The organism is Leucobacter coleopterorum, assembly GCF_011382985.1.
Classification (GTDB): Bacteria; Actinomycetota; Actinomycetes; order Actinomycetales; family Microbacteriaceae; genus Leucobacter; species Leucobacter coleopterorum.
On sequence record NZ_CP049933.1, the window covers coordinates 1553478 to 1668820 of the forward strand.

Genomic DNA, 115343 nt, shown 5'->3' on the forward strand with positions numbered 1-115343 from the left:
GACGCGCCAGAAGTCGAGCGCTTCGCCAACGAACAGCGTGTTGGGGTCTCGCCGTCCGCGCCGCAGGCCCACTCCTCCGACAAACTTGTCCATCCAGCCCCGCAGCGCCCATGCTAGCGGAAAAGAATACCAGCCGCGTTCCCCTCCAATGCCCTCGATGACACGCCAAAGCTGATCAACCGAGGCGTCGGACTCCCGACTGCGCAGATCGGTGTACACGCTGTGCCCTGCCCAGTCGGGATCGCTGGGCAGCGGATCGCTGGGAGCTCCGGCGACAGAGGCGTTTTGCCAGCTCGTCACGACCTGACCGTCACGCATCTTGCCGAGTGCGAGACGCACCGCTTGGCGGTACCCAGTGCGACCGCCGCCGGGTTCGGGAATGAGTGCATCAAGATCTCGCTCCCGTACAACGCAGCTGTGCTGGAGCGACTCAACGAGTGGGCCCGCCAGGCTGTGCGGGATTGGCGTGACAACATTTACCCAGTGCGCGGCGAGTCGCGGGGTGAGTACCGGCAGAGCAAGGATCAAGCGCTTGGGCAGCCCCGCTTCCGCGGCGTAGCCGTTCATGGCATCCGCATAGCTCAGCACATCAGGGCCTCCGATGTCGAAGGTCCGGTTTGTGCGCGCGTCAATGTCCAATACATGCACGAGGTAATAGAGCACGTCACGGACCGCAATTGGTTGCACGCGATTTCTTACCCATTTTGGTGCGGGCATCCACGGAAGCACGTCGGTCAGGTGCCGGATCATCTCAAACGAAGCGGATCCTGAACCGATGACCACCCCCGCCTGCAATACAACAGCCGGAACCGTCGACTCCAAGAGCACGTTACCCACCGTCGTGCGGGAACGAAGGTGCGGTGAGAGTGGCCCGTCGGGGTGCAGCCCGCTCAGGTAGACGAAGCGTGCGACACCGGCGGATTCCGCTGCCGCCACGAAGTTGGTCGCGCACTCTTGTTCGGTGCCAGAAAAGGTCTTCCGGCTAGCGCCAGGACCCATCGAGTGAACAAGATAGTAGGCAGCGTCGACGTCCTTGAATGCGGCAGAGAGTGCTGCGGGATCAAGCAGGTCCCCCTTGAACACCTCGACGTCAGAAGCCCAGGGAATGTCTCGTAGACGGTCCGGGTCGCGCACGAGCACTCGCACACTGTAACCAGCTTCAATCAACAACGGAACCAATCGTCCGCCAATGTATCCACTCGCGCCTGTGACCAGGATCTTGAGTGGGCTCCCATCATGCAGCGCCGTCATGTAGGTAGTTTAGAGTCGACAACGCTCACAAATTTAGGGGTTGCGTTTGCAACCTCTAGCGCGACAAGCCCAGAAGTGTGACGATAGGTCAGGGAACCGCAATCAGTTGAGCAAAGGAGCCATCGTGATTGGAAGCTTGTACGCCGTAGTTCTTGACTGCCCCGATCCGGCGCTCCTCGCCGAGTTTTACCGCAGTTTTTTGGGCGGCAGGATCGAACAAGACGGCGAATGGGTTGACCTTATCTTGCCGGGCAACGGTGCACGCCTGAGTTTTCAGCACTCACCCGGCTTTGTGCCACCGCGCTGGCCAGGTGACGACGGCGACCAGCAATCACACCTTGATATTTCGGTCGGAGACATTGAAGAGGCACACGACAGAATCGTCGACTGTGGCGCCCGCTTTATCGAAGCCCACGAGGGATTTCGTGTGTACCTCGACCCTGCTGGCCATCCGTTCTGCACAGTGCGGTAGCAGCGTTTATAGGCTGCGCTCCCCTGCGGTCAGCGCATTGAGGCGTGACATGCAGCGCTGGTACTTCTTGCGGTAACCACCATCGATCATTCCGCCGCCGAAGATATCGGTGAGCGGGATGCCGGTGGCCCGGATCGGGATCTGGGCGTCATAAACTCTGTCAATAAACGCAACGACACGTAGAGCTGCGGATTGGTCTGTCAGTTCGTGCACCCCACGCAACCCGATGGCTTGGATGCCACCGAGCATGCCGACGTAACTAGAGGGGTGCACCGTGGCGAGGTGAGCCACAAAAGCGTCGAAGTCATCGTCGGTCATGCGTTCCCCAGCTGCCGCTGAGTCAGCGAGCGCAAAGAGGTAGGCATCGTCCGAGAGTGTCACAGCATCACCCTCAATATCCCGCTGGCGATAGTCGGTGCCGTCGATGCGGATTGTGGTGAATCGCGCAGACATCGCCTGGATCTCACGCATGAAATCGGACGCTGCAAACCGACCCTCGCCAAGTGCGTTCGGAGGTGTGTTTGAGGTGGCGACGATTCTTGAGCCGGACTCAGTGAGGTCCTTAATCATGCGGGTCATGAGCATCGTGTCACCCGGATCATCGAGCTCAAACTCATCAATACAGATCAGCCTTGCACCCTGCAGAACACCGATTGCTCCGTTGTAGCCGAGTGCGCCTACGAGCGCGGTGTACTCAATGAACGTGCCGAAATACTTACGCCCGGCGGTTGCGTGCCATGTTGCCGCGAGCAGGTGCGTCTTACCGACTCCAAAACCGCCGTCGAGGTACACACCTGGTTTGGTCGGAGCCGCCGCCGCGGGTGCGGTCTGCTTCTTGCGGCCAAGCCCGAACAGGCCACCGCGGGCGACAGGCGCCTCTGGTTCTGCGAACGCGCGAAGCAGATCCCGTGCCTCGGCCTGCGACAGGTATTCGGCGTCGGGCCGATATGAGTCAAAGGTCGCCTGGTCGAACTGTGGCGGTGGCACCAGCGTCGCCACCAATTCGGTGCCGGAAATGCTTGGGCTGCGATCGACGAGTCGTGCAGAGCTGCGCTGGGCTGTTTCTGGGAGCTGAGTCTCGGGGGCATCGGAGCTAGTGTAGCCGGATGCCGGTGCAAGCTGCCTCCGTATGAGCTCTCGATTATTCTCCGCGCCAGGGCGGCCGCGGCAACGAGCGAGCAAACTGTTCTGTTACGCGTTCCCAGGGCTCGGCATCAACGTTCCACAGCTTTACGTGTTCGCCCTCATTTTGCAGACGCAGCTGCACGAGGTCAGGGCGTGCGTTGGCTAGCCGTTGTGAGCTCTCGCATGGCACAAACGTGTCGCCCAAACTCGCATGAATCAGCACGGGAACCGTTAGATGGCGTGCAAACGAATCGGGAGTGAGTTTTGCGAACGCGATCCCTTCAGGTTCGCCTCCGCGCACAACACCCGAGTCAAGTAGCCGAATACCGATATCAGCAATCGCTTTCGGAGCGAAAAACAGGCTTGCGTGGTATCTCAACAGCGTGGTCCAATCTACGGCGGGTGAATCAAGGATCAGCCCGTCGATCACAGCGCTGTATTCTCCGCTGGTGGCCGCCACCAGGCATGCAGTGCCGCCCATCGACCAACCGAACAGTGTGACTCGAGCCGCGCCACGACGCAACGCCTCAGCAATCGCGGCATCGACATCTCTACTCTCGGCGATGCCGATCCCGTAGCGACCGTTTTCGCCCGCGGGTGCCCCCGGATCATTGCGGTAACTGATGACGAGGCTCGTGATCCCCGCCCTCGCGAGCGGCGCAACCCCGCGCAGGGTTTCCTCCGGCAAAGCCCCTTACCGTGAACATGCACAGCCCAGCGGTGCTTCTTCGCGCGACGAGGGTGGATTAGCCAAGCCTCTGCCTCCCCCAGTTCAGTCGGATACGTCATACGCTCGACACGAAAACCGAGTTCTTCTGGCGAGGCGAACCACCAGCCAGCAATGCGTCCCCTTGTTCCGACTGTGAGTGATCCGCGATCCACCTGCAAAACCTCGCGCACAACCCTGCCCGCGCGCGTCTCCAGCACAGGCCCGAGGCGTGCATGGCCCGCGTCGCTGTTGAAACGGAACGAAAAGCGCCCGGGTAGATCGGCGTCTTGCCCAACGAGCCACACGTACTGCCGCGACTCTGACTGCTTCATCTGATCCACCACGATGGGCATGTCAACTTCTCTGGGCAAGACTGCCTTGCGTGCGAGGGTAACTCCCGCCGCAACCGCTCCCGCCAACCCAAGAGCGGCTGCTCCACCGGCGATGGCCGCTCCGCGACCCCACCACTCTCTCCAGGCGCTCTTCTCGGCTTCCGCCATGACGTACCTCCTTTGAGATCGGCGCTTACCGGCGTGGCAACCGCAACTCACTTACAGCAAACTCTAGTCTTCCCTGTGTGATGGCAACGATCGCGGGGCAACCGTTAGAGTTCACCGCCGCCGCCGATCAAATTCGCGGGGCAACACTGCGGCGCGAACTCAAGATGCGTGAGATACCCGCGCCCGAGCGTATTGCTCCCTACTCCGTTGCGCTTGCCGCCGGTGTTGCACGGGCTGCCGAAGACGACTCCGTCGACGATGTCATCGATTCCGCATACGGTGCGGGCAGAATCATCTTGATGTTTGACCCCGAGTCTGCTGAAGAGTGGGGCGGTCCGTTTCGAATTATCTGTTTTGCGCAGGCGCCGCTTGAAATTGAGATTGGTGTGGATCCCTTCATCTCTGATGTCGCTTGGTCATGGCTGGTTGATGCGCTTGATTCTCGCGACGCAAGTTACACCTACCTGTCGGGCACAGCCACCAAGACCCTTTCAAGTGGGTTTGGATCGCTCGAAGCTCAGGGAGATGCGGCGCAGATCGAACTTCGCGCTTCTTGGACACCTACCGGAGTAAACTTTGCTGCGCACGTTGAAGCCTGGTCGGAACTGCTGTGTTTGCTGGCGGGATTGCCGCATCAGGAGGGTATCGAGTCCCTCACCGCTCGGCGCACACGACAGGGGCTTACTGGCGCATGAACGACATGGTTAAACAGTCAGAGCTCGAGACGTCGTGGTCAATGGTCACAGACGACGCGGGAGTGCAGAAGGCTGCGGCGCTGTTGGGTGCCGGTAGCGGGCCCGTGGGGGTTGACGCCGAGCGCGCCTCGGGATTCACTTACGGCTCCGAGGCTTACCTTGTGCAGGTGTTTCGTCGGGGATCTGGCACGTTTCTGTTCGACCCTGTTGGTATCGAGAACTTCGCCCCACTCGCGGAGGCGCTCCAGAGCGAAGAGTGGATTTTCCATGCCGCATCGCAAGACATCCCCTGTCTCGACGAAATCGGTCTGCACCCACCACGTATTTTCGACACGGAACTTGCCGCGCGACTACTCGGGTACGAGCGCGTTGGGCTGGGTGCCGTTGTTGAGCAACTACTCGGGGTAAAACTCGAAAAAGCCCACTCGGCCGCCGACTGGTCGCAGCGCCCCCTTCCTGAGCCGTGGCTTGAGTATGCCGCGCTGGACGTTGCGCTGCTACCAGACTTGCGCGACGCGGTGGCGAAGGACCTCGCTGAACAGGGTAAAGAAGAATATGCCTCCGCCGAGTTCGAGGCAGTGCGTAATAAGCCCGAGAAACCGAAAAACCCTGAGCCGTGGCGCAACCTCTCCAACGGACAATCACTGCGATCTCCGCGTGCCCTAGCGCTGGCGCGTGAGCTTTGGCTCGCGCGCGACGAACTCGCTCGAACCAAAGACATCGCCCCGGGCCGATTGGTGCCGGATCGTTCGATCGTGGCTGCTGCTGCCGCCAACCCGCGCTCCAAAGGTGAACTTGCCAAACTCGCAACCTTTCGTGGTCGCGCGAGTCGCACGGAGATTGACCGTTGGTGGCAGGCGATTTTGCGCGGCAAGACAACCGAAGACCTTCCTGGTCCACGCCCGCGTGATCCAGGCGCTATCCCCCACCATCGAGCTTGGGCGCAGCGTTACCCCGAAGCCGCTGCTCGCTTGGCGGCCGCGCGTGCGGGGGTTGAAGCAGAGGCTGAACGCCAGAACATGCCTGCCGAGAACCTGATTACTCCCGATTTTGTGCGAAAGCTGGCGTGGAATCCCCCGGAGGATCTCTCGCCCGAGAGTATTGCACTGCGTCTCAAAGAGGTCGGTGCGCGTGACTGGCAGGCTGCACTAACTGCACCAATTCTTGCTGCTGCTTTTGTAGAGAGTGCATAAAGGTTCTCGGTCTCTGGTGTGTTCTCGCGTTGATTCTGCACGTCCTCACCCGGCGGTGAGACTCCGTCCCTAAGATGGGGGCAGAAGTATGACAACACACCTGATGGAGGCGAAGTGGCCGCAATGAGAGAAGTTGTGTTCGTAGACGGGGTTCGCACCCCGTTCGGACGCGCTGGCGAAAAGGGTATGTATGCGGGAACGCGCGCCGATGATCTGGCGGTGAAGGCACTCCAAGGGTTGATTGAGCGCAACCCAGAACTGCCCCTCGACCGCATCGACGATGTCGGCATCGCGGCAACTACACAGCAGGGTGACCAAGGGCTCACCCTTGGGCGCACCGTGGCAATGCTCGCAGGACTCCCAGTAACCGTGCCCGGCTACGCGCTCGATCGCATGTGCGCGGGAGCGTTGACGGTGGCTTCAATGATGGGCGGTGCCATCGGTGCGGGTCAGTACGATCTCGCAATCGCAGGCGGCGTTGAGCATATGGGGCGTCACCCCATCGGGCTCGATGCAGATCCAAACCCGCGTTTTGTTGCGGAGAAGCTCGTCAGCCCCGACGCCCTTAACATGGGCATCACGGCTGAACGTCTGCATGACCGCTTTCCCGCGCTAACCAAGGAGCGTGCCGACCGATTTGGCATGCTCAGCCAGCAGAAGGTTCAGGCGGCCTACGACCGTGGCGATATTCAGCCCGATCTGGTGCCCGTTGCGCTGCGCTCGGACGCAGGCTGGGGGCTTGCTACCGAAGACGAAGGTCGTCGCCCCGAAACGACGATGGAGGGGCTTGCGACGCTCAAGACCCCGTTCCGTCCGCACGGTCGTGTGACCGCGGGTAATGCCTCACCGCTTACCGATGGCGCGACGGTCTCTCTGCTCGCTGGCGGTGACACTGCGCGTGAGCTCGGTCTCAAAGCCAAGATGCGCATGGTGGGTTTCGCTTATGCCGGTGTTGAGCCAGAGGTCATGGGCCTTGGCCCGGTTCCCTCGACAGAGAAAGCACTGCGCCGCGCAGGGTTGACCATTGACGACATCGGCCTCTTCGAACTCAACGAGGCGTTCTCGGTGCAGGTGCTCTCGTTTACGGATCACTTCGGGATCGCCGACGAGGATCCTCGAGTGAACCCCTGGGGCGGCGCTATCGCTCTCGGTCACCCCCTCGCAGCGAGCGGTGTACGCCTGATGATCCAGCTCGCGCGCCAGTTCGAACAGCGCCCCGACGTGCGTTACGGCGTGACGGCTATGTGCGTTGGCCTGGGCCAGGGCGGCACCATGATCTGGGAAAACCCCCACTTCGACGGCAAGAAGAGGAAGTAACTCGCAATGACCGACTACACCAAGATCGATTTTGCTCCGCTGCTCGCGGCATCTGCTGACGAAGTCGTCACAGAATCTTTCGTACGTGATGTTGCGCTGCCATCGGGCGGCACACTCGCGCTGATCACCCTCGACAACGGGCGCGACTACACACGCCCGAACACGCTCGGCCCGCGCACGCTTGACGCACTGGGCAAGGTACTTGACGAGCAAAAAGCCCGCGCCGCCAAAGGCGAGATTAAGGCCGTTGCCGTTACAGGCAAGCAGTTCATCTTTGCTGCTGGTGCAGATCTCTCGAAGGTCTCGACGCTTGCTACCCCAGCAAACGCGCGCCTGATGGCCCAATTCGGACACCACATTCTCGGTAAGTTCAGTTCGCTCGGTGTGCCCTCATTTGCCTTTGTTAACGGGCTTGCGCTCGGCGGGGCGATGGAGATCGCACTGAACTGCGATTACCGCACACTCGATTCGTCGACCGCGGCACTCGCGTTCCCCGAGGTTTTTCTTGGCATCATCCCCGGTTGGGGTGGTGCGACGATCGTGCCAAACCTCATCGGCATCGAAAAGGCGCTCGAGATCATCGTCTCGAACCCGCTGAAGAATAACCGCATGCTGAAGCCCGCTCAGGCACTGGAAATGGGACTGTTCGACACCATGTTCGGTGCTGCAAGCTTCTTGGAACGCTCCGTGGCGTGGGCCGACGGTGTGCTGACGGGCACAGTGAAGGTAGAACGGCCCAACGAGCCGGGCAAGCTTGAGCGTCTCACGAAGTGGCCAGCCGCTATCAAGATCGCGCGCGACACACTCAAGGCCCGTATTGGCATGGCCGCAAAGTCACCCTATGTTGCGCTTGACCTGCTGAACGCGGCAAAAGACAACGATCGTGTGCGGGGTTTTGAACGCGAAGACGATGCGCTCACAGAGCTCATCTCGGGCGACCAGTTCGCCGCCTCGATCTACGCCTTCGACCTTGTGCAGAAGCGAGCAAAGCGCCCAGCAGGCGCCCCCGATCGCGAACTTGCCCAGCCGGTGAAAAAGGTTGGTGTGATCGGTGCAGGTCTTATGGCGAGCCAGTTTGCGCTGCTGTTCGCGCGTAAGCTGCGGGTGCCCGTGCTCATCACCGACCTCGACCAGTCTCGCGTCGACAAAGGACTTGCCTACATTCACGGCGAGATCGAAAAGATGTATGAGAAGGGGCGCCTGTCGCACGACGACGCGAACCAGATCAAGGCACTCGTCAGCGGAACCACCGACAAGAAGCTCTACGCCGACTGCGACTGGGTGATCGAGGCCGTCTTTGAAGAACTGGGAGTCAAGCAGCAGGTTTTTGCAGAGATCGAGCCGATCATTTCCGAGACGGCCGTGTTGGCCACCAACACCTCGTCACTCTCTGTCGAAGAGATCGGTGCGAACCTCAAGAACCCCGAGCGACTGGTGGGCTTCCACTTCTTCAACCCCGTCGCGGTCATGCCGCTCATTGAGGTTGTGAAGGTCGACACCACAAGCGACGAGACACTCGCGACGGCCATGACGGTCGCCAAAAAGCTTGGCAAGAGCGCTGTGATCACGGCGGATCGCCCCGGCTTTGTCGTGAACCGCCTGCTCGCCAAGGTGATGGGTGAGGCCGCCCGCGCTCTCGACGAGGGAACTTCGATGCCGGTGGTCGAGCGCGCGCTCGCGCCGATCGGGCTGCCGATGGGGCCGTTTGAACTCATTGATCTGGTCGGTTGGAAGGTTGCGGCGCACGTGCAAGACACGATGGTGGCGGCGTTCCCTGAGCGCTTCTACGCCTCCCCCAATCTGCACGCGCTCGCGGATGTGTCTGAGCCACTCGTGAAGAGCAAACTCGGCAAGGTTGAAGACCTCTCCAAGGCTGGTAAAAAGGCCGTCAAACTCGGCAAGACCGCGGTCTCCGAACAGGAGATTCTGCGCCGCGTCGAAGACGAGTTGGCTGGTGAGATCAAGATCATGCTCGACGAGGGTGTGGTCGCCGCCGCAGAAGACATTGATCTCTGCCTCATTCTAGGTGCCGGATGGCCGTTCCAGGCCGGCGGCGCGACGCCGTACCTTGACCGTGTGGGAGCGAGTGAGCGCGTCTTCGGGGGCGCCTTCCACGACCCGCGGATCGCGGGCCGCAGCTAGGTTCTTCCGCCGAGCCTGCGTTTCAGTACCGAGATTGCGTCCCAGGGATGCAGTTTTGGCCCTGAAACGCAGGCTCGACGCGGCGAAGTGGGGCTCATTTGCGGACCAGTTGCTCAGCGCACACTCTGAAAATGTGGTGCCCGACAGATCTTGCCCCGAAACCTCCGCGTCCGCGAAGCGGCTGAGTTCGTAATTGCCCCCGTCGTAAGTAACTCGGGCTTTCCGGTTTCAAGTTCCGGAATATGCAGGGAAACGAGTGAGGAGGACTACGTCTTACGCCGTCGTGACACGATTCTGGACTATTCGGGTCGCGCGATCGGGATCCGCGTACCTCGCACCTGCTCAATCACGTCTGCCGCGATTTGCTCAGCCGTCAGGCCCGCGTCGAGAAGGAGCTCCTCTCGGGTTGCGTGCTCCAAGAACTGATCGGGTGTGCCGAGCTCGCTAACGGCGGTGTCAACACCGGCATCGCGTATGGCCTGGCGAATGCGTGTGCCAACTCCCCCGACCCGAATGCCGTCTTCGATGCTGATGAGCAGGCGGTGAGCCCGAGCGATCTCTACGACCGAGATGGCAACGGGAACCACCCAGCGTGGGTCAACCACCGTTGAGGTGATGCCCTGCGCCGCGAGAATATCCGCCGCGTCAAGCGCAACGCGAGACATGGGTCCAACGGCAACAAACAGCACGTCTGCTGTGCCACAGGCCTTTGTCCCCTCACGAAGTACATCGACGCCGTCCTCTGTGCGTCGCAGCGCGGGGATCTCCGGGCCAATGGCGCCCTTCGGGTACCTCAGCACGGTTGGGCCGTCGTTGATCTGTGTGGCCTCAGCGAGCAGCTCTCGGAGGGTCCGCTCGTCGCGGGGTGCTGAGATACGGATCCCAGGCACAACCTGCAGCGTCGCGAGATCCCAGACACCGTTGTGGCTTGCGCCATCTGGGCCAGTAATACCCGAGCGGTCGAGCACGAAGGTGACACCCGCGCGGTGCAGGGCCACGTCCATGAGGAGCTGGTCGAATGCGCGATTCATAAACGTCGCGTACATGGCGACGACCGGATGCAAACCACCGTAGGCGAGACCAGCAGCGCTCGTGACCGCGTGCTGCTCGGCGATGCCGACGTCGTAAACACGCTCCGGGAATCGTTTTGCCATGGCGTCGAGGCCGGTGGGGGCAAGCATTGCGGCCGTAATCGCAACGATGCGCTCGTTTTCCTCCGCGAGCTCGACGATGTGCTCGCTAAACACCGAGGTCCAGCTCGGGCCTGAGGAATGCTTGACGGGCACCCCACTGTCGGGGTCAATCTGCCCGATCGCGTGGAACTGATCGGCCTCATCATTTTCAGCCAGTGCGTAGCCGCGGCCCTTTTCGGTGATCACGTGCACGAGCGCCGGGCGACCGTAGTCTTTGGCCTGGTGCATCGCGAGTTCGAGCGCCTCAAGATCGTGGCCGTCGACCGGGCCAACGTACTTGATGTCGAGATTGGCGTAGAGATCTTGGTTGCCAGAGGCACGGCTCACGAAGCCACGCATCGCGCCGCGAGTGGCACGATAGACAATGCGGCCGGGGCTACCGAAGCGGCTGAAGAGACGCTCGCTCCCCTCTTGCAGGTCGCGATAGCTGCCGGTCACACGCACGGAGTTGAGAAAACGCGCCATGCCGCCGATCGTGGGAGCGTACGAGCGGCCGTTGTCGTTCATGATGATGACGAGGTTACGGTCGTTGTCGTCGGTGATGTTGTTGAGCGCCTCCCAGGTCATGCCTCCGGTGAGAGCGCCGTCACCGACAACCGCGACCACGTGGCGATCCTGCTGGCCCGTGCGCGAGAACGCGCGTGAGATGCCGTCCGCCCAACTCAGGGAGCTTGAAGCGTGTGAGCTCTCGACGATGTCGTGTTCGGACTCTGCGCGTTGCGGGTAGCCGGCCAGGCCACCGCGCTGGCGCAGGCCCGAAAAGTCGCGTCGTCCGGTGAGGATCTTGTGCACGTAGCTCTGGTGCCCGGTATCGAACACGATAGGGTCGCGTGGTGATTCGAACACACGGTGCATGGCGATGGTCAACTCAACGACACCTAAGTTGGGACCCAGGTGGCCGCCGGTCTTCGCAACCTCAGCGATAAGAAACTCGCGGATCTCGGCTGCAAGGGCGCGACACTCTTCAGGGCTCAAACCGTCGAGGTTACGAGGTCCCTCAATTCGCTCCAGGATCGACACCCGTTACCATTCCTTCCCTGTCTGCTGCGGTGGCAGCGGACACTCCACAATCTTAGCCCCGGGCACTGGGCGAACCCGCATCGGCTCTGTGTCGAGACGCAGCAAGGGGGCTCGGGCTGTTGGATGAACAGCCCGAGCCCCCTTTTAGCGGTGTCGTTGTTTAGACGAGCGAGCGCAGCACGTACTGCAGAATGCCACCGTTGCGGTAGTAGTCCGCCTCACCCGGGGTATCGATGCGCACGACCGCGTCGAACTCTACAACAGAACCGTCAGCCTTGGTCGCTTTCACAGCAACCGACTTCGGGGTCTTGCCCTCGTTGAGCACGGTGATGCCTGAGATATCGAATGTCTCGGTGCCATCGAGACCGAGCGAATCAGCGCTCTCGCCCGCGGGGAACTGCAGTGGCAGCACACCCATGCCGATCAGGTTCGAGCGGTGAATGCGCTCGAAGCTCTCGGTGATGACCGCCTTGACGCCCAGCAGGCTCGTGCCCTTTGCTGCCCAGTCGCGGGAGGATCCTGAGCCGTACTCCTTGCCGCCGAGCACGACAAGCGGAATGCCCGCTGCCTGGTAGTTCTGAGCCGCATCGTAGATGTATGACTTCGGGCCACCCTCGAGTGTGAAGTCGCGGGTGAAGCCACCCTCGACGCCGGCACCGTCGTTTTCGGCTGCGAGCAGCTGGTTGCGCAGGCGAATGTTCGCGAAGGTGCCGCGGATCATGACTTCGTGGTTGCCGCGGCGTGAGCCGTAGGTGTTGAAGTCCTTGACGGCGATGCCGTTCTCTACAAGATAGCGACCAGCGGGAGTTTCCGCGCGGAAGCTGCCGGCGGGGCTGATGTGGTCGGTGGTGACCGAATCACCCAGCTTTGCGAGCGCACGCGCACCGGAGATGTCGGTGACGGGTGAGGGCTCGAGCTGCATGCCGTCGAAGTAGGGTGCCTTGCGCACGTAGGTCGAGTTCTCGTCCCAGGCGAAGGTGTTGCCGTCTGGTGTGGGCAGCGAGGTCCAGTGCTCGTCACCGTCAAACACAGTGGCGTACTTCGACTTAAACATGTCGGAGTCAATTGAGGCGTCAGCGATCTTCTGCACCTCGGTCGCGTTCGGCCAGATGTCGCGCAGGAAGACGTCGTTGCCGTCTTGATCCTGCCCCAGAGACTCAGTGTCGAAATCGAAGTCCATCGTGCCGGCGAGTGAGTACGCAATCACCAGCGGTGGGCTGGCGAGGTAGTTCATCTTGATGTCGGGGTTGATGCGACCCTCGAAGTTGCGGTTGCCCGAGAGCACCGCTGTAACCGCGAGATCGTTGTCGTTAACCGCCTGCGAGATTTCCTCGTTGAGTGGGCCCGAGTTACCAATGCAGGTGACGCAGCCGTAGCCAACCGTGTAGAAACCAAGCTTCTCAAGGTCGGCGTTGAGGCCTGACTTCTCGTAGTAGTCGGTCACAACCTTGGAACCCGGAGCGAGTGTGGTCTTCACCCAGGGCTTGGCCTTGAGGCCCTTGGCCGCTGCGTTGCGCGCGAGTACACCCGCCGCAAGCATGACCGAGGGGTTTGAGGTGTTGGTGCACGAGGTGATCGAGGCGAGAGTCACCGCGCCGTGATCGAGCTCGAACTCACGGCCCTGCTGATCCTTCACCTTTGCGGGGTTGGACGCGTCGGTGTAGTTCTTGAGATCCTGCTCGAACTGGGTCTTGGCGCTTGTTAGCTCGATGCGATCCTGTGGGCGCTTCGGGCCAGCGATTGACGACACAACGGTCGAGAGATCGAGCTCAAGGTACTCGCTGAACTCGGGCTCTTTGGTGGGATCGTGCCACATGCCCTGTGCCTGGGTGTATGCCTTGACGAGCTCAATCTGCTCTTCGGGGCGGCCGGTGAGGCGCATGTAGTCGAGGGTCACATCGTCTACCGGGAACATTGCCGCGGTCGAACCGAACTCGGGGCTCATGTTGCCGATGGTGGCGCGGTTCGCGAGTGGCACGGAGCCGACACCCTCGCCGTAGAACTCGACAAACTTGCCGACCACACCGTGTTTGCGCAGCATCTGCGTGATGGTGAGCACGACGTCGGTTGCGGTGACACCGGCGGGAATTTGACCTGAGAGTTTGAAGCCAACAACGCGCGGGATCAGCATCGAGATGGGCTGGCCGAGCATTGCCGCCTCTGCCTCAATGCCACCGACGCCCCAGCCGAGCACACCAAGACCGTTCTGCATGGTGGTGTGCGAATCAGTGCCGACGCAGGTGTCGGGGTACGCCTGCAGTACGCCGTTGACATTGCGGGTAAAAGTCACGCGTGCTAGGTACTCGATGTTGACCTGGTGCACGATGCCGGTTCCCGGGGGAACTACCTTGAACTCATCGAAAGCGCCCTGACCCCAGCGAAGGAACTGGTAGCGCTCACCGTTGCGCTGGTACTCGATTTCAACGTTGCGTGCGGCCGCGTCAGAGGTGCCGTACACGTCGGAGATGACCGAGTGGTCAATGACCATCTCAGCGGGCGCAAGGGGATTGATCTGCTCGGGGGAACCGCCAAGATCAACAACAGCCTCGCGCATGGTGGCGAGGTCAACAACACAGGGCACACCCGTGAAGTCCTGCATAATGACGCGCGCTGGGGTGAACTGAATTTCGGTATCGGGCTCGGCTGCGGAATCCCACCCGCCGAGTGCCTCGATGTGCTGCTTCGTAACGTTTGCGCCGTCTTCGGTGCGCAGCAGGTTCTCCAACAGCACCTTGAGGCTGTAGGGCAGGCGTTCGTGGCCTGGGACCTGGTCGATACGGTAGATCTCGTAGTCTTTCTCACCAACGGTGAGGGTGCTCTTTGCACCGAAGCTATTGACGGCTCCCATGAGGCTCCTCCTGAGTCCTTCGATCGGCGATCCCGATCACGTAAAGTGTCTCGATGTCAAGATAAGTCTACACCGAATCGAAGGTTGGAGAAATCAGGCCAAAGGGGGTGTCTCCCCCGTGTTTTCAACGGTTTCGCCGCTTGAATCATCGGATGATTGCCGCAAGCGGTTGAGTACCATCCACGTAAAGATGATCACCAAGGCGAACAACGGTGTACCCATGACAAGACGGGCGATGCCGAGGGCCTCAACGTTTCCCGAATAATAGAGCGGCAGTTGAATGGCGAGCCGCGTAACAAACATCGCAAGCCACAGCACGGTGAGCCACAGAGCGACTCGACGCAGTGAACGATCCTGTCTCCAGGAGGATAAGCCGCCGCGAAACGCCCCAATAGCGAATCCGAGCACAGGCCACCTCACCGCAATTGAAATGAGGAGCCCGAGTGTCCAAGCGGCATTGATCCAGAATCCAGGGAGGTAGTATCCCTGGCCCTCACCGCTGATCAGTGTCGCCGCGACAGCGATCCCGACCCCGATGGCGCCAGAAATCGCCGAAATCGGCGACTCTTTGCGAATCAGACGAATAGCGACGGCGATGATCGCGAGGGCTGCCGGCGCGATAACCGCGAGCTTCTCGTCTTTAGTAAACGAGTACACAATCAAAAACAGCAACCCCGGTACGAGAGCTTCGGCGATCCCGCGCCACCCGCCGATGGCTTGAAGAACGCCGCGCCCCGAAATCGCCTCCCCGCTGAGACCAGCCTGCACGGCCTTGCCCATGCCGCCGCTTAAGGAAAGATTTCCCAGAGTATCCGCGCTCAGCTTCGCGGATTCGGGAGCGCCGCCTTTGGACTCAGCACCCGCTAAGTCTTCTGGCTCGGGATCCGCCGTCGCACCTGTGTTACTCACGCTTCTTAGCCCTCGCTCGGTGTGTCTGCCTGCACACCAGCGGGAACGCGCAGCGGAATGAGTTCGCTGGGGGGCATTGGCTGGTCACCGCGGACGACTACAAGCTCACGGAAGAGATCAATCACAAGTTCGCGAGTTGCGACGTCGGTAGCAGCCTTGCCCATGATGACTCCACGAAGCATCCAGCGAGGTCCGTCGACAGCGAGGAAGCGCGCTAGACGTGTCCCACCACCCTGGTCTGCAGGCACTGGAGTGTTGACAATAACCTCGGGGCCAAGCAGACCCTCTTCTTCAGAGACTTCGGCTCCCTGCGCGGTCATCTGCTGGATGAGTTCGGCTCGAACTTCGCCCCACAGTCCCGAAGATTTCGGCGCAGAAAACGCCTGTACCTGCAGGAGCGAGTCTTCGTAGTCGAGCGACACGGCAGCGACGCGATTGGCTCGCTCGTCTACCTCAAGGCGAAGCTGCAGGCCCTCGCGGGGTGCAACCTTAATGCCACCGAGGTCGACGTAGGGGCGCATTGCGGGCACCTCCGACACGTCGAAGGGGCCGTTGGCCGCGCGATCCTCGGGTGCTGACTTTGAGTCATCTACTTCTACGGTGTTTGCTTCGGCGTTTTCGTGAAGCTCAACCGCGTCGGCCGATTCCGTGTTCTCAGAATCAGACCGAGGGGTGGCGGTTTCAGATGCCTTGGCGTTTTTCATTTCTCTGCTCATGGCTGAGAATCTCCTTGCTTGTGCCCTTCGGGCTTTCCTAAATTGTGTCGAAGATTTCGCGCAGAAGCTAGCTGCTGATCCCAGTGGATCCGAAGCCGTTTGCACCCCGCACACTCTCAGAGAGTTCGTCGACCGGGATAAACACCGCTCGAGAAACCGGCATCACAATCATCTGGGCGATGCGATCCCCGATTTCAACCGCAAAGGTATGTTCCGTGTCGGTGTTGAGCAGCGTCACCTTGATCTCACCGCGATAACCGGCGTCCACGGTTCCGGGCGAGTTCACCACCGTGATGCCGTGCTTGGCGGCGAGGCCACTACGCGGCACCACAAAAGCGGCGTAGCCGTCAGGCAGCGCGATGGAAACGCCCGTTCCCACTAGGGCACGCTGACCAGGCTGCAGCTGCACTGCTTCGGAAGCGCGTAGATCTGCACCTGCGTCACCCTCGTGCGCATAGCTTGGCGGAATTTCGGCTCGAATTGGAATCTCTACGACATCGGTCACCCGGACAGGCTACCGGATTGAAGCGCTCTCAACACACTGGCTGTGGGGCATTGACGAAATGTAAATCTCGGGAGAGGGATAATGGAGCCATGACAGTTGAAGCACCTCCCCAGGACTACCGAGAACGACTTTTGCCTGGACCGAGCTTGTTTCTCGCTCTGCTCCTACTCATCCCTGCGGTCGCGCTTGTCATGACGCCGATTAGCCCTCAGCTTGCGATTCCAACCGGAGTGGCAATGTACGTGCTGATAGCCGGCAGTTTCTTGGTGCTGAGCCCGAGTCTGTATGTGCGTGATGGCAGGCTTACCGCGGGCCGTGCAGAGATCCCGGTGGACCAACTTGGCGAAGTCGAACTGCTCGGATCTGACGCGCTTCGTCGCGCGATCGGCCCTGGAACAGATGCCCGTAGTTATCTGTTGGTTCGAGGGTGGATCCATCGCGGCGTGAGAATCGAAAACATCGACCCGGTGGATCCCGCACCCCAGTGGGTGCTCACTAGCCGCCACCCCGAGCAGCTTGCGCTAGCGATCGAAGCAGCAAAACGGGCTTAAAAAGCGTTGCTGGCGCGATTGCGCCAGCAACGCGATAAAACGCTGGCGCGTTTTATACCGAACATTCCTGGCGCAGTGGCGCCAGCGCAGAATGCGATAAAACGCTGGCGCGTTTTATACCGAACATTCTGCGCAAACCGGACCAAGATCGGTCTGATGATCCAGCTGCGAGCGGTGTCGCACCAAGAAGCAGCTCACACAGGTGAACTCGTCATCCTGCTGCGGCAGCACCACAACGTCGAGTTCTACATCTGACAGATCAGAACCACCGAGATCAAAACTCGGGTTATCCGCATCCTCAGAATCAATCGCGGAGCCACCCTTTGCGGAGCCGCGCTCCTTCAGAGCCTCAATTGACTCCGCTTCTTCTTCGGACTTACGCGGGGCGTCATAATCTGTTGCCATCTTCTCCTGCATTCCCGTGTCGCTTGAACACATCAACCTGCGAGCGGCCATAGTCTGCCCTAACTTGCTGCCTTTACGCAAACTCTGTTGCTCAATTTCTCTCAGCGCAAAATCAGGTCCGCACGACTTTGCCACGCGCCCACGTCAATGCGAGCTAAACTCCCTAGCCTGTGTCACCCTTGGTCGCGAACTGTGAAGGGATGCCGCCAATGGACGAATTGCGCTTTGTGCGACGTGAAGATCAGGCTCTAATTGTTGTAAACGGGGCTGATGAAGAATTCCGCCTTGTCGTCGACGACACAGTGCTGAGCGAACTCAGGCATCTCGCGAAGCGGGATCGACAGGCCGGAAAGGTTCGACCGAGGGAGATACAGGCGCTGATCCGCGCTGGAAAGTCGCGTGCTCAGGTTGCCGAAGAAACCGGGCTTGAAGAAGCAGATGTTGAGCGCTTCGAAGAGCCGGTTCTTGCTGAGCGCCGGTACATTTTAGAACTTGCACAGGCTGTCCCGGTGCGGACAGACGTGAATGATGATTCCGACCAGCACTTCGGCAGCGTTATCGCAGAGCGACTCATCGGTCTTGGTGTCGACGACAGTGAATGGAGCTCCTGGAAAGACGATGAGACCGGTTGGATGATCGGTCTTGACTTTGTCTCCCACGAGGTTTCACACCGCGCAATTTGGGCGTTTGCGCATCGCAAGGGAACCCTGGCGCCGGTCAACTCCGATGCTGTCAATCTCTCGAAGCAGGGCGAGGTTGGAGACCGGTTGATTCCGAAGCTGCGCGCCGTTGACAGTGAAGAGAAGACCGGCAGATTTGATTCTGATGCCTTTGACCACTCGCAACTTCCGATCACCGATACCGACCGTGATGAGCTGCAGACTGCTGAGCAACCAGCGATCGCCGACGAAGCGCCCGAGAGGGGCGCGACGGTTGAAGAAGCCGCTCCCTCGCTCGCGGATGCCAACGCTGAATACGCGCGTCGAAAGGAAATTGACCACCGTGCGATTAAGACAGACGATAGCGAAGAGGTCGACCTGAGCCAGACCGCTGACCTTCTTGATGCGCTTCGCAAACGACGCGGTGAACGTGAGCAGAGCGCCCGCAAGAACGATGTCAAAGCCGAAGACGCTCAGCCGGTGCAACCCGCTGCTGATCCTCCAGCAGCGGATGAGTCCGTTGCCACGCCTCCTCGCAGCATCTGGGGGGCAGCAGGGGTCACTGGACAACCCGCCACTAGCCCAGCACCCTCCTCTGCCAGCGCACCGCCGAAGCTCAAGCCCGTCGTAAATGCGCCGTCGTTGGATGCCGACAAGGTCGAGCCCAAGCTTGACCCTGAGAAGTCTCCTCGTAAGGGACGTGCTTCGATTCCGAGCTGGGATGACATCCTCTTCGGAACACGCAGCGACGAGGATCCTGCCTAGACCGTTTCAGGGAGAGGGATTCGTGAGCGCGCCACCTCAGTGACAACGTTCGCGAATCCACTGCCGGCCAGTGCCCCGCCAAGAATGAGGGGCACACCGCGCTCGTCTTCGCTCAGTGAACCATGTTGACCAACCATGGCGCGGGCGCGTGGATCGTCATGACTGCAGTAGTAGGCTACCTGCTTGCGAGCAGCGATGATGACGTCACCAAGGCGATCCGCCACGCCGGTTGCCACCGAACCAAACGCCCCAGAAGCGATGGCCTCATCGCGAGTAGCGACCCAGGCTCGGCCTCTCTCCGTTTCTTGAAACTGTCTGGCGACAGATTTGGGGTCCGTGCCCTCGCGCAGGTACAGGGAACGGAAGCGCGGCTCTCCCCCGACCTCGGTGACGTCTTTGAACCGTTCGGGATCCGAATCGAGCAAAATTTGCTGGTGCGGTTCGACGTCGACGATGCCGTGATCCGCCGTGATGACGACTCCGACACCGCTGGGAAGACCACGCATGAAGCCATCGAGAGCAGAGTCAAACTGTTCCAAGCGGCGAACCCAGGCGCCACTTTGCCACCCTTGATCGTGCGCGGCCTTGTCGAGTTCGTCAATGTAGAGATAAACGACGACCGGATCTTGCCCGCGTACCAGGGTTGAAGTGACAGCAAAGCGATCTTCGATGTGTTGCCCTGCCTGGTAATCAGCGCCGGTAAGGATCGCTTCTGTGAGTCCCCCCTCAGCGTGGGCTGGGCGCCCGATTGCAACGGGGCGTGCACCGAGGTCGCGAACCGCCGCAAATAGTGGTGTGGCAAGCTGCCAGGATCGCCGATCCTCAATGCCATTCCACTCCTTGAGCGTCGAGACAATGCCTAATTGTGGGTGTCTGATGCGATAACCCACTAATCCGTGTGCGCCCGGCAGTCGGCCCGTCGTGATGGTCGTGAGTGCTGCTCCGGTTGTTGAAGGGGTGACCGTCTCAATGCGGCGCTGGGGCAACCGTGCGAGCGTTGGCGCATGCCCAAACCTTGCCTTGAGGTTGGCATAGCCAAGGCCGTCAACAACGACCATCACAAGCGAACGGATCTGCGGCAAATTTGCCAACATACTTGCCGAGCCGGCTGGTTCGCCACCGTTGAGAGTCGCTCCCATAGTTGCATCGAGTGAGGATCTTGGATCTCGGCCCAGTCCGTGAGCGACCGCCGCGATCCCGGTTGGCAGAATTGCGGCAAGCCTCGCACCGTTGTCGGTGGCAGTAGGTAGCATAAAAACCATTATGACCGACGCACCAAGTGGCCCCGCTGACGGCTCTGCAGAATCCTCCGCCGAGAGCTCAGCACTCCTTTCACAATTAGCCCACGAAGCTGCGGGCGAGCGCATTGAAGACATCGACATCTCGAAAGAGATGGAGGGTTCATTTCTTGAGTATGCCTACTCTGTCATTTACTCGCGCGCCCTGCCCGATGCTCGTGACGGACTGAAGCCAGTCCAGCGCCGCATTCTATTCATGATGCAAGACATGGGGTTGCGCCCTGAAAAAGGCCACGTGAAATCAGCCCGTGTTGTTGGTGAGGTGATGGGCAAGCTGCACCCACACGGCGACTCGTCGATCTACGATGCTCTCGTTCGTTTGGCCCAGGGCTTCGCGATGCGATTGCCGCTCGTTGACGGCCACGGCAACTTCGGTTCGCTAGACGATGGGCCGGCCGCATCCAGGTACACCGAGGCGCGACTCGCCGGTGCCGCGCTCGCGATGACCGAATCTCTCGATGAAGACGTTGTCGATTTTGTGCCGAACTACGACAACCAAATCATGCAGCCTGATGTGCTGCCGTCTGCGGTGCCCAATCTGCTCGTTAACGGTGCGAGCGGTATTGCCGTCGGCATGGCAACAAACCTTGCACCTCACAACCTCATCGAGGTTGTTGATGGTGCAAAACACCTTCTGTACCACCCCGACGCCACCGTCGATGAGTTGATGGAATTTATCCCCGGCCCAGATTTGCCGGGTGGCGGAATCATTGTTGGGCTCGACGGTGTCAAAGACGCATATCGCAGTGGTCGCGGCGCGTTTCGCACACGCGCCAAGGTTTCTATTGAACAGTTGAGTCCCCGCCGTACTGGGCTTGTGGTGACCGAGTTGCCGCACCTCGTTGGCCCCGAGCGGGTCATTGAAAAGATCAAACAGGGTGTCGACGCTAAGAAGCTCTCGGGCATCTCTGACGTTGCCGACCTCACCGACCGAAAAAACGGCATGCGGCTTGTTATCACCCTGAAGACGGGCTTCTCCCCGAAGCTGTTCTTGAACAGCTGTACCGCTATACGCCGCTCGAAGACTCGTTCAGCATAAACTCGGTGGCGCTTGTCAACGGCCAGCCACAGACCCTTGGCCTGCGCGAGATGCTGCGTGTGTTTATTGATCACCGCATTCTGGTTATCAAGCGTCGCTCCGAGTTCCGCCTGCGGAAGCGGCGTGAGCGCATGCACCTGGTCGAGGGATTGCTCATCGCGATTCTCGATATCGACGAGGTTATCCAACTGATTCGCACAAGCGAAGATGCTGAGGGTGCCCGGTCTCGGCTCATGCAGGTCTTCGATCTCTCAGAACTGCAGGCCGAATACATTCTTGAGTTGCGCCTCCGTCGCCTCACAAAGTTCTCGCGTGTTGAGCTTGAGAGCGAGCGGGATGAGCTGAAACGCGAGATTGAGGCCTTGCTTGAGATTCTCGGCAGCGATGAGAAATTGCGCGCTGTAGTGTCGAACGAGATGGATCAAGCTGCCGAGGCGTTTGGTACTCCCCGACGCACGGTGCTGACCGGAGCGGTCATCCGTCCCACACGCTCTGCTGCGAGCTCTGCGGCCCTGCAGGTGGCGGACACTCCCTGCACAGTTCTGCTCTCTGCAACGGGGCGTGCGCTGCGTTTAGACCGGGAACCCGACGCGCTTGAGTCACCACGCGCAACTTCACGGGCAACAAAACACGGCGCGGTGATGTCTTCGGTTGACGGCACTGTTCGGGGCGAGCTTGGAGCCGTGCTCTCTGACGGCACGCTCCACCGCTTCACTCCGGTGGATCTGCCGCTTGTGCCGAGTGCGAGCATCGCGTTCTCGGCCGGTGTTAAGCTTCTCGACTACATGAGCGTGGCCGATAAAAAGTTGCGCGTGGTGGGCCTTGTGCCGCTTGACACGGAGACTCCGATAGGGCTTTTCACGCTTCAGGGCACTGTCAAGCGCGTTGTGCTCACCGAGCTACCTGCTCGACCCGAGTTTGAGGTCATCTCGCTGAAAACCGGAGACCAGTTGGTCTCGGCGTTCCCCGCACCCGATGGGTCAGAGTTCGCCGTTGTGGCGAGCGATGCGCAATTACTGCGCTTCCCCACCGCGTCAGTGCGCCCGCAGGGCCGACCAGCAGGTGGCATGGCCGGCATGAAGCTCGGTACCGAGGCTCATGTCGTGTTTGCCTCTGCTGTTCCCCAGGGCGCTGAGGCTCGGGTCGTTACTGTTGCAGACAGCTCGATCACCCTTCCCGGCACCGATGTTGCGACGGCCAAGATCACAGACTGGGCCGAAATCCCCGCTAAGGGCCGCGCGACCGGCGGTGTGCGTGCCCAGCGCTTCCTCAAGTGGGAAGACCAGATCGCCTGCGCATGGGTGGGCACTGGAGAGCCACGCGCACTTGCCTCCGACGGTGCGGCGCGCAAGCTGCCGACCGAACTCGGCAAGCGAGACGGATCGGGGCAGCCCATCGACGGTGCCGCCGCGTTTGTGGGCCAGGCTCCGTAGCTCGAACTACCTGTAAACCGATGTAGCCATGTTGCTAGTTGTACTAAGTTCAACTAGCAACATGGCTACACTCAAATCGGTTGCGCACCGTTTGGGAAGCTCCCGCTAGGCGTCGATGCGCTCGCGATCGAGGTCATCAGCGTTCTCGACGATGAACTCCTTTCGCGGGGCAACGTCGTTGCCCATGAGCAGCTCGAACATTTGAGCAGCCGCGTGCGCGTCTTCCAAGCGAACTCGCCGAAGCGCGCGGTGCTCACGATCCATGGTGGTCTCCGCGAGCTGATCCGCATCCATCTCACCGAGACCCTTGTAGCGCTGGATTGGCTCCTGATATTTCTTATTGCGACGCTTCAGATCGCTGAGCAGCGTTTGTAGTTCGCGCTCACTGTAGGTGTAGATGACATCGTTCGGCTTTCGCCCAGCGTTCTGCACGATCACACGATGCAGTGGCGGCACCGCGGCGTAGACACGCCCGGCCTCAAGCATGGGCCGCATGTATCGAAAGAACAGGGTGAGTAGCAGGGTGCGAATATGCGCGCCGTCAACGTCAGCATCACTCATCAGGATGACCTTGCCGTATCGAGCCGAATCAATATCGAAGTCGCGGCCCGATCCTGCCCCGATGACTTTGATAATGGCACCGCACTCAGCGTTACCGAGCATCTCGGCAACCGATGCCTTCTGCACGTTGAGGATCTTTCCTCGAATCGGCAGAAGTGCCTGAAACTCGCTATCCCGGGCGGGGCGTGCGGTGCCGAGTGCACTGTCGCCCTCCACAATAAAGAGTTCGGTGTCAGCGACTTCTTTTGAACGGCAGTCGATCAGCTTAGCCGGGAGTGACGAACTCTCAAGCGAGCTCTTGCGACGAGCGGTGTCGCGCTGCGCGCGTAGCGCGATCCGAGACTTCATCTCAGACACCATTTTTTCGAGCAGTGCGGCGGTCTGAGTCTTGTCGGATTTCTTCGTGGACTCGTAGCGCTCCGTCATGCCCTTCACGATCGCCTTTGAGACGATGGAACGCACCGCAGCGGTGCCGAGCACCTCTTTGGTCTGGCCCTCGAACTGGGGCTCTGGCACACGCACCGACACGATGGCGGTGAGACCGGTCAAGATATCGTCTTTGTCTGGCTTGTCGGTGCCCGCCTTGAGCTTGCGAGCGTTCGCTTCAATCTGCTTTCGAAAGAAACGGGTCAGTCCCTGTTCAAAGCCGGCGAGGTGCGTGCCACCCTTGGGGGTGGCAATAATGTTGACAAAACTCTGCACCTCGATGTCGTACCCCGTGCCCCAGCGCAGAGCAACATCAACCTCACAGCGGCGCTCGATCTCGCGAGAAACCAGGCTGCCGGATGCCTCGTCCATGACCGGCACGGTCTCTGTGAAGGTGCCCGAGTCTGTGACCCGCCAGGTATCGGTGATGGGCGCATCGACTGCGAGGAAATCAACGAACTCTGAGAGCCCACCCTCGTACTGGAAGCGGTGCACCGGAGCCACACCGGATTCATCCTGTGATTCGGGGCGTTGATCAGTGATCTCGATTGCGAGGTTCGGCACAAGGAAGGCGGTCTGTCTTGCGCGCGCTACGAGGGAATCCGGCTCAAACCGGGCGGTCGAGAGGAAGATTTGAGGATCGGCCCAGTAACGCACCCTTGTGCCAGTGACGTCTTTCTTGACCTTGCCCACAACACGAAGCTCTGAAGCATTCTCAAACGGCGTGAAGGGGCTGTCGGGCCCGTCTCCAGCGAACACACCCGGCTCCCCGTGCCTGAACGACATAGCCCAGGTTTTGCCGTCGCGATCCACCTCAACATCAAGACGCGACGAGAGGGCGTTGACAACCGAAGCACCGACACCGTGGAGGCCACCCGAAGAAGCATAGCCACCGCCACCAAACTTGCCGCCAGCATGCAGCTTTGTATACACCAGCTCGACGCCCGACAACCCGCTCTTAGGTTCGATGTCTACGGGAACGCCACGGCCATTGTCGGACACCGTCACGCTGCCGTCTTCGTGCAGGGTGATGCGGATGTCGTTGCCGTACCCGGCTAGCGCTTCATCAACAGAGTTATCGATGATCTCCCAGAGACAGTGCATGAGGCCCCGAGAATCGGTCGTGCCAATGTACATGCCCGGACGCTTTCGAACCGCCTCAAGCCCTTCAAGGACGGTGAGATGGCGCGCGGAGTAATTTGACTCGACCGGTTTGGTTGCTCGCGATGACTCTGCCACTACTGAGATCTCCTACTGCTTGCTAACTCAACTTACTGTAGAGCAGACCACCGACAGAGTATCGCCATGCTCTCGGCGAGTGCGCAACCCCACAGGGCAAAGCTACGCGGTGAGCGAACCGCAACCGTATCGCAATCTCTTTTCAAGTCAGACGTGCTTTGATTGGGGTAATCAAAAGGAGAACGGGAGGTTATCATGACAACGCTCGAGCACGACACCATTAACGCCACCACCATTGAATCAGCAAATCGTCCACTTAATGGACTCGACCGCTGCGACAGTTGTGGAGCCCAAGCATATGTTCGCGCCATACTGAACGGCAGCGAGCTCCTGTTCTGTGCACACCACGCTCACAAGCACGAAGCTAAGCTGCGCCCGATCGCTGAGGTGTGGCACGACGAAAGTCATAAGCTGACCGCGTGAGTCTCGATCGCATAGATGAACCTCACCAACGAGGAAAGGCCCCGGGATCATTCCCGGGGCCTTTCCTTATGCTGTCTACTCGAGGTAGTCGCGCAGCTGCTGGCTGCGCGATGGGTGACGCAGCTTCGCCATGGTCTTCGACTCAATCTGGCGGATGCGCTCGCGGGTGACCCCGAAGGTGTCGCCAATTTGGTCAAGAGTCTTCGGCATGCCGTCGCCCAGCCCAAAGCGCATGCGGATCACGCCAGCTTCACGCTCTGAGAGTGAATCGAGCAACTGCTCGAGCTGCTGCTGCAGCATCGTGAAGCCAACCGCGTCGGCGGGAACCACTGCCTCGGTGTCCTCAATCAGGTCACCGAACTCGCTATCACCGTCTTCACCCAGCGGGGTGTGCAGCGAAATTGGCTCGCGCCCGTATTTCTGAACTTCGACAACCTTCTCAGGAGTCATGTCGAGCTCGCGGCTCAGCTCCTCAGGAGTTGGTTCGCGTCCGAGATCCTGCAGCATCTGGCGCTGCACACGTGCAAGCTTGTTAATGACCTCAACCATGTGAACCGGAATGCGGATCGTGCGCGCCTGGTCAGCCATGGCGCGAGTGATGGCCTGGCGGATCCACCACGTGGCGTAGGTCGAGAACTTGAACCCCTTGGTGTAGTCGAATTTCTCAACTGCGCGGATCAGGCCGAGGTTGCCCTCTTGAATGAGATCCAAGAATTGCATGCCACGACCGGTGTAACGCTTGGCAAGCGACACTACAAGGCGCAAGTTGGCTCCGAGCAGGTGGCTCTTTGCGCGCTGGCCGTCGCGAGCGACCCACTTGAGTTCGCGCTCAAGCTTCTTGGGCAGGCCCTGCTCGGTCGCGAGCTTTTCCTCGGCAAACAGGCCGGCTTCGATGCGCATCGCAAGCTCGACCTCCTCGGCAGCGTTGAGTAGCGCAACTTTACCGATCTGCTTCAGGTAATCCTTGACCGGATCGGCCGTAGCTCCCGGAATAAGTGTGGTTACTGTGGGAACATCTTCTTCGTCAGATGCCTTCAGGACGATTGCCCCGGTGGGCAGCGGCTCTGCAGGAGCTGCAGATTTCTCTGTCTCCGCGGCCTCGTCCTCGACATCAATATCGTCGACAATGTCTTCCGGCTCTTCTTCAGCGGCCTTCTTCTCAGTACTCTTACGAGTGGCGGGCGTCTTTGCCACTGCCTTCTTCGCTGGAGCTGCTTTTGCCGCTGCCTTCTTGGCGGGGCCTTCTTGGCGGGCGCGTCAACGGCCGCTTCGGTTCCCTGCTCTTCGGGTACCTCTTCCGTGGCCTTCGAAGCCTTTGCTCGAGCTTTGGTCGCGGATACAGTTGCCACGCAGACCCCTTCTTTCTTCGGATTCTTGCTGTGAATCTTGCTTGTCGTGTGAATCCTCGCGCGCCACCTGCTTTCTGACAGATTAGCGCTCACACAGCTAAAACCCATGTCAAGCTCGGATTTATTCCCACGAGAGAGAATGGCATCCGAATTGAATGGGTTGAGCCTCAATTATTGCACGGAGTTCCCCTCAGAATTACCATTTGGCGGAGGGGCTTGTCCGAAATCCGTTGTACTGCTAGGTTATCGGCCTATTTGTTCGGCGAGTCGCTGTCGTCGCCCGGGCGCGGGTGCTGTTCAGCAAGGAACCGCTCAAGTTCGCTCGCGATCTGGTCGGCTGTCGGAATCGTGCCGTCCTCACGAACGAGCGGCGACTGCGTGGTTTGGTCTTCCATGTAGGCGTCGTAGCGCTGCTCGAGCGTGTGAACCATCTCGAGCGACTCTTCGTTCTCGGCAATCTGATTGTTGACTTTCTGGTGAAACTCGCGCGACGCATCTCTGACCCGGTCAGTCGAGAGGATCAAACCGGTGGCGGCCATAATGCCATTGAGTGAAACGAGAAGTGCCTCGGGGTACTCAGTGTTTGCAAGGTAGTGCGGCACAAGGAGCGCGATCCCAACAACCTCTTCACCAAGAGAATGCAATCGATATTCAAGGACGTGCGCCGCAGAAGCGGACAGCTTGGTTGTCGGGCGCCAAACGGATCGAGCTTCGATGAGGTCATCGCGTGATCCGCTGATGGTGGTGGTCATGGGGCGGGTATGTGGAACTGGCATCGGAATCGCGTGAGTCCACACCGTTGTTGACACCTCAAACTCGTGCACCAGCATGAGCACAGTGTCGATGAACTGCTCCCACCTGAAATCGGGTTCGAATCCGCTGAGCAACAAGAAGGGCTTCCCTAGTTCGTCATGCACCAGAGTGAGGGACAGCTCTTCTGGCTGGTAGTCAGTCAGGTGGTCCTCTTCAAAAGTAATGATCGGGCGCCTGGAACGGTAGTCAAGCAGTAGATCTGCATTAAACCGGAGAAGTTCTTCCGGCTCGTACTGCTCCCACATGTGCTCCTCAAGCTGGGAGACCGCGCCGCCAGCATCGCTGAGACCCTGCATTGCGACAATGAGAGGCAAACCTCGCGGCACTTGTGCGCGTCGCTCGGCATAGTCGGCTGAGAAAATGGAATCGGTCACACTCCCATCCTATGAATGTGGACTATAACTGCGCCGCGGATTCGTCACGCCGTTAGCGAACCCTGACACCCCGGGCCCAGACCCACTATGCCGAGGATCACTCAGGTGTAGGCTTTACTCAGTGTGTCCGGTGACCGTGTACAACGTGTGAACCAAGCGGTGCGAGCCGCTCAATAGGGACCGCCCAAATTAACGCGAACAATCCGAGGGAGATCCCACTTGGCCGATCAGCAGTTTGATGTCGTCGTCCTGGGCGGAGGCAGCGCGGGTTATGCCGCAGCCATCCGTGCCACGCAGCTGGGTTTCAGTGCAGCTGTCATTGAGAAAGACAAGCTCGGCGGGACATGTTTGCATCGAGGATGCGTTCCCACCAAGGCGCTTTTGCACTCGGCAGAGGTTGCAGATGTCGCGCGTGAAGGTGAGACCTATGGGGTTCTTACCAGTGTTGCGGGTATCGATATGGCCCGTGTAAATGCCTACCGCGAGAATCTTGTGGCGGGCAAGTTTAAGGGCCTGCAGGGCCTGCTGAAGGCCAACGGAATCACCGTGATTGCTGGCGAGGGTCGCCTGGTCTCGGCAAATACCGTCGAGGTCGCAGGCGACCGCATCACGGGCAAGAACGTTGTCCTCGCGACGGGATCATACTCACGCTCACTTCCGGGGCTTGATATCGAGGGTCGTGTCATTACCAGCGAGCAGGCGCTTGAGCTGCACGAGGTGCCTAAGCGTGTTGTGATCCTCGGCGGCGGGGTGATTGGTGTTGAGTTCGCGAGCGTGTGGCGTTCCTTTGGCGCTGAGGTCACTATCGTTGAGGGACTCCCTCACCTGGTTCCGAACGAAGAAGAGTCTGTTTCAAAGCAACTCGAGCGCGCGTTCCGCCGTCGCGGTATCGACTTTAAGCTCGGCGTTCGCTTCAAGTCTGTGGCACAAGACGCCGAGGGCGTCACAGTCACACTCGAAGACGGCACCACTATTGCTGCTGATTACCTCTTGGTTGCTGTGGGTCGCGGCCCGGTTACTCAGAACCTCGGTTACGAAGAGGTTGGCATCGCAATGGATCGTGGATTCGTTCTGACAAACGAGCGTCTCGCGACCAACGTTCCAGGCGTTTACGCGGTTGGCGACATTGTTCCCGGCCTGCAGCTTGCTCACCGGGGCTACCAGCAGGGCATCTTCGTGGCCGAAGAGATTGCGGGCCTTGCCCCGGTAGTCATCTCTGACGTCAACATCCCAAAGGTGACCTACTGTGATCCCGAGATCGCCTCGGTCGGCCTGACCGAGGCGAAAGCGAAAGAACAGTACGGTGCAGACAAGATCGCCAGCTACGAGTACAACCTGGCGGGCAATGCAAAGAGCTCGATCCTGGGCACTGCGGGCACCGTCAAAGCTGTTCGTGTAGTAGACGGCCCCGTGGTCGGTGTGCACATGATCGGAGCGCGTGTTGGTGAGCTCGTTGGTGAAGCGCAGCTCATCGTGAACTGGGAAGCCTGTCCAGAAGACGTGGCACCGTTTATTCACGGCCACCCCACCCAGAACGAAACCATCGGCGAGACAATGTTGAAGCTCGCCGGCAAGCCACTGCACGCGATCTAGTCGCTGCGAACAGACTGAAAACGAACGGAGAAACACGATGAGTGAATCGGTGGTCCTCCCCGCACTGGGTGAGAGCGTGACCGAGGGAACGGTGACTCGCTGGCTGAAAAATGTCGGTGACACCATCGAGGTAGACGAGCCGCTGCTCGAAGTCTCGACGGACAAGGTCGACACCGAGATTCCTTCCCCAATTTCTGGAACTCTTGAAGAGATCCTCGTGCAAGAAGACGAGACCGCTGAAGTTGGCGCCGTGCTCGCACGTATTGGTGATGGAAGCGGCTCAGGATCAGCCGCGCCATCCGAGCCCGCCACCGCGCCTGAGCCCGTTGCTCCCCCGCAGCCGGAAGCCCCCGCGGCTCCGGCTCCGGCCGAAGCAGCTCCTGCCGCGGCACCCGCAGCAGGAGGCGATACCCAAGACATCGTGCTCCCCTCCCTTGGTGAGAGCATCACCGAGGGAACGGTGACGCGCTGGCTCGTGGCTGTCGGAGAGTCTGTAGACGTTGACCAGCCTCTGCTTGAGGTGTCAACCGACAAGGTCGACACCGAGGTGCCTTCGCCGATCGCGGGTGTGCTGCAAGAGATTCTGGCGAACGAGGATGACACCGTGGAGGTCGGCGGTGTACTTGCGCGCGTCGGTATTGGCGCAGCTGCTCCTGCGGCTCTGGCAGCCGCACCGGTTCCGGCAGCCGAAGCTCCTGCCGCTGCTCCGGCGGCCCCTGCCGTTGCGCATGCCGCGCCGCCAGCAGCTCCCTCTGCACCAACGCCGTCCGAGCCCGCAGCCGACACGCTGTCCTCTGGTTACGTAACTCCGATCGTTCGTAAGCTTGCGAACGACCGCGGTGTGGATCTCGCAACCGTCACGGGCACCGGCGTCGGTGGACGCATCCGCAAGGAAGACGTCGTGGCTGCTGCGGATCGTGCTTCTTCAGCATCGACCTCAGCACAACCCGCGGCATCGGCCCCCGCCGCCCCGGTCGCAGAGATTTCCCCACTGCGCGGCACCACTCAGAAGATGAGCCGCCTGCGCAAGGTTATCGCCGAGCGTGCGGTCATCTCGCTGCAGACAACGGCCCAGCTCACCACCATGGTCGAGGTTGACGTGACCCGCGTCGCGCAGTTCCGCCAGGCGAAGAAGGACGAGTTCCTCGCGAAGACAGGGAACAAGCTCTCGTTCCTGCCGTTCTTCGCTCTTGCCGCGGCAGAGGCGCTTCGCAGCTACCCGATCATTAACGCAACTGTTGAGGGCGACTCGATCACCTACCCGGAGACCGAGAACATCAGCATTGCGGTCGACACCGAGCGCGGTCTTCTCACGCCTGTCTTGCGTAACGCTGGCGACAAAGACCTCTCCGGTATCGCCGCTGAGATCGCTGATCTGGCCGCCCGCACCCGCGACAACAAGCTGACACCGGATGAGCTCAGCGGTGGTACTTTCACCCTAACCAACACCGGTTCACGCGGTGCGCTGTTCGATACTCCTCTCGTGTTCCTGCCCCAGGTCGCAATCCTTGGCACCGGCGCGGTTGTGAAGAAACCGGCCGTGATCTCTGGCCCTGAGGGCGACAGCATCGCGATTCGCTCGACAGTGTTCCTCGCGCTTTCTTACGATCACCGCATCGTAGATGGAGCGGATGCTGCTCGCTTCCTGTCACAGGTGAAGCAGCGCCTTGAGGTAGGCGACTTTGCGGGTAACCTCGGGTACTAACCCCTGCGCTCGAATGAGCTCGATCTGACGGCGGGGGCCGCGGCTAATTTTTGAGCCGCGGCCCCCGTTTTTCCTTTGCAGAAGTGCTCGCTGCGAGTCGTATACGCTGTTGTTCTGAGCGAGGGTAATGCGGCGGCGTATCGAATGGGCTATCGAGTCCCTCACCCATCTTTCTTGCCACACGCCGAGCTGCGTAACACTGGCGGCGACTTCTGCGACGGACTCTTGAAAGGCCTCTAATGGAAACCGTTTTGCTCCGGCACCATCCCACTCAGCGAGTTTGTTCTCGGCGAGCCCGACCGGTACACCCAAAGCGAAGCACCCCACGTCGTGCCCGTTTCGAGCGTGCGTGCGCTCTCGTGGTGTTCCACCGAACTCGGCCACACAATGACCGCGTGCACGCAGATATATCCCCCAGCTACACAGCTGTTCGAGTTCCCAGGCCGTCTCACCCGCAGTCAAGTTGCCGTGGAATGTCTTTCGCTTGAATTTTGACATTGTCTCCCTCCTGCTCATTGATCTTCTCGCAGGCACAGAACCTCGGAATCAAGTAACCAAAATCTGTGGAGAAAACGCCAAATTCTGCGGCTGTGAGCGAACAGGCAAAGTCGATACGCATGCCGGTCATCAGGCAGCCCCTTGACGCGATACCCTTGTATGCATGGCAGCGGAGAAAGCGAAGCGCACAGGTCGCATCAAGCAGATGGTGGAGATCTATCGAACCACGCGGGTTCGAGATAAGGGACTCACACCAGCACTTTTGGTGGCCTTCATTGTGCCGGTTCTGGTTTCGGTGGCCCTTGCTTGGGTTTTACCGGGCAGCTGGCTTAACTGGATTGTGTGGCCGCTCAGTGGCCTGCTCGTTGGCATCCTGCTCGTTATGATCGTTCTCGGTCGTCGAGCTGAGAAGTCTGCATATCAGCAGATCGAGGGACGCCCCGGTGCGGTGGGCGCGGTTATCCAGAGTGCGCTGAGGCGCTCATGGCGCGGTTCTGAGGTTCCCGTATCTATCAACCGCAACCAAGACGCTATCTACCGGGTAGTGGGCCGCGGTGGGGTTGTGCTGATCTCAGAGGGTTCACGCTCTCGCACCGAGCGCATGGCCTCTGACGAAGAGCGCAAGATCAAGCGCGCGATGAAAAACGTTGAGGTTGTTCACCTCTATGTTGGGCAAGACCTCGACGCTGACGGCAAGCTTGGCATTCCGCTCCACAAGCTCTCACGCACCCTCGTTAAGCTGAAGCCAAAGCTCAGCCGCGCTGAGGTGGGTGCGGTCTACAACCGTCTCTCTTCACTGCAGTCAACTCCGGTCGGCATCCCGAAGGGGATGGACCCGAACCGCGTGCGCCCCCAGCGTCCACGCTAACCAGATCCAATGGCAACCGCAGCGCCAAAGAAGTTTGGCGATCTCGAACCGAGCAAGTGGCCGGGCGAACGACTTGGTCTTCCAGAAGAAGGATTTCGCTCGGTAGCCCGAGCCGGTCGACGGATTTTCGCGATCCTTATCGATTGGGGCATTGCCCTACTCATCGGCAATCTGATCGCAAGTGGATCCGCCACATCTTGGGCCACCCTGATTGTGTTCGCACTCATGCAGATGATCTTTATCCCGACGATCGGCGGCTCAATCGGTCACCGCATCCTCGGCTTGCGCGTCGCGCCGCTCACGGGCGGTTGGGTCGGGTTCTGGCGACCAATCGTGCGCACGCTTCTATTGGTGATAGTAATCCCTGTGCTCGTGTGGGATTCCGATCAGCGAGGGTTTCACGACAAGATTGCGGGTACGGTGCTCATCCGGGCGTAGCAACCGCTCCGCTGGCCCGAAACATTCGCGAAACATTCGACTCACGTTTTTGAAATCAGACCCAAATACAGTTGTTACGAGTGAACGGTTCAGTACACCAGCAGTGAGGAGCACTATGTTCAAGACCCCGCAGGAAGTCATTGACTTCATCGCAGAAACCGACGTGAAGTTTGTTGACATTCGGTTCACCGATCTTCCGGGGGTGCAGCAGCACTTCAACATTCCCGCGGCCACGGTAGATCTCGATTTCTTCGAGGTTGGCCAGATGTTTGATGGCTCTTCGATCCGCGGTTTCGCTGGCATCGCCGAGTCAGATATGCAGCTTATCCCGGACGTTACAACGGCGTACCTGGATCAGTTCCGCGCGGAGCGCACCCTCGTGCTGGTTTTTGACATTTACAACCCACGTACCGGCGAGATCTACGCAAAGGATCCCCGCCAGGTTGCTAAGAAGGCCGAGCAGTACCTCGCCTCAACGGGGATCGCCGACACCGCGTTCTTCGCGCCCGAGGCCGAGTTCTACATTCTTGACTCGGTGCGTTACGAAACGACCCCGCAGCGAACTTTCTACGAGATCGATTCAGAAGAGGCTCACTGGAACTCCGCACGCAAGATCGAGGGCGGCAACCTCGGCAACACCACCCACGAAAAGGGTGGCTACTTTCCCGTCTCCCCCGTCGACAAGCAGGCGGATCTGCGCGACGACATTTCCCTGCGCCTCATTGAGGCGGGACTGCACCTTGAGCGCTCGCATCACGAGGTCGGTGCGCCTGGTCAGGCTGAGATCAACTACCGCTTTGATACGCTCGTGCATGCTGCCGATGACGTGCTCAAATTCAAGTACATCGTAAAGAACACGGCTGAGTTGTGGGGCAAAACAGCGACGTTTATGCCGAAGCCTGTTTTTGGCGACAACGGATCGGGCATGCACACCCACATGTCGCTCTGGAAGGGGGGCGATCCTCTGTTCTACGATGAGAACGGCTATGCGGGTCTCTCTGACATCGCGCGCTGGTACATCGGTGGAATTCTGCACCACGCACCTGCTCTGCTTGCGTTCACGAACCCCACGATCAACAGCTACCGCCGTCTGGTCAAGGGATACGAGGCTCCAGTAAACCTCGCGTACTCCGCGGGCAACCGCTCGGCCGCCGTCCGTATCCCGCTCACCGGCTCAAACCCGAAGGCCAAGCGCATCGAGTTCCGGGCGCCGGACGCGTCGGGCAACCCGTACCTGGCGTTTGCGGCCCAGCTCATGGCTGGCCTCGACGGTATCCGCAACCGCATCGAGCCAATGGAGCCCATCGATAAAGATCTGTACGAGCTGCCCCCGAGGAAGCAAAGAACATTCCTCAGGTGCCCGGTTCGCTTGAGGAAGCTCTGGCAGCGCTTGAGGCCGATCACCAGTTCTTGATTGAGGGCGGTGTGTTCACCGAGGAGCTTATTGAAACCTGGATTAGCCTGAAGCGCGACACCGAGATCGCTCCGATGGCCCTGCGGCCACACCCGTACGAGTTTGAGATGTACTACGGGGTCTAACACTTCATGTAATACAACAGTGCCCGCTCCTTCTGGCTTAGGAGCGGGCATTGTTGTACCGCACTTGTTTTCTGTGTCAGAGACTAGGAGTCGAGCTCGTCTTCAAGCTCGGCCCCGTCTTCGGTGAGCAAGGCCTCCAGAAATGTCTGTAAGTAGTTCACACCAAAAACCATAACGCTTTGATAACGGGCTGGCTAGTGTTTTGCACAAACATTACGTAAATCGTTGATGAATTAAGAATTTTGCGCCCTACACGCGCGGAAATCGTTCCGTATCCGAATAACCGAAGAATTCACGCTCGAACACGGTGCGCGCGCGGCGGGAGACAGCGAACCAGCGCTCTTCGAGCTCGGAGGTTTGCGCAAACGGAATGTCTAGCAGCGCGGCGATCGCTTCAAGACTGGTCCAGTCTGTTGGTAACAGGTCAGACGCGCGCCCCGTCCAGAGTTTGAGTGCGGACCGCACACTGCTTGCAAAATGCCAGGAGTCACCGAGCTGTTCGGCCTCTTCTGCCGTCAAGAGTTCGAGTGCGCTAGCTGCATCGAGCGCGGCCGTGGTCGAGTAGGTTCGAAGTGAGGGGTGTTCGTAGCCATTTTGTAGCTGTAACAACTGGACGAGCCACTCGACGTCGCTGATGCCGCCGGGACCGAGCTTCAGGTGGCGCCGCCGATCCGCCCCCTGAGACAACCGTTCGGCCTCAACCCGAGCCTTGATTCTGCGGACCTCGCGAATCTCATCATCTCCAAAGTTACGCGGGTAGCGAATCTCATCTGCGAGGGCAATAAAGTCGCTCCCCAGCCCGACATCACCTGCCACGGGTCTGGCACGAAGTAGCGCCTGCGCCTCCCAAGTCACAGACCAGCGTTCATAATACGAACGATAGGCGTCGAGGCTGCGAATAATCGCGCCGTTCTTGCCTTCGGGTCTCAGATCAAAATCGAGGTCGACGGGGAATCTGGGGTCGGAGACGAGACGACGCAACTCCGAAATGAGTTTCGTCGCTGAGCGAGAGGCACGTTCAGTCGGCGCGTCGGCCGCTGCTCGGAACACCGCGACGATGTCGATATCGGAGGCGAATCCAAGCTCTCGGCCACCATATCGACCCATACCGATAAGGGCGACCTGTACCGGCTCCGATGTGGCATCCTTCGCCTGCTCCGCGGTCAGTGCGATGAGTAACCCATCAAGGAGCGCGGTGTGCGCCGCGTCGAGCCCCAGAGACACAGCCGCATCGTCAACCACACCCGTGATTCTGCCGAGTGCAAGCCGCAGCACCTCGCGGCGATGCACTGCTCGTAGGGCGACCGCGGCCTCATCAACCGATCCCCTGCGAGAGGCAAGCGCTCGCATTTCTTCGAGCAAGGCTTCCAAACCGACGGGCTGCAAGCGTGAGTCTCGTTCAAGCCACTCGACGGCCTCGGGGATTGACTCAAGTAGGTCGGCCGCAAACTTTGAACTCGATAGCACCCGTGCCAGCCGCTCGGCCGCATCGGTTCCGTCTCGTAGGAGCCGCAAATACCAGGGCGCTCGCTCGTTTGCCTCGCTCACTCGCCTAAAGGACACAAGCCCGAAGTCTGGATCGATTCCTTCCGCGAGCCACTGCAGCATGACGGGCATGAGGTTGCGGTGAATCATCGCACGTCTGGAAGTGCCGCGGGTCAGTGCGCTCAGGTGGCGCATGGCGCCGTCAGGATCGCGGAACCCGATGCTACTGAGGCGTACACGCGCAGCCTCACTGCCGAGCACCAATTCTTCCTCTGGGAGTGCCGCGACAGCACTCAGAAGCGGTGCGTAGAAGATCTTGAGGTGTAGATCCCGAACTTCGCGCTTAATGCCCTCCCAGAGCTTGAACAGCGTTGATGCATTGTCGGCCAACCCACTCGCGCGGGCGAGTACACGCAGCCCCTCCTCATCGCGGGGCATGATGGCTGTGCGACGGAGTTCGCGAAGTTGTAGACGGTGCTCGAGCACTCGAAGGCGGCGGTAGTCCGAGGCTAGGCGATCCCCATCGCTGCGTGCCACGTAACCACCCTCAACGAGTGCCCGCAGTGCTGGTAGTGTGCCGCGCACATGCAATTGATCGTCGTACTGGCCGTGCACCAGCTGTAGCAACTGCGCGCTGAACTCAATGTCGCGCAGGCCACCGGGACCGAGTTTGAGCTGCACTTCAAGCTCGTCTTCAGAGATGTGCTCAGTCACTCGTTCGCGCATGCGCTGCACCGAACCGACAAAATCCTCACGCGAAGAAGACGCCCACACGAGTGGTCGTGTGGATCGCACAAACTCTTCACCGAGTTCGCGATCGCCCGCAAGCGGTCGAGCCTTCAACAGGGCCTGAAATTCCCAGCCCTTTGCCCAGCGCTCGTAATAGCTGAGCATCGAGCTCAGCGTGCGCACGAGGGCTCCGTGACGGCCCTCAGGGCGAAGGTTGGCGTCTAGCTGCCAGAGAGGCGGTTCAAGACCGGGGTCGTGGATCCCGCGCATCGTTTCACTGGCGAGACGGGTCGCAATGCGAATGAGCGCATCACCCTCTACCACCTCCTCATCGCTGCTCTCGGCGATGAACATAGCATCCACATCAGAGACAACGTTGAGTTCTTCAGCGCCACACTTGCCCATGGCAACAACCGCGAGGCGAACCGCATCTAGTCGTTCCGGGGCGACCGCTGGCCCGGAAGTACCGGAGATCAGAGAGGCACGCGCTACAGCAAGTGAGGCCTCAACTGCCGCCTCGGCGAGCACCGAGAGCGACAGCGCAACGCTTTCGAATGCCTGCTCGGCTCGACCCTGCCGGGCTTCGCTGAGATCGTACAGCATCAGTTCCGCGAGTAGCTCTCGGTAGCGAACACGAAGCGCCTGCCAACCGGCTTCTCCTGAGGTGTCGTTGACCGCGCACAATAGTTCAGCTACTGCCTCGTCACGAGGGATCAAACGGCCGTCTGAGGAAAGGAGTGTGTCAAGTCGTTTCGGATGCCGCACAAAAAAATCACCGAGCGCAGGCGAAGCTCCCAGCAATAGACAAAGCCTGTCGAACTCTGTTCCGTCTAGATGCGAGATCAACGTGGGATGCTGCTCAGCAAGCAGCCGCACGCGCATGAGCGCCGCATCCGGATCGGCTGCGTGGGCAAACGCCGCAAGCAGTGGTTCGACAGACACCCCCAAGCAGAGAGCGACCTCAGCCAATTGCTCCTTTGACGAGGTGAGCTCCTGAAACCCGGCGCGCGCAATATCTGCGAGCCGCAGTTCTCCCTGCTTGCGTGCCACTCCTGCCTCTCGTTAGACGGTATCGAGCATCGAGGAGAGCTCGTAGGGAGTCACTTGCGCGCGGTACTCGGCAACCTCGCGGCGCTTGTCACGCAGGAAGTATGCGAACACCTGCTCCCCCAGTGTTTCTGCCACGAGTTCGGAGCGTTCCATAACAGCAAGAGCGTGGTCAAGGCTTGAAGGCAGGGCGTCGAAGCCCATGGCGCGACGTTCGCCGTCGCTCAATGCCCAGAGATTGTTCTCGGCCTCGGGCGGAAGCTCGTACTCTTCTTCAATGCCCTTGAGGCCAGCGGCAAGCAGCATCGAGAAGCCGAGGTAAGGGTTCACAGCGCTGTCCATGCCGCGGTACTCAACGCGCGCAGCACCACCCTTGCCTGGTTTGTACATCGGCACACGCACGAGCGCCGAGCGGTTGTTGTGGCCCCAACTTACGAATGATGGAGCCTCGTCGCCGCCCCACAGCCGCTTGTAAGAGTTGATGTATTGGTTGGTGATGGCAGTAATTTCGGGGGCGTGCCGCAGCAAGCCCGCGACAAAACGGCGACCGGTCTGCGACAACTGGTGCTTGGCACCCGGATCGTAGAACGCGTTTGTGTCACCCTCGAACAACGAGAGGTGAGTGTGCATGCCTGATCCTGGTTGCCCCACCAGCGGCTTCGGCATGAATGTCGCATGCACTCCCTGAGCGATCGCAACTTCTTTGACAACCGAGCGGAAGGTCATGAGGTTGTCAGCTGTGGTGAGCGCGTCTGCGTAGCGCAGATCGATCTCATTCTGCCCGGGGCCCGCCTCGTGGTGGCTGAACTCGACCGAGATGCCGAGGTCTTCGAGCATGTTGACGCTCTCGCGACGGAAGTCGTGGGCGGTGCCACCGGGAACATTGTCGAAGTAACCGGCCCGATCGACGGGCACCGGACCTCCAGCGCCAAACGTCTTTGACTCGAGCAGGTAGAACTCAACCTCGGGGTGCGTGTAAAACGTGAAGCCCTGCTCGGCGGCGCGCGCGAGTGTGCGCTTCAGGACGTGACGCGGATCGGCTACCGCTGGCTCACCGTTGGGGGTGCTCAGATCGCAGAACATGCGCGCTGTGGGCTCGCTCAGACTGCGCCAGGGAAGAAGCTGAAAGGTTGAAGGATCTGGTACCGCGAGCAAGTCTGACTCGTACGCACGCGTCAGGCCTTCAATTGCAGAGCCGTCGAACCCGATCCCCTCGCTGAAGGCATTTTCGACCTCAGCGGGTGCCAAAGCCACGGACTTCAGAGTTCCAGAGACGTCTGTAAACCACAGTCGCACGAACTTTACACCGCGTTCCTCGATGGTCCGAAGAACAAAATCACGCTGTTTGCTCACACCCGCTCCGTTCGGTCGTTACGCCAAGCTCAGACTATCGCGCTCTAGGTAACAATCGTGTTTCGTGATCCTGATGGTTGACGCGGCTAACCCTCGTCGGCGTCTTCCTCGGCCCACTTGCGGGCACGCTCCGCAACGATCTCGTTTGCCCGGGCAGCTTCCTCGCGGGTGCTGAACGGGCCAAGTCGATCTACAGAGAGGGACTGTGGCCCATCCTCTACCTCGCCAGTTCGCGTGTTAAACCAATAAGTCTCCTGCGGATCTTCGACGCCCCAGTCGCGCTTGCCCATGATCGCACGTCCCTTCTGTCTTGGCGAGCATCAATACCCGCCCCACTCCTAGACTAGAGCTATGCCATTTGATGTACAGGGGTTTCTTGTTCCGGGTTCGCTGCCATCGGTGAGGACGGTGCCGAGCAACATTGCCCGCCCGCCCTATGTAGGGTTGAGCGAACCGCCGCGGTACACAGGAGATAACACCTATACAGAGCAAGAGATCGACAAGATTCGTGCGGCGGGCAGGATCGCCTCGCGCTCTTTGGACGCAGTTGAGGCGGCAGTGAAACCCGGTGTCACCACCGCCGAGCTTGATCGCATCGCGCACGAGTATGTGGTCTCGCAGGGTGCATATCCCTCGACGCTCGGGTATCGCGGGTACCGCGCCTCAAGCTGCACCTCGGTCAACGAGGTTGTTTGCCATGGTGTGCCCGATGACACGGTGCTGCGCGAGGGGGACATCGTAAACGTCGACGTGACTGCGTACCTTGACGGCTTTCATGGCGACACTAATCGCACCTTTTGTGTTGGTGAGGTGAGTGAAGAGGTCGGCCTGCTTGTTGAACGCACTCACGAGTCGATGATGCGTGGGATCAAGGCTGCAAAACCGGGGCGCGAGGTCAACGTGATCGGTCGAGTGATTGAAACCTATGCGAAGCGCTTCGGCTACGGCGTAATACGTGACTTCACCGGACACGGAGTCGGATCCTCGTTCCACACCGGCCTCATTATCCCCCACTACGACTCTGCACCGATGTACAGCGACGTGATCAAACCAGGGATGGTGTTTACTGTCGAACCAATGCTGACGCTTGGCACACACCTCTGGGATCAGTGGGCAGACGAGTGGACGATCACGACCCGCGACAAGTCTGTGACAGCACAGTTTGAGCACACTGTCGTGGTTCGCGAGGACAGCTTCGAGATTCTGACGCTCTCGGAGTAGATACGTGTAAGGAATGGGCCGGATCATACGCCGGGTTCTGTCGCGCTGGCCCGAAAGCCAGCGGTGACGGTCATCTCTCTCGTGGCACTGTTACCAGTACCCTCTAGCGGCCTACCCGAAGACTCGGCGGGGAGCGTCATCATCTTCTGTCTGGCCTTGCTCCGAACGAGGTTTACCTGGCCGCCCGTGTTGCCACGAACGCCGGTGGTCTCTTACACCACCCTTTCAGCCTTACCAGACTCGGAAAGCCGTGCCTGGCGGTCTACTCTCTGTTGCACTTTCTCGCGGGTTACCCCGGGTGGGTGTTACCCACCGTTCTCCCCTGCGGAGCCCGGACGTTCCTCGGCACATCCACCGCTTGCGCGATGCCGTGACGCGACCGCCTCACCGACCCATTCCGTGACTAAGTCTAGTGCTAGTCCTCGAAGTCGCGCACCAGGATTGCTCCGCTGCCCGGGCAATACACGATCTCATCGGGGGCTGTTGCACGAATGTCGCTGAGTTCAGCGGGGGCGAGCGCCATGTTGCTACCCTCAGAAACGTTGCCTCGCAGTCGGGCCGCCCCGATGCCTGCGCGGGCACGAATCGACTCGTAGAGGTCGAGTAGATCTCGCTGGAGCTCGGCGGCGACACCGCCGCGCTCTTTGGAATTGACAGCCAGTTCAGAGTCAATGGCCTGCTCAGCGGATTCAAGACTGGCCTGCAGCTCTGCGCGTCGCCCATCGACTCCCGCGAGCACCGCCTCTGCCTCAGCGAACGATGCCTGCGCAGCCTCGACCGCCTCCATGAGCTCAAGCTCACGGTCTTCCAGTTCGCTCTGCCGACGCGCGAGTGTGTCGAGTTCACTCTGCAGGGCCTGCGCTTCTTTGCTCGATGTGCTGACCGCGAGCATTTCATTGTCACGGTCACGACGCTGCTGCACGGTAGCGACATCGGACTCGATGCGGTCAAGTTCAACTCGTAGCGTGTCGAGCCCACGCTGTGCCCTCATGAACCCGTCACGAGCAGCAGCGGTCTCGTCACCGAGACCCTCAATCGCTGCACGCTCGGGCAGTGTGCTGCGCTTGCGGCGCAAGCGTGCCAGCGTGTTGTCGAGGTCTTGGAGATCAAGCAGCAGTCTCTGCTGGCGTGTGCTGGCCTTCATAGCAGTAAGCCTATCGGCAACTGACGGCGCATTAGATGGCAAAACTCCAGGGGTCGGTGCACAGCGTAGAAACCCGAAACTCAACACCGGGCAGTTGAGCAGCAAGCCGATCTGCTGCGCCCTCAAGCCATAGCGATTCGCTGGCCCAGTGGGCGACGTCGACCAGGGCTGGCCCGCCAATTGCAGCAGATAGCTCGAGCGACTCTTGTGCGGGGTGGTGTCTTAGGTCACTCGTAAGGTACACATCAGCGCTTCGCACGAGTGGGTGGTCGAGCAGGCTGTCGCCGGCACCACCGAGCAACGCAATGCGCTGCACGACTCGCTCAGGATCGCCCGCAACCCGCACACCACTCACTGTGGCGGGCAGGATCGCCGCAACTCGCTCGGCAAACTCGCGCAGAGAGACTGGGGCGGAGAGCAGTCCAACACGTCCGATGCCCGCTGCTGGATCGTTCCCGGGAACAAGGGGCACAACCTCAACCAGGCCCAGCCGCTGCGCAATCACATCGGAGACTCCCCAGCGGGGGCATCGGCGTTGGTGTGTGCAGACAGCAAGGCACACTCACCGCGAATCAGGCGAGTCAAGAGCGCGCCCTTCGAGGTGTCTTCGGCGACAGAGTGCACACCGCGCAACAGGAGTGGGTGATGCGTAAACAGCAGGTCCGCCTCCCAGTCCAGGGCCTCATCGACCGTGGCTGCAACGGCGTCCACCGCGAGAAGCACTCGACGTAGTGGAGAGGCATCGCCGCCCGAGACGAGGCCCACTCGATCCCAGCTCTCGGCCGTTGCAGCGGGCCAGAACTCCTCGGCGATACGGCGGAAATCGGCGATCGTATGGTTTGCTGACACGTCTACCTCCTGAGTAGTTTGCGAGCGATCCAGTTACCGATCACCTGCACCAGCTGAACGATGATAATAATGATGAGAACGGCAGACCAGGTGACCCAGGGGTTGAACTGACGGTAGCCGTACTGCATCGCGAAGTTACCGAGCCCGCCACCGCCGATAATGCCGGCCATCGCGGTCATATCAACCACGGCAATAAACGCGAAGGTGTAGCCGAGCACAACGGGCCCGAGTCCCTCGGGAATCAGGACGGTAAGGATTGTGCGAAGCGGACCGGCTCCCATTGCGCGAGCGGCTTCGATGACCCCGGGCGACACTGTCAGCAGGTTCTGCTCCACCAGGCGAGCGATTCCGAAGCTCGCGGCAAACGTGAGTGCAAAGAGCATCATAGGATCGCCGATTCCCGTTCCAATCACCGCCCGTGCAAGAGGCTGCAGCGCGAAGATCAGCAGCACGAATGGAATCGGTCGGAAGAAGTTAACGAGGAAATTGAGAATCCAATAGGTTGGGTTGTTCTCGAGAATCCCGCCCTTGCGGGTCACCGTCAAGAAGATGCCGAGGATCAATCCGAGGAGGCCACCAACTCCCATTGCAAAGAGCACATAAGTCAGCGTTTGAATTGTGGCCTCTAGAAACTTGCCACTGTTAAAGAGATCGATGAGCTGATCCATTATGCGAGCACCTCCAGATCAGCCTGCTGCGCGAGGGCAGCAACCGCGTGTTCCACCTTCAACTCGTCACCGATGAGTTCAAGCGTGAGCTTGCCGAAGCTGCGTCCGCCAACATCAGTGACGCCACCGTGCACGATGCTGACACCAACCCACGATCGGCGAGGGTCTGAAACACGACAGGTTGATCCACATCGCCGTCCCTGAACGTCAGAGTGATGAGTTTTCCACGGTGTCGTTGGCGCAGTTCATCGAGGTGATCGGCCTCTGGCTGGGTCGGTAAAGCCGTGGCAACAAAACGACGTGTGGTTTCCGTCTTCGGGCTTGAGAACACCTCAAAGACGTCACCCTGCTCAACGGCACGGCCGCCATCCATCACTGTCACGCGGTTGGCAATCTCGCGAACGACCTCCATCTCGTGAGTGATCAGGATGATGGTGATGCCGAACTCTTCGTTGACGCGACGCAGCAGTGCGAGCACCTCCTGCGAGGTTTGCGGATCGAGGGCGCTGGTTGCCTCGTCTGCGAGCAATACGCCAGGGTTCGTTGCTAGGGCTCGCGCGATCCCTACCCGCTGCTTTTGGCCGCCCGAAAGCTGATCGGTGTAGGCGTTGGCCTTGTCGGTGAGGCCCACAAACTCGAGCAGCTCGGCAACACGGCGTTTGCGCTCCGTCGGTGGCACCTTCGCGACGATGAGCGGGTACTCGACGTTGCGAGCGACTCGCTTCGAGTGAAACAGGTTGAACTGCTGGAAGATCATGCCGATCCCGCCCCGCACCACTCGCACCTGGGCCTCGGGCAAACTCGTGATCTCATCGTCGCCGACGAGGATCTTGCCTGAGGTTGCACGCTCGAGCCCGTTGACGAGGCGAAGGAGCGTGCTCTTGCCAGCACCCGAGTAGCCGATGACTGCGTGGATCTCCCCTGACGCGACATCAATCGAGACATCGTCAACGGCAACGACCGGCTCCGCATCTTTGCCTCGGCCCGGGTAGCGTTTACCCACCCCGATCAATTGAACGCGTGTCACTCGCGTCTCCCTCCCTCAGCTCTCAGCTAAGTTATTACCACCAGGCACCGACAAAGGATCGGGGCTTCGAAAACCGAACGCCCCGATCCTATGTGCTTCGTGGTGAAATTACTTGTTGTCGCGAACCTGCTTCTCGGAATCCTTGAGGATTTCCTTGAGCTCGCTCGTCGGAGTCGCGACCAGGATCGCACTGTCACCCGAGTTCTCCAGCACGCCAGCCTGCACGTCTTTATTGGTCTGGTAGATCTCGACAAGTTTCTTGTAGGTCGGGTTGTCGGCATCCTTGGCCTTGGCCGCAAAGATGTTGATGAAGTATTTGGCGCCCTCGTCTTCAGGATCGTCCTGGTACAGCGCGTCAGAGAACTTCAGACCAGCGTCGGTGACGAAGTCGTTGTTCACGACCGCTGCATCAACGTCGGCGAGTGAGGTAGCGGTAAAGGAAGCGTCCATCTCGGTGACGGTGACCTTCGACGCACCTGCATCGATGTCATCCGGGATCGAGAACAGCGTGCCGCCATCCTTGAGCTTGATGAGGCCTGCCGACTGCAGGACGTTCAGCGCACGAGCGCGGTTGGTGGGATCCGATGGAACGGCAACCGATCCACCCTTTGGAATCTCATCCAACTTCTTGTGCTTTGTTGAGAAGACACCGAGCGGGTAGATGGCGGTGGATCCGATTGCAACCAGGTCATCGCTGTTCGCAACGTTGTAGTCAGCGAGATAGACGATGTGCTGGAACTGATTGAGGTCGAGCTCACCGGCGCTCAGTGCGGGGTTTGGCTGATTGTAGTCGGTGAAGTCAACGAGATCAACCGTGATTCCCTCGTCAGCAGCGGCCTTGGTGAAGGTCTCCCAGTAGGGATCGCTCGCGCCAACAACGCCGATCTTGACCGTTTCGGTTTTGGTATCGGACTTGCCGTCATCGGCAGCGGGGGCCGAGCAGCCCGTCAAAATGAGCGCGAGGGCGGCAACGGAGGCGGCGACAACGCCGCGCTTCTTGAAAGTCATCGTGTTCCTAAAGTTGAATTTGACGTTTGCGGTTCTCTTTAAGACTGGCGTACCCGCATGAGCCAGAGAAATTTCTCTGTCACACAGTGTCATCCAGGTGTGACGTGTCGTCCAAGTACGCAGTGTCATCCGACTACGCAGGCGAAGCATGGGATACTGGTAGTGTCGCCGAATCGGCGCCGGCGGGCAGGCCGATAGCTCACTCCTTGAAAGGAACCCTCCGTTCACATGAACCAGCGAGCCGTGTCTCATCTTGAAGCGTGGAAATCAAAGCAAGAACTCGCCGAGCGGATGATCCCGCTCATTGGCCAGCTCTACCGCGATCACGATGTGGTGATGTCTGTGCACGGGCGCAGCCTCGTCGGTCGCTCAGCGATCGACATCATCCGCGCGCACAGCTACGCGCGCAAGATCGACGAGGTCGAGCTGCCGCTCGCCGAAACTTCCGCAATCGTTGAGGCGCTGGCCACGATTCAGCCAGGCCCGGTTTCCGTCGACCTTGCGCTGCTCGCCAACGAGTTCAGGGCTTCGGGATCGCAAGACCTTGAGGGTTACCTGCGCGGTGTGCTTGCCCCTGCCATCGGTGCCCAGCCCGGTACCGGCACGGATGTTGTGCTCTACGGCTTCGGTCGCATCGGCCGTCTGCTCGCCCGCATCATCATCGATCACTCGGGCAGCGGCAACGGCCTCAACCTGCGCGCCATCGTTGTGCGCAAGGGGTCCGAGAACGACCTCATGAAGCGCGCGAACCTGCTGCGTCGCGACTCGGTGCACGGTCCCTTCAACGGCACCATCAAGGTACTTGAAGAGGAAAACGCGATCCTCGCCAATGGTGTTCGCATCCAGGTCATCTACTCGAACGACCCGGCGACTGTCGACTACACCGAGTACGGCATCGAGAATGCAATCCTCGTGGACAACACTGGTCGTTGGCGCGACGCCGAGGGCCTGAGCCAGCACCTCGAGCAGACCAAGGGCATCTCTCGCGTGCTGCTCACCGCCCCCGGTAAGGGCGACATGTTGAACGTGGTCTACGGCGTCAACAACGACAAGATCACCGAGGCGCACACGATCCTGAGTGCCGCCTCCTGCACGACCAATGCGATTACGCCCGTGCTCAAGGTAATCAACGACAAGTTTGGTGTGAAGCAGGGGCACGTTGAGACCGTGCACTCCTACACCAACGACCAGAACCTGATCGACAACTTCCACAAGGGCGACCGCCGCGGCCGCTCTGCCGCGCTCAACATGGTGCTCGCCGAAACCGGTGCCGCAAAGGCCGTCTCGAAGGCCCTGCCCGAGTTCGAGGGCAAGCTGACGGGCAACGCGATCCGCGTTCCCACGCCCGACGTGTCGATGGCCGTGCTCAACCTGCAGCTTGAGACCGAGACCGATCGCGACGAGATCAATGCGTTTCTCGAGAAGGTCTCACTGACGGGCGCGCTGCGCACGCAGATCGACTACGTCGAGTCCCCGAGATCGTGTCAACTGACTTCGTTGGCTCGAACCGCGCTGGCATTGTCGATGGTCTCGCGACGATTGTGACTGGGAACACCGCGATCCTCTACGTCTGGTACGACAACGAGTACGGCTACAGCTGCCAGGTCGTTCGCATCATCGAACAGCTTGCGGGTAGCCACCCGACACACCTCCCCGCGCTGGAGGCGTAGTCTTAGAAGTAGCCCCAAGTAACGGCTTCCGAGCATTACCCGAAGAAGAGAGAAAGGCCGGATATGTCCGAGAAATATCTCATTGGAGTTGACGGATCTGAGCAGAGCCAGACTGCGCTCGCTTGGGGCTCGCCAGAGCCACTGAGCGTGGTGCTGACGTTGAACTGCTCCACGTCGCAGACGATTCGTTTTTGTCTGAGAGTGTGGCCTTTCTCTCTGAGGCGCAGCAGGCGTCTGAGCAGATGCTTGCCGCCGAGATCGAGCACGCTCGCAACATCGGTTTTACGGGTAAAGTAACCGGTACCGCGGTGGTTGGCCACCCGATCTCGGAGGTCGAGGAGGCATCGCGTCGCGCCGATTTGCTAATCCTCGGCGCGCACAGCGGCAGCCGTCTCGCGGGGTCGTTCTTCGGAACGCGCGCCGTGAAGGCTGCGGCGACGGCGCACTGCCCGGTCGCCGTTATCCCTAAGACTGACGTGCGACCGAACGCCGGTGTTGTTGTCGGCATCGACGGCTCCGAGGCCTCGAAGGTTGCAATTGCTTACGCTGCAGAGGAAGCCTCGTTCCGCGGGGTTCCCCTTGTCGCGGTGTACGCCTGGATGCCGCCGCTGACGCCAGGGCTTGAGTACCTGTGGAGCGAGGAACTTGTCGACTCGCAGCGCTCGGCCGCCGAGGAAGCTATCGCTATCGGCGTTGCTGGACTCGCGGAGCGCTATCCCGACCTGGTGATCCAGCGCGAAATTGTGCAGGCACCGCCGGTTGCTGCGCTTGTGCAGGCCGCTGAGGGCGCCGAGTTGCTCGTCGTGGGCAGCCGCGGTCGCGGTGGGCTCACTCGCCTGCTACTCGGCTCCGTCAGCCACGGTGTGCTCCAGGCGCTACCCTGCCCCGTCATCGTGACGCGAGCCTAGGGAGTTCAGCGTGGCAGCGCGGATCGAGCGGGTCGTTACCTTTGGTGTGATTGGTGTCGGTCGACCCGGGCTGCCGCCGGAGGGTATCGAGCTCGACAATAACGTTTGGATTGTGGGCGACGACGAGCAGGTGCTCATTATTGACGCCGCCCACGATGCCGACGCTATTGTGCAGGCCGTCGGTGAGCGGGAGGTCTTGGGACTCCTGCTGACCCACGGTCACGAGGATCACATCAACGTGGCGGTAGCGACCGCCCAGGCGCTCGATACGCACATCTATCTACACCCAAGCGATCTGTTTTTGTGGCAGGAAACCTACAGCGAGACTCTCCCCGACTTCGAGTTGACCGACGGGGCCTCGTTTATGGTCGCCGGCACCGACATTACGACGGTGCACACGCCGGGCCACACCCCGGGGTCGGTGTGTTTTGTTGCCGCCGGGATCGACACGGTCTTCTCTGGCGACACACTGTTTCAAGGTGGTCCGGGCGCGACTCGCTGGGACTACTCGAGCTTTCCGCAGATCGTTGAGTCCATTCGCACTCGATTGTTCGCGCTGCCGCAGATGACCGCGGTGAACCCCGGCCACGGGGGCAGCACGTCAATCGCGGACGAACAGCCCGCGCTTGAGGAGTGGCTCGCGCGTGGCTGGTAGTTCGACCGAGTTGCGCACGGCCTTGCAAAACGGCCCCGTTGTTCTTGACGGTGGTCTGGGGACTCGGCTTGAGGCACGCGGCAATGACGTGTCGAGCGCGCTATGGTCGGCTGAGATCTTGCGGCAGCAGCCCGAAGAGGTGCGCGCTGCACACCAGGATTTCTTCGAGGCTGGAGCTCGCGTCGCCACCACCTGCTCTTACCAGGTCAGCTACAGCGGTTTCGCCCGTGTTGGCGTCGAGACGGACGCCGTGGATGAGTTGCTCGCCCGTAGCATCGCGGTTGCGCAGGATGCCCGAGCTGCCAGCGGGCTTGGCCCAACGGAAGCCTGGGTGATGGCCTCGGTGGGACCGTACGGGGCCTCCCTTGGCGACGGGAGTGAATACACGGGAGACTACGGTCTCAGTGCGGCCGAGCTGCGTGACTGGCATCGGCGTCGTTTGCAGGTACTTGCGGCTGCTAAGCCAGACGCGCTGCTGTGCGAGACGATCCCGAGCCTCGCTGAAGTCGTGGCCCTTCGTGAGGCTCTGAGCGACCTCGCAACACCCGCGATACTCAGCTTCACCGTGGCTGATGGGCGGCTTCGCTCGGGCGAGTCACTGGTTGATGCGGTGCGCATCGCAGAATCGACACCAAACATTCTCGCGATCGGTGTGAACTGTTCCGCGGTGGCAGACACGGATCGTGCGCTCCGCATCATGCGCGAGGCGAGCGAGCTGCCACTGATCGCGTATCCGAACAGCGGTGAAGTGTGGGACGCGAATGCACGAAGCTGGTTGGGATCGGCACAGTCCCTCGTCGCCTACGTTCCCGAGTGGCTCGCGCTCGGTGTGAAACTTATCGGCGGGTGCTGCCGGGTCGATACAGGCGAGCTTGCGGAGATTGCGGCCGCCGCAACGCGGCCGCGATCCTGAACGGACTATTCCTTCGCCGCGTTAATGGTTGCCTTGGTTACCGCGCCCGACTCAGAGTTGTACTTCTTGAGTAGCTTGTTGTAGCTGCCGTCGTCGATCAGCTCCTGCAGCGCCGCGCGCACGGGCTCAGCGAGTTCACTGTCGCGGGGCACAGGGAAGCCGTAGGGCGCCGTGTCAAACATTTCGCCGACGATCGCGATTTTGCCGTCGAGCGCACTGATCGCGTCAATCGTCACGGGTGAGTCCGCGGAGAACGCGTCGGCGGCTCCCATAAGCACAGCGTTGGTCACCTCAGGTTGGCCGGTGTACGGGAGAATCTCGATGGGCTTCTTTCCTTCGGCCTCGCACTTCTCGCTGCGCTCAGGCAATTCGGTCAACAGCTGGGTAGCACCGGTCATGACGGCAACCCTGAGACCACACGCATTATCGGGGTCTACTTTGCTGTCTTTTGGGGCAGCCCAGAGCGTTCCTGCGGAGTAGTAGTTCACGAAGTCGACAACCTTCTCACGCTCTTGGGTGTCGGTGAACGAGCCGACACCCAAGTCGATTGCGCCGCCCTCAATACGGGGCAAAATATTGTCGAACAGCAGAAGTTCGTACTCGACCTTCAGATCAAGCTTCTTTGCGATGGCCTCGACCAGCTCAACGGCCCAGCCGGTGGGTTTGCCGTCATCGGTTTTGAACTCGTTGGGTGGGTAATCGGTGATGGTGCCGACGTGCAGCACACCCGACTTCTGAATCCCGTCCCAGGTGCGGGCACTGCCAGCCTGTACGTCGGTGCTGTCGTTCGTGTCAGCCGCTGCCTCGGGGGTGTGGATCCGGCGCAACCCGCCAGGGTGAGGAGAGTGGCGGCAGCGAGAAAGGCAGAGAGGATTCGTTTCTTCACTTGCACATTATCTCGAACGAAACGGGTTCACCCGGCTCAGATGACCCCGTGTGACAAGCTCAGTTGAGATCGGGATTCTGCCACGGGAGCGAGTGGAAAACACGGTCGTGGTACACCATTGGGGCGCTGCTCGAACCAAAGTGCGCTCCCAGCACCTCCGCAACAACAATCACAGAAGACCCGACACCCAGCGTGTGTAGCGTGCGGCACCGGAGCGCCACCCTCGTGTTTCGCAGGAAGGGTTCACCGGTCTCGAGGTGTGTCCACCCCTGGTCTGCGGTAAAGCGATCCGATCCCGAGACCGCAAACAGCTGCGCAATGCTGGCGTGACGGTTATCGAGCAGGTGAACAAGATAAGAATCAGCACTCAGGATCCCACCCGCACTGCCCGTTGCTCGTGTGACAGAGAATGAGAGAGCGGGCGGGTCGATCCCGACCGATGCAACACTTGACGCGGTGAGGCCCACTGGGCCGTCAGACGTTTGGGCCGTGATCAATGAAATGCCCGCGGGGTGCTCGCGAAAGGCACGCTTGAGCGCGTCGGCTCCGTCAAAATCGACTGGCTCGGGTGAACTAACCTGCGTGAAACTCATTCGTAACTGACCCTCCAGTGGAAACTCGGTTTAAGGCTACCTGTGATTGCAACTACAGTGACGCTGGAATCATTCCCGTTCTTGTCGGGCGAGGGTACGCTGACCTTATGAGGCTGCGAGATATTCCCTTTCTGACCATCGATGGTGCAACTACCTCCCTTGCGGAGTACGCTGACGAGGTGGTGATGGTGGTGAACGTGGCCTCGAAGTGTGGGCTCACACCGCAGTACGAAACGCTCGAGGAACTGCAGGAGAGGTATAAGGACCGCGGTTTCACTGTACTGGGCTTCCCCTGCAATCAGTTTCTTGGGCAAGAGCCGGGCACCGCAGATGAGATCAAAGAGTTCTGCTCCATGACCTACGGCGTGTCGTTTCCGCTCATGGACAAGATCAAGGTGAACGGTCGCCAGCGACACCCACTGTATGACGAACTGCGCAAGACGCGCGATGCCGAAGGCAAGAAGGGACGGGTGAAGTGGAACTTTGAAAAGTTTGTCATTGCGCCCGATGACTCCATCAGCCGTTTTCGTCCGTCGGTGCTGCCCGATGATCCTGCGGTCATCTCTGTAATTGAGGCCGCCCTCCCCCGCTAGACGGCCGTTGCCAAGTACCGCCCCCTCAAAAGGGCGGTACTTGGCGTTGCTAACTACAGGTACTCGGTGTTACTATCTAGTGGTAGTTAGTAACACTGAGTAGAGGAAGGGTGCAATGGGTAAACAAATCTCGGAAATGCTGAAGGGCACCCTCGACGGCATTGTTCTTGCGATTCTCGCCGACAAACCCGCCTACGGCTACGAGATCACTTCTCAGCTACGGGATCGCGGCTTCTCCGACATCGTGGAGGGCACCATTTACGCTCTCCTGGTGCGCATAGAGCAGCGTGGTTTTGTCGACGTCGCAAAGGTGCCGTCTGAAAAAGGGCCGCCCCGCAAGGTTTACACGCTCAATACAAACGGCCGGGAGTATCTCGACGAGTTTTGGGCAACCTGGAGCTTTCTATCCGAGCGGATCGAAGAGCTTCGCCACACGAACAATCAGCTCGATACAGAGGGAAAATAATCATGGCCGCAGGATGGATTGAAACAGTAACGGGATCCTTCGAAGACAAAAAGCGCTGGCGGCAGTACAAGGCGCGCAAGCAGGATCTGCCTCAGAACTACCGCACCGCAATCGACGGCCTGGAGCGATACTTTATGTACGCCGGGGCGATCGTCAAGGGTGACGTCATGATGCAGATGATGGAGGATCTGCTCGACCTGATTGAGCAGGCAGCCTCAGACGCGGCGCCGATCCGCGACATTGTTGGTGACGACCCCGTTGAGTTCGCCGAGGCGTTCCTCTTGAACTACGAAGACGGTCGCTGGGTGAACAAAGAGCGGAAGCGCTTGGGTGACTCCATCGATAAAGCCGTTCGTGAGTCGTGAACCTCTCTTTTGAGAGAAGGCAGATGAAATGTCAAACAGTCAACTTCCGCCGCCCGCAATTCGGGTTCACGGAATAGAAAAGTCATTCAAAGAACTGCATGTGCTTCGAGGTGTTGATTTTGAGGTCGCTCCGGGCAGCATCTTCGCGCTGCTCGGTTCGAATGGATCGGGCAAAACCACGCTGGTGCGTATTCTCTCGACGCTGCTTCGGGCCGACGCCGGCACGGCCACGGTTCAGGGCTACGACGTTGCGACGCAGCCCGTGAATGTGCGCGAGTCAATCGGCCTCACGGGGCAGTTCACCGCCGTTGATGATGTGCTGACCGGTCGTGAGAACCTTGTGCTTGTTGCCCAGCTGCGACACCTGGAAAATCCAAGTAATATCGCGGACGAACTGCTTGCCCATTTCTCGCTCTCCGAGGCCGGAAAACGCAAGGCCGGAACCTACTCGGGTGGTATGCGTCGTCGACTTGATATCGCCATGAGCCTGATCGGCAACCCGCCAGTTATTTTTCTCGATGAGCCAACGACAGGGCTTGATCCGCAAGCGCGAATCGAAGTGTGGCAAACAGTCAAGAAACTGGCCAACAGTGGAACCACCGTGTTGCTCACGACACAGTATCTTGACGAAGCAGAACACCTCGCGGATCGCATCGCGATTCTGCACGGCGGCCGCATTATTCAAAACGGAACGCTTGACGAACTGCGCAGGCTACTGCCATCGGCAAAGGTTGAGTACGTGGAAAAGCAGCCGTCGCTCGAGGACGTGTTTCTCGCACTGGTTGGCGAGGGCGCGGGAGAGGATTCATGATGACCACGCACATGCTCAGCGACACCGCGGTGCTGACCGGTCGCTCGCTGCGCCACATTCTACGAAGCCCCGACACCATCATCACCACGGTGATTACGCCGATCGCTCTCATGCTGCTGTTTGTTTACGTGCTGGGCGGTGCGATCAATACGGGTTCTGACGAGTCCTACATCAACTACATGTTGCCCGGCATCCTACTCATCACTGTTGCATCGGGGATCGCCTACACCGCGTACCGCTTATTCCTTGACCTGCAGGGTGGCATTTTTGAGCGCTTCCAGTCCATGCCGATTGCTCGCTCCAGTGTTCTTTGGGGCACGTGCTGACCTCACTCGCGGCGAACCTGGTGTCGATCATTGTGGTGACCGGGGTTGCCCTAATCATGGGTTTCCGCACGGGTGCTTCGGTTGGGGCCTGGCTCTCTGTGGCTGGCATCTTGGTACTCTTCACCCTGGCACTCACCTGGATCGCCGTGATCGCGGGGCTCTCGGCGAAAACCGTTGATGGTGCAAGCGCATTTAGCTACCTGCTCATTTTCTTGCCGTTTATTAGCTCTGCGTTCGTACCGACAAGCTCGATGCCGGGTCCGGTCGCTTGGTTCGCTGAGAACCAACCGGTCACCTCAATTGTCAACACGATTCGCGCGCTCTTTGCCGGTGAAATGGTTGGTGGAGAAATTTGGGTCGCTCTCGCCTGGTTACTCGGAATCTTGGTTGTGGCCTACGTGCTGGCCGTGGTGAAGTATCGACGTCGTTTGATTTGAGCTGCTTCAGGGAGTGAACCGCTCGGGCGAGAGGTGCTTTGCCGCCTCTCGCCTACTGAGCGGTGACAACTGCTCGCGATGATCCGTGAGAAACTCACCAACCCACTCCGGGTGCGTGCGCGCGTACTGACGCAGAGCCCACCCAATCGCCTTGTTGATGAAGAACTCTTTGGATCCGGTGTTTGCCTTGATCACATCGGCAAGCAGATCGGTGTCGGTCGCTTCCTTTGAATCGAGCTGACAAATGATTGAACTCCTGCGCATCCAGAGGTTCTCGTGCACAGACCACTCGCGCATCACACCCTTGCTTGTGCTGTCGGTGCGAACGGCAACGGAAACAGTCTGGGCTAGGTGATCCACGCTGTCCCACCACGATTTCGCTTGGATGTAACGGGCTAGGCGCGGTAGATCAACACTGCTCAGGTGCTTCGCGTTCATTCTGAGGTGGTCGGCGGCAACGTGCTGCAACTCGCGCTGAGGTGCCTGCCAGCACAGCTCAACAAACTCCCAATCGACCGCACCCTGCAACTCAGTGAGCAAACCCTTGGTGACGCGCCGCATCACGGGGGTCGCCGCACCAAAGTACTCGAACTGATCTTTCATGTACGCACGCTGTTGAACGGCCCTGGCAGGATCTGCCTCGGTCTGAAGCGCCGACAGAGCCTGATCAAAGGCCCGCGGGCCGCTCAACTCTCCCATGTGATTAATGTAGCGAGGCGGGCGTTTGGAACCCGTCGTCGTTCGCAAGAGCGCTAACACCCTGGGTTTCTTCAGCAGCAATCTGGCTCACGATCTCCGCGAGCTCCTCGTACGAGAGGGTCGCCGCGCGGTCGGCGACCCCCCGCCACAGCCTACCCGAGCGCTCGAAGTGAGCCGCTGCCGTTGTGAGTCCCTGCGTGGTGAGCAATTGGGCGAAGAGCGGTCGACCCGCTGAGCGCGCGGTGTGCTCCTGATCGATGCACTCTTGCAGGCGTGAGCGCCAGGATTCGTCGCTGCCGTAGGCCTTGTTCCACCCGTCTTTGGTGGTGGCCAAGACCTTTTCGCTCCACTTGCTCAGGCCGCTCAAGCCAAAGTTGACGTCAAACGAGTTGCCGAGCACCGGGCCGGTCATGGCACCGACCGTCGCTGCGAGGCCCTCGTTTATCGCTCCGCTGAGGTCAGCGGGAAGCACCGCACCCTCCGAGATCGCGAGGGTGGGGTGCTTGCGCGGCGACACGGCGTAGGCCTCTAGCAACTCGGTTCGCGACATGCGGTGTTCCGAACGGCCGTCGAATACGAGCAGGTCTTGGTGAGCATTGTCCTCACTTGCGGAAGTCGCCACCACGATGATTTCCTCGCGCTCCGCAAACTTGATCTGCTTCGCCCAAGGCACGGATCCGCGTGCCAGAGGCAACATCACCGCTTGCCCCGCGTCCAACAGCTTCTGAGTGTCTCGTTTGTTCGTAGCAGTCGTGTGCGCAACCTCGAGCCTGCTCAGGATCGCGGTCGCCCACGGCTCCGGGTGATGCTGGCACACAAGCGTCAGAAGCGGGGCGGGCACCTCCTTGTACTGGAAGAGGGCATACATAAAGCCAATGCCGCCGCCGACACCAAACGCGGTGACCGGGTCGAGATTTAGCCCCGCTTCTTTGAGCAAACGCACCACCACAGCTGAAGCGGGGTGAGGATCTGGCTGAACGCCAGGTGTCTTGGGTGTAGCCAGTGCCGGGTTTGAGCGTTCGAGCTGTTCTGCCGCTTGCGCGTAGCTCTGCCCGGTAACTTCAATCTGCTCACGCACGCGCTTCTTGAACGCTTTCCGCACGGTCATGCGACTGCCCTCGCGAGCACTGCATCCAATATTTCGTGATTCATCTTCTCATCCGTTTCAGACCCCGAAAATCGTGCCCACGCCACAACTCACGGCATCCATACGCGATGGAGTGATTCCGAAACCCTGATAGCTGCGCCACCTTTACCCTCGGTGATCCCGCGCGTGGGGCTGGATCGGGCAGGCGCTTGGGATCGCCCTTCAGCCAAGGTTATTGCCATTATGCGACGTGGTCAACCGACCCTAGCCGGGAGAGCAGAATGTAAGAGTCAACGGGCGTAGTCTTGTGCACTGTCCAGGGTGCTTCAGAAAAGTCAGGCGCCCCTCTCAGCCCGTTCATGCAGCGACTGTCGAGTCGCCCAATTCTGGTGACCGTGGTCTCGTTCGCGCTGACGCTCGTGCTCACCGTTGTTGTGCTGATAGTTGAGCCTGCTTCGGTCGACATTCTTGGGGTCGTGAGCCTTGCGGCGACCATCTGGGGCCTTACGCACGCGCTTGTTATTTGTCTACTGACTGCCCAGGACACTGATCGAGTGCTTGAACACCTTTCGGATATGCAAGAGCAACTGGCGCGTCGCTCGAAGAACTCGACGAGGTGAACGTTGCTGAACACTCTGAGAACGCGTATCCCGAACCGACCTCCGCGGAACGGCCTCAAGAACCTCAGCAGAGCAGCCAGAATTCAAAGCGTCAGGCTCTAGCGGCGCAGCGTCAACGTGGTGGCAGACCGGGCGGACACCACGACCGAGGACTCTTCTACACTCCAGAGTCAGGTTTCAAACTCGAAGACACGGCACCCTCCGAGTACCTCGAGGCTTGGGAAAATGCGACGGGGCACAAAGCTGCCGAGATATTTCGTGCGTGGACCCGCAGCCCGGATGGATCAGCGCCGTGGGTCTTTATGACTCGTGACGGGAGCCGTTGGAGTGTTTTCGCCTCTGAAGACGGGGTGCATAACGTCATCGATCTCACCGATATGCGCTGGGGGCGAGGCGGCGGTGCAAATCGCGGCCGCCACCCCGCCAGACCCAAACCCAAACACAACGAAGGCTCGACAGATGCTACGCGAAGTCGGTAATGACCACTCGATTGACCTGCGGATCTTTGAGTCTCGTGTAGCCCTCGTTGAGGTCTCTGAGTGCAATTTCTTCTGAGATCAATTCGTCGAGATTCAGGCGACCGTCCAGGTAGAGATCAACGAGCACCGCAATGTCGCGCTTCGGTACCCCGGATCCCATAAAAACACCCTGGATCGCTTTGCGACCGAAGATGTTGGGCATACTTTCGAGCTCAAAGGAGTTGCCGCCCATTCCGATTTGGTAAAGGGTGCCGCCGCGATCCAGCATGTCGTAGCCCTGACGCACCGTGGCCGGAATGCCGACAACGTCGAAGGCGTAACGCACGCCGAAACCACCGGTAAGGTTCTTTACTGCCTCGACCGGGTCGCTTGCGCCCGAGTTGACGACCTGGGTCGCCCCAAACCTTTTCGCGGTCGCGAGCGTCGCATCGTCCAGGTCGATGGCGATGATTTGTGAAGCGCCCGCGAGCAAAGCACCACTGATCACATTGAGACCGACCCCACCGGCACCGATGATTGCGACGGCCTCACCGCGTTCTACCTTGGCGGCGTTGAGAACTGCGCCGGTGCCGGTGATGACACTGCAGCCGAGCACCGCCGCCTGAGGAAACGGCATCTCGTCCGCTATCTTCACAAGCATGTTCTCGTGAGCGAGCACCTGCTGCGCAAAACCGCCGAGGGCCATCCCCTGGCCGAGGGGCTCGCCATTGACGTCCGCCAGACGAGGCGACTCCCCCTCGCCACGAACGGCATCTTCGGGGTTGCGGCAGAGGCCAACGTCGCCCGAGAGACAGCGCGCGCACTTGCCGCAGAACTGCACGAGACAACCCGCGACGTGATCGCCGACCGCCAGGGTCGTGACACTGGATCCCACCTTGCTCACCACACCGGCGATTTCGTGGCCGAGTACCACGGGTGGTTGGTGCATGACTCCGTGGTTCATCTCCATGAAGTCGCTGCCGCACAGTCCGGATGCCCGCACGCTTACGAGCACCTCGCTGTCGAGAGGATCCGCGATCCTGATGTTTTCTTCAACCCAGCCTTCGCCGAGTGCGCGTACGACCATAGCCTTCATTAGCTCTACCCTTCGTTTCGGAGCAAGTAACTCAAGTTGATCTGAGGGTAATGCTGCCGTTGCGACCGGTTTAGGCGTCACGTGAAGCATAGTTGGACGCGGGTGCAGGATTGGGGCGCTCGATTTGAGAGCGAGGCTAATGAGCGTCCAGGTTACCCTCGAGTGTCCAGGTTAACTACGCGCGGGTTTTCTGGGCACTCGACGGTAAGGGGCACACTCGTGGTTGGCGTCGGGCGGCAACTCGCGCAAGTGATTGTGCGGATCGGTCAACGTCTTTAGCCTGGGTTCACTACCTAAGTTTGGAGGCACTGTGTCTGCGCGATTTGTGTACTGGATGAACGTCTCGCTCGACCTCAAGATCGAATACACCGACAATGAAAACGGCGGTGGCAATTGGATGCGTATCGGAGAGACACTGCATCGCGAGTTCAACCGCCGCGCCGCTGCTCTCACGGCGAGCGTCGAGGGCCGCAAGTTCTACGAGATCATGGAAGAGTATTGGCCCGCCGTTCGTACTGACGAGTCTGAACCGCAGTTCATGCGGGAGTACGGTGAGATTTGGACAACCACACCAAAGTACCTCGTGTCGCGCAGTCGCACGATCGCACAGCACAACACAACGGTGCTTGGTGACAATGCGATTGAGCAGCTTGCAAGGATTCGTGAGGAATCCAGTGGAGACATTGGCGTGGGCGGGGCGTCAATCGCAACTCAGTTGCTACACGCCGGGCTCATCGATGAGTTGTTGCTTTTCATACACCCCGTTGTGCTCGGCGAGGGCCGCCCTCTGTTTGACTTACAGAATGGGCCAGTTGTACTTGATTTGCTCGAACAGGGAGCGTTTCCAGAAGGGGTCACGATGCATCGGTACTCGGTGCGACACTGAGGAGCGCGCGTAAATACTCAACCGTTCGCTTCGAAGGATACCTTTGGGGCAAACAAACACTGCAAGGCCTGACGCCGCTGAGTTGGGAAGTCAAGAAGGCGAGGTGACTCATATAAATATGCCCGCGTAACGTCTTCGGTGACTCACGAAGAAATGCCCGCGTAGTGCGAGCCTAGCTTGCTCGTTTCTTCGGCGCAGTCTTGACGGGTTTCACGCCCTGGGAAGGGTCTGGAGCTTTGGCGAGTTCCGCGGCTTCCAGGGTACGAGTTTTGTGCGCGGCAAGATATGTGAGGCGCTGTTGGATTCGGTCGATGTCGCGGGCGATACGGGCGGGGTTCAGTCTGTTGCGGTATGCGATCAGTTCGGCGGTTTTCTTGGGTGTGAGGATCCCGGACGTGAGGAGCCGATCGAACGGAGTCTGGAGATCATCGTAGACGCGTTTGCGGCGGCCTTTCGTGTCCGTGGTCCAGCCGACAGGTTTCTTTGTCGCGGTGAGGTAGTTATGGCGGTCATTCACGTGCTGCCATAGCTCGTTCAGGAGCTTCAACTGTGGGAGCGCGTCGTATCTCCAGTAGAACCCATACCTGCGCACGATCTGGTTGTTCTTTGACTCGATCGTGGCCTGATCGTTTTTCTTGTGTGGCCGTGACCTTGTGAAATAGATATCCAGCTCGGCCGCCCACCCGATGATGTCGTAGTTGATGAACTCGGACCCGTTGTCGAAGTCCACGCCGGTTACCTCGTAAGGGATCTCACTGATGAACCGGTTCAGAGCGTCACGGATATGCAGGTGGGCGTTGTTACGGATCGAGCAGGTGTAGGTCCACCCGATATGCATATCGGTGAGATCAACGGTCCGACAGAACTCGCCCTTCAACACGGGTCCGCAGTGTGCGACGGTGTCGCCCTCAAAGAACCCTGGTACTGCTTCCACCTCGTCCCCGGCTTTGCGGACGGTGATCGAGTTGCGAAGTAACGGTCCCGGGGTGGTAGACGTGATCCCTCGGAGTGGGTCTTTCGCTCGAGCGGGTGCGAGGTACCGGTCGATCGTTGCCGGTGACATCATGAGGAGTTCATCAGCCACCTGGTGACTGTACCTGCCCTTACCTGGGACGAGTTCACCGTGCGCTTCCAGTAACATCAGCTGCAGTTCCATCGTCGCGGCAAGATACTTCCCGCTCACCCCGCCCGCGAACGCCCATACCTTTTGCAACACCTTGAGCGGGTCATAGGAATACCTCAGCGGCCGCGGTTTCCGCTTCCTGACTCCAACGCGACGAGGTTTTAGGCCGCTTTTCAATTGGCGGCGGGCGTTATCTCGCGACCAACCCGTGATCGCGCACACCTCATCAAGAAGGGTGCCTTTGTCTTTCTTCGCGGCCGCCTGATACTGCTTCGCGAACTTCCTCGTGATCTCATGTCTGGCACGCATCGATAACTCACTTCCCATGAAACTGATGATTCCGTTTCGCGGGCAGTTTTAAGTGAGGCACCGAAAGTATTTCGCGGGCAAAATACGTGAGGTTCGTCGGAAGGGCTCAGTTTATAGCTGCAGGCTGTAAAATGCGCCTAACTATATATTTCAAGAATAACCCAAGGACAATTTACTATGACCTCAAACTCTTGGTCCGGCACGGGAACCCTTGAAGACCCTTGGGTTCTTCAGACCGCCCCCTGTCATCCAGCTACACAATGTATCGCGATGACTCGGTTGAGCCCGCGCTACTTATCTGTCAGGTTGGTACAACCAAGCTGAGTTATCTTGCTCGGGCGATCGATGACCTTCATGCCGAACTCTTAAGACGGGCAGATTGGGTGCTGCTTGGGTCCGCTGACGAAAAGAAGGAGCCAGCTGAAGGGACCCTTGAAGCCTGGGGACGCTCGCCCGAAAACCCTGTTGGCGGTTGGTACGGACAGCGCAAGGGGTACCGTGGCCGCTTCGGCATGTACATACCACCACTCTTGGAGGCCCTTGGTCTCATTGAGCTCGAACACAACGCCCGGAACAACCGTGCTAAGGCAATTGAGGTTGAATAATTTTGAGAATCAATCAGTCTGATGACGTTGATGTCTGGTTCAAACACTATGACAACCCGCAAAAAGAACTTGTTCAAGCTGTCCGCGACGCAATTCTTGACGCTGATCCCCGGGTGCTTTAGGTCATTAAGTGGCAGGCACCAACGTTTGTCTATAGAGGCAATATTGCGTCTTTTTACCCGAAGACCAAAACCCATGTCTCATTGATGTTTCATCACGGGGCTGCAATGACTGATGCCCACAACCTACTCGAAGGTACCGGCAGGGTCTCAAGAGTGATTCGATTTCAAAACGAGGCAGATCTTGAGAACAAGCGCCAGTCACTCCAGGAGCTCATCGTCAGTTGGATAGCTGACCACGATGACTGAGTGGGTGTACAGCTGCGAGAATAGCCAGCCACTTGTGGTGGGCCCTGCCGGGATCGAACCGACGACATCCACGGTGTAAACGTGGCGCTCTACCAGCTGAGCTAAAGGCCCTACGTCCGCGAAGCGAACTCCCCCATCTTAGGGGAAAAACTTGCGCGGTACGAAATCAGCGTAAACCCGGGAGTGCTCCCGCGTGTCGGGCAGCGTTGCACGCTCGGCCGGTACTGAACACCTAGCCGGTTGGCATGCGGTGATTATAGCCGGCTGAGCACTCAGTGCCGGGTGAGCGTACGAGCAAGCAGCACTAGACCAGCTCAAGTGCCTCACGGTACGCAGCAAAGTCGCGGGCCTCACCTGGTGCGGTCTCGAAAGAAGCCAGCACGCGACGGTCGGCGCCAACCACAACAGTCGCCCGGGTCGCGATCCCGCGCTCCTCAACGAATGCGTCGTAGACCTGCGCGACCCCACCGTGCGGCCAGAAGTCAGACAGGATCGAGAACTCATAACCCTCCTGCTCGGCCCAGGCCCGCAGCGCAAAGGTCGAATCTACGGAAATGCCGAGCAGCTGCACCTTACTGTCCGCAAACACTGAAAGGTTGTCGCGCAACTCGCACAGCTCTCCAGTGCAGATGCCGGAGAACGCGAGCGGGAAGAATACAAGTGCGACCGGGCCCTCGGCTACAAGTTCAGAGAGGGTTAGTTCTGCGCCGTGTTGATCGGACAGAGTGAAATCAGGCGCTTCCGCGCCAACCTGAAGCACCACTGTGCCTCCTTCCGACGCCGCAGCGTCATTTTTAACAAGAGTCGCACTAACACTATCGAGCGACTTCAAAGCAAGAAATCTCAGAGTAGGCCGAAGATTGTACAGTTTTGACTTACCTCTCCAGCGGAATCCCGGTTTTGTCGTTGGTTTTCGATAGTCTTGATCGAGACCCGCGGACCAGCGGGCCCCTCGTGCAGCGCACGGGCGCACTATCTCGCGCCCATGGCTCATGGTGAATGGAGAACAATCTTGGCTGTGAACACACAGGATCCCTACGCCCCCGATCACGACGATCTGGATCCAGAGGAGACCGCCGAGTGGCGCGATTCGCTCGATGCCGTTGTAGAAGAGCGCGGCGCTGGTCGCGGCCGCGACATCATGACGAGCCTGCTTGACCGATCCCGTCAGCTGCACCTCAACGTGCCGCAGGTGCCCACCACCGACTACGTGAACACAATCGCTTCAGACGACGAGCCTGAGTTTGAGGGCAACGAGATTCTTGAGCGCAACTACCGCTCTTGGATTCGTTGGAATGCCGCCATGACGGTGCATCGCGCACAGCGCCCCGGTATCGGCGTTGGCGGCCACATCTCAACGTACGCTTCTGCTGCCTCACTCTACGAGGTCGGCTTCAATCACTTCTTCCGCGGTCAGGATCACCCCGGCGGTGGCGACCAAATCTTCGTGCAGGGCCACGCCTCCCCCGGCATGTACGCTCGCGCATTCCTTGAGGGACGTCTCAGCGCGGATCAGCTCGACGGTTTCCGCCAGGAGAAGTCGCACCTTGGCGGTGGGCTCCCCAGCTACCCGCACCCCCGACTGGCTCCAGACTTCTGGCAGTTCCCGACGGTGTCGATGGGCCTCGGCCCGATCAATGCGATTTACCAGGCTCAGCTCAACAAGTACCTGACAAATCGCGGCATCAAAGACGCCTCAGACCAGCACGTCTGGGCATTCCTTGGTGACGGAGAGATGGATGAGGTCGAGAGCCGCGGCCAACTGCAGGTCGCAGCAAACGAGGGCCTCGACAACCTCACCTTCGTGATCAACTGCAACCTGCAGCGCCTCGACGGCCCAGTGCGTGGCAACGGCAAGATCATCCAGGAACTCGAGAGCTACTTCCGTGGTGCGGGCTGGAACGTTATCAAGGTGGTCTGGGGTCGCGAGTGGGACGACCTGCTCGCCCGCGACACCGATGGCGCTCTGCTGAACCTCATGAACACCACCCCGACGGTGACTTCCAGACCTACAAGGCCGAAAGTGGCGGGTTTGTTCGTGAGCACTTCTTCGGTCGTGACGAGCGCACGCTCGGTCTCGTTGAGAACTACACCGACGAGCAGATATGGGGTCTACGCCGCGGTGGCCACGACTACCGCAAGGTCTACGCCGCTTACAAGGCTGCCACCGAGCACAAGGGTCGCCCGACGGTCATCCTCGCCAAGACCATTAAGGGTTACGGCCTCGGCCCGCACTTCGAGGGCCGCAACGCGACCCACCAGATGAAGAAGATGACGCTGGAAGACCTCAAGCTCTTCCGCGACACCATGCACATCCCGATCTCTGATGCGCAGCTTGAGGCTGATCCGTACCTGCCGCCCTACTACCACCCTGGCGAGAACGATGAGGCGATTCAGTACATCCACGAGCGTCGTCGCGAGCTTGGCGGGTACCTGCCCGAGCGCCGCACGAAGCACACGGAGCTGGCGCTGCCTGAGCCGAAGAGCTACGCGATCGCTGCTAAGGGATCGGGCACGCAGGAGGCCGCCACCACGATGGTCTTCGTGCGTATGCTCAAAGACCTGATGCGCGACAAGAACATGGGCTCGCGATTTGTGCCGATCATTCCTGACGAGGCGCGCACCTTTGGCATGGACTCGTACTTCCCAACCTCGAAGATCTACAACCCGCACGGCCAGAACTACGTTTCGGTCGACCGCGAGTTGCTGCTCGCCTACAAAGAGAGCCCGCAGGGCGTGCTGCTGCACGTCGGCATCAACGAGGCCGGCGCGACCGCAGCTTTCACCGCAGTCGGAACGTCGTATTCCACTCACGGCGAGCCGTTGATCCCGATCTACATCTTCTACTCGATGTTCGGTTTCCAGCGCACCGGTGATGCGTTCTGGGCTGCTGGTGATCAGATGGCACGAGGCTTCATTCTGGGCGCAACCGCGGGTCGCACAACACTTACCGGTGAAGGTCTGCAGCACGCTGATGGCCACTCGATGGCACTTGCTGCAACGAACCCCGCCGTTGTTGCCTACGATCCCGCATACGGGTACGAAATCGGACACATCATGCGCTCCGGTGTCGAGCGCATGTACGGCGGCGAGCACCCAGATCCGAACGTGATGTACTACCTCACCATCTACAACGAGCCGATCGTGCACCCGGCCGAGCCGGAAAACGTTGATGTCGAGGGCATCATTCGTGGCATGCACCTGGTCAGCCCCGCCGCCGAGGGGCGCACGCAGCGCAGATCCTCGCCTCGGGTGTTGCTGTTCCCTGGGCGATCGAGGCGCAAGAGATTCTCGCTCGCGACTGGAATGTGGCAGCCGACGTGTGGAGCGTAACGAGCTGGAACGAGCTCAGTCGCGATGGTGTTGCTGCTGAGGACCACAATTTCCGCCACATGGACCAGCCCGTTCGGGTACCCTATCTGGCCGAGAAGCTTGCGGGCCACGACGGTCCCGTTGTCGCCGTGAGCGACTGGGCCAAGTTGGTTCCTGAGCAGATCCGTCCGTTTGTGCCCGGTGACTACTCGGTGCTTGGTGCTGACGGCTTCGGCTTCTCGGACACGCGCCAGGCCGCGCGTCGTTACTTCGGCATCGACCGCGAGTCGGTCGTTGTGAAGGTGCTGCAGCGGCTTGCTGCTCAGGGCAAGATCGACGCCGACATTCCGGCGAAGGCTGCCGAGCAATACAAGCTCAACGACGTCAACGCTGGTTCGACCGGCGGCGCTGGCGGAGAGGCCTAGGCGGGGCATCCGTGGCTGAGCGCTCAAAAGAACAGGAGCTTGCCTGGTTGCGTACCATCGCGGGTGAGCTTGCCACGCAGACCATCGCGCGGCTCGACGAGACCCTGCCCTGGTACGGCAACATGCCGCCGAGCCGTCGCTCGGCGGTGGGTCTCGTCGCCCAAACCGGCATTAGCTCGTTCATTCAGTGGTACGAGAACCCCTCGGCAACGCCGTGGATCGCCTCTGACGTGTTCAGCTCGGCGCCCCGCGAGCTGCTGCGCTCGATCAGCCTGCAGGAAACCCTGCAGCTGATTCGCGTGGTGGTATCCGTAGTTGAGGATCGTGTGGCGCCTCGAAGCGAGGCGCTGCGCGAGGCGATCTTGCACTACTCACGTGACGTAGCGTTTGCCGCCGCCGATGTGTACGCGCGCGCCGCCGAGGCCAGGGGGCTCTGGGACGCGCGCCTTGAAGCACTTGTGGTTGATTCGATCCTTACCGGTGAGTCTGACGACGAACTGCCGAGCAGGATCGCGGCGCTCGGTTGGCACGGAGACGGTGAGGCCGCGGTGTTAGTTGGCACCTCGGAGCGCTTCGTTGACGTTGATCAGCTCCGCAGGCTCGCACGACACGCCGGTGCAGATCTGCTTATCGGTCTGCAGGGCACACGACTCGTCGTTGTGCTTGGACGCATGCCTGTGCCCGTCAAGGACGCGAACGGCGTCGAATCTGCGCCACTGAGCTTTCTGGAAATCGCGCAGCGGCTCTCCGAGAGCTTTTCAGACGGACCGCTGGTGCTCGGACCCACGGTCGAGAACCTCGTTGAGGCCTCCCGCAGCGCTCGTGCAGCGCTCGCCGGGGTTGCCGTGGCGCGTGCCTGGCGTAACTCTCCGCGGCCGGTGCTGGCTGATGACCTTCTCCCTGAGCGTGCACTCGCGGGCGACGGACTGGCGAGGCGCACACTCATCGAGCAGATCTATGAACCTCTCGCAGCCCAGTCGGGTGAGCTCATGGAGACGCTGTGGTGCTACCTCGATAATGGGCGATCGCTCGAAGCGACAGCGCGTGAGCTATTTGTGCACCCGAATACTGTGCGTTACAGGCTGAAAAAGGTCTCCGAGATCATCGGGTGGAACGCCACCGGTGCGCGCGAGGCACTTATTCTGCAGTCCGCGCTTATCGCTGGTTCCATTGCCCAGCATGGAGCCCGTCGCTCCTCCGTGTCGAGGGAACGCACCGTAACCACCAAAAAATGAGCACTTCCTACAACGATTTCCCGAATTTGTGGTGTCGTATATGCAGGAAGTTCGTCAATGATCTGAGAAACTGGAACACGTGATTGTCATCGCTTGCCCTGGACAGGGCTCTCAGACCCCTGGCTTTTTGAACGAGTGGCTCGAATTGCCTGGCGCCCGCGAGGCGCTCGGTGTAGCGTCAGATCGCGCCGAAGTGGATCTGATTCAACACGGAACCGTTAGCGACGCTGACACGATTCGCGACACCGCTATCGCGCAGCCGCTGATCGTGGCAGCGAGCCTTCTCGCTTGGAGGCAGCTATCTGCACTGACTGCACTGAACGGTGCAGGCGTAGCGGGACACTCTGTTGGCGAGTTCGCCGCGGCTGCGGTCGCCGGAGTGCTGAGCGAGGGTGATGCCCTACAGCTCGTGGGTGTGCGCGGTCGCGCGATGGCCGAGGTCGCTGCCCAGGTCGAGACTGGCATGGCAGCGGTTGTTGGTGGTGTTGAAGACGATGTGCTCGCGAAGATCGATGCGCACGGACTCACCCCCGCAAACCGCAACGGCGGTGGCCAAATCGTCGCTGCTGGTGCCCTGTCGGCGCTTGACGCGCTCGCGGAAGACACCCCTCGTGGTGCACGCGTCATCAAGTTGCAGGTTGCCGGTGCGTTCCACACCTCGTACATGGCGAGTGCGATCCCGACCCTTCAGACAGCGTCTGACGGTGTCGTAGCGGCTGATCCTGACCGCCCACTGTGGACCAACAGCGACGGTTCCCTGGTGACCAGCGGCCCGGATTACGTGAGGCTGCTGGTCTCGCAGGTCGCCAACCCTGTGCGCTGGGACGCGTGCATGGCGAGCTTCCGAAGTGCCGGTATCACCGGCCTCATCGAACTTGCGCCCGCTGGCGCGCTCACCGGGATCGCCAAGCGTGCGCTGAAGGGTGTTCCCACCGTCGCCGTGAAGACCCCAGCAGATCTTGAGGCAGCGGTCGCGCTCGTCGCGGACGCCGCCTAACCGAAAGGAACTCGCAGATGGCTCAACTGAATCAGCCCACCGGGCCCGCTTTTACGCGGTTGCTCTCCGTGGGAGCTGCACGCGGAGAACTGAACGTTCCGAACGAAGACATCATTGGTCCCATTGATTCCTCTGACGAGTGGATCCGCCAGCGGACCGGCATCATTCAGCGCCGTCGCGCCGGTGCAGACGTTGAGGCGGTTGATCTCGCGGTCGCCGCAGGTGAAGAGGCCATTGAGCGTTCGGGACTGAAGCGCGAAGACATCGACGGTGTCATCATCTCGACGATCTCAAACGTTGCGGTGACCCCCTCGATGGCCGCGCTGGCAGCATATCGCCTCGGGCTCACCCCCGCCGCCGCGTTTGATATCTCTGCAGCTTGTGCCGGTTACGTGTATGGCGTTGCCCAGGCCGATAGTCTCGTGCGATCCGGAACCTGCAAAAACGTGCTGGTTATCGGTGCCGAGAAGCTCTCTGAGATCATCGACCCCACCGACCGCAGCATTTCGTTTTTGCTTGCCGACGGTGCGGGTGCGGTTGTTGTTGGGCCGAGCGACCACACGGGGATCGGCCCGACCGTGTGGGGTTCCGACGGTGAGAAGTGGGACGCGATCAGCGTCACCTCCAAGTTCCAGGAGTACCGCCACGGCAACGGTGAGATCCCGTGGCCCACGCTGCGCCAGGACGGCCAGACCGTGTTCCGCTGGGCAGTGTGGGAGATGGCGAAGGCCGCGCGCCGCACGCTTGAGGAGTCCGGTGTCGAGGCCTCGGACCTCGCGGCGTTTATTCCACACCAGGCCAACATGCGTATTGTTGACGAGTTTGCGAAGCAGCTGAAGCTGCCCGAGAGCGTTATTGTCGCCCGCGACATCGAAATGCAGGGCAATACCTCGGCGGCCTCGATCCCGCTCGCAATGCACGCACTGCTTGAGGAACACCCCGAGCTTTCGGGCGGCCTCGCGCTCACGATCGGCTTTGGCGCCGGACTCGTGTATGGCGCACAGATCGTCGAATTGCCGTAGCGGAACCTCGACACTGACTACAAACCCGTAGAATCTTCCAGAACCTAACACAAAGGAGAAACAGAATGGCATTCAGCAACGAAGAGGTACTCGCGGGACTCGCGGAGCTCATCAACGACGAGACCGGTATCGCGGCTGACGTTGTTGCACTCGACAAGTCCTTCACCGACGATCTTGACATCGACTCAATCTCGATGATGACCATCGTCGTCAACGCAGAAGAGAAGTTCGACGTGAAGATCCCCGACGAAGAGGTCAAGAACCTCAAGACCGTTGGCGACGCAGTCGACTTCATCGTTAAGGCTCAGGCCTAGCTTTATTATCGGGAGGCGGGAATACCCCGCCTCCCAACACACCCTCTTTATTCATCGGACCACACGATCACGCGGAGCACATACACATGACGAAGAAGATTGTCGTTACTGGTATCGGCGCGACGTCGCCCATTGGCGGCACGGCCCGAGAGAGCTGGGATGCGCTGCTCGCAGGCGCCTCCGGTGCTCGCACACTTGAGTACGAATGGGTATCTCAGTACGAGCTGCCCGTGCACTTCGCCGCTGAGGCGATTGTGCGACCAGAAGAAGTACTTGCCCGGCCTGTCGCAAAGCGACTCGACCCGTCAGCTCAGTTCGCTCTGATCGCCGCGATGGAGGCTTTTGCAGACGCGGGCTCCCCCGAACTTCCCTCAGAGCGTCTCGGCGTTGACTGGGCCACCGGTATCGGTGGGCTATGGTCGCTGCTCGATGCCTGGGACACACTCCGCGAAAAGGGCCCGCGTCGCGTCATGCCGCTGACCGTGCCCATGCTGATGCCCAACGCGCCCTCGGCTGCGGTCTCCATGCACTTCGAGGCGCGCGCGTACGCTCGCACGGTTGCATCGGCCTGCGCCTCAAGCACCGAGTCGTTGGTCAACGCTTACGAGCACCTGCAGGCTGGCTACGCCGACGTCGTTATCGCGGGTGGTTCCGAGTCCGCGCTCCACCCGATTACGCTGGCCGCGTTCTCATCGATGCAGGCACTATCAAAGCGCAACGACGATCCTGGTACCGCTTCACGGCCGTACTCTATCGACCGCGACGGCTTTGTGATGGGCGAGGGTGCTGCCGCGCTCGTGCTTGAGACCGAGGAGCACGCGCTCGCTCGTGGTGCCCGCATTTACGCCGAGATCGCCGGCGGTGGTGTGACCGCCGATTCATACCACATCACGGCCCCGAGCCCGAGGGTAAGGGTGCAAGCCGCGCTGTGCGTATGGCACTGTCGCAGGCCGGCGCGTCGGTCGATGAGGTCACTCACATCAACGCGCACGCCACATCAACCCCAACTGGCGACATCGCCGAATACGGTGCCCTGCGTTCTATCTTTGGCGATCGGGTTGACTCGATTCCGGTCTCGGCAACCAAGGGTGCAACGGGTCACCTGCTCGGTGGCACGGGCGCGCTCGAGGCCGTGTTCACGGTGCTCGCGGTGCAGAATCGTGTCGCTCCCCCGACCATCAACATCTCCGAGCAGGATCCCGAGATCCCGCTCACTATTTCAGGTCAGCCGATTCCGCTCGGTGATGGGCCGCAGCTGGCCATCTCGAACTCGTTTGGGTTCGGTGGGCACAATGCTGTGGTAGCTATTCGCTCGGTCGATTAGGGATCAGCGAGCCGCAACAAACTGCAACGGCTTCATGCTTCTCAGCGCTACGCGCTACCTTAGAAGCATGAAGCCGTTTTTGCTCGTGACCTCGCGCGGTGAGGATGACGTTGCTGCCGAAGAGCACGCTGCCTACTGTCGGTTGACGGGCCTGCTCCCCGAAGAACTTGTATGGTGCCGAATTGATAGGGAACCACTCGGCAACATCGACTTCTCGGAGTATTCGGGCATCATTCTTGCGGGCAGCCCCTTCACTGTGAGTGAGCCGAACGAGCGTAAGTCTGCGACGGAACTGCGGGTGGAGCGTGAGCTCGCCGCTCTGCTCGATGAAGTGATTGAGCGCGACTTTCCCTTTCTCGGGGTTTGTTACGGGATCGGCACTATCGGCGCACACCAAGGTGCGCGGGTTGATCGAACCTTCGGTGAACCATCGCAGGCCGTACGTATCACGCTCACTACCGAGGGGCGCATGGATCCGCTGTTCCGCGAACTACCCGGCTCCTTCGACGCCTTCGTCGGCCATAAGGAAGCCGTGAGCGAGGTGCCCTCCAGTATTACGGTGCTGGCAGGATCCGCGACGTGTCCGGTGCAGGCGTTTCGAGTCGGGCGTAATGTATATGCGACCCAGTTTCACCCTGAGTTGGACACCGCTTCGTTCACAGATCGTGTGCGCACCTACGCACACCACGGTTACTTCGACCCGGTTGAGGTTGAAGCGATCGTGGAGTGCGCCGAGCGAGCTGACGTGCGTGCGTCTCACATGGTGCTGGGGCGCTTTATCGAGGAGTACCTGGCTTCGCTTCCCTCATTTGGCTATTCTGCCTATTCGAAGAGCGCCTGAGCCTAGCCTGCGTAGTGCGAGAACATAAACCAGCGATCTTTGTCGAGTTGCTGAGCAATCGCAATAACGATGTCCTGGCTTACCGGATCCAAATCGTCAAGACCCTTCACGGCCTTGTACACCGTCTCGATTACTGCGTCGAGCTGAGCAACAATCTCGCGCACCGTAACGTCCGACCGCTGAAATCCGTCCGTGAGGATCGGTGTTGTGGTGCGCGCCGCAACAGTAGAGATACGAGCGTCAACAGGAAGACCCAGCGCAACGATTCGCTCCGCGACGGTGTCTGATGCGTCCTGCGCATGCGCTACGATCTCGTCCAGGAACTCGTGCACGCCAACAAAGTTCTCGCCACGGACATGCCAGTGTGCCTGCTTGCCGTTGACCGCGAGTGCGACGAGGTCGTGCACAACAGGACTCAGAAACTGAGCAACTCCGCTCGGGCGACCGAGATCACCCTGTGCGGCTGGGACTTGAATCTGCTTGGTGGCCATTGAGAACTCCCCTTCTTCGGTCGGTCATTCGAACTACCTCAACGGTACGCGTATGTTCTGTGACGGCGCAAGCAAGGCGAGGCTAGGCTAATCAGCATGAGGGAGGTGCCACGCACGCTACGTGTAGCTTGTTTGAGGCGTACACCACTAGTCGTCCGTGGGTTCAGCAGCTTCTTCTAAAGCAGAAGCCCCGGACTGCGGGTGATACTTTGCGAGACCGAGCACACCAGTCACCGCGAGTGCGCCCGAAACTATGAATCCGATGACGGCCCAGAGCGGTGCCCCCGCCGCCTCGCCGAGCACAATGATGCCAATCAGCACAGCAACAATTGGGTCGATGACGGTAAGCCCCGCAACCACGAGATCGGGTGGGCCCGACGAGTAGGCGTTTTGCACAAAAACCATGCCGAGCAGGGCACCCACGATCAGGGCAGCAACACAGGTCCAGGTGAGCCATTCAAACTCGCCCTGCTGTAGCCGACCGAGCACCACCTTCGCGAAAGTAGCCACAAAGCCGTAGAGCACTCCCGCACCAACAATATAAATCAGCGCAATGCCCGCATGACGGAACAGCAAAAAGAGAACCAACGCAGCAACCAGCACACAGCCGAAAGTGATCAGAATCACAATCAGCTTGGTGTCGGTGACCTTGCTGTCTGAGGTAGTGAAGGCCGCGATCGTCACGAAGATAACGATGCCGGCAACGGCGAGCCCAATTGAACTCTTGACTCGTTTGTCGAGTTTTACCCCGCTTATGCGAGAGTTGAGGATCGAAGTTATTACCAACCCAACAACACCAATTGGTTGGACGATGATGATCGGTGACAGCGAGAGTGACGCGATCTGAAACACCACTGCGAGGCCCAGAAACGACGTGCCGATGACCCAGGAGGGTCTTTTCAACAGGCTCACAATGTGGTTGAACGAGAGCCCAGCCCCTGCGCTCTGCCCAACAATACGTTCAACTTTGTTGAGGCCGCGAGACTGATACTGCGCTCCAAATGCGAGCAGCACTGCCCCTACGAGCGCCAGCGGAATCCCCAAGAACTGTTTGGGGTCGAGTGTGGTCACATCGGAGAGGTGAGCGGTGAGTTCAAACACGAGCGTCTATCCTCGCATCAGTTCAACGAGGCGCAAAGCCGCTCGGGGCACCTCGTCGTTCACAATAATCTCGTCAAATTCCTCGGCAGACGCAAGCTCAACCTTGGCTGTTTCAAGGCGCCGGGTGCGCTCTTCCTCGTCCTCAGTGCCTCGCCCGACAAGGCGATCTACGAGCTCATCCCAACTCGGAGGTGCCAGAAACACAAGTCGTGCTTCGGGCATGCTCGCACGCACCTGGCGCGCACCCTGCAGATCGATTTCCAAGAGCATCAACTCGTTAGCCTCGCCCGCCGCGAGCACGGGTCCGCGCGGCGTGCCGTAGCGGTACTTGTTGTGCACGGTGGCCCACTCGAGCAGCTCGTCGGCTGCGAGCATACGGTCAAATCCCTCATCGTCAACGAAGAAGTAGTGCTGTCCCTCGACCTCACCAGGACGAGGCGGTCGGGTCGTCGCAGAAACCGACAGCCGCACCTCGGGGTAATGATCGCGGATGTAGGCTGCAACGGTTCCCTTGCCAACCGCGGTGGGCCCGGCGAGCACGGTCAACGGCGGGCGCTCACCCGCGGGAATCACGCCGAGCCGATCCCGAACAAACCCTTCAATGCGCTCGCGCTGCAGCTTGCCAAGACCGCCGAGGCGTTTCTTGTCTGAGATATCAAGACTATCCAGCAGGCGGACCAGCTTTGTAGCACCGATTGCAGGAAACGACAGCAAGAAGTCGGTGATGCGAAGTGTCGCCGCGGGAGTACCCGGAACAAGCGACTGCTCAAGCACCCGCAACGGAGAGATCTCACCACTTCGCAGGCGCTGTTTCAGATCTGCACGAGCGCGTCGTGCAGCGATCGCTGCACGGTTCGCCGCAATACGATCCACCTCTGGCATCGCCGCCGCGTTTGAAGCAGTGCTGCTCGTCATCGTTATCCCTTCGAAACCGTCAGGGCTGTTGCGATTGTTTCCGCTCGAACACGAACGCGCTCGGCAAGCCCTGCGGCTCCCCCAGCTAATACGCTGCGCGACTCACTAGCAAGAAGCGCCCACCCCAGCCCACCAAATGTGTGAGCCGCATCTTCAATTCTTGCACCCTGATAGCCAAAACCGGGTGCGAGTACTGGGAGAGCCGGTTTTGCAGGCGGCAGTGTCACGTCGATGCCGAAGTCAATAAGGTTCAGCGTCGCGCCAAGCACGACGCCGATCGAGTTGACATGAGTGTCGTGTGGCGACTTGAAAGCGAGTGCGTCATCAACCACGGCTTGCGCGACCATGCGGCCGTCCTCCCGCACAGCACGCTGTACCTCGCGAGCCTCCGAGTTGGAGGTCGCTGCGAGCACAAACAGGCCCTTGCCGTGGTCACGCACCAGGTCGAAGGCACCCGACAGACTACCAAAGCCCTGGTATGCCCCCACAGTCATCGCGTCGGCCTCAAGCGGGGATCCCGGGGTCAGCCAGGCTTCGGCGTACGCCGCAAAGCTCGAGCCGATGTCGCCACGCTTCACGTCGGCGATCACGAGCACTCCGGACTCACGCGCATCGGCAAGTACCCGCTCAAGTGCGACGTACCCAGCTGAACCAAAGCGCTCGAAAAACGCGATCTGCGGCTTTACACACGCGGCGACTCCCGCTGCGGCTGCGACAACCTCGCGGCCCATCCGCTCGGCTCCCGCGGCGGCATCGTCGAGACCCCAGTCGGCGAGTAGGGGCGCATGCGGGTCGATCCCCACGCACAGGTGCCGCTTGGCCGCCAGTTCGGCGGCCAAGCGATTCGAGAACGTCTCCATGCTTACGCGCCCACGGTCTGTGGTGCCAACAATGCGGCATCACGATCAGCCTGATACTCCTGCAGCGACTTCACGTCGAAGCCCGCGCTCTGCGCAGAGATCGCGCCAACGGCGGCAGACAGCTCAGAAACCGTCGTAAAGATCGGCTTGTCAGCGGCAACCGCGGCCGCGCGGATCTCATAACCGTCTGCGCGCGCGTCGCTGCCGGAGCCCGAGGGTGTGTTGATGATCATGTCGACCTCACCGCTGTTGATGAGGTCAACGATCGTCTCACCCTCGCTGTGTTTCGAGTGCTTGCGCACGGTCTCAGACTTGATTCCGTTTCGCGCAAGCACCACTTGAGTACCCTGGGTTGCGAGGATCCGGTAGCCAAGCTCCTGCAGCCGCAGCGCGGGCAGCACGATGGCGCGCTTATCGCGATCCGCAACCGAGAGGAACACGGTGCCCGAGGTTGGCAGTTCGCTGCCCGCGGCCGACTGGCTCTTGGCGAACGCCGTCGGGAAGTCGCGGTCCATGCCCATAACCTCGCCGGTCGAGCGCATCTCGGGACCGAGCAGCGAATCTACAACAAGGCCCTCGTGCGTGCGGAAGCGTTTGAACGGCAGCACCGCTTCTTTCACAGCGATCGGCGCGTCAATAGGAGTGCGTGATCCGTCACGCTCAGGCAACAGACCGAGGTCGATGAGCTGCTGAATAGTCTCGCCTGCCATCACGCGCGAGGCCGCCTTAGCGAGCGGGATCCCGAGCGCCTTTGACACGAACGGCACGGTACGTGACGCCCGCGGGTTTGCCTCGAGCACGTAGAGCACACCCTGCGCAATTGCGAACTGCACGTTCAGCAGGCCGCGCACGCCGAGACCCGCGGCGATACCGTGGGTGGCCTCGCGCACGCGGTTGATCTGATCGTGACCGAGGGTTACGGGTGGCAGCGTGCAGCTGGAGTCACCCGAGTGCACACCCGCCTCTTCAATGTGCTCCATGATGCCGCCGACGTACAGCTGTTCGCCGTCGTAGAGCGCGTCAACATCGATCTCGATCGCATCGTCGAGGAAGCGGTCAACAAGCAGCGGGTGGCCGGGGCCGACCAGCGCGTGGCCCTCGATGCGGTCGAAGTAGCCGTGCAGCGAAGCCGTGTCGTACACGATCTCCATGCCGCGGCCACCGAGCACAAACGACGGGCGCACGAGCACCGGGTAGCCGATCTCTTCGGCGACGCGGATCGCGCCATCCTTGTCGATGGCAGTGCCGTTGCGAGGCGAGGCGAGACCGGCCTGCTCCAAAATGCCTGAGAACGCGCCCCGCTCCTCGGCAAGGTCGATTGCCTCTGGGGTGGTGCCGAGAATCGGGATCCCCGCGTCCTTCAGCGGCTGCGCGAGCCCGAGGGCCGTCTGTCCGCCGAGCTGCACCACCACGCCGAGCAGTTCACCCGAGGCCTGCTCTGCGTAGATAACCTCGAGCACATCTTCGAGCGTCAGCGGCTCAAAGTAGAGGCGATCGCTCGTGTCGTAGTCGGTCGAGACCGTCTCGGGGTTGCAGTTGATCATGATGGTCTCGTAGCCCGCTTCAGAGAGGGCAAACGAGGCGTGCACGCAGGAGTAATCGAACTCGACACCCTGGCCGATACGGTTCGGGCCGGATCCCAAGATCACGACCTTCTTGCGATCGGACGGCGTGACCTCGGTCTCGAGGTCGTATGAGGAGTAGTGGTACGGCGTGAGCGCCGGGAACTCCCCCGCGCAGGTGTCGACGGTCTTGTAGACGGGGCGCAGCCCGAGTCCGTGGCGCAGGCCGCGAACCTCGGACTCCGAGATGCCGCGAATCGCCGCGATCTGCACGTCAGAGAAGCCGTGATCCTTCGCCTCACGCAGCACCTCGAGGGTAAGCAGCGGCGCGGTCTTCACCATCTCGGCGACCTCGTTGATCAGCACAATCTGGTCGAGGAACCACGGATCAATCGCCGTCTCGGCGAACACCTGGTCGATCGTAGCTCCCAGGCGCAGCGCCTGCTGCACGTCGACGATGCGGCCGTCGGTCGGGCGGCCGATCGTGGAGAGCAGGTCCTCAACAGAGCGCGTCTGCTCGCCCCAGTGGAACGAGCTGCCGCGCTTCTCAAGCGAGCGCAGCGACTTCTGCAGCGCCGTCGTAAAGTTACGGCCAATCGCCATCGCCTCGCCCACCGACTTCATGGTCGTGGTGAGGGTGTCGTCGGCGGCCGGGAACTTCTCAAACGCAAACCGCGGTGCCTTCACAACCACGTAGTCGATCGTCGGCTCGAAGCTCGCCGGGGTCTTCTGCGTGATGTCGTTCGGGATCTCGTCGAGGCGGTAGCCGAGGGCCAGCTTCGCGGCGATCTTCGCGATCGGAAAGCCGGTGGCCTTCGAAGCGAGTGCCGACGAGCGCGAGACGCGCGGGTTCATCTCGATGACGATGATGCGCCCGGTCTTCGGATCGATCGCGTACTGAATGTTACAGCCGCCGGTATCAACGCCCACCCGACGGATGATGTCGATGCCGATGTCGCGCAACTTCTGGAACTCACGGTCGGTCAGCGTCAGCGCGGGCGCCACGGTGATCGAGTCACCCGTGTGCACGCCCACCGCGTCGACGTTCTCGATGGAGCAGACGACCACCGTGTTGTCGGAGGTGTCGCGCATGAGCTCAAGCTCGTACTCTTTCCAGCCGAGGATCGACTCCTCGAGCAGTACCTCGGTGGTCGGGCTGTAGTGCAGACCGTCACCGACGATGCGCACGAGTTCTTCTTCGGTGTAGGCGAAGCCCGAGCCGAGGCCGCCCATCGTGTACGAGGGGCGCACGACCAGCGGGTAGCCCAGGTCCTTAGCGAATTCTTTCGCCTCTTCAAGCGTGTGTGCGATGTGTGAGCGAGCAACGTCTGCGCCCGACTCGATCACGAGATCCTTGAAGATCTGGCGATCCTCACCTCGCTGAATCGCTTCGACCTTCGCGCCGATCAGCTCAACATTGTGCTTCGCGAGGATGCCCTTGTCGTGCAGCTCGATCGCCGCATTGAGTGCGGTCTGGCCGCCGAGAGTCGGCAGGATCGCGTCGGGCTTCTCCTTGATGATGATCGACTCGATCACCTCGGAAGTGATCGGCTCGACGTAGGTCGCGTCGGCGAAGTCGGGATCGGTCATGATCGTGGCCGGGTTCGAGTTCACGAGGATCACGCGGACCCCCTCCTCGCGCAGCACGCGGCACGCCTGGGTACCGGAGTAGTCGAACTCGCAGGCCTGACCGATGACGATCGGGCCGGAGCCGATAACGAGAACTGAATTAATGTCTGAGCGCTTGGGCATTAGTTTGCGTCTCCCGTGGTGGTACTGGTGGTCGCGGAGCGGTTCGCTACCAACTCGCGGAATCTGTTGAAGAGGTAGAAGGCGTCGTGCGGGCCAGCCGCTGCCTCGGGGTGGTACTGCACGGAGAACGCGGGGATGTCGAGGCACTCAAGCCCCTCCACGACTTGATCGTTCAGACTGTAATGGCTGACCTGCACACGACCGAAGCCCGCGGGTGACTCGGACTCGCCCTCAATCGGCACGTCAACAGCAAAACCGTGGTTCTGCGCCGTGATCTCGACTCGGCCAGTGCGCTTGTCGAGCACGGGCTGGTTGATGCCGCGGTGACCGAAGGGCAGCTTGTAGGTATCGAAGCCAAGCGCGCGACCGAGCAACTGGTTGCCGAAACAAATGCCGAAGTACGGGATTCCCTCGCGCAGCATCTCCTGCAGCAGTTTGACCTGTGCGTCAGAGGCTGCAGGATCACCCGGGCCGTTCGAGTAGAAGAGTGCGTCGGGCTTGGTCGCGCGAATATCATCGGCGGTGCTTGTCGCGGGAAGAACCGCGACATCAAAGCCGTGCTCGGCAAGGTACTGCACTGTGGCGCGCTTGATGCCGAGGTCGAGTACGGCGATCGTGCCGACACGCTCGATTCCCCCTGCGACAGGGACGTTGTAGGGCTGGGGGGTGGTGACCTCACCCGAGAGGTTCTTCCCGGCCATGCTGGGCTGCTCCCGCACGAGCTGCAGCTGATCCTCGTTGGAAAGCCCTAGTTTGTCGCCCGAGAACACACCGGCGCGCATGGCACCGGCATCACGGATGCGACGGGTGACCGCGCGGGTGTCGACACCACAGATTCCAACGACACCGTCCGCCAAGAGATCTTCGTCGAGTGAACGCTCGGCGCGGAAATTCGAGACGCGGCGCGCGGGGTCACGCACGATAAAGCCCGCAACCCAGATCTTGCGCGATTCCATGTCGGTATCGTTGACACCCGTGTTGCCAATGTGCGGTGCCGTCATGAGAACGATCTGACCCGCATATGAAGGATCGGTCAGCGTCTCCTGGTAGCCGGTCATGCCGGTCGAAAAGACCACCTCGCCGAGGGTCTGCCCGGTTGCACCGTAGGCGCGGCCGTCGAATCGGGTGCCGTCCTCAAGTACCAAAACCGCTGCACCTGTTGGCACTGCAGCAGCCGGCGGCGCCGTAACTTCGATCGTGTTGGTATTCACGCATCCTCCTGGGTGGTGTTATTGCTAATTTTGTTGATCGCTTCTGCGAAGGACTCTTGTTCGTTCACATTCGCAAAGCGGAAACTGGATTCGAGTTCGCGTGGTTCTGTATCGGGTGAATTGGCACGCCACACGAGCAGCGAAAGGCCGTCTTGCTCGACAAACTTGCCCACTCTGCCGCTCGCAGTCGCACAACCGAGCACCTGATCTGCTGAGATGTGCACGGGGTTTTCGCCTGTCACCTCGATCGAGACCGCGTCACTCCGCACCGTGAGATTCGCGAAGCCCTTGTATCTCAGGCCCGGAATTGACACTCGTTCCAGCGGAGCACCGACGGGTGTAGTCGAAACGTAGCTCGCCTTCGGAAAGGTCACAATAACCTCACCGCCGGGGCGGATGTGAGCCCCTGCACGGCGGGCTCGCATCGGGAGCGCGCACGCCAGGCCACAACCATGGCGAGCAGCACCACGCCAGCGATCCCGGCCATGAGGAACGCAAAGGCCGTGCGGCTCACTGAGCACTCCCCGCGGTCACGGCGGACATCGCGGCTGCCTCAGCGACCGCCGCGGCATCAACGAGTTCTCCGTCATCGAGTGTTACGTAGCCGTGGCGGATCGTGTAGGCGACGCGGCCAGGCAACTGCATGCCGAGGTACGGCGAATTTACGCTCATACCTCTGAGACTGCCGAGGTTGAACTCGCTGGTGCCGCTCGGGTCTATAAGCACAAGATCAGCGGTCTCCCCCTCCTTCAACGCTGTAGGGTGTCCCTCAAGCAAGCCAATCTGGGCGGGCTTCTGCGAGAGCAGGTTCTCAAGCTCAGCCCAGCTCGCGTGACCCTCTTGGATCAGCGTGAGCAGCGCGATCGGCAGCGCTGACTCGAGCCCAACCATGCCGAACGCCGCCGCGTCCCACTCGCACTCCTTGGCCTCGACCGGGTGCGGGGCGTGATCGGTCGCGACGATGTCGATGATGCCGTCGGCTACCGCCTGGCGCAGTGCTTTCACGTCTTCGTCACGGCGAAGGGGCGGGTTCACTTTGTAGCGGGCGTCGTAGCTGCGCACGAGTTCTTCGGTGAGGATCAGGTGGTGCGGGGTGACTTCGGCGGTCACCGCAACACCACGAGCCTTGGCCCAGCGGATTACCTCGACTGATCCCGCCGTCGACAGATGGCAGATGTGCAGGCGTGCACCGACGTGCTCGGCGAGCAGCACGTCGCGGGCAATGATCGATTCCTCAGCTACCGCGGGCCAACCCTTGAGGCCGAGCTCACTCGACAGGGCGCCCTCGTTCATCTGAGCTCCCTCGGTGAGACGTGGATCCTGCGCGTGCTGCGCAATCACACCGCCAAACGTCTTCACGTATTCAAGGGCACGGCGCATGAGCTGTGGGTCGTGCACGCACTTGCCATCGTCAGAAAAGACACGCACCTCGGCGCGAGACTGGGCCATCGCGCCGATCTCACTAAGGCGCTCGCCCGAGAGGTCTTCAGTGACAGCTCCGATCGGGCGCACGGTGGCGTAGCCCGCAGCGTCACCCAAGGCCTTCACCTGCTCAACGACACCGGCGGTGTCGGCTACGGGCATGGTGTTGGCCATGGCAAACACACTCGTGAAGCCGCCGGCGGCTGCGGCACGGGTGCCTGTCAGCACGGTCTCGGACTGCTCGCCGCCTGGCTCGCGCAAGTGCGTGTGCAGATCCACGAGGCCGGTCATAGCCACGAAACCGTCGGCCTCGATAATCCGTTCACCGTCGCGCGCTTCGAGCGAGGTACCACGCTCGGCGATGCGTCCGTCGACAACACGAAGGTCAATCGGGGTAACGCTCTGGTGATCCGCCCCGCGCTCGGTCAGGTCGGTGGCGAGGCGCACGTTGCGTATGAGTAGATCGGGTGACGCTGTCATGCGGATTCTCCTCGTTCTCCAGAAAGCAGTAAATACAGAGCGGCCATGCGCACCGAGACTCCGTTGGCGACCTGCTCAAGCACGGTCGACCGAGCCGAGTCGGCAGCGCCGGCAGAGATTTCGAGCCCGCGATTCATTGGGCCGGGGTGCATGATGATTGTGCGATCCTGCAACCCCGCAACACGAACGTCGTTGAGCCCCCAGTTGCGTGCGTACTCGCGCTCATTGGGAAAGAAAGCGGCGTGCATGCGTTCGGTCTGAATGCGGAGCAGCATAATGACGTCGGGGTTGGCCTCGCGAATGGCAGCGTCGAGCGAGTGGTAAATCGTGACGGGCCACTCGCGCGTGCCGTAGGGCAGTAGGGTCTCGGGAGCGACGAAGCTGACGTGTGCGCCAAGCACCTTCAGGAGCCAGAGATTCGAGCGAGCAACGCGGGAGTGCATGATGTCACCCACGATGACCACCGAGATGCCGTCGAGATCTCGGCCACGGCTGTTCTCACCAAACAACCTACGCCGCATCGTAAACGCGTCGAGCAGGGCTTGTGTGGGATGCTCGTGGGTGCCGTCGCCGGCGTTCAGCACACCGGCATCGATCCAACCGCTTGAGGCAAGCATCGCCGGGGCACCAGACGCTGGGTGCCGGATCACGACGCCGTCTGCACCGATCGCCTGGAGAGTCTGCGCCGTGTCTTTCAGAGACTCACCCTTGGAGACCGACGATCCCTTCGCGCTGAAGTTGATGACGTCGGCGGAGAGCCGCTTCGAGGCCGCCTCAAACGAGATGCGGGTGCGCGTCGAGTCTTCGTAGAAGAGGTTGACGATCGTCTTACCGCGCAGCGTCGGGAGCTTCTTTACCTCACGCTGCTGCGTTGCCGACATGTCCTCTGCGATGTCAAGGATCAGGATTGCTTCGTCGCGCGTCAACGTGCGCGTGTCGAGCAGGTGCCTCATGAGATGGACACCGAGTCGTCGCCGTCGAGCTCTTCGAGGTGCACGGAGATCCGCTCGTCCTTTGCGCTCGGCAAGTTCTTGCCAATGAAGTCGGCGCGGATCGGCAACTCGCGGTGACCCCGATCGATAAGGGCCGCGAGGCGCACAACCTTCGGACGACCGTGGTCGTTCAGCGCGTCGAGCGCCGAACGCACAGTGCGCCCGGAGAAGAGCACGTCATCAACCAGCACCACGGTTAATCCGTCGATACCGGTGACAGGCATCTCTGTAGGCTGCGAGGGCCGCATTGGATTGCGCGCGAGATCGTCACGGTACATCGTGATGTCGAGGCTGCCCACTGCAACCGGCGTCGAACTGTCGATGCGCGAGATGATCTCTGCGATGCGCTGAGCGAGGATCGTTCCTCTTGTCGGAATACCAACAAGTACGAGGCCGTCGACTCCCTTGTTCGACTCGACTATTTCGTGCGAGATTCGGGTCAGTGCCCGCGAAATGTCGGCGCTTTCTAGCACCGTTCGCGTTTCCTTCATACCGAGCCCCCCTTCTCCGCCTCACGGGACGGTAGTTAAAGAAGTGCTGATGTTCTCGAAAAGTCTAGCGCAGACCAGATACCTCCGTGCCGCAGGACTAAGCCTTCGCGTGATCTGCGATCCGCCCGAGCACACCATTGACGAAACGTGCTGAGTCGTCGGTGGAGTACTCCTTGGCCAGCTCTACCGCCTCGTCGATTGCCACCGCGACGGGCACCTCGGGGTTGTGAAGGATCTCCCACGAAGCCAGGCGCAGAAGAGCCCTGTCGATGTTGGGCATGCGATCCAACGTCCAGGCCTGGGCGTAACTCGAGATCAGTTCATCGATTTCTTCACGATGATCGGTGACTCCGTCGACGATCTCACGAGCATACGCCCAAGACGCAGCACGGTCAGGCTCGTTCGCCGCGCGTTTCGACTCTGCGTGCAGAATGTCAAAGATCGGCACATCGCGAACGTCGGCCTGGAACAGCATGTCAAGCGCCCGCTTACGGGCCTTTGTGCGTGCAGACAACAGTAACGACTAGTCGTTGACGCGGCCGAGGTACTCACCCGTGCGGGTATCAACCTTGACCTTGGTTCCGGTCTCAAGAAACAGCGGGACCTGAATCTCGGCGCCGGTCTCGACCGTTGCGGGCTTCGTGCCACCGGTCGAGCGGTCACCCTGCAGACCGGGCTCAGTGTAGGTGACCTCAAGCACAACAGACGCTGGCATTTCGAGGTAGAGGGCTCGCCCTCGTGCAGTGCGATCTGGACCTGCTGGCTCTCGAGCATGTATTTGGAAGCGTCACCAACAACAACTGCCGAAACGGTGATCTGGTCGTAGTCGGTCTGATCCATGAAGACGAAGTCAGCGCCGTCCTGGTACAGGTACTGGAAGTCACGGCGATCAACGTTGGCGGTCTCAATCTTCGCGCCGGCGTTGTAGGTCTTGTCGATGATCTTGCCCGAGACAACGTTCTTCTGCTTGGTGCGAACGAACGCTCCACCCTTACCCGGCTTGACATGCTGGAACTCGATCACGCTCCACAGCTGGCCGCTTTCTTTGATAACGGTGCCGTTTTTGATGTCGTTCGAGGTTGCCATTCGGTGGTTCTCCGGGTTCTGTCGTTCAAGTTCGATCGCGGGATCGCGCCCACCTATCCTAGCGGGTGATGACCGCGGGCGTGTTGTGGACTCAACACAGAAGTTCTCACGATCGTTCTCGGTACCCCGTAAGCTGCCCTTCATGCACATGCTATTCCGCACCATATGGCACATGCTCTTCGTGGGCCCACGAGGATCCAAGCTGGCCTTCGGCGACTTTTCCCGCTCCCGCTTTCGCGTGTGGCCGACCGATCTCGATCTACTGCAGCACATGAACAACGGCAAGTACCTCTCGGTCATGGATGTTGCCCGCTTTGACTTGATTCAGCGCAACGGCACCATGAAGGTGTTCAAGCGAGAAAACTGGTACCCCGTTGTCGTGGGCCAGACGATTTCCTATCGCAAGTCACTCAATCCCTGGCAGCGTTTCTGGATCGAGTCGAAGATCATCGGTTTCGACGAGCAGGCCGTTTACATGGAACAGCGCTTCGTTCGTCCGGACGCAGACCGTGCACCCGAGATCTATGCGCGTGCTTACGTGCGGGCCAGGATCCTGCGTCGTGGCGGCGGCGTGGTGCCGGTCGCAGAGATCCTAGAAAAGACCGGAGCCCGAGCCGAAGACTTTGATCTCTCCGACGACATCCTCGCATGGGGTCAGGCCACTCGCCTGCCGTCAACTCGCGACGCCGCCGGGAGTATTTGGTAGCCACAGTCAGTTCACGGGCGGCCGCGCCCCGAGGTGCGGGCCCTGATTGCCAATCTCGCGACAGCTGATTCGGATGACTGCTTCGCTCTCGTCAAAGACGTGTCGAGCGGCAAGTCGACCGTCTGCCAGTGCACCCGCCAGCCAGGTAAAGCTTTCAGTATCAACGGGGCGCTCACCGCTCACGATCCGCATCAGCTGCAGCATCAGAATCTCGGGCAGGGAAACATGCGGCCCGTGAGCAAAACCGAGCCCGAGCAACGGCGGTTTCGCAGACGAGGGAACCAGTCGCAGAGTCCAAGTCACCGAAGCACCCTCGGGCCGTGCGACCTCAACTCGCGGCGACGTGACGTCGGGAACCGAATCGAGGATCGTGAAACCGTCAACAGCTTCCGCTGCAAGCAGCAGCGGTTCGTCTCCCGAGAGTGGGCTTCCCTGTTGTGCAGTTGCTCCTCGAAACAGTTCGCGCCAGCGCTCAGCACCGAGTCCATAGGGAGCCATGACCGGAACGAGCGTGGGATCCGCCGAGAGCTTGCTCGCGAGAGCCAGTAGGTTTGCCCCCGCCTCAGCAAAGGCCTCGGGCTCGGGAAGAGCAAGGTGCGAGCGCTGGGCTACGAGGCGAGCCGCCGCAAATGCGCGCTCGAACCGCGACGACTCCGCAGCGGGCAGCGAGGCGAAAGGTGCACCAGCGAGTGCTCCTTCGCGCAGCTGCCTCGCCTTGTCGTCGAGCCAGGCATCAAAACCTACGCCGCTCTGATCGGGGCAGCTTCGGCAGGGCCGTGCTCCGTGAGCGCCGTATCGAGAGTTTCGGCAAGGTCTGGAAACAGCGAGCGCACCAGTCTCAACTGATCATTCTGTGAAGTGTTTTGCATGTCGCCGCCCTTGTTCTCGCCCGTGGTCAGTTCAACGCTACTCGTTCGCGCTCAATAAGATCTTGCAGCACGGCGGGCAGGTCTCGTGGATCGTCAATTCGGCGGCTGCTGGGGCATAGCGTTGGGCCACATCATCGCTGCGAACGCCGATACCGTAGACGTGCACACCGGCTGTGTGCAGCCGTTTCAGCTGGACCGCAGCTGACGCGGGATCGTTCGATCCCCCATCCCCCACAAATATCACGATGCGGCGGCGCTCGATGCCGTCGCTGGTGGCGGCGTTGCCGGTTCGGGATCGGCCAAGCCCCAACTGCTCCGCTGCCTCAGCGAGGGCGGCCGCGTCGTTTGTGGATCCCGAGTGCTGTGAATCGCCGCGACCATGCGACGGCGCACCGCGTCATCGAGCCCGCGCGACAGCGGCTTCACCGTTTCAGCGACGGCGTCGAACACAATGAGTGACGTGCGAATATCGAGGTCAAGACTGATGCCGGCGGTCGACTCCGCGAAGGCGATATCCCGTTCGGCACCTGCGAGCGCCTCCAGCATAATGAGTGCCGCATCCGCAGCCGCATCCGCAACGGGGCCCTGCATCGAGGCTGATCGGTCAATGAGCAGAACGTAGTCGGTACTTCCACTGCGGCGAGTACGCCGTGGCCTGGCACGTCGCCTCACAAACGCATGTGGATTCGGTACACCAGCGTGCACATCTGCGATCACACCCGCGAGCGCCTCAGGGTGAAGCGTATCGCCGTCCTGCTGTGGCAACCGATCTGGAGCGGCGCGGTGTGCGATGCGCTGGACAATGACCTGTGACCATACGTCGCGCATCCGCTCGATTGCTTCAGCAAGCTCGCTAGCACGCTCACGATAGTCGGACTCTCTGCGTGCAGACTGCGACGATCCAGGCCTGCCCCCTGAAGGTTGTACTGTCTCGGAGCCAGCGCTCGCTTGGGCATCGGAGGAGAGCTCGATGTTAGCCTCAAGCAACGCGGTCTGCGACGGCATAGGGGTTGACAAGAAGGTCGTGACGAACCCGGCCTGCTCCGCTGCAAACAGGTCGGATCCTTCGGAACGCTCCTGCCCTTCCCCTCGCCGCGCTCGCTCTGTAGCCGGATCAGGCGCCGAGGTTTCTGAATCAGAGTGCGACTCCCCCTCACCCTGCTGAGCCTCGGCAGAGTCGCCGCCAGCGGCTCCTTCTATACCCTCGGCTGTATCGTCTGTGGCACCCGCTTCCGCCGTATCGGCCAGGCCTCGCTCCGCCGCATCAATCAGGTTGAGGCGCTCGTATGCTGGCAACAGCAGCGCAAGCGCCCTTTCAAATCGCTGCAGGGGCGTGCGCTCGGGATCCGGAGCCAACACACGACGCAGCGGATCGGTGCCTGACCCACCAAGCTGAGTGAGAGCGCGCCACTCCTCGGTCACCTCGGGCGCCACGCCCAGGCCGGGCTGTCTCGCCAACCCAATGTTGAGCAACAACCCAATCCATTGCAGGTGACGTGGCCATTCCAAGAGAGTGTCTGGCAAACTTCGGGTGGCTGCCGCCGCAAGGTCGTCCCGCAGCGCTGGCAAAGCACTCAACAGTTCCGACGCCGCTTGTAGCCGCAGGACCGCGTCAAGCAGCGGCTCAAGACCGGGGCTCTGTTGCGCGATTGAGTCTCGACGTCGCGCGCGATCCGGTGCCGTTTGTCTGAAACGTACACTCTCCCATAGTTGCAGGATCGCGAGCGCGACGGCTTCCTGGTCACTGTGACCACACACGGCGTAGTAGCCGAGCCCAACCTGAATTCCGTCCCGCGTTACCCGCCACTCGGTGTCGTCAGAGATGGTGAGTGGCACACCAACGACTGCTGCGGCCGCGAGCAAGCGCTCACGCAGCAGGTTATTCGTCAGCTGAAGAGTCATGTCCTCACACTACCTGCGAGCGGGTAAGTGGTAGCGTGACGACATGCTCCCGATCGATGCCGACCCGATCCTGTTTGAAGCTCAGCAGCTTATGACGCAAGCCCGCCGTGTGCGAGAGGCACTGCGCTCGCACCCGAACCCAGAACTGCAGCAGGAGCATCTGGAGCTACAGAACCGTCGGGAAGAGCTGTGGTCTGATCCGGCGCATCGCGAGACACTCGATGCTGCTCTCACCGAGCGCGCGGGACTGTTGCGTATTGTGGCGCGAGCCAGACGCGATGCCGAGGAGAACGCGGGCAGGATCGACGCCGCCGACACAGTTGTGGCGCAGGCGATCGCCGACCGCCGGTCGCTGACCGACGGTGAGGCGAAGAAAATTCAGCAGCTGCGGAGCTCAGAGTCGAATCATTCGGCTTGGAAAGCTGAGATCACAACCGAGCGCGTCAGGGACAGCGTGCTCACCGCGCTCGGATCGGTGCGGCTGCGCGAAGCGAGTACACAGTTACAATCTGGGCTTCTCATGACCGAGCAGATGAGCAACATTATTTCTGAGGCCGTCCCCGCGCTTCTGCGTGGCGAACCACTACTGCTGGTTGGTGAGACGGGTGGCGCTAAGACCGCGCTCGCCGAGCACATGTGTCGACGGGTTGTCGACGATCCGTCTGTCGAGCCCGAACTCATCTCTGGCTACGGAGACATTACGAGTGCCCAACTGATCGGCAGCCACGAGCTTCGCGCCGAGGGTGGCGCTACGGTAAGTGTGTTTGTGCCCGGCCCACTGTTGCGGGCTATTGCAGAGGGCGCCCGGTGATCCTTGATGAAGTCAACGCGATGCCCCCAGAGTTTTTGAAGCGTCTCAACCGCATTCTGCAACTGCGTCCAGGCGACACACTCAATGTTCAGGAGAATGCGGGGCGACCTGTGCAGATTGCAAAGGGGTTCGCGATCCTTGCGACCGCGAATGAACAGACACCCCACCGCTACCGCGGACTCGACCGGCTCAGTGCCGAGCTTGTCAATCGTTTTGGCGCGAACAGCTACCGGGTTCATTACCCCGATACCGGAAGGGACTACACCGAATTTCCGGTCGAGAATGCATTGCTAGCGGCCGCTTCCGTGGTGGATCGACGCGGCGAACTACCACCCAGCATCACTGTGAGTGAGTTGCAGCGGGTGTCGCGGGCTGCGTTTATTAGCCAGCAAGTGTTCGCGGGTGCCCACGGTGAGGGCTTTGACACGTTTGTATCGACGGAGCGCGAGATCGATGGTCGGCCCGGGCTTGAAGAATCCGTACTCGCCCCACGAACCCTCGTTGCGGTCCTGCAGAAGGTCGCAGGCAGCGCGGGCACTGTGTCGCTTGAGCGTGCGTTGACCCGCTTTGTTGAGGGGGTCATGCACCGCGAGGACCGCCGTGTGCTGGCTCTCATTCTTGAGGGTCAAGGTTTTCGGCTGAGTAGGTGACACCGTATTTTCAGCCAAGCCGACGATACAGCTGAGTGGCGGCTTCCATAACCGCTGGGTGCTCCGTACTGAGCGCTTGGATGCCGACCAGCTTCAGCCCCTCGGGCGGAGCACCCCGGCTCCCCCAAAGCATCACCGAAGTCTCCGAGGGCAGCTGAGCTGACCACCAAGAGAGACCGCCACGACTCTCATAACTCGCCTCGTAGACATCGCGCGCGAGGGCCTGCGTTCTACCGAGATCGCGGATCACAATCTCGCTCGGACGTGCACTCAGTTCAAGCAACGTTGCGGCATCGTCGAGATCTAGTGAGTCAGGGCCCTCGTAACTAAACTCAGCGATGGCGCGCGGATTTCCCGCGGGCGTCAAAAACACCTCTGGAATCCAGCGCTGTTTGTTATAAAAACTCTCCGCCACAGCCCCCAACGGCGTTCGAGAGAAATACCAGGAGTCGTACAGCTCGGTGTTGTCCCAGCGCCCGTGCACCTGGTGCGGAGGCACAAACGACCAGTGTCCTGGCTTACCCTTGCGTGCACCCGGCACACGTGGATAGCAGCGAAAAAGTCGCAGCGGTCCAGCCATGGTCAGGGGTACGCGCCTTCTTCTTCGGCCTCGATTGCGGCAATAACCTCTGCAATACGACCGACTCTGACACACTCGCGGGTGTTGAACCGCGAAGAAACTGATTCGGCGAGTCAAGCCAGATGGGCACAACTTTGGAGTGCATGGTTGATTCTGCGCGAGTCACGATGTAAGCAAAATCCATGATCGTGCGCGCAGCATCGGCAGACGGAACCTGCCTACCCTGTTTCCAGCGGGTCACCTGCGCAGGCGTCACCCCAACAAGTTCAGCGAGCAGCGCACCGTTACCGGCAGCACCGAGCAGCATGCGTAGACCATCGGCGAGGCCTGACTGAACCGGTGCTGCAATACTCATACCACCAGGTTACGCGCAATTTCCAGATTGCGCCATCTCACTAGTTGGCAATCTCTTGGTACGCAAACTGAAGCACTGATTCATCAACGCCCGCCAGCACACGCGGCTTCGCGATATCGTCAAGGACGATAAAACGCAACATACCTGCGCGCGCCTTTTTGTCTCGCTGCATCGCGGCGAGCAGACCCGGCCAACGACCGGCCGGGTACACAAGCGGAAGCGTAAGAGAACTCAAGATATTGCGATGCCGTTCAACCGCCTCGTCAGACAGCGAGCCAGCCATGCGACCCAACTCTGCCGCATACATCATGCCGATCGAGATCGCGACACCGTGGCGCCACTGGTAACGCTCGGCGTGTTCGATTGCATGCCCCAGAGTGTGACCGTAGTTCAGGATCTCGCGTAGTCCACCCTCACGGAAGTCCTCCGACACCACACGAGCCTTCACGCCAATCGCAAGCTCAACCACTCGCTGAAACTCGGGAGTGCCAGGATCGGTCGCGCGATCCACGTTTGCCTCTAACAGTTGGAGAATCTCGGGCTCAGCGATAAAACCACACTTTGCGACCTCGGCAAAACCAGCGAGAATCTCGTTTTTAGGCAGCGTCGCCAGAAGTTCAATATCGCAGAGCACAGCAGACGGCGCATAAAACGCACCCACGAGGTTCTTTCCCTCGGCGGTATTGATGCCGGTCTTACCACCAACAGAAGCATCGACCATGCCGAGCACAGTGGTAGGAATCTGCACGAGTTTCACACCGCGCAACCAGGTTGCTGCAACAAATCCGGCGAGGTCGGTGACGGCGCCGCCACCTAGTCCAATCACCGCATCCGTGCGGGTGAAGTCAGCTTGCCCGAGAATCTGCCAGCAAAACGCTGCAACCTCCACCCGCTTCGCCGCCTCGGCATCAGGCACTTCGGCAAGCAGCACCTGGGCATACTTCTGTTGCAGGGAAGCCCTGAGTTCTTCCGCGAGGCGTCCCACGGTTGGCGTGTGAACGATCAGCACCTTGTTGACACGGTCTCCCAGGACCTCGGGCACACGCCCCAGAATCCCGCGACCAACGATCACCTCGTACTCAGTGTCTCCGGTTACGGGGATGGTGGTGACGGCGCTCGTCATGTGGTGTCCTTTCTAAAACTGCGTGCCCACTGCGTCACGCGCCGGGCAAGTTGTTCTTTGGTCGCTCGATCCGTTCGATAGCTCACGTCGGACACCTCTTCGTAGAGAGGTCTGCGTTCTTCAAAAATGCGATTCCAGGCGTTAGGATCATTGCGCAGCAACGGCCTACGCTGTATGTTTGCGGTGCGCAACACGGCCTCTTGCGTGGTGGTGAGAAGCACAACGGGAAAGCCACTCAGCAATTCACGTGTGCTATCCGTCAGTACTGCACCGCCACCAAGCGCGAGCACCCGGACCCCGGGGGTGGCGAGTTCTGCAGCAATAATTTCTGCTTCGATGCGCCGGAATTCTTCCTCGCCGTGGGTTTCAAAGAACGCCGCGATGGGTCCGTGTCTACGCACGAACACTGCGTCGCTGTCAACAAACGGAACCCCCAGCTCACGCGCGACACGTTTGCCAAGACTCGTTTTTCCAGCCGCCATCGGACCGACAAACACGATGACGCGGTCCGGCAGTTTCGGGCCGCGCTTTCGCCGCCTTCGTCGCCGGTTGCCGCTTCGACCATTGCTAGCCCGCGGCTCGTTTTGTGAGGAATCCTCAACAACGCCCGGAATCAGTATCGGCGAGGTTGGCAGCGGAGGCTTAGGCTTTGGTGCGGGGTCCGCAGAGGAAGTCGGCTCGGGCACAGGAAGCGGCGCCCCGGCCGCCAAATGCACCCGCCTCGATCCGGTCACGATTCGATAGCGGTGGTGAGTCGATCTGGGATTGCCGCAAGATACGCCTGCAGGTTGCGTCGAGTCTCCGCAACGCTGTCTCCACCAAACTTCTCCGAGATAGCGTCGGCAAGCACAAGCGCCACCATTGCTTCGCCTACAACGCCCGCCGCCGGCACCGCAGACACGTCACTGCGCTGGTGGTGAGCGGTCGCCGCTGCTCCCGTGGCAACATCAACCGTCGGCAGGGCTCTGGGAACAGTCGCGATCGGCTTCATCCCAGCTCGCACGCGAAGAATCTGGCCGGTCGTCATGCCACCCTCAATGCCACCGGCGCGCCCTGTTTCGCGTGAGATAACGCCGTCAGTGAGACGTAGCTCGTCGTGCGCCGCAGAGCCACGGCGGCGGGTGGTCTCGAAGCCATCGCCAACCTCAACACCCTTGATCGCCTGGATACCCATGAGAGCGCCAGCCAGGCGCGAATCAAGCCGCCTGTCCCAGTGCACGTATGAGCCGAGTCCGGGCGGCAGGCCGTAAGCAAGCACTTCGACTATTCCGCCGATCGTGTCACCAGTCTTCTTAGCGTCGTCAACCTCGGCGACCATACGTGCACTCGTCTCTGGGTCAAAGCAGCGCAGTGGATCCGCATCTAGCGCATCGACATCACTTGTGCGCGGCAGTGCTGCGCCCGCGGGCACCTCGATCTCGCCAAGCGCAACTGTGTGGCTGACGAGCGTGATCCCGAGTTCATTCAAGAACGAACGCGCAACTGCCCCAAGAGCCACCCGCGCCGCAGTCTCACGCGCGCTCGCGCGCTCTAGCACCGGCCGAGCCTCGTCGAAGCCGTATTTCTGCATGCCTGCAAGGTCAGCGTGACCCGGTCGCGGCCTGGTGAGCGGTGCCCCGCGTCCGCGAGACCTGTCCGAAAGCTCGGTTGCCTCGGCGCTCATCACTTCGGTCCACTTGGGCCACTCGGTGTTACCCACGCGGATCGCAACGGGCCCACCGATCGACACACCTTGCACAACGCCCCCGAAAGGTGGAGTTCGTCCTGCTCAAACTTCATGCGCGATCCTCGGCCATAACCAAGTTTGCGTCGCTCAAGATCTTTCTGGATCTCGCTGAGGGATACCGGGACACCGGCAGGAAGTCCCTCGAGGACAGCAATGAGTTCAGGGCCGTGGGATTCCCCGGCAGTAAGCCAACGCAGCATACCGACCATCTTCCCATATTTGCGGGAGCGAGAGGTCGCACATCGGAATCAATCGCTGTGTACAGCGCGCTGCATCGCCGCACGCACCTCATCTTCACTCGGAAGTGGGGTATCAGGATCGCCGTTGCGAAAGATCCTGATCTGAATGATGGCCTGTTCCACCAGCATTTCAAGGCCCGAGTGGCTCACACCTCCCGCGGCCTCCCAACGACGCGCGAGAGGCGAAGGCCACGGATCGTAGGCAACGTCAAAAAGCGGGATCTGCAGCAGCTCACTTGGTAACTCGACAGTGTCACTCGCGGGGCCGGGGAGGGTTGAGATGACGAGCGTTGCCGCCGCGTTTCCCCCCGGCTCAAGATTGAACCGTTGAGCGAGGTCCGCAGCGGTCGCGGTATTGCGAGCGAGGATCTGTACCCGTTCTGCGCCAAGATGTTGAACCGCCAGTATTGCCGAAACCGCCGTGGCACCGGATCCGAGCACGATGGTGTGTGTGACGTCGAGATCAGCGCGATCAATGGCACTCGCGAGTCCGGGTACGTCGGTGTTGAACCCAGCCCATCCGGCGTCACCCGCAAGCCGCAAGAGCGTGTTCACCACACCGCTCTGCTCGGCCACCGGATCCCGCATTACAGCGAGTCTGTGCGCTTCTTCCTTGAGCGGCATTGTGAGCGAGAGTCCCTGCCACTCCGCACCACAGCTCTTGAGAAAAGCCTCAAGACCGTCCGCAGTGAGCTCGGCAGAGCCGTAGTCCCAGGGCAACTCCAACAGCTCGTAAGCAGCCCGATGGATGAGCGGCGACTTCGAGTGTGCGATTGGCGAACCAAGCACAGCAAGTTGACGCTGCTCGCTTTTAGTCACAGCGAGTGCCTCCCGCGTCGCGGTGCGTAGTGCACCACTCGCCAAGTTTGGCAACCGCAGCATCATGTTCCTCTTTGGTGTTCGAGAACACAGTCTCGCCGGTCTCAAGGTCGATGGGCACAAAATACAGCCACGGTCCCTCAGCGGGGTGCATCGCTGCTTCAATGGCTACGTCACCGGGGTTGCTAATTGGGCCAATCGGCAGCCCCGGGTTGGCATAGGTGTTGTACTTGTCGGAGGCATTCTCGCGTTCCTCCTCCTGTGTCCACACGGTGTGCGTGTTACCAGTGCCGTAGGCAACCGTCGCGTCTGACTGCAAGTTCATGCCCTGATCGAGGCGGTTTTGGAACACGCGCGCGATCTTTGGAAAGTCGTCGAGGTTTGATCCAGCTTCGCGCTGCACCACGGAGGCGAGTGTGAGCACACGCCACTCGTCGCCCGCGGCTACGCCGTGTTCAATGAGCGCCTCTTTCATACGATCAACCATTGTCTGCACAACCGTCCGGGCGGTGTCTTCGGGTTTGAACGTGTACGTCGCCGGGAACAGGAAGCCCTCGATTGAGGGGAACTCCTTAGGAATCCCGTAGACCGTGGGATCAGCGATCGCCTTGTCGAAGTCCTCCTTCGGAATGCCGAGCACCTCTGAGGCGCGACCGAGTGCGTCAGCTGCGGACATACCCTCGGGAATCGTCACAGTGAGCTCTTTGCGATTGGCGGGGTCTTGCAGCGCCTTGAGCGCAGCCTTCGCACTCATCTGCGACTTCATTTGGTAAGTGCCAACCTGAAACTCGGGTTCGGGATCCTGCTTGAGCAGCAGTGCATAAAAAGCGTCGGCGGTCTTCACCACGTCCGCCGCCGCGAGCGTGTCAGCGACATCCGCTCCGCTCTGGCCCGACGTGATGGTAATCAACACATCTCCGTGTCCGTTGCCCTTATAGTCGTCCTCAACCCATCCCATGGCCTTCGCGATACCCTCGCCGTACTGCGACCAGAGATACGCGCCGCCAGCGGCGAGACCACCGAGCAACACAACGACAACCGAGAGCGTGATAATCACACGCTTCCTCGTGCGAGAGCGCAGTTCGGGAGTCTTCTGCGCCTTGTTCATTCGGGCGTTCATTCCTGTGTTCCCTCTCCCAGTGGCCCGCTCTGCGGTTCCACTTCTGTTCCAGCTACCTCACCGCGAGCCCGCTCGATATCGAGCGCGTGCTGCAGAATCACAACAGCGGCAGCCTGGTCAATAATGTTACGGCTTTGTTTTGTCTTTTTGCCCGCCTGACGCAGCTGTGACTGCGCCGATACTGTCGAGAGTCGTTCGTCGACGAGCCGTACAGAGATGCTACGTGGCGCGAGCGCCGTCGCCAGATCCTCCGCGAAGTCCTGCGCATCGTCGGTCGAGAGTGTACGCTCTCCCCGCATGTTCAGCGGGAGTCCCACGACAACCTCAAATGCCTCGAGCTCTGCCGCGATCTCAACCACCCGGGCTATGGAACCGCTGGGCAGATCCCGCGCCACCGTCTCAACAGGGGTCGCAAGCATGCCGTGCTTGTCGCTGCGCGCGATGCCAACGCGGGCCTTACCCACATCAACACCGAGCCGTACTCCACTGCGCAAGCGCTACGCTCCGAGCGTCCGTCGAATTTCAGCCAGCGCATCGCCGATCTTTGCTGAATCGGTGCCACCGCCCTGGGCGAGGTCGTCTTTGCCACCACCTCCACCACCAAGCACCTGAGCGCCCAACTTAGCGAGCGCACCAGCTTTCACTCCGTTTTCACGTGCCGCCGGGTTGGTCGCTGCGATCACAACGGGCTTACCCGCTGCGTCGCCCGCGAGCACAACTACAGCAGGGTCGCTCCCGAGTTTTTCGCGCAACTGCAGAGCCATGGTGCGTACATCGTCAGCTGACGCTACGGCGCCAAGCGAGGCTAGGAGAACGCGGGATCCACCAAGCTGCTCGACACCCGCCAATAGTTCAGGGATCCGCTGCCCTAATTTCTCAGCTTCAAGCGCAGCAATCTTTTTTTCGGCCTGCTTCAACTGCGCGCCGAGATCCTGCACCTTCGTAATTAGCTCCGTTCGCGGCACCTTCAGGCCGCTCGTAAGCTGCTGCACAATAGTGCGCTCGGCCGCAAAGTTGCGGAACGCCTCGATGCCGACAAGAGACTCGATGCGACGGTTGGTCGAGCCGACCGAGCTCTCTGACACAAGACTGATCATGCCGACCTCTGACGAACTCGACACGTGTGTGCCCGCGCAAAGTTCACGTGACCATGCGCCACCAATGTCTACCACTCGCACGCGATCACCGTACTTCTCGCCGAAAAGCGCCATCGCGCCAAGAGCCTTCGCTTCTTCGAGCCCCATCTCACGGGTGACCACCTCGTAGTCAGAGCGAATGGCGAGGTTCGAGATTTCTTCGATCTCACTCTTCGTTTCGGTTGACAGAGCGTCGGTGTGAGCAAAGTCAAGACGCAGATAACCGGCTTTGTTGTAGGAGCCGGTCTGGTGGGCGTTCGGGCCGAGCACATCGCGAAGTGCCGCGTGCACCAGGTGGGTTCCCGAGTGAGCCTGTGTCGCACCACGGCGGTAGTCGGCATCAACCTGGGTCTCCGCGCGGGAGTCGACAGCAATCGTGCCAACCAGCACACGCACGGTGTGCACGATCAGTCCCTGCACAGGCTTCTGAACGTCAAGCACCTCGGCTTCGAAACCGTCACCCAGAATGAGGCCCTGATCCGCATCTTGTCCACCGGACTCTGCCCACAAAGATGTCTCCGCGAGAACAAGCTCGGCCACCTGACCCTCGTGCGCCTCACGTGCGGGCGCACCATCGACCACAATACCAAGCACACGGCTCTCGTGGGTCAGTTCGTCGTAGCCCGTGAACAGTGTTTCGCCGAGCCCGCGCAATTCCTTGTAGACGGACAGGTCGGCGCGCTGGCCCTTCTTTGCCTTGGCATCAGCCTTGGCACGGTCGCGTTGCTCCTGCATCAGCGTTGCAAACACCTCGGCGTCAACCGAAACACCTGCTTCTTCGGCAACCTCAAGAGTCAGCTCGACCGGGAAGCCGAAGGTGTCGTGCAGCAGGAATGCGGTTTCGCCAGAGACCGCACTGCCAGCCTTCTTCGCCTCTGTCACCGCTGTGTCGAGCGTCTGGCTGCCAGAAGCCAGCGTGCGCAGGAAGGTCTTCTCTTCGGCGTACGCCGCACGGGAAATGAAATCGAAGTCCTGCTCGACCGCGGGGTAGGCGGCCTTCATGGCGTCGCGCGACACCGGGAAAAGCTCCGCGAAGCTCGGACCTTCGACGCCGAGCTGCCGCATCGAGCGCGTCACGCGGCGCAGCAGACGACGCAGAATGTAGCCGCGCCCCTCATTCGAGGGCGTCACGCCGTCAGCGATAAGCATGAGCCCACTGCGCACGTGGTCAGCGATGACACGCAGCAGCACGTCATCCTCATGGTTCGCACCGTAGGTCTTCTTCGCCAGTTCTGCAGCACGATCGAGCACCGGGCGCACCTGGTCGATCTCGTACATGTTCTGCACGCCCTGCTTAATGAAGGCAACACGCTCAAGGCCTAGACCGGTGTCGATGTTCTTCTTCGGCAGTTCGCCGAGGATCGTAAAGTCAGTCTTCGATTTCACGTCTGCGACCTGGAACTGCATGAACACAAGGTTCCAGATCTCGACGTAGCGGTCGTCGTCGGTAGCCGGGCCACCGTCAATGCCGTACTCGGGGCCCATGTCAAAGAAAATCTCGGAGCAGGGTCCTGCGGGCCCGGCTGACCTGTTGACCAGTAGTTCGTGTCTTTACCGAGTTTTTGAATCCGCTCGTCCGGCAGCGTCGAGTGCTTTTTCCAGAGCGCCAGCGCCTCGTCATCCTCTTCGTAGACGGTCACCCAAAGGTCCTCAGGCCTGAACCCGAGTCCGCCCTCTTCTTCGCTCGTAGTCAGCAAATCCCAGGCGAAGCTGATGGCACCCTCTTTGAAATAGTCGCCGAACGAGAAGTTACCTGCCATCTGGAAGAACGTGCCGTGGCGAGGAGTCTTACCCACCTCTTCGATGTCGTTCGTACGAATGCACTTCTGCACGCTGGTGACGCGCGAGAACGGAGCTGGAACCATGCCAGAGAGATAGGGCACAAACGGTACCATGCCGGCAACCGTGAACATGAGGCTTGGATCATCGCTCACCAGCGAAGCAGAGGGAACGACTGTGTGCCCACGCTTCTCAAAAAAATCGAGCCAGCGGCGGTGAATCTCAGCGGTCTTCATCCGGGTGTGTCCTTCGTGGAAATCGGGTGTTGATAAAACTGGGGCGCGCTAGCGGTCGTTTTTGGCCTTCAGGGAGCTAAGCGCAGACTCGACATCGTCTTCGTTACTTGGTTCAACTTCGTGGTACCCGCGGTCAAAAGCGCGGTTGAATTCCTCGAGTCCGCGGTTCAGGCGGTCAAAAAAGCGACGACCCTCGGTCGTCTGGTTCACCAAATGAGCCGCAACAAAACCCAAAATCGTTCCCGTCACGAGCCAACGAAACTTGCTCATAACTTGCTATCCCTTCGTTTGAAAGCCCTCACCGAAGCGACGGGAAGGCACCCGACAAGCTTAGCGGTAGGAATATTCAGCGACCGGAGCGCTCGCTGTGGATCACGATTTGGGTATCCGCACCGTAAACGAAGTGTCTCCCGGTTCGCTTGTCACGCGGAGTTCCCCCCTATGTGCACCAACAATGGCATCAATGATCGCGAGCCCAAGCCCCGTGCTACCGGTCGCTCTCGTTCGGGAGGTGTCACCGCGTGCAAAGCGTTCGAACAACTTTGGTAACTGCTCAGCTGGAATTCCGGGCCCGTTATCGTGCACGTGTATGGTCGCCCAGTTTTCATCTTCCTCGAGCGAGACAGACACTTTTGTACCTTCAGGGGTATGAATACGTGCGTTTGCGAGCAGGTTCACCAGCACCTGCTGCAAACGAGCGGGATCACCCGCGACGGTCACGGGTTCACCATCATGCTCGGCGGGCTCAAAGAGCCACTGGTGATGCGGCCCAGCGACGGCCGCATCGTTTACTGCGTCTGAGACGAGCGTTGTGAGGTCGACGGGCTGACTCGTGAGTTCTTGTCCCTCGTCAATGCGCGCGAGCAGCAGCAGATCTTCAACCAAATCCGTCATGCGCACGGATTCGGACTCGATTCTTCCGAGCGCGTACTCAGCGTCCTTCGGAAGCTCGATGCCCATTCTGCGCGTGAGCTCTGAGTAACCGCGTATCGAAGCGAGTGGAGTGCGCAGTTCATGCGATGCGTCAGAGACAAATCTACGAACCTTTTCTTCACTGTCGTGTCGCGCGTGGAAGGCATCAGTCACCTGGTCAATCATCGAATTGAAGCCTGACACGAGGCGGGTGACTTCCCCCGCTGCGTTCGGCCCAGGTTCCTCCGCCCGTTGCAACTGCACCTCACCCCGCTCAAGCGGGGTCTCTGCGATCCCCTCTGCCGCGTCAGCAACCTTTTCGAGTGGGAGGAGCTGGTGCCGCACAAACCAGGCTGCGAGCATACCAAAGACCAGGCAGCCCGCTATTGCTACAAGCGCCATCGTCAAACCAAGCGAAGAAATGGTCTGTTCTACTGAAGCGAGTGGTAGCCCCACGATCATCGCGGTTCCACCACGTTGTTCTAGGTGGAAACGGTAGTTACCAAGGCCGCCTCCTGGCACGATGTCTCTAGTGGGACTATCGCTCCAGCCAGTGGTAATCGCGGTGAGTTGATCACTAGAAAGCTGTTTCGTCGTGAAGTCTTCGTCGAGCAGCACACCCTTGGCGCCGGTGGCATCAATGTGTACTTGAATTGCGCCGGTAGACACACCAGGCCCATCCATACTGCCTGTTACCATGACACGGGCTGAGAGCGCCCGTAGTCCTCCGTCAAGTTGTTGCACCAGCGAGGCGCGCAACGACGTTAGACCAATAGCCGCAATCGTACCCGAAAGCAGAATCACCGTAAATGCAAGAATTGCCACAATGCGTGTGCGAAGCGACCAGCGATGCTTTCTCGTCTGCGCTTCGGCGGCATTTGTGATGGGTTGCGAATTAGTCATCGCTTGCCGGCCTGATCATGTATCCAACTCCACGCACTGTACGAATCATTGTTGGTTTTGCACCCTCGATCTTCTTGCGAAGGTAGGAAATGTTCAACTCAACAACAGTCGAACTTCCGTCGAACTCACCGTGCCATACACTCTCGTAGATGGCGGCCTTCGTCACGACTCGGCTTGGATTCTCCATCAGCACACGAAGCACCTCAAGCTCGGTTGAGGTGAGCCCGATAACCTCTTCGCCGCGCCTCACTTCAAAGCTATCTTGATCCAGCGAGAGATCTCCCACTCGTAACACGGAACTATCAACAACCTGCACTTTGTTGGAGGATCGGCGAGCAAGCGCGTGTACTCGGGCAACAAGCTCGTCGAGGCTGAACGGTTTGGTTACGTAGTCGTCACCGCCAATGTCGAGGCCGGTGAGGCGATCCTGCATGGAGTCTCGCGCAGTCAAAAACAACACAGGCACACCGTCACCCTCGGCCCGCAAGCGCTGGAGCACCTCAAGACCGTCAAGACCCGGCATCATAATATCGAGCACAAGCACATCGGGTGCAAACTCCCGGATTGCCGCCAGAGCGTCGGTACCGTTACTCGCGATTTGCGTCTCCCAGCCCTCGTATCGCAGCGCCATGCTGACCAGGTCGGAGAGCGCGGGTTCGTCGTCAACCACAAGTACGCGCGGTTTCTGATCCTGGACGCTACTTGCCTCGCGCGACGTTTGTGTTCTCATGCCTCTAAGTCAGCCAGATGATCCTATGCGAATCGTGTGGAAGAGCCGCCGATCCTCTGTAAACGGCTTCACTTCGGGGCGGTCCGTCGTGATCCGGCTCTGTTCGGCGCGGTTCGCGGAGGCCCGTTGCTCTCGCCCCCTTCCCGATCGAGTGCAGCCATATTGTTAGTTGGGGACTTGCCAACCCGCAATATGACTACACCCGATTGGCCTGGATCGGCAGGGAGATACAAAAAATGGGGTACCGGGAACCGGTACCCCATCTTGTGAAGCTGTCTTAGCGAGCTGCGTAGTACTCAACCACGAGCTGCACTTCACAGGTCACGGGGACCTCAGCGCGCTTCGGGCGACGCAGCAGGCGAGCCTGCAGCTTGTCGAGCTCAACCTCGAGGTAACCGGGAACGTTCGGCAGAACCTCTGCGTGGCCACCGGCTGCTGCAACCTGCAGCGGTTCGATGCCCTCGGAGCGCTCCTTCACGTGGATAAGCTGTCCCGGCTTGACGCGGAACGAGGGACGGTCGACGATCTTGCCGTCGACGAGAATGTGGCGGTGTACAACCAGCTGGCGAGCCTGCGCGGTGGTGCGAGCGAAGCCTGCGCGGAGCACGAGCGCGTCAAGGCGCATTTCGAGGAGCTCAACCAGGTTCTCACCGGTCAGACCGTCCTGGCGACGGGCTTCCTTGAATGCAATAACGAGCTGCTTCTCGCGGATGCCGTACTGGGCGCGAAGACGCTGCTTCTCGCGCAGACGCACGGCGTAGTCGCTGTCGCTCTTACGCTTGGTGCGGCCGTGCTGACCGGGACCGTAGGGGCGACGCTCAAGGTACTTGGCGGCCTTCGGAGTAAGGGCAATGCCCAGTGCCCGCGAGCGGCGGGTCTGTGAGCGGGTACGCGACGTAGTAGACACGTTGATCCTTTCGAGTTTCTGTCAGTTCTTGCGATCCCAAACGGGATCGCGTGTTCTCTCGGCCACGCTGTGTCCGCATTTGTGAGCAAGACCATAGGGTCAAACAGCAATGCACGCGACACAGCACACCGTCTTCGGTGAGGGAACGACCAGTGCAGAAACCCGGCTACAGGGCGACTGCCACCCGCATCTTGCTTGCAGCCAGCAGCAAGAGGTGGTGTAGGCCAACGACAAGCTTATCAGATGCCCCTCGTAATTTTGCGTATCTTCTCGAGGCGGTCGGCTATCTCACGCTCGTGGCCGCGCGGCACCGGCTGATAGTACTCCCGATCGACGAGTTCGTCGGGAAGATATTGCTGCTTCGAAACACCCAGAGCCTCGTTGTGCGGGTATTTATAACCCTTGCCATGTCCGAGCCGTTTTGCACCCGGGTAATGGCCGTCGCGCAGGTGGATCGGCACGAGCCCGAAGCGACCAGCCTTTACATCTGCGATGGCGCTGTCGATCGCCGTAATCACAGCGTTCGATTTTGGTGCGGTGGCGATGTAGATCGTTGCCTCTGCAAGCGGTATTCGAGCTTCCGGCAACCCGACTAGCTGCGTCGCTTCGGCGGCTGCGACGGCAATCAAGAGGGCTTGAGGATCCGCCATGCCCACATCTTCTGCCGCGTGCACCATGAGCCTGCGAGCAATAAAGCGGGGATCTTCTCCCGCTTCAATCATGCGCGCGAGGTAGTGAATAGCAGCATCGGGATCGGACCCGCGCAGTGACTTAATGAAGGCACTAATCACGTCGTAGTGCTGATCACCGTTCTTGTCGTAGCGCAGGAGCGCGCGATCCACCGAGACCGACACGATTTCTGCGGTGACAATGGGGATCGCGTCACCCTCTTTACCCGCGAGAGCAGAGGCTCCTGCTGCCTCTAAGCCAGTGAGAGCGCGACGTGCGTCACCCGAAGCGAGCTGCACCAGCGCTTCAAACCCCTCGTCTTCAACAGAGATTGCGTTGCCAAAACCGCGGGGTCCTCGACAGCTCGCACGAGTAACGTGCGAAGTTCATCGTCTTGTAGAGGCTCAAGGGTGAGCAACAACGAGCGTGACAGCAGCGGGCTGATCACCGAGAAGGAAGGATTTTCGGTTGTAGCAGCCACAAGCGTGACCCAGCCATTCTCGACACCCGGCAGCAGCGCGTCCTGCTGGGCCTTGGTGAAACGGTGGATCTCGTCAAGAAAGAGCACGGTCGCGACGTCGAAGAGGTCGCGATCGTTGAGAGCACGCTCCATGACGGTGCGCACATCCTTAATTCCGGCGGTCACCGCAGAAAGTTCAACGAAGCGACGGCCGCTCGACTGGGCGATGGCCTGGGCGAGCGTAGTTTTGCCCGTGCCCGGCGGGCCCCAAAGAATTATCGAAACTGCACCGCGCTGAGACTCCCCCTCAGCCGCGAGAACTCGCAGTGGTGACCCCGGTTTGAGGAGGTGTTTCTGGCCCACCACCTCGTCGAGTGAGCGCGGACGCATGCGCACGGCGAGGGGTGCGGTATGCCCGGGAACTGCTGAGGTGGTCACTCCACCATGCTATCCGTGCTGAGCTGTGGCATAGTGGGAGAGTCCAATCTGGTTGGCTATGAGCCAACCCCACTACCGACAGGTGAGTAGCACTGTGAGCGAAACGAGCAAAGAAACGCCCTGGGGCCGAGTTGACGAAGACCGCACGGTCTACGTTCGCGAGGGCGACTCTGAACGAGCCGTAGGCTCCTTCCCTGACGGAACTGCCGAGGAGGCACTCACCTACTTCGCTCGCAAGTACGCCGACCTTGAGGGCCAGGTCACCCTACTTGAGGCTCGCATTGCACGCGGCACCGCCGAGGGCTCCGTTGCAGAAACTGTCGCAAAGCTTCAGGAATCGCTCGTTGAGCCGGCCGCCGTGGGTGACTTAGTCTCTCTTCGTGCGCGCGTCGAGAAGCTTGGCGACAAGGCAGCTGAGCTCTCCGAAAAACAGCAGGCCGAGCGTGAGGCAGCTCGACAGGAAGCCCTCGCTCAGCGCGAAGCGATCGTTATTGAAGCTGAAAAGCTGGCAGCTCAGCCCGAATCCTCCATCCGATGGAAAGACACGAGCATGGCCCTCGAAAAGCTCTTCACCGAGTGGCAGACCATCCAGCGCAGCGGGCCCCAAGTTTCGAAGGCCCAGGCCGATGCACTCTGGAAGCGGTTCCGTTCGGCCCGACAGTCGTTTGACACTGCCCGCCGCACCCACTTCGCTCAGATGGATGCCAACAACAAAGATGTGAAGCAGCGCAAAGAGAAGATCATTGCATCCGCCGAAGCTCTCGCTTCAAAGGGCACCGACGCGATTCCTGCGTACCGTTTGCTGCTCGACGAGTGGAAGGCAGCCGGTCGCGCAAGCCGCAAGCTCGATGACCAACTCTGGGCCCGGTTTAAGGCCGCCGGTGACGTGCTCTACGAGGCGAAGGCCGCAGAGGTTGCACAGAGCAACGAAGAGTACGCCGCAAACCTGGCAGCAAAGCAAGCTCTGCTTGAAGAGGCTGAACCGATTCTGAAGGTCACTGACCAGGTAGCGGCTCGCAAGCAACTCACCGATATTCAGATTCGCTGGGACGAGATCGGACGTGTTCCTCGCGAGTCTCTGCGCGATATCGAGGGTCGACTGCGCAAGGTAGAAGATCATGTCAAAGGCCTTGAAGACGAGCATTGGAAGAAGACCAATCCAGAGACCAAGGCCCGCAGCGAGGGTCTGCGCGGCCAGCTTGAGGCTTCAATCGCAGAGCTAACCGCAGAAATCGAAGCAGCTCAGGCGAAGGGCGACAAAAAAGCTCAGTCCGAGGCAGAGACAAAACTGCAGACTCAGCAGTCTTGGCTCGCAGCTCTGGGGACTAGTCCTCCAACACGTCTAAGGCCGTCTAACTTTGCTCACAGCGAGGGTAGACGGCCTTTCTCTTTGAGTTATCCACAGATTTGCGAAATTTCAAACGCGCCCGCCCGAACTCATGCAATCTGGTTGAATGCGAGAACACCCCAAACGAGAACTTCCGAAGATACCGGCGGTCTACAACTGGCCGGTAGCGGTCAGATCGGCTGAGATCTTAAGAGGCACACTGGTGCGCTGTGGTCCGGGATCGCGTTTGGCCGGATGGCCCGAGACCAGCAGAATCCGCGCCACGGCCCTCGCGCCCTGGTACACAGAGCATCGTGTTGCGGTGCGCATGAGTGCAGCTTGGATATGGGGAGCATGTCGTCATCCAGGCAAACCGCTCCGTTTCGCAACGCTTGGTGGCCGTCGAGCAGAGATGGTCAGTAACTCAATCCTGACGCTGCAGCAGCTGCGCATTACAGAGAGTGATGTGGTCTACTGCGATAGTTTTGCGGTCACGTCACCCATTCGAACTGCCTTAGACCTGCTGCGCGACCCGGCTAGCTTCGATGCAAGAAGCAAAGCCACCTACCGGTTACTTCTCCCCCTCATTCCAGGCGGAAAGGAAGCCGTGGAGACGCGATTGATCGAGGGCCCTCAGGCATATCGCAACGTCGCTCTCAACAGACTCAAAGGGTGTTAGCGAAGCAGATGTCTAGTTTGTAATGCGGTAGACGTCGTAGACACCGTCAATGCGTCGCACAGCATTCAGTACGTGCTCAAGGTGGGTGGCATTGGCCATCTCGAAGATGAAACGGCTAATGGCGAGCCTGGAAGAGGAGGTGTTGACTGATGCGGAGAGAATATTCACATGGTGCTCCGAAAGCGTGCGAGTGACATCAGAGAGCAATCCCGATCGATCGAGGGCCTCAACCTGAATGTGCACGAGAAACACGGTCTTTTCAGTTGGAGCCCATTCAACGTCGACAAGCCGGTCAGACTGCTTCTCAAGCTGCCCGAAATTGTGGCAGTCTGTGCGATGCACAGAAACCCCTTGCCCCTTCGTCACAAACCCGCGGATAGCATCACCGGGAACCGGCGTGCAGCACTTTGCGAGCTTTGCAAGTACATCAGAGGCACCCTTGACCACAACGCCGCTGGTGGAACCGGTCTTCGACGCCCGTGGCGAGTCAATGATCGGCATGGTCGCGAGAGCGGGTTCTGTCGAAACCTGATCGTCAAAGACGAGCGCCGACACTTTTTCGATGACGGACTGTGCAGAGACGTGCCCCTCACCGACGGCGGCGTAGAGGGCCGTGACGTCTGCGTAACGGAGTTGAAGCGCCACTTGCTGCAGAGCCGCAGAGTTCATCACCTGGTGCAGCGGCAGCCCCTGCTTACGAAGCGCTTTGGTAATCTCAACTTTGCCGGTCTCGGCAGCCTCGTCACGTCGTTCCTTGGTGAACCACTGACGAATCTTGTTTTGGGCACGTTTGCTCTTAACAAAATTGAGCCAAGCCTTGTTCGGTCCAGCGTTCGGATCCTTCGAGGTGAAAACCTCAACCACGTCACCATTCTGCAAAGCCGTCTCAAGCGGAACGAGACGCCCATTGACCCTGGCACCCATGGTGCGGTGCCCAACTTCTGTGTGCACGGCATATGCGAAGTCCACGGTTGTTCCGCCAGCAGGGAGGCCGATGACTCGCCCCTTCGGCGTGAACACGTAGACCTCTTTTGCGCCGATCTCAAAACGCAGTGCGTCCAAGAACTCGCTAGGATCTTCTGTCTCGGCCTGCCAGTCAGAGATGTGCGCGAGCCAGGCCATGTCATTCGAACTCGGAGCCTGTTGGCCTTGCTGGCGCTGTTTGTACTTCCAGTGGGCAGCCACACCGTACTCGGCGCGCTGGTGCATCTCAACGGTTCGAATCTGAATCTCGACCGCGCGCCCATCGGGACCAATCACCGTCGTGTGTAGTGACTGGTACAGGTTAAACTTCGGCGTCGCAATGTAATCCTTAAAGCGGCCCGGGATGGGCGTCCAGCGCGCGTGTACGGCTCCCAGCACGGCATAACAGTCGCGGATGGAGTTGACGAGCACACGGATGCCCACGAGGTCGTAAATGTCATCGAAGTCACGGCCCCGCACGATCATCTTCTGGTAGATCGAATAGAGCTCCTTCGGGCGACCGGTAACCTCGCCGCGAATCTTTGCGTCGCGAAGATCGGACTCGATCGACTGAATGACCGCACCCACCACCTCATCACGTTGCGGATTGCGCTGCGAGACCAGGTTTTCGATCTCGGCATAGAGCTTTGGCTTGAGCACCGCAAATGAGAGATCTTCGAGCTCAGACTTCATCGACTGAATGCCGAGCCTGTGCGCGAGGGGCGCATAGATCTCGAGTGTCTCCTGAGCCTTTCGCTTGGCTGAGTCGCCAGAAACAAACCCCCAAGTACGGGCGTTGTGAAGGCGATCAGCAAGCTTGATCACCAGCACCCGAATGTCACGTGACATCGCAACAACCATCTTGCGCACGGTTTCCGCCTGGGCAGAGTCGCCGTACTTCACTTTGTCGAGCTTAGTGACGCCGTCCACGAGCATCGCGACCTCTTCGCCAAACTCCGCTGTGAGTTGCTCAAGCGAGTAGTCGGTGTCTTCGACCGTGTCGTGAAGCAGAGCCGCGGCAATGGCCACGGGGGCAATGCCGAGATCAGCGAGGATCTGGGCCACCGCAATCGGATGCGTGATGTACGGTTCGCCGCTGCGCCGTTTCTGACCCCGGTGTGAGCGCTCCGCCACCGTGTAGGCACGCTCGATGATCGAAAGATCTGCACGTGGGTAATTGCCCCGCACAGTTCGGATGAGCTGATCAACCGCTCCCGGAGCGCTGCCACGCGAAAAGATTCTCGGCACGAGGCGCCTGAGCGAGGTTGTGCCGCTTTGCGCTGTTTCATTAACCGCCACGTTCAACCTCCTTCGACAAACTGAACGTTACACCAAACGGTGCTATTCCTACTAAACGGGTCGCGCTATCGGCGCCAACACAGAAAGATGGTGCTTAGAAATGTTGGATTCAAAGTGAATCCAACATTTCTAAGCACCATCTCATTCTAGAGCTGGCTGGGCGACTACTTGGCCGCTTCTGCCTCAGCGGGCTCTTCGTCGTCAGATTTCTCTGCCTCGCGCGCACGCAACTTCATCACTTTATCGTCGTGTTCTTTGATAGCGGGTTCCCCTCGCGCAGCTGCGAGTAAATGGGTGCTGCCACAAAGATGGTCGAGTAGGCGCCTGCAAAAATACCGATGAACAGAGCAAGCGAAATATCGCGCAGCGTTCCCGCACCGAGAACAAAGGCTCCAATAAAAAGAATCGAGGCGACTGGCAACAGTGCAACGATCGAGGTGTTGATCGAGCGCACCAAAGTCTGATTCACACCGAGGTTCACCGCCTCGGCAAACGTACGATGGTCGCTGACTTCGCTGGCCGAAGTGTTTTCGCGAATCTTGTCGAACACCACAACGGTGTCGTAGAGCGAATAGCCAAGAATCGTGAGGAAACCAATCATGGCAGCCGGTGTGATCTCAAACCCGGTTATCAGGTATACACCCGCCGTGATCACGAGATCATGGAAGAGGGCGATCATTGCCGCGAGCGACATCTTCCAGGTGCGGAAGTAGAGAGCCATCACCACTGCCGCAAACACAATGAACACGATGAGAGCCACGATGGCTTGACGGGTGATGTCCTGACCCCAAGCCGGACCGATGTAAGAGAACGTAACTTCGCTCTCATCGACGCTGTAGGCCTTGGCAAGGGCAGAGATGACCTCTTGGTTCTCGTTATCTTTCAGAGATCCGGTCTGAATGCGAATATCAGCAGCGCCAAGATTCGTGACTCGAGGGTTGCTTGAGGGCACCACATCAGTCACGACCTTTTCCGCAACACCTGGATCGCGATCCTGGCCCTCGGTGAGGTGCACCTGGAATTGGCTACCACCCGTGAACTCGATGCCAAGGTTTGGGGTGCCACGTAGAAGCGCACCAAACAGGCAAACCAAGATCAGGATGAGCGAGATGATGTACCAGGTCTTCCGTCGACCAATAAAGTTGATCGACTTTTCACCGGTGTAGAGCGCGTTTCCGAACTCAGAGAATGAGCGGCGAGCCATGTTAGCTCTCCTTTCCGTTGGCGCTGGGGGCCACAGTGCCGGAGGCCTCGGCGGCCTTACGTTCTGCAATAGTCTGACGGCGCTCCGCCTCGTGCTGGCTGCGGGCATTCTTTTTGCCCGCTCCCCTACTTGCGATCACGGGTTCACGGAACTGGGCACGACCACGGTAAACGGCACCGAGGCTTCGCGGATCCAGGCCTGAGAACTTATGGCCCTCGCGGTAGAAGCGAGTACGTGCCAGCAGGGCCATCATTGGGTGTGTGAACAGTGCAACGACTGCCACGTCAACCAGGGTCGTAAGACCAAGGGTAAAGGCGAAGCCCTTCACGTTACCGACGGCAACAATGTAGAGAATCACAGCAGCAAGGAAGTTCACGCCGTCAGAAGCAAGAACCGTTCGGAAGGCGCGCTTCCAACCGTTCTCAACAGCTCCCTCAATTGGGAAGCCATCACGAAGAGCATCTCGAACTCGCTCGAAGTAGACAATGAAGGAGTCAGCGGTGAAGCCAACGGCCACGATGATACCGGCGATACCCGCCAGCGACAATCGGTATCCCTGACGCCACGAGAAGAACGTGAGAAGCAGGTAGGTGAGGATTGCAGCAACCGCGAGAGAAGCAATTGTCAGGCTGCCAAGCGCGCGGTATTGGAAGAACGAGTACACAACAACGAGCAGCAGGCCGATAAGACCGGCAAGCAAACCCGCTTGCAACTGGTTTGAACCAAGCGTGGAAGAAATGTCTTCCTGGCTCTGCACGGTGAAGTCCATCGGAAGGGCACCGAACTTCAGCTGATCCGCGAGCGCCTTAGAGGACTCCTGAGTGAAATCACCGGAGATCGAAGGGCGACCGTCAAGAATCTGTCCCTGCATCGTGGGCGCAGAAAGCACCGAGCCGTCGAGCACAAACGCGAACTGATTGAATGGCTCCTGCGCACCGTAGAGGCGCGTGCTGATCTTGCCAAACTCCTTGGCACCCTTGTCGTTCATCGTGATCTGGACATTCCAGCCACCGGTCGTGTTACCACGGCTATCGGTGGCCTTCTGCGAAACAGCGTTTGTAATGACGTCACCGTTGAGCTCAACCGGCCCAAGAATGTACTTCAACGAACCCGTATCGTCACAGGTGATAAGCGGACGATCGGCAGGGGCATCGCGCGTATCAAGTGCGGTGTCAGAATCACAAGTGAAGTCGGCGAACTCCTGCTGAAGACCGGGCGTGAGCCACGCTTGGTCACCCGCCTCTTTAGGAAGCGGATCTGGATCGACACTTTCAGCCTTGGCTGCATCCTTAGTGTCTGCGGCCTTTGCGTCAGCCTTCGGCGTGTCCGTGGTCTTGGCGTCTGCTTCTTTGGAATCTGTCGTCTTTGCATCTGCTGAGCTGCCGTCTTTGGTGTCCGCTTTGGCGTTGTCAGCCTCAGCGTTCTCCGTGTCAGCTCCCGCAACACCCACACCAACAGCAAGCACGGGGCGGAAATCGAGCTTTGCAGAAGCCTCAATCCGCTGCAGCGTCTCCTTGTCTGCTTTGCCCGGGATGGCAACAGAAATGTTGCTTGATCCCTGTGTGGTGATCTCAGACTCCGACACACCCGCAGCGTCAACACGCTGGCGAATGATGGAAACAGCCTGCTGTAGCTGTTCCCCGCTCACGGCCTTGCCGTCAGTCTGCTCGGCCGCAAGCAGAATCTGTGTTCCGCCTTGCAAGTCGAGCGCGAGCTTGGGGGTCCAAGACGCATTCTCCTTGTCGAAGGTCACCCCAAGCGTGATGAGACCGACAAGGCCAACAACTATGACCAAAAGGAAGATGAGGGAGCGACGAGCCCTCCGCACCGCAGGTGTGGACGCCAAAACAGTACTGCTTTCTCTATATCGGTGAAGGCGAGCTAGGCCTCAATTGCACAAGCTCGCCGCAAGTGATTACGCCTTAGGCGTCTGATCACTCTCGCCATCGGAATCGTTAACCTCGGCGTTCGAAGCGTCGGCTTTTGAAACGTCATTGGTGCTGTCTGAGCTTTCGGAGGCAATTCGTTCCCCGAAAGCGGGATCATCGTCAGGAGCCAGGTCGGGGCTCACAACCGCATCTGCGGGCGCATCAACCGGAGTGACGATCTGAGAGATTGCGTTGCGGTGAACCACAAGCGTTGAAGAGCCGCTCTGAATAGTTGCGCGATTCTCTTCATCGTTTATCTCGACAACCGTGCCGTAGATGCCAGACTGAAGCATAATTTCAGCTCCGGGGCGCAGGCCTGACTGCAACTCCTGCATCGCTTTCTGACGCTTCTTTCCGTTACGGAACATGAAGAAAATCAGCACGGCGATGAGGCCGAACATCAGGATAGTAATCGGATCCAGAGGCACAGTAGACCTTTCAATGGGCGAGCAAGATCATGCACATAGCGCGCATAGACTCTGCCACCTTACCGTGTCGCGGCTGAAAATAGGGTGCCGAGACTGCGAGTCTCGCGAGGTTTCTGTGCCTCACTTGTGTGCACTAATGTGATCCCAACCCAATTGAGTCGCCACACGCCCTCGTGGAGTTCGCGTGAGAAGCCCCGCACGCACAAGAAAAGGCTCAACAACCGACTCAATTGTCTCAGCTTCTTCACCAACGGAAACTGCGAGTGTAGAGAGCCCAACCGGCCCACCATTGAACCGCTGAATCACAGCGCGAAGCACCTCGCGGTCGAGCCGATCAAGACCGTGTTTATCGACGTCATAAAGAGTCAGTGCCGCCTCAACACTTGCGGTGTCTGCCACCATCTCGTGCACCAGGCTGTAATCCCGCACTCTTCGCAGCAAACGATTCGCAATACGGGGCGTGCCTCGAGAGCGGCCTGCGATCTCTTCAATACCCTGCTCGGAGATGTCAAAATTTAGCAGGCGGGCCGCACGCCTCACCACACTCGCGAGCTCATCCTCCGAATAAAACTCAAGGTGAGCGGTGAAGCCAAATCGGTCGCGCAGTGGGTTAGGGAGCAGACCCGCACGAGTGGTCGCCCCCACGAGAGTAAAGGGCGCCAGTTCAAGCGGCACGGATGTTGCTCCGGCCCCCTTGCCGACCATGATGTCGACCTTAAAGTCTTCCATCGCGAGGTAGAGCATCTCTTCTGCACTGCGAGCCATGCGATGGATCTCATCCACGAACAGGACCTCACCCGGGGTCAAAGCAGAGAGCACGGCCGCTAAGTCACCGGCGTGCTGGATGGCCGGGCCGGAAGTTTGATGCAGCGGCTTATCAAGCTCGGTTGCCACGATCATCGAGAGAGTTGTTTTGCCAAGCCCGGGTGGACCAGCAAGCAGAATGTGATCTGGAGCAACCCCGCGCATAGTTGCAGCACTGAGCAGCAAGTTCATCTGGCTGCGCACCTTGAACTGACCGACAAACTCGTCGAGCGTTCCGGGACGCAGCGCCCCTTCGTAACCAATCTCTGACGGAGAGGCCTGAGGCGACAATTCCCCCGTCATCGACTGCTCCGACCACTCGGTCGAGCGTTCTGCAGCAGCGCAAGCGCGGCACGCAAGAGAGCCGCGCTCTCAACCGACGCACCCGCGGCGCGCGCATCCTGAACCGCCTGCCATGCCTCGGACTCACCCCAGCCGAGCCCAACAAGGCCGTCGCGCACGGCCTCAGCTGCAACAGATTCGGGATCGGATGTCGCGCTCACGTCTATGGTCGAATCGGCAAGGCTCAGCTCCCTCAGTTTACCCGCGAGCGAAACTGTCAAAAGTTTCGCGGTCTTTGGACCTATGCCTGAAACCTTCTGAAAAGGTTTCGCATCTTCGTTTGCCACCGCACGCACGATCTCAGCTGGGGTCAGGCTAGAAAGCACACCAAGAGCGCTGCGAGGGCCAACACCCGAGACAGCAATAAGGTGACCAAACACTGTCAGTTCGTCTTCCGTAGAAAACCCGAACAGCGTAAGCGCATCTTCGCGCACGACCAGCCAGGTGTGCAGAAACAGGGTTTCTCCGGTGCAGGCCTGCGCTACACGACCGCTCGGAATCTCAACACGCAAGCCGATCCCGCCCACACCAATTACTGCCCAGCCGGCTCCCGCAGAGAGCACCTCACCATGTATCGAAGCAATCACACGCTTAGCCTAGATTGCACCACCGACATTGGCGGACTCGCCACACCGTTCATTCGAAGATATCTACGAACAAATGGGGGTGCGCAAGATGCCAGTCAAGCGATGGCGCTACCCACGAGCGCAGAACCCTCGTCCCCATAAGGGAGCCCATGGAGTAACGGCCAGGTTGCTCGCAAACCTCGGGACTACCAAGTAGCGAGCACCCGGACCTTCCAAGAATTACGCGTTCGCGAGCGCCGACTCAGACGTAACGTTTCGCACCGCGCGATTCACCGAGCTGATGATGGCTTTGAGTGTTGCGCGACTGGTATCTGGATCAATTCCAACGCCCCACAGACGCTGTCCGTCGACCTCAAGATCTACATAGGAGGCAGCTACTGCATCTCCACCCGAACTCATCGCGTGCTCGACGTAGTCAAACAGAGTGACCGCGTGCCCTCCATCGTTCAGCGCGTTCAGAAACGCGTCAACCGGACCGTTGCCCCGCGAGGTCGACTGCTTTTCTTCAGAACCGATGCGGTAATCGACGGTGAGTTCGGTCACGCCGTCGCCGGCGCTCACTGAGGAGGTACGGAAAATCTCGTAGCGCCCCAGCGTTCAGCCGCAGGATCATGAGCCGGCAGGTACTCATCCTGGAAGATACGCCAGATTTCCTCGCTGGATACCTCGCCGCCCTCGGTGTCAGTGACTCCCTGCACAACTGAGCTGAACTCGATTTGCAGTCGACGCGGCAGATCCAAATTGTGGTCCGTCTTCAAAAGGTAGGCAACGCCTCCCTTGCCCGACTGTGAGTTCACACGAATGACGGCTTCGTACGAGCGACCAAGATCCTTCGGGTCAACCGGCAGGTACGGTACCGCCCACTCGAGATCTTCGACAGCAACTCCCGCAGCTTCGGCGTCTTGTGTCATGCGTTCGAAGCCCTTTTTGATCGCATCCTGATGCGAGCCAGAGAAGGCTGTGTAGACAAGATCGCCCGCCCAGGGGCTGCGCTCAGGAACCCGCAGCTGGTTGCAGTACTCTGCAGTGCGGCGCACTTCATCGAGTCTCGAGAAGTCAATCTGAGGATCGATCCCCTGCGTGAACATGTTGATGCCAAGAGCGATCAGGTCAACGTTGCCGGTGCGCTCACCATTACCAAAGAGGCAGCCCTCAATGCGGTCAGCTCCGGCCAGGTAGCCCAACTCCGCTGCAGCCACGGCGGTACCGCGATCATTGTGCGGGTGCAGCGAAACGATGACGTTCTCGCGGTGGTTCAGGTTACGACACATCCACTCGATCGAATCGGCGTAGACGTTGGGGGTTGCCATCTCGACCGTGGCGGGCAGGTTAATGATGACCTTGCGCTCGGGGTCGGCTTGAAGATCTCGAGCACATCGTTACAGACCTCGGCCGCGTACTCCAGTTCGGTGCCGGTGTACGACTCGGGCGAGTACTCGTAGTAGATATCGGTGCCCGCGCAGATTTCTTCGCTAGCGACACAGAGCTTCGCACCATCGATCGCGATCTGCTTAATGCCCTCACGATCCTGCCGGAACACTACATCGCGCTGCAAGATGCTCGTGGAGTTATAGAGGTGCACGATCGCCTGTTTCGCACCGATGAGCGACTCGTAGGTGCGTTTGATGAGGTGGTCGCGCGCCTGGGTCAACACCTGGATGGTGACGTCATCGGGGATCGCGTTGTCTTCGATCAGGTGCCGCACGAAGTCGAAATCGGTCTGGCTCGCGGACGGAAACCCGACCTCGATCTCTTTATAGCCCATCTTCACGAGCAGATCGAACATGATCCGCTTGCGCTCGGGGCTCATGGGATCGATAAGTGCCTGATTGCCGTCGCGCAGATCAACCGCGCACCACCGAGGTGCCTTCTCAATGCGCTTAGTCGGCCAGGTGCGATCCGGAAGATCGACCTTGATGATCTCGTGGAACGGGCGGTAGCGGTGAATCGGCATACCTGAGGGCTGTTGCGTGTTCTTCATGGGCTCGTCTTCCTCGTCTAAAACTCTTGCTCAGCCAAACACAAACACCGCGACGAGGGAGGCCTGAAAACTAGGACTCGTCGCGGCAGCTAAGGAGAAGCGAGCCGAACAGCATGAAGTCACTATACCACTGGCTTGGATACTTGCCCGAACTCACCTCCAGGCAACGATAGGGTTACAAACATGGGCAAGATTGCGAGAATACTCCTTGGCACCATGGCATCACTCACGCTCCTATTTGCGCCCTTCACCGCCCTCACCCCAGCTCAGGCCGACACAAGCGACTTCAGCTACGACAGCTGGCACGTCGACTATCAACTCGACACTGACGAGGACGGTCGCTCAATAACTCGAGTTACGGAGACGCTCGTGGCTCACTTCCCCGACTTTGACCAGAACCGCGGGCTCGTGCGGGGTCTCCCGGTTGACTACGAAAACGCTTCCACGGATCCCCGCGACTTTAGCGTTACCGATCTCACCGGAACTCCGATCCCTTTTGAACTTGAAACTGGCGACGGCTTCATTGCGGTTCTCACCGGCAATGATGACTTTGTTCATGGCGTTCAAGGCTACGTCATCAGTTACACCCTCAGTGACACGATCCTGGCGCGAGACGACGGCTCCGCCGACGAGTTCTACTGGGACCTCGTTGATTCTGAACACCTTCAACCGATCAAGCAGTTCACCGCAAGCATTTCCTTCTCTCCGAAACTCGCCTCGAAGCTGAACGGTAACTCACGGTGTTACATCGGTGCGGCAGGGTCCACCGATGAGTGCGAAATGACGCGCAATGAAGCTGGTCCGGCGTTCAGTGTCCCCGCGATCCAACTCGCACCCAAGCAGGGTGTGACCGTTGCCATTGGCTTTGAACCGGGTACTGTTGTGCAGCCGGATTCACGCATTCCCAACTTCGCTCTCGACACGCTGCCCTCTTTATCGGAGGCGCGGCAATTGCAACTGGTTTGGCCAGCGGGATCGCCGTTTTTCGCTACCACAGGAAACGGCGTGTTGGGCGCGGTGTGGTCGTGGCGCAGTACGAGGTTCCGGCATCTCTACCACCGCTGCTTGCTGCACCCATCGTGGGCTCTATGACCTCGGCTGCATCAGTGCCCGCCGAGTTCGTACACCTCGCGGTGAGCGGAGTAATCCGTATTGAAGAATCAGAAGCCACTTGGAGACCAAGACCCACTATCCGGCTCATGGATCTCACCCGCTGTGGGACCAACTCGACACAAAAACTGCGCAGGACCTATTTCCAGCCCAGACTGTTGGAGAGATCCTTGAGATTCCGCGGAAGAGTCAGAGCTTTGCCCGCCGCATGACTGCACTGAAGCAGATCGGCGTGGACCAAGCAATTTCGCGCGGTTACCTCGAAAAAGCTGCGAACCCCGTGGCTCGAAAACTCGGCCTCGTCACCCTCGGACTTGCCGCGGTGCTGATTGCATTTTCGGCCTTCGGGTTCGTGTCGCGTAACTCAGCAACGCCGTTCATCAGTGTCTTTATTGCCGCGCTCGCGCTCCTTCTCGGCATCATCGGCGTCAGTAAACAACGTGTCCATACTCAACTCGGAGCAGAGACTCGCGAGCATCTCGAGGGAGTGCGTGAGTTTATCCGCGTCGCTGAGGCCGATCGCATAAGGGCGCTGCAGTCCTACGAGGGTGCTGAGCGTTTGCAGGACGGCAGCATCAATGTCATCAACCTGTACGAAAAGCTGCTCCCCTACGCGATGCTCTTTGGCTTGGAGAAGCAATGGAGCAAAACCCTCGAGACCAGATATCAGGAAAACCCCGGTTATGTTCCCTACTGGTACCCAGCCGTTGGCCTGCACGGAATCTCAAGCTTTAACAGCACGATCTCAGAGTTCACCCGTTCGCTCGCCTCCTCAGCGAGCTACACCTCCAGCAGCTCAGGAGGATCCTCGG

Annotated in this window: 92 protein-coding genes, 1 tRNA gene, 1 other RNA gene and 15 pseudogenes (2 of these 109 cut by a window edge); 41 read left to right on the forward strand and 68 right to left on the reverse strand. The window is 60.0% G+C overall.

The genetic code is table 11. The features are described 5' to 3' along the window. Nucleotides 1-1251 carry the 5' portion of an SDR family oxidoreductase gene (locus G7066_RS07270; protein WP_166330089.1) on the reverse strand. It extends 252 nt beyond the left edge of the window, so the window shows 1251 of its 1503 coding nt (coding positions 1-1251); the start codon lies at nucleotides 1249-1251; its stop codon lies beyond the left edge, outside the window. A gap of 124 nt (nucleotides 1252-1375) precedes the next feature. Here G7066_RS07270 and G7066_RS07275 point away from each other — a divergent pair, with 124 nt between their 5' ends. Further along, nucleotides 1376-1723 (forward strand): VOC family protein, encoded by a 348-nt coding sequence (locus G7066_RS07275; protein WP_205881550.1) that lies wholly within the window; start codon nucleotides 1376-1378, stop codon nucleotides 1721-1723. A gap of 6 nt (nucleotides 1724-1729) precedes the next feature. On the opposite strand, the gene zapE is transcribed toward G7066_RS07275, so the two are convergent. Both zapE and G7066_RS15975 read right to left on the reverse strand, forming a co-directional pair. After that, nucleotides 1730-2740 carry a cell division protein ZapE gene (zapE, locus tag G7066_RS07280; RefSeq protein WP_244303384.1) on the reverse strand — a complete coding sequence of 337 codons (1011 nt, stop codon included), beginning with the start codon at nucleotides 2738-2740 and terminating at the stop codon, nucleotides 1730-1732. Between the two features lie 124 nt (nucleotides 2741-2864). Then, on the reverse strand, nucleotides 2865-3536 hold the full coding sequence (locus G7066_RS15975; RefSeq protein WP_244303365.1) for an alpha/beta hydrolase family protein: 672 nt from the start codon (nucleotides 3534-3536) through the stop codon (nucleotides 2865-2867). 601 nt (nucleotides 3537-4137) lie between these two features. Here G7066_RS15975 and G7066_RS07290 point away from each other — a divergent pair. From G7066_RS07290 to G7066_RS07305, 4 genes are all read left to right on the forward strand, one after another. Beyond that, nucleotides 4138-4752, forward strand: coding sequence for a DUF3000 domain-containing protein (locus G7066_RS07290; protein ID WP_166330091.1), 615 nt, complete (start codon nucleotides 4138-4140; stop codon nucleotides 4750-4752). Nucleotides 4753-4757: 5 nt separating this feature from the next. Beyond that, nucleotides 4758-5945, forward strand: a complete 1188-nt coding sequence (locus tag G7066_RS07295; RefSeq protein ID WP_166330093.1) for an HRDC domain-containing protein — start codon at nucleotides 4758-4760, stop codon at nucleotides 5943-5945. A 123-nt stretch (nucleotides 5946-6068) separates the two neighbouring features. Further along, nucleotides 6069-7262: a thiolase family protein gene (locus G7066_RS07300; RefSeq protein ID WP_425280766.1), complete on the forward strand. Its 1194-nt coding sequence runs from the start codon at nucleotides 6069-6071 to the stop codon at nucleotides 7260-7262. 6 nt (nucleotides 7263-7268) lie between these two features. Continuing rightward, nucleotides 7269-9404 (forward strand): 3-hydroxyacyl-CoA dehydrogenase NAD-binding domain-containing protein, encoded by a 2136-nt coding sequence (locus G7066_RS07305; protein WP_166330097.1) that lies wholly within the window; start codon nucleotides 7269-7271, stop codon nucleotides 9402-9404. A gap of 299 nt (nucleotides 9405-9703) precedes the next feature. Here G7066_RS07305 and dxs read toward each other — a convergent pair whose 3' ends face one another. From dxs to dut, 5 genes are all read right to left on the reverse strand, one after another. After that, a complete protein-coding gene (gene dxs, locus G7066_RS07310) occupies nucleotides 9704-11617 on the reverse strand; it encodes a 1-deoxy-D-xylulose-5-phosphate synthase (RefSeq protein WP_166330099.1) in 1914 nt (637 codons plus the stop codon). A gap of 160 nt (nucleotides 11618-11777) precedes the next feature. Continuing rightward, nucleotides 11778-14465 (reverse strand): aconitate hydratase AcnA, encoded by a 2688-nt coding sequence (acnA, locus tag G7066_RS07315; RefSeq protein WP_166330102.1) that lies wholly within the window; start codon nucleotides 14463-14465, stop codon nucleotides 11778-11780. Nucleotides 14466-14558: 93 nt separating this feature from the next. Continuing rightward, entirely contained in the window at nucleotides 14559-15374 is an 816-nt protein-coding gene (locus tag G7066_RS07320; RefSeq protein WP_244303366.1) for a DUF3159 domain-containing protein, read from the reverse strand. A gap of 5 nt (nucleotides 15375-15379) precedes the next feature. Continuing rightward, nucleotides 15380-16090: a DUF3710 domain-containing protein gene (locus G7066_RS07325; protein ID WP_244303367.1), complete on the reverse strand. Its 711-nt coding sequence runs from the start codon at nucleotides 16088-16090 to the stop codon at nucleotides 15380-15382. A gap of 67 nt (nucleotides 16091-16157) precedes the next feature. Next, nucleotides 16158-16595 carry a dUTP diphosphatase gene (dut, locus tag G7066_RS07330; RefSeq protein WP_205881551.1) on the reverse strand — a complete coding sequence of 146 codons (438 nt, stop codon included), beginning with the start codon at nucleotides 16593-16595 and terminating at the stop codon, nucleotides 16158-16160. Between the two features lie 89 nt (nucleotides 16596-16684). On the opposite strand from dut, the gene G7066_RS07335 reads away from it, so the two are divergent. Then, nucleotides 16685-17146, forward strand: coding sequence for a DUF3093 domain-containing protein (locus tag G7066_RS07335; RefSeq protein ID WP_166330105.1), 462 nt, complete (start codon nucleotides 16685-16687; stop codon nucleotides 17144-17146). Nucleotides 17147-17260: 114 nt separating this feature from the next. Here the strand turns inward: G7066_RS07335 and G7066_RS07340 are convergent, their stop codons facing one another. Further along, entirely contained in the window at nucleotides 17261-17551 is a 291-nt protein-coding gene (locus G7066_RS07340; RefSeq protein WP_166330107.1) for a DUF4193 domain-containing protein, read from the reverse strand. Nucleotides 17552-17760: 209 nt separating this feature from the next. Between G7066_RS07340 and sepH the strand changes: the two genes are divergently transcribed. Then, nucleotides 17761-18975: a septation protein SepH gene (gene sepH, locus G7066_RS07345; RefSeq protein ID WP_166330109.1), complete on the forward strand. Its 1215-nt coding sequence runs from the start codon at nucleotides 17761-17763 to the stop codon at nucleotides 18973-18975. On the opposite strand, the gene G7066_RS07350 is transcribed toward sepH, so the two are convergent. Further along, entirely contained in the window at nucleotides 18972-20228 is a 1257-nt protein-coding gene (locus tag G7066_RS07350; RefSeq protein ID WP_166330111.1) for an alkaline phosphatase family protein, read from the reverse strand. The genes sepH and G7066_RS07350 overlap by 4 nt on opposite strands. 139 nt (nucleotides 20229-20367) lie before the next feature. Between G7066_RS07350 and G7066_RS07355 the strand changes: the two are divergent. After that, nucleotides 20368-22745, forward strand: a pseudogene (locus tag G7066_RS07355) (DNA gyrase/topoisomerase IV subunit A). Between the two features lie 105 nt (nucleotides 22746-22850). Here G7066_RS07355 and G7066_RS07360 read toward each other — a convergent pair. Continuing rightward, a complete protein-coding gene (locus tag G7066_RS07360) occupies nucleotides 22851-24971 on the reverse strand; it encodes a DNA gyrase/topoisomerase IV subunit B (protein ID WP_166330113.1) in 2121 nt (706 codons plus the stop codon). 195 nt (nucleotides 24972-25166) lie between these two features. On the opposite strand from G7066_RS07360, the gene G7066_RS07365 reads away from it, so the two are divergent. Continuing rightward, a complete protein-coding gene (locus G7066_RS07365) occupies nucleotides 25167-25394 on the forward strand; it encodes a DUF7455 domain-containing protein (protein ID WP_205881552.1) in 228 nt (75 codons plus the stop codon). Nucleotides 25395-25469: 75 nt separating this feature from the next. Here G7066_RS07365 and G7066_RS07370 read toward each other — a convergent pair. Together G7066_RS07370 and G7066_RS07375 are read right to left on the reverse strand one after the other, a co-directional pair. Next, a pseudogene (locus G7066_RS07370) lies at nucleotides 25470-26743 on the reverse strand (RNA polymerase sigma factor). Between the two features lie 251 nt (nucleotides 26744-26994). Beyond that, entirely contained in the window at nucleotides 26995-27930 is a 936-nt protein-coding gene (locus G7066_RS07375) for a proteasome assembly chaperone family protein (RefSeq protein ID WP_205881553.1), read from the reverse strand. Between the two features lie 219 nt (nucleotides 27931-28149). Between G7066_RS07375 and lpdA the strand changes: the two genes are divergently transcribed. Continuing rightward, entirely contained in the window at nucleotides 28150-29523 is a 1374-nt protein-coding gene (gene lpdA / locus G7066_RS07380) for a dihydrolipoyl dehydrogenase (RefSeq protein WP_166330115.1), read from the forward strand. Nucleotides 29524-29560: 37 nt separating this feature from the next. Beyond that, a complete protein-coding gene (sucB, locus tag G7066_RS07385; protein ID WP_166330117.1) occupies nucleotides 29561-31228 on the forward strand; it encodes a 2-oxoglutarate dehydrogenase, E2 component, dihydrolipoamide succinyltransferase in 1668 nt (555 codons plus the stop codon). Nucleotides 31229-31676: 448 nt separating this feature from the next. On the opposite strand, the gene G7066_RS07390 is transcribed toward sucB, so the two are convergent. Next, a complete protein-coding gene (locus tag G7066_RS07390) occupies nucleotides 31677-31856 on the reverse strand; it encodes a hypothetical protein (RefSeq protein WP_166330119.1) in 180 nt (59 codons plus the stop codon). 33 nt (nucleotides 31857-31889) lie between these two features. On the opposite strand from G7066_RS07390, the gene G7066_RS07395 reads away from it, so the two are divergent. The 3 genes and pseudogenes from G7066_RS07395 to glnA (G7066_RS07405) all read left to right on the forward strand — a co-directional run bounded on the left by G7066_RS07395 (nucleotide 31890) and on the right by glnA (G7066_RS07405) (nucleotide 34571). Beyond that, nucleotides 31890-32594 carry a DUF4191 domain-containing protein gene (locus tag G7066_RS07395; RefSeq protein WP_166330121.1) on the forward strand — a complete coding sequence of 235 codons (705 nt, stop codon included), beginning with the start codon at nucleotides 31890-31892 and terminating at the stop codon, nucleotides 32592-32594. 9 nt (nucleotides 32595-32603) lie between these two features. Continuing rightward, nucleotides 32604-33032, forward strand: a complete 429-nt coding sequence (locus G7066_RS07400) for an RDD family protein (protein ID WP_166330123.1) — start codon at nucleotides 32604-32606, stop codon at nucleotides 33030-33032. Between the two features lie 115 nt (nucleotides 33033-33147). Next, nucleotides 33148-34571 (forward strand): annotated as a pseudogene (gene glnA, locus G7066_RS07405) (type I glutamate--ammonia ligase). A gap of 249 nt (nucleotides 34572-34820) precedes the next feature. Here the strand turns inward: glnA (G7066_RS07405) and G7066_RS07410 are convergent. The 3 genes from G7066_RS07410 to G7066_RS07420 form a co-directional block, all read right to left on the reverse strand. Next, nucleotides 34821-37835, reverse strand: a complete 3015-nt coding sequence (locus G7066_RS07410) for a bifunctional [glutamine synthetase] adenylyltransferase/[glutamine synthetase]-adenylyl-L-tyrosine phosphorylase (RefSeq protein WP_166330125.1) — start codon at nucleotides 37833-37835, stop codon at nucleotides 34821-34823. Between the two features lie 12 nt (nucleotides 37836-37847). Further along, a complete protein-coding gene (gene glnA, locus G7066_RS07415) occupies nucleotides 37848-39185 on the reverse strand; it encodes a type I glutamate--ammonia ligase (RefSeq protein WP_166330127.1) in 1338 nt (445 codons plus the stop codon). An 86-nt stretch (nucleotides 39186-39271) separates the two neighbouring features. Further along, nucleotides 39272-39475, reverse strand: coding sequence for a methionine aminopeptidase (locus tag G7066_RS07420; protein ID WP_166330129.1), 204 nt, complete (start codon nucleotides 39473-39475; stop codon nucleotides 39272-39274). Between the two features lie 61 nt (nucleotides 39476-39536). Between G7066_RS07420 and map the strand changes: the two genes are divergently transcribed. Then, nucleotides 39537-40406, forward strand: coding sequence for a type I methionyl aminopeptidase (gene map, locus G7066_RS07425; protein ID WP_166330131.1), 870 nt, complete (start codon nucleotides 39537-39539; stop codon nucleotides 40404-40406). 10 nt (nucleotides 40407-40416) lie between these two features. On the opposite strand, the gene rnpB is transcribed toward map, so the two are convergent. The 6 genes and pseudogenes from rnpB to G7066_RS07455 form a co-directional block, all read right to left on the reverse strand. Then, nucleotides 40417-40801, reverse strand: an RNA gene (gene rnpB, locus G7066_RS07430) — RNase P RNA component class A. Nucleotides 40802-40821: 20 nt separating this feature from the next. After that, complete coding sequence (locus G7066_RS07435) at nucleotides 40822-41550, reverse strand: zinc ribbon domain-containing protein (RefSeq protein WP_166330133.1); 729 nt, start codon at nucleotides 41548-41550, stop codon at nucleotides 40822-40824. 31 nt (nucleotides 41551-41581) lie between these two features. Next, nucleotides 41582-42399, reverse strand: a pseudogene (locus G7066_RS07440) (Nif3-like dinuclear metal center hexameric protein). Nucleotides 42400-42401: 2 nt separating this feature from the next. Then, on the reverse strand, nucleotides 42402-43067 hold the full coding sequence (locus G7066_RS07445) for a methionine ABC transporter permease (protein WP_166330135.1): 666 nt from the start codon (nucleotides 43065-43067) through the stop codon (nucleotides 42402-42404). Then, nucleotides 43067-44094 (reverse strand): annotated as a pseudogene (locus tag G7066_RS07450) (methionine ABC transporter ATP-binding protein). Before G7066_RS07450 ends, G7066_RS07445 begins: the two are co-directional and overlap by 1 nt. Nucleotides 44095-44202: 108 nt before the next feature. Beyond that, on the reverse strand, nucleotides 44203-45102 hold the full coding sequence (locus G7066_RS07455; protein ID WP_166330137.1) for a MetQ/NlpA family ABC transporter substrate-binding protein: 900 nt from the start codon (nucleotides 45100-45102) through the stop codon (nucleotides 44203-44205). 228 nt (nucleotides 45103-45330) lie between these two features. Here G7066_RS07455 and G7066_RS07460 point away from each other — a divergent pair. The 4 genes and pseudogenes from G7066_RS07460 (at nucleotide 45331) to mmuM (ending at nucleotide 49248) form a co-directional block, all read left to right on the forward strand. Then, nucleotides 45331-46772 (forward strand): annotated as a pseudogene (locus G7066_RS07460) (glyceraldehyde-3-phosphate dehydrogenase). Nucleotides 46773-46894: 122 nt separating this feature from the next. After that, a complete protein-coding gene (locus tag G7066_RS07465) occupies nucleotides 46895-47680 on the forward strand; it encodes a universal stress protein (protein ID WP_244303368.1) in 786 nt (261 codons plus the stop codon). A 10-nt stretch (nucleotides 47681-47690) separates the two neighbouring features. Next, on the forward strand, nucleotides 47691-48335 hold the full coding sequence (locus tag G7066_RS07470) for an MBL fold metallo-hydrolase (protein WP_166330139.1): 645 nt from the start codon (nucleotides 47691-47693) through the stop codon (nucleotides 48333-48335). Continuing rightward, a complete protein-coding gene (gene mmuM, locus G7066_RS07475) occupies nucleotides 48325-49248 on the forward strand; it encodes a homocysteine S-methyltransferase (RefSeq protein WP_205881554.1) in 924 nt (307 codons plus the stop codon). The genes G7066_RS07470 and mmuM overlap by 11 nt, the downstream gene beginning before the upstream one ends. Before the next feature lie 5 nt (nucleotides 49249-49253). On the opposite strand, the gene G7066_RS07480 is transcribed toward mmuM, so the two are convergent. Then, a complete protein-coding gene (locus tag G7066_RS07480; protein ID WP_166330141.1) occupies nucleotides 49254-50075 on the reverse strand; it encodes an ABC transporter substrate-binding protein in 822 nt (273 codons plus the stop codon). 118 nt (nucleotides 50076-50193) lie between these two features. After that, nucleotides 50194-50727 (reverse strand): flavin reductase family protein, encoded by a 534-nt coding sequence (locus G7066_RS07485; protein ID WP_166330143.1) that lies wholly within the window; start codon nucleotides 50725-50727, stop codon nucleotides 50194-50196. Between the two features lie 107 nt (nucleotides 50728-50834). On the opposite strand from G7066_RS07485, the gene G7066_RS07490 reads away from it, so the two are divergent. The 5 genes and pseudogenes from G7066_RS07490 to G7066_RS07510 all read left to right on the forward strand — a co-directional run bounded on the left by G7066_RS07490 (nucleotide 50835) and on the right by G7066_RS07510 (nucleotide 53725). Continuing rightward, nucleotides 50835-51320 (forward strand): glutathione peroxidase, encoded by a 486-nt coding sequence (locus G7066_RS07490; protein WP_166330145.1) that lies wholly within the window; start codon nucleotides 50835-50837, stop codon nucleotides 51318-51320. Between the two features lie 115 nt (nucleotides 51321-51435). Beyond that, nucleotides 51436-51786: a PadR family transcriptional regulator gene (locus G7066_RS07495; RefSeq protein WP_166330147.1), complete on the forward strand. Its 351-nt coding sequence runs from the start codon at nucleotides 51436-51438 to the stop codon at nucleotides 51784-51786. 2 nt (nucleotides 51787-51788) lie between these two features. Continuing rightward, the gene (locus G7066_RS07500; RefSeq protein WP_166330149.1) at nucleotides 51789-52151 is read left to right on the forward strand and encodes a DUF1048 domain-containing protein; all 363 of its coding nucleotides are present in this window, start codon (nucleotides 51789-51791) and stop codon (nucleotides 52149-52151) included. A gap of 28 nt (nucleotides 52152-52179) precedes the next feature. After that, entirely contained in the window at nucleotides 52180-52962 is a 783-nt protein-coding gene (locus tag G7066_RS07505) for an ABC transporter ATP-binding protein (protein WP_166330151.1), read from the forward strand. Then, nucleotides 52962-53725 (forward strand): annotated as a pseudogene (locus tag G7066_RS07510) (ABC transporter permease). Before G7066_RS07505 ends, G7066_RS07510 begins: the two are co-directional and overlap by 1 nt. A gap of 6 nt (nucleotides 53726-53731) precedes the next feature. On the opposite strand, the gene G7066_RS07515 reads toward G7066_RS07510, so the two are convergent. Next, nucleotides 53732-54424 carry a DNA alkylation repair protein gene (locus G7066_RS07515; protein ID WP_166330153.1) on the reverse strand — a complete coding sequence of 231 codons (693 nt, stop codon included), beginning with the start codon at nucleotides 54422-54424 and terminating at the stop codon, nucleotides 53732-53734. 4 nt (nucleotides 54425-54428) lie between these two features. Further along, nucleotides 54429-55532 carry a cysteine peptidase family C39 domain-containing protein gene (locus G7066_RS07520; RefSeq protein WP_166330155.1) on the reverse strand — a complete coding sequence of 368 codons (1104 nt, stop codon included), beginning with the start codon at nucleotides 55530-55532 and terminating at the stop codon, nucleotides 54429-54431. A 338-nt stretch (nucleotides 55533-55870) separates the two neighbouring features. Between G7066_RS07520 and G7066_RS07525 the strand changes: the two genes are divergently transcribed. Beyond that, a complete protein-coding gene (locus G7066_RS07525) occupies nucleotides 55871-56131 on the forward strand; it encodes a hypothetical protein (protein ID WP_166330157.1) in 261 nt (86 codons plus the stop codon). Between the two features lie 462 nt (nucleotides 56132-56593). Here G7066_RS07525 and G7066_RS07530 read toward each other — a convergent pair whose 3' ends face one another. After that, nucleotides 56594-57685, reverse strand: a complete 1092-nt coding sequence (locus G7066_RS07530) for a zinc-binding dehydrogenase (RefSeq protein ID WP_166330159.1) — start codon at nucleotides 57683-57685, stop codon at nucleotides 56594-56596. A 310-nt stretch (nucleotides 57686-57995) separates the two neighbouring features. Between G7066_RS07530 and G7066_RS07535 the strand changes: the two genes are divergently transcribed. Continuing rightward, the gene (locus tag G7066_RS07535; protein WP_166330161.1) at nucleotides 57996-58571 is read left to right on the forward strand and encodes a dihydrofolate reductase family protein; all 576 of its coding nucleotides are present in this window, start codon (nucleotides 57996-57998) and stop codon (nucleotides 58569-58571) included. Nucleotides 58572-58743: 172 nt separating this feature from the next. Here the strand turns inward: G7066_RS07535 and G7066_RS07540 are convergent, their stop codons facing one another. After that, entirely contained in the window at nucleotides 58744-60021 is a 1278-nt protein-coding gene (locus G7066_RS07540) for an integrase catalytic domain-containing protein (protein WP_244302810.1), read from the reverse strand. A 242-nt stretch (nucleotides 60022-60263) separates the two neighbouring features. Between G7066_RS07540 and G7066_RS07545 the strand changes: the two genes are divergently transcribed. Together G7066_RS07545 and G7066_RS07550 are read left to right on the forward strand one after the other, a co-directional pair. Beyond that, a complete protein-coding gene (locus tag G7066_RS07545; protein ID WP_341873776.1) occupies nucleotides 60264-60608 on the forward strand; it encodes a DUF6855 family protein in 345 nt (114 codons plus the stop codon). Between the two features lie 125 nt (nucleotides 60609-60733). After that, entirely contained in the window at nucleotides 60734-60976 is a 243-nt protein-coding gene (locus G7066_RS07550; RefSeq protein WP_166331972.1) for a DUF1801 domain-containing protein, read from the forward strand. Between the two features lie 35 nt (nucleotides 60977-61011). On the opposite strand, the gene G7066_RS07555 is transcribed toward G7066_RS07550, so the two are convergent. Both G7066_RS07555 and G7066_RS07560 read right to left on the reverse strand, forming a co-directional pair. Continuing rightward, a tRNA-Val gene (locus G7066_RS07555) sits at nucleotides 61012-61087 on the reverse strand. A 193-nt stretch (nucleotides 61088-61280) separates the two neighbouring features. Continuing rightward, nucleotides 61281-61739, reverse strand: a complete 459-nt coding sequence (locus tag G7066_RS07560; RefSeq protein WP_166330163.1) for a peroxiredoxin — start codon at nucleotides 61737-61739, stop codon at nucleotides 61281-61283. Between the two features lie 249 nt (nucleotides 61740-61988). Between G7066_RS07560 and aceE the strand changes: the two are divergent. From aceE to G7066_RS07595, 7 genes and pseudogenes are all read left to right on the forward strand, one after another. Next, a pseudogene (aceE, locus tag G7066_RS07565) lies at nucleotides 61989-64713 on the forward strand (pyruvate dehydrogenase (acetyl-transferring), homodimeric type). 11 nt (nucleotides 64714-64724) lie between these two features. Beyond that, the gene (locus tag G7066_RS07570) at nucleotides 64725-65948 is read left to right on the forward strand and encodes a PucR family transcriptional regulator (protein ID WP_166330165.1); all 1224 of its coding nucleotides are present in this window, start codon (nucleotides 64725-64727) and stop codon (nucleotides 65946-65948) included. Nucleotides 65949-66027: 79 nt separating this feature from the next. Then, nucleotides 66028-66945, forward strand: a complete 918-nt coding sequence (locus G7066_RS07575) for an ACP S-malonyltransferase (RefSeq protein WP_166330167.1) — start codon at nucleotides 66028-66030, stop codon at nucleotides 66943-66945. A 17-nt stretch (nucleotides 66946-66962) separates the two neighbouring features. Next, nucleotides 66963-67967 (forward strand): beta-ketoacyl-ACP synthase III, encoded by a 1005-nt coding sequence (locus G7066_RS07580; RefSeq protein ID WP_166330169.1) that lies wholly within the window; start codon nucleotides 66963-66965, stop codon nucleotides 67965-67967. A gap of 65 nt (nucleotides 67968-68032) precedes the next feature. Next, on the forward strand, nucleotides 68033-68281 hold the full coding sequence (locus tag G7066_RS07585) for an acyl carrier protein (protein ID WP_017794148.1): 249 nt from the start codon (nucleotides 68033-68035) through the stop codon (nucleotides 68279-68281). An 86-nt stretch (nucleotides 68282-68367) separates the two neighbouring features. Further along, nucleotides 68368-69605, forward strand: a pseudogene (locus tag G7066_RS07590) (beta-ketoacyl-[acyl-carrier-protein] synthase family protein). A 67-nt stretch (nucleotides 69606-69672) separates the two neighbouring features. Then, the gene (locus G7066_RS07595) at nucleotides 69673-70446 is read left to right on the forward strand and encodes a glutamine amidotransferase (RefSeq protein ID WP_166331973.1); all 774 of its coding nucleotides are present in this window, start codon (nucleotides 69673-69675) and stop codon (nucleotides 70444-70446) included. A gap of 2 nt (nucleotides 70447-70448) precedes the next feature. Here G7066_RS07595 and G7066_RS07600 read toward each other — a convergent pair whose 3' ends face one another. The 13 genes and pseudogenes from G7066_RS07600 to efp form a co-directional block, all read right to left on the reverse strand. Continuing rightward, on the reverse strand, nucleotides 70449-70937 hold the full coding sequence (locus tag G7066_RS07600) for a Dps family protein (RefSeq protein ID WP_166330171.1): 489 nt from the start codon (nucleotides 70935-70937) through the stop codon (nucleotides 70449-70451). Between the two features lie 147 nt (nucleotides 70938-71084). After that, nucleotides 71085-72038 carry a DMT family transporter gene (locus G7066_RS07605; RefSeq protein ID WP_205881399.1) on the reverse strand — a complete coding sequence of 318 codons (954 nt, stop codon included), beginning with the start codon at nucleotides 72036-72038 and terminating at the stop codon, nucleotides 71085-71087. A gap of 6 nt (nucleotides 72039-72044) precedes the next feature. Further along, nucleotides 72045-72953: a guanylate kinase gene (gene gmk / locus G7066_RS07610; RefSeq protein ID WP_166330173.1), complete on the reverse strand. Its 909-nt coding sequence runs from the start codon at nucleotides 72951-72953 to the stop codon at nucleotides 72045-72047. Nucleotides 72954-72955: 2 nt separating this feature from the next. Next, nucleotides 72956-73813, reverse strand: a complete 858-nt coding sequence (pyrF, locus tag G7066_RS07615) for an orotidine-5'-phosphate decarboxylase (protein WP_166330175.1) — start codon at nucleotides 73811-73813, stop codon at nucleotides 72956-72958. 2 nt (nucleotides 73814-73815) lie between these two features. Then, nucleotides 73816-77127, reverse strand: a complete 3312-nt coding sequence (gene carB / locus G7066_RS07620; protein ID WP_166330177.1) for a carbamoyl-phosphate synthase large subunit — start codon at nucleotides 77125-77127, stop codon at nucleotides 73816-73818. Then, entirely contained in the window at nucleotides 77127-78338 is a 1212-nt protein-coding gene (gene carA / locus G7066_RS07625; RefSeq protein ID WP_205881400.1) for a glutamine-hydrolyzing carbamoyl-phosphate synthase small subunit, read from the reverse strand. The genes carB and carA overlap by 1 nt, the downstream gene beginning before the upstream one ends. After that, nucleotides 78335-78712, reverse strand: a complete 378-nt coding sequence (locus tag G7066_RS07630) for a PH-like domain-containing protein (protein WP_166330179.1) — start codon at nucleotides 78710-78712, stop codon at nucleotides 78335-78337. Before G7066_RS07630 ends, carA begins: the two co-directional genes overlap by 4 nt. Further along, entirely contained in the window at nucleotides 78709-78852 is a 144-nt protein-coding gene (locus G7066_RS07635; protein WP_166330181.1) for a hypothetical protein, read from the reverse strand. Before G7066_RS07635 ends, G7066_RS07630 begins: the two co-directional genes overlap by 4 nt. After that, a complete protein-coding gene (locus G7066_RS07640) occupies nucleotides 78849-80240 on the reverse strand; it encodes a dihydroorotase (protein WP_166330183.1) in 1392 nt (463 codons plus the stop codon). The genes G7066_RS07635 and G7066_RS07640 overlap by 4 nt, the downstream gene beginning before the upstream one ends. After that, a complete protein-coding gene (locus G7066_RS07645) occupies nucleotides 80237-81193 on the reverse strand; it encodes an aspartate carbamoyltransferase catalytic subunit (protein WP_166330185.1) in 957 nt (318 codons plus the stop codon). The genes G7066_RS07640 and G7066_RS07645 overlap by 4 nt, the downstream gene beginning before the upstream one ends. Beyond that, nucleotides 81190-81723, reverse strand: a complete 534-nt coding sequence (gene pyrR / locus G7066_RS07650) for a bifunctional pyr operon transcriptional regulator/uracil phosphoribosyltransferase PyrR (RefSeq protein ID WP_166330187.1) — start codon at nucleotides 81721-81723, stop codon at nucleotides 81190-81192. The genes G7066_RS07645 and pyrR overlap by 4 nt, the downstream gene beginning before the upstream one ends. Nucleotides 81724-81820: 97 nt before the next feature. Next, complete coding sequence (nusB, locus tag G7066_RS07655; RefSeq protein ID WP_166330189.1) at nucleotides 81821-82237, reverse strand: transcription antitermination factor NusB; 417 nt, start codon at nucleotides 82235-82237, stop codon at nucleotides 81821-81823. 9 nt (nucleotides 82238-82246) lie between these two features. Then, nucleotides 82247-82809: pseudogene (gene efp, locus G7066_RS07660) on the reverse strand (elongation factor P). Nucleotides 82810-82981: 172 nt separating this feature from the next. Here efp and G7066_RS07665 point away from each other — a divergent pair. Then, nucleotides 82982-83515, forward strand: coding sequence for an acyl-CoA thioesterase (locus G7066_RS07665; protein ID WP_244302811.1), 534 nt, complete (start codon nucleotides 82982-82984; stop codon nucleotides 83513-83515). A 6-nt stretch (nucleotides 83516-83521) separates the two neighbouring features. Here the strand turns inward: G7066_RS07665 and G7066_RS07670 are convergent, their stop codons facing one another. The 3 genes from G7066_RS07670 to G7066_RS15980 form a co-directional block, all read right to left on the reverse strand. Further along, on the reverse strand, nucleotides 83522-84013 hold the full coding sequence (locus G7066_RS07670) for a hypothetical protein (RefSeq protein WP_166330194.1): 492 nt from the start codon (nucleotides 84011-84013) through the stop codon (nucleotides 83522-83524). Between the two features lie 242 nt (nucleotides 84014-84255). Continuing rightward, nucleotides 84256-84384 (reverse strand): hypothetical protein, encoded by a 129-nt coding sequence (locus G7066_RS16975; protein ID WP_280116142.1) that lies wholly within the window; start codon nucleotides 84382-84384, stop codon nucleotides 84256-84258. A 240-nt stretch (nucleotides 84385-84624) separates the two neighbouring features. Further along, a complete protein-coding gene (locus G7066_RS15980; RefSeq protein ID WP_244302812.1) occupies nucleotides 84625-86286 on the reverse strand; it encodes a vWA domain-containing protein in 1662 nt (553 codons plus the stop codon). 634 nt (nucleotides 86287-86920) lie between these two features. On the opposite strand from G7066_RS15980, the pseudogene G7066_RS15985 reads away from it, so the two are divergent. Beyond that, nucleotides 86921-87747: pseudogene (locus G7066_RS15985) on the forward strand (AAA family ATPase). A 10-nt stretch (nucleotides 87748-87757) separates the two neighbouring features. Here G7066_RS15985 and G7066_RS07685 read toward each other — a convergent pair. The 14 genes and pseudogenes from G7066_RS07685 to G7066_RS07750 all read right to left on the reverse strand — a co-directional run bounded on the left by G7066_RS07685 (nucleotide 87758) and on the right by G7066_RS07750 (nucleotide 101831). Continuing rightward, nucleotides 87758-88288, reverse strand: coding sequence for an RES family NAD+ phosphorylase (locus G7066_RS07685; RefSeq protein ID WP_166330197.1), 531 nt, complete (start codon nucleotides 88286-88288; stop codon nucleotides 87758-87760). Beyond that, nucleotides 88266-88682 carry a helix-turn-helix domain-containing protein gene (locus tag G7066_RS07690; protein ID WP_166330199.1) on the reverse strand — a complete coding sequence of 139 codons (417 nt, stop codon included), beginning with the start codon at nucleotides 88680-88682 and terminating at the stop codon, nucleotides 88266-88268. The genes G7066_RS07685 and G7066_RS07690 overlap by 23 nt, the downstream gene beginning before the upstream one ends. Nucleotides 88683-88722: 40 nt before the next feature. Next, nucleotides 88723-89805 (reverse strand): 3-dehydroquinate synthase, encoded by a 1083-nt coding sequence (gene aroB, locus G7066_RS07695; RefSeq protein WP_166330201.1) that lies wholly within the window; start codon nucleotides 89803-89805, stop codon nucleotides 88723-88725. After that, on the reverse strand, nucleotides 89802-90539 hold the full coding sequence (locus tag G7066_RS07700) for a shikimate kinase (protein WP_244302813.1): 738 nt from the start codon (nucleotides 90537-90539) through the stop codon (nucleotides 89802-89804). The genes aroB and G7066_RS07700 overlap by 4 nt, the downstream gene beginning before the upstream one ends. After that, nucleotides 90536-91731, reverse strand: a pseudogene (gene aroC / locus G7066_RS07705) (chorismate synthase). Before aroC ends, G7066_RS07700 begins: the two are co-directional and overlap by 4 nt. A 48-nt stretch (nucleotides 91732-91779) precedes the next feature. Next, nucleotides 91780-92589, reverse strand: a complete 810-nt coding sequence (locus G7066_RS07710) for a shikimate dehydrogenase family protein (RefSeq protein WP_244302814.1) — start codon at nucleotides 92587-92589, stop codon at nucleotides 91780-91782. After that, nucleotides 92582-93697, reverse strand: coding sequence for an endolytic transglycosylase MltG (gene mltG / locus G7066_RS07715; protein ID WP_244302815.1), 1116 nt, complete (start codon nucleotides 93695-93697; stop codon nucleotides 92582-92584). Before mltG ends, G7066_RS07710 begins: the two co-directional genes overlap by 8 nt. A gap of 8 nt (nucleotides 93698-93705) precedes the next feature. Continuing rightward, a complete protein-coding gene (gene ruvX / locus G7066_RS07720; RefSeq protein ID WP_166330205.1) occupies nucleotides 93706-94203 on the reverse strand; it encodes a Holliday junction resolvase RuvX in 498 nt (165 codons plus the stop codon). 3 nt (nucleotides 94204-94206) lie between these two features. Further along, nucleotides 94207-96860, reverse strand: a pseudogene (gene alaS, locus G7066_RS07725) (alanine--tRNA ligase). 48 nt (nucleotides 96861-96908) lie between these two features. Beyond that, entirely contained in the window at nucleotides 96909-97130 is a 222-nt protein-coding gene (locus G7066_RS07730) for a hypothetical protein (protein WP_166330207.1), read from the reverse strand. Nucleotides 97131-97232: 102 nt separating this feature from the next. Beyond that, on the reverse strand, nucleotides 97233-98675 hold the full coding sequence (locus G7066_RS07735; RefSeq protein ID WP_166330209.1) for a sensor histidine kinase: 1443 nt from the start codon (nucleotides 98673-98675) through the stop codon (nucleotides 97233-97235). Then, complete coding sequence (locus G7066_RS07740; RefSeq protein ID WP_166330211.1) at nucleotides 98668-99405, reverse strand: response regulator transcription factor; 738 nt, start codon at nucleotides 99403-99405, stop codon at nucleotides 98668-98670. Before G7066_RS07740 ends, G7066_RS07735 begins: the two co-directional genes overlap by 8 nt. Before the next feature lie 277 nt (nucleotides 99406-99682). Next, nucleotides 99683-100312 (reverse strand): 30S ribosomal protein S4, encoded by a 630-nt coding sequence (gene rpsD, locus G7066_RS07745; RefSeq protein ID WP_166330213.1) that lies wholly within the window; start codon nucleotides 100310-100312, stop codon nucleotides 99683-99685. 239 nt (nucleotides 100313-100551) lie between these two features. Beyond that, a pseudogene (locus G7066_RS07750) lies at nucleotides 100552-101831 on the reverse strand (replication-associated recombination protein A). 106 nt (nucleotides 101832-101937) lie between these two features. On the opposite strand from G7066_RS07750, the gene G7066_RS07755 reads away from it, so the two are divergent. Beyond that, nucleotides 101938-103410 (forward strand): DUF349 domain-containing protein, encoded by a 1473-nt coding sequence (locus G7066_RS07755; protein ID WP_341873777.1) that lies wholly within the window; start codon nucleotides 101938-101940, stop codon nucleotides 103408-103410. Between the two features lie 208 nt (nucleotides 103411-103618). Then, a complete protein-coding gene (locus G7066_RS07760; protein WP_166330215.1) occupies nucleotides 103619-103885 on the forward strand; it encodes a hypothetical protein in 267 nt (88 codons plus the stop codon). A 12-nt stretch (nucleotides 103886-103897) separates the two neighbouring features. Here G7066_RS07760 and G7066_RS07765 read toward each other — a convergent pair whose 3' ends face one another. The 7 genes and pseudogenes from G7066_RS07765 to leuA all read right to left on the reverse strand — a co-directional run bounded on the left by G7066_RS07765 (nucleotide 103898) and on the right by leuA (nucleotide 113421). Next, nucleotides 103898-106147, reverse strand: coding sequence for a RelA/SpoT family protein (locus G7066_RS07765; protein ID WP_280116143.1), 2250 nt, complete (start codon nucleotides 106145-106147; stop codon nucleotides 103898-103900). A 235-nt stretch (nucleotides 106148-106382) separates the two neighbouring features. Continuing rightward, nucleotides 106383-107351 (reverse strand): protein translocase subunit SecF, encoded by a 969-nt coding sequence (secF, locus tag G7066_RS07770; protein ID WP_166330219.1) that lies wholly within the window; start codon nucleotides 107349-107351, stop codon nucleotides 106383-106385. Between the two features lies 1 nt (nucleotide 107352). Then, on the reverse strand, nucleotides 107353-109197 hold the full coding sequence (gene secD / locus G7066_RS07775) for a protein translocase subunit SecD (protein WP_166330221.1): 1845 nt from the start codon (nucleotides 109195-109197) through the stop codon (nucleotides 107353-107355). 69 nt (nucleotides 109198-109266) lie between these two features. After that, on the reverse strand, nucleotides 109267-109680 hold the full coding sequence (gene yajC / locus G7066_RS07780) for a preprotein translocase subunit YajC (RefSeq protein ID WP_244302816.1): 414 nt from the start codon (nucleotides 109678-109680) through the stop codon (nucleotides 109267-109269). Between the two features lie 147 nt (nucleotides 109681-109827). Beyond that, nucleotides 109828-110814, reverse strand: a complete 987-nt coding sequence (ruvB, locus tag G7066_RS07785) for a Holliday junction branch migration DNA helicase RuvB (RefSeq protein ID WP_166330226.1) — start codon at nucleotides 110812-110814, stop codon at nucleotides 109828-109830. Beyond that, complete coding sequence (gene ruvA / locus G7066_RS07790) at nucleotides 110811-111440, reverse strand: Holliday junction branch migration protein RuvA (protein ID WP_166330228.1); 630 nt, start codon at nucleotides 111438-111440, stop codon at nucleotides 110811-110813. Before ruvA ends, ruvB begins: the two co-directional genes overlap by 4 nt. Before the next feature lie 219 nt (nucleotides 111441-111659). Continuing rightward, nucleotides 111660-113421: pseudogene (gene leuA / locus G7066_RS07795) on the reverse strand (2-isopropylmalate synthase). A 183-nt stretch (nucleotides 113422-113604) separates the two neighbouring features. Between leuA and G7066_RS07800 the strand changes: the two are divergent. Both G7066_RS07800 and G7066_RS07805 read left to right on the forward strand, forming a co-directional pair. After that, entirely contained in the window at nucleotides 113605-114513 is a 909-nt protein-coding gene (locus G7066_RS07800) for a DUF2207 domain-containing protein (RefSeq protein ID WP_166330230.1), read from the forward strand. Between the two features lie 79 nt (nucleotides 114514-114592). Beyond that, nucleotides 114593-115343, forward strand: the 5' portion of a protein-coding gene (locus tag G7066_RS07805; RefSeq protein WP_166330232.1) for a DUF2207 family protein. The gene runs 53 nt beyond the window's last position; 751 of the gene's 804 nt are visible here — the first part of the coding sequence; the start codon lies at nucleotides 114593-114595; its stop codon lies off the right edge, out of view.

Bases quoted from the DNA above. Each gene is read 5' to 3' on its own strand.
- G7066_RS07670 (WP_166330194.1), bottom strand. From the start codon at position 84,013: ATGGCTCCCTATGGACTCGGTGCTGAGCGCTGGCGCGAACTGTTTCGA.
- G7066_RS07520 (WP_166330155.1), bottom strand. From the start codon at position 55,532: ATGACCGTGCGGAAAGCGTTCAAGAAGCGCGTGCGTGAGCAGATTGAA.
- G7066_RS07435 (WP_166330133.1), bottom strand. From the start codon at position 41,550: ATGAAGGCCAGCACACGCCAGCAGAGACTGCTGCTTGATCTCCAAGAC.
- yajC (WP_244302816.1), bottom strand. From the start codon at position 109,680: ATGTTCGGCCTCATCGCCGTGCTGATTTTCTTCATGTTCCGTAACGGA.
- G7066_RS07595 (WP_166331973.1), top strand. From the start codon at position 69,673: ATGAAGCCGTTTTTGCTCGTGACCTCGCGCGGTGAGGATGACGTTGCT.
- G7066_RS07395 (WP_166330121.1), top strand. From the start codon at position 31,890: ATGGCAGCGGAGAAAGCGAAGCGCACAGGTCGCATCAAGCAGATGGTG.
- G7066_RS07290 (WP_166330091.1), top strand. From the start codon at position 4,138: ATGGCAACGATCGCGGGGCAACCGTTAGAGTTCACCGCCGCCGCCGAT.
- pyrR (WP_166330187.1), bottom strand. From the start codon at position 81,723: ATGAAGGAAACGCGAACGGTGCTAGAAAGCGCCGACATTTCGCGGGCA.
- G7066_RS07760 (WP_166330215.1), top strand. From the start codon at position 103,619: ATGGTCAGTAACTCAATCCTGACGCTGCAGCAGCTGCGCATTACAGAG.
- pyrF (WP_166330175.1), bottom strand. From the start codon at position 73,813: ATGGAGACGTTCTCGAATCGCTTGGCCGCCGAACTGGCGGCCAAGCGG.
- G7066_RS07485 (WP_166330143.1), bottom strand. From the start codon at position 50,727: ATGAGTTTCACGCAGGTTAGTTCACCCGAGCCAGTCGATTTTGACGGA.
- G7066_RS07530 (WP_166330159.1), bottom strand. From the start codon at position 57,685: ATGAAGGCTATGGTCGTACGCGCACTCGGCGAAGGCTGGGTTGAAGAA.
- G7066_RS07800 (WP_166330230.1), top strand. From the start codon at position 113,605: ATGGGCAAGATTGCGAGAATACTCCTTGGCACCATGGCATCACTCACG.
- G7066_RS07495 (WP_166330147.1), top strand. From the start codon at position 51,436: ATGGGTAAACAAATCTCGGAAATGCTGAAGGGCACCCTCGACGGCATT.
- G7066_RS07350 (WP_166330111.1), bottom strand. From the start codon at position 20,228: ATGCTACCTACTGCCACCGACAACGGTGCGAGGCTTGCCGCAATTCTG.
- G7066_RS07640 (WP_166330183.1), bottom strand. From the start codon at position 80,240: ATGACAGCGTCACCCGATCTACTCATACGCAACGTGCGCCTCGCCACC.
- G7066_RS07665 (WP_244302811.1), top strand. From the start codon at position 82,982: ATGCTCTTCGTGGGCCCACGAGGATCCAAGCTGGCCTTCGGCGACTTT.
- mltG (WP_244302815.1), bottom strand. From the start codon at position 93,697: ATGAACAAGGCGCAGAAGACTCCCGAACTGCGCTCTCGCACGAGGAAG.
- G7066_RS07730 (WP_166330207.1), bottom strand. From the start codon at position 97,130: ATGAGCAAGTTTCGTTGGCTCGTGACGGGAACGATTTTGGGTTTTGTT.
- G7066_RS07295 (WP_166330093.1), top strand. From the start codon at position 4,758: ATGGTTAAACAGTCAGAGCTCGAGACGTCGTGGTCAATGGTCACAGAC.
- carB (WP_166330177.1), bottom strand. From the start codon at position 77,127: ATGCCCAAGCGCTCAGACATTAATTCAGTTCTCGTTATCGGCTCCGGC.
- G7066_RS07525 (WP_166330157.1), top strand. From the start codon at position 55,871: ATGCAGCGACTGTCGAGTCGCCCAATTCTGGTGACCGTGGTCTCGTTC.
- G7066_RS07690 (WP_166330199.1), bottom strand. From the start codon at position 88,682: ATGAGTATTGCAGCACCGGTTCAGTCAGGCCTCGCCGATGGTCTACGC.
- ruvB (WP_166330226.1), bottom strand. From the start codon at position 110,814: ATGACGGGGGAATTGTCGCCTCAGGCCTCTCCGTCAGAGATTGGTTAC.
- G7066_RS15980 (WP_244302812.1), bottom strand. From the start codon at position 86,286: ATGACTCTTCAGCTGACGAATAACCTGCTGCGTGAGCGCTTGCTCGCG.
- G7066_RS07340 (WP_166330107.1), bottom strand. From the start codon at position 17,551: ATGGCAACAGATTATGACGCCCCGCGTAAGTCCGAAGAAGAAGCGGAG.
- G7066_RS07515 (WP_166330153.1), bottom strand. From the start codon at position 54,424: ATGGGAGAGTTGAGCGGCCCGCGGGCCTTTGATCAGGCTCTGTCGGCG.
- sepH (WP_166330109.1), top strand. From the start codon at position 17,761: ATGGACGAATTGCGCTTTGTGCGACGTGAAGATCAGGCTCTAATTGTT.
- secF (WP_166330219.1), bottom strand. From the start codon at position 107,351: ATGGCTCGCCGCTCATTCTCTGAGTTCGGAAACGCGCTCTACACCGGT.
- G7066_RS07755 (WP_341873777.1), top strand. From the start codon at position 101,938: ATGAGCCAACCCCACTACCGACAGGTGAGTAGCACTGTGAGCGAAACG.
- G7066_RS07325 (WP_244303367.1), bottom strand. From the start codon at position 16,090: ATGAGCAGAGAAATGAAAAACGCCAAGGCATCTGAAACCGCCACCCCT.
- G7066_RS07445 (WP_166330135.1), bottom strand. From the start codon at position 43,067: ATGGATCAGCTCATCGATCTCTTTAACAGTGGCAAGTTTCTAGAGGCC.
- G7066_RS16975 (WP_280116142.1), bottom strand. From the start codon at position 84,384: ATGCAAAACACTTCACAGAATGATCAGTTGAGACTGGTGCGCTCGCTG.
- G7066_RS07645 (WP_166330185.1), bottom strand. From the start codon at position 81,193: ATGAGGCACCTGCTCGACACGCGCACGTTGACGCGCGACGAAGCAATC.
- G7066_RS07505 (WP_166330151.1), top strand. From the start codon at position 52,180: ATGTCAAACAGTCAACTTCCGCCGCCCGCAATTCGGGTTCACGGAATA.
- sucB (WP_166330117.1), top strand. From the start codon at position 29,561: ATGAGTGAATCGGTGGTCCTCCCCGCACTGGGTGAGAGCGTGACCGAG.
- G7066_RS07400 (WP_166330123.1), top strand. From the start codon at position 32,604: ATGGCAACCGCAGCGCCAAAGAAGTTTGGCGATCTCGAACCGAGCAAG.
- G7066_RS07545 (WP_341873776.1), top strand. From the start codon at position 60,264: ATGTATCGCGATGACTCGGTTGAGCCCGCGCTACTTATCTGTCAGGTT.
- G7066_RS07740 (WP_166330211.1), bottom strand. From the start codon at position 99,405: ATGAGAACACAAACGTCGCGCGAGGCAAGTAGCGTCCAGGATCAGAAA.
- G7066_RS07305 (WP_166330097.1), top strand. From the start codon at position 7,269: ATGACCGACTACACCAAGATCGATTTTGCTCCGCTGCTCGCGGCATCT.
- G7066_RS07490 (WP_166330145.1), top strand. From the start codon at position 50,835: ATGAGGCTGCGAGATATTCCCTTTCTGACCATCGATGGTGCAACTACC.
- G7066_RS07735 (WP_166330209.1), bottom strand. From the start codon at position 98,675: ATGACTAATTCGCAACCCATCACAAATGCCGCCGAAGCGCAGACGAGA.
- G7066_RS07455 (WP_166330137.1), bottom strand. From the start codon at position 45,102: ATGACTTTCAAGAAGCGCGGCGTTGTCGCCGCCTCCGTTGCCGCCCTC.
- G7066_RS07600 (WP_166330171.1), bottom strand. From the start codon at position 70,937: ATGGCCACCAAGCAGATTCAAGTCCCAGCCGCACAGGGTGATCTCGGT.
- G7066_RS07500 (WP_166330149.1), top strand. From the start codon at position 51,789: ATGGCCGCAGGATGGATTGAAACAGTAACGGGATCCTTCGAAGACAAA.
- G7066_RS07420 (WP_166330129.1), bottom strand. From the start codon at position 39,475: ATGGGCAAGCGCGACTGGGGCGTCGAAGATCCGCAGGAGACTTATTGG.
- acnA (WP_166330102.1), bottom strand. From the start codon at position 14,465: ATGGGAGCCGTCAATAGCTTCGGTGCAAAGAGCACCCTCACCGTTGGT.
- G7066_RS07335 (WP_166330105.1), top strand. From the start codon at position 16,685: ATGACAGTTGAAGCACCTCCCCAGGACTACCGAGAACGACTTTTGCCT.
- G7066_RS07585 (WP_017794148.1), top strand. From the start codon at position 68,033: ATGGCATTCAGCAACGAAGAGGTACTCGCGGGACTCGCGGAGCTCATC.
- G7066_RS07540 (WP_244302810.1), bottom strand. From the start codon at position 60,021: ATGGGAAGTGAGTTATCGATGCGTGCCAGACATGAGATCACGAGGAAG.
- map (WP_166330131.1), top strand. From the start codon at position 39,537: ATGCCATTTGATGTACAGGGGTTTCTTGTTCCGGGTTCGCTGCCATCG.
- G7066_RS07365 (WP_205881552.1), top strand. From the start codon at position 25,167: ATGACAACGCTCGAGCACGACACCATTAACGCCACCACCATTGAATCA.
- gmk (WP_166330173.1), bottom strand. From the start codon at position 72,953: ATGACGAGCAGCACTGCTTCAAACGCGGCGGCGATGCCAGAGGTGGAT.
- aroB (WP_166330201.1), bottom strand. From the start codon at position 89,805: ATGACGAGCGCCGTCACCACCATCCCCGTAACCGGAGACACTGAGTAC.
- G7066_RS07300 (WP_425280766.1), top strand. From the start codon at position 6,069: ATGAGAGAAGTTGTGTTCGTAGACGGGGTTCGCACCCCGTTCGGACGC.
- G7066_RS07390 (WP_166330119.1), bottom strand. From the start codon at position 31,856: ATGACCGGCATGCGTATCGACTTTGCCTGTTCGCTCACAGCCGCAGAA.
- G7066_RS07580 (WP_166330169.1), top strand. From the start codon at position 66,963: ATGGCTCAACTGAATCAGCCCACCGGGCCCGCTTTTACGCGGTTGCTC.